This is a genomic window from Sphingobium sp. B11D3D (assembly GCF_025961755.1).
Classification (GTDB): Bacteria; Pseudomonadota; Alphaproteobacteria; order Sphingomonadales; family Sphingomonadaceae; genus Sphingobium.
In genome coordinates, this window is the sequence record NZ_JAOQOG010000001.1 from 565567 (window position 1) to 680909 (window position 115343).

The window sequence follows — 115343 nt, forward strand, 5'->3', positions numbered from 1 at the left end:
GTCTTGCTGGGCGACGCGCATGGCCGGGGTCACCAGCCAGTCGATCTCATGCGCGAATACGGCAAGCGTGCCCGTCGCGAGAATGAAGGTCAGGAAGATCGAGAGCTTCAGCCCAGCCCAGCTATGGACGCGCCACCAGATCGAACGGGGTTTGGGCTTCCGGGCGACTGTCATGGACGCGCTTAGAACTTGAACCGCAGCTCGGCGAGGAAGGTGCGCGGTTCCCCGGGGAAGTGTCCGCTCTGCGCGCTGAAGCCCGAGGCGGCGTAGACCGTGTCGAAGATGTTATCCACCCGCAGCAGCACCTCAGCAAAGCCCAGCCCCTTGGTGATCGAGGCGTCGAAGATTGTGTAGGGCTTCACCGTCTGCCCGGATAGGCTGATGCGGCGCGAGACATGCTCGCCGCCGAAGGCGAAAGCGGTGTCGATGACGGGCAGTTGATAGCGCGTCCAGAAGCCGACCTTGTGGCGCGGGGCATTGGCGAACCGGTCACCGACTGCATTGGTGATGGCTTGGCCGGGGGCTGTGTCTGTGATCCGGGCATCGTTATAGCCATAGTTGACCAGCAGAACCCAGTTGGGCGTGATGTCCGTGGCGAGGTCGATCTCGAACCCCTTGCTGGTCACTTCGCCGATGGGGGCCAACTGATCGACCCCATTGACGGGCGCGCGGGACGTGTCGACCTGCAGGATGTTGCGCCGCACGATTCGATAGACAGCGGCATTCGCCTGAATGCGCCCGTCGAGCAGCTCGGTCTTGATCCCGCCTTCGATTTGATTGCCGGTCACCGGTGCGAAGGGGCCGCCCGCATTGGCGTCCTGACTGGCGGCGCTCTGAGGCTCGAAGCTCTGCGACCAGCTTACGTAGGTCGAAACGTCCGGTCGGGGTTTGAAGATCAGACCGGTGCGGAAGCTGACATCATTATCGGTGTAGGATGATCGACTGTTGACGGTCCCGCCGGTGCTGGTCGTCACCTTGTCCTGGAACCAGTCGTAGCGCATCCCACCAACCAGCAGCAGCGCATCGGTGAGGCTGATCTGGTCCTGCAGATAGACGCCGCGTCGCTTCGAGCGTGTGTCGGTGGTGGTGAAAGGCAGCAGGGCCGCGCGGGCGGCATCCCCCTTGCCTGCACCGTAGATCGGGTTGGAGAGGCTGAGCGAGCTGACCCCGGCCCGCAGGATGCGGGAATCGAGAAGGTTCGTCTCGTCATACCAGTCGGCCCCCGCCTGGAACTTATGTTCCATGCCGAACAGGTCGACGCGCGCGGTGGCGTTGGTCATGAAGGACAGGCCATCGACCGGACGGATCTGGTCGCGAAACTCACGGAGAACAAGGTCAGGATTATTGGCGTTCAGCCCACGCGGCTCATGATATTGCTGGACCTCGCGCGCGGTGAAGTAACGCACGCCGGCATCGAAGGTCACCCGCTCGCCGATCGCCGTCTGATAGCGCGCCTGATAGGCTTCGCTCGTCAGGTGCAGGAAGTCGGTTGGCTCATTGGCATTCCAGCGAATGTCGGTGAGGAAATTGCCGGCATTATCGACAAGGACACCGCGCAGGCGATTGGCGCGCAGCTCATTGTCATAGATGGTCGCCTGCAGCGTTAGCTTGCCGCCTTCATTGGTCTTGATGGCGATGCCGGCATCGGCGATGCGCGCCTTGTTCTGAGCGTTGAGCCGGTAAGGGTCCATGGACTCATAGAAGCCACCCAGGCGATAGGTGAAGATGCCCTCGGCATCGACCGGCCCGGTCGCCTCGGCGGAGATGCCGACGCGGTCGTAATTGCCGCCGGTCACGACCATGCTGAGCGCGCGCTTGTCGGATGGTGTCTTGGAGACATAGTTGATGATGCCGCCGGGCGAGCCGGGGCCGAAGAACAGGCCGGACGGCCCCTTGAGCACTTCCACCCGCTCGATGTTGAACAATTGCGGCACGGAAAAGCCGATGAACGGGTTGCCGCGCTGCCCATCGTAGAAGGACTGGTCCTGACGGAAGCCGCGGAAGGTGACGCCGGCATAGCTGAAGGCGCTCACGCCGGAGATGTTGCGATAGATGTCGGTCGCATCGCGCGCGCCCTGATCGGCAAACAGCTCGGACTTGATGACCTGAACGGCCTGCGGGATGTTCATGGGGTCTTCGGCGGCCTTGCCGACCGTCGTCTCATCCGCGCGGTAGAGGCGCTGAACGCGGCCCGTCACGATGATCGTGTCGTCGCTATCCGCGCCAGCTTCCGCCGGGGCGCCTTCCATCTGGGCCATAGCGGGGGCAGCGGACAGCGCGACGGACGCCAGCAGAACGGATCGGAGAAAAGACAAGACAGCCCCCTGAATGAATCGATAATGCGAGTAAGTCGCAACTATGTCGATTGTTCGGGCGATGCAATCCCTTGCCGCAAGAAAAGGAGAATTGCGCTCGGTTCAGGATTTAGGGCTACGTCCGATTAGGCCGATAGGCTGGCGTCCCGCTTGAGCGCGCAGGCCGCGCGCCAATAATGGAAGGCAGCCAGCGCATAGAGCGCGATGCTGGCCAGCAGGGCGTGGCGCACACCCCAGGCCGAGGCGGTGGCGCAGGCGCCGGTGAGGCGGGCATCCGTGCAGACGCTCATGAAGCCGGGCATTGCAAGACCTGCGAAGATGTCGCTCGCCAGGCCGATGATCGGCGGGCCGAGGCCAACGCCGACCAGCGTGGCGATGAAGAAGTAGATGAAGGCCGCCGTCGTCCGCGCGTTGGGCGCGACGAGGTTCTGCAGGGCGACCAAGGTCGGCACCGAATAGAAGAACAGGAAGACCCCGGCCACGGTCAGGCAGACGAGCGCCGGCAGCGGGCTGCCCAGCGAATAACCGACCAGATAGAGCGGCACGCTGGTGGCGATGCCGCAAAAGGGCAGCAGCGCATACCAATGCTGTCCGCGCCGGGCGATGAAGTCGATCCCGACGCCGCCCAGCACCATACCGGCCGTGGCCGCCGTGGACGAGATGATCGCCACATAGACGCCGGCCTGCGTGATCGAGAGATCATGGACGCGCATGAAGAACGGCGCCGTGAAAGCGCCGCCCGCATAGAGCGCCATGCTGGAGAGGCCGAGGCCGATGAGCAGATTGCGGAACACCGCCTTGCGCGCCATCATGCTCATGACCTCTCCCATCGGCGGGGGCGGGGTCGCGGCTTTGCTGGTCGGCCGGGCACCGTTGCTCAGGCCATCGCTGAGGCCTCTGGGCGGATCGCGCAGCAACAGGCGGAACAGCAGCGCAACGACGAGGCCGGGGCCGCATACCGCGATCATCGCGGTCCGCCAGCCATGGTCCTTGGCGATCCACACCGCCGCCAGCGCGCCGATGAACGAGCCGAGCGGAGAGCCGAGCCGCATCATGGTGATCGCAAAGCCGCGCTGATGCGGCGGGAAATGATCGCCGATGAGCGACGTGCTGGGTGCCTGCACGCCTGCCTCGCCGATGCCGACGCCGATCCGGCACAGGAAGAGCTGCCAGAAATTCGCGGATAGCCCGCACAGCGCGCTCATCAGCGAGAACAGCCCCACCGAGACGGAAATGATCGTGATCCGGTCGCGTCGTTCCGCAAGGCGCGCGATCGGCAAGCCCAGCGTCGAATAGAGAATGGCAAAGCCGAGCCCGCCCAGCAGCCCGAGCTGGAAATCGGTGAGGCCAAGATCCTCCTTGATCGGCTGGCCCAGCGTCTGCACGATCACCCGGTCGATATAGGCGAAGGCGGCGACCAGCATGATCAGCGCCAGCAGCATGGCGCGATAGCCGGGGCCATAATGTCGCTGCGATGGGGTGGTCGAGGCGTCGTCGGTCATGGGGCCTGCGCAATAGGGGGTGGAACGAAGGGCGCTTGCCGGCGCGCAGACGGTATAGACCGGCCAGTCGGCGACGCAAGACTGTTGATGACTCAATGAATTGCTTTTGGCGCGCAATTGTTGCAGTGGTAGGGTTTCGCGACGTGGCTTGGGGGCACGGAGGCCGCAGCTTGACCCCTGGGGGTTGGGCCGGGCAAGGGGGCAGCGATTGTAATGATGAGCGATGAGAAAGTGCAGTCGAAGGTGAGCGGTCGTAAAGCAGGCCCGGCGGACGAGGTCCAACTCCCCGGCTGGAACCTTGATGAGCTGAACTATCCGACGTTCCGGATGACGCTGATCGCCAAGATCATGGATCGGCTGACCATTCGCAATCTCGCGGAGATTGAGGACATCACCTATGCGGAATGGCGGGTGATGGCGCGGCTCGCCACGATGCACCAGGGCGGAACGGTGCGGCAGGTGGCCGAGATGGCCTGGGTCGACCGGGCTGAAGTCAGCCGCGCCGTCAGCACCCTTGAAGAGAAGGGCTATACGCTGCGCATGGAGAACCCCCATGACCGGCGGGCGCCCATTCTCAAGATGACTCCCGTGGGGCTGGAGCGATACCGCGCGGCGCTGGCCGAACGGAAAGCCTTCCACGAACTGCTGACCGCGAAACTCTCCGACAAGGAGTGCGAGACGCTCAACCAGCTGCTCGCCAAGATCGGCGAGCAGCTGGTCGTGCTTTCGCAACCGGTGGCGACCGACGCGGTTAAATGATCGCGTAATAGCGGAACAGCGAATGGTCCGGCGCGTCGTCGGGCGTCAGTTTCGGGCGACGCTGCCCGACGCCGACGATCACGGTGCGGTTGAGCCAGCCATGCGGCCCGTCTGGCGCGCGGAAATAGGGCGTGCAGCGGAAATAGGACGATATCTTGGTGCCGTCCGGCAAGTCCAGCGGACCGTGCACATAGCCAAGGTTGCGGATATAGATCAGCGCGCCGTCATCCGCCTCGATCATATAATGGGCATTGAGCTCCACCACCTTGTCGGTGCGGACCACCGGCCAGTCGGCGCCGCTATAATCGACCAGCTTGCCATTGAGGCGCGGTCCTGAAACGGTGCTGCCTTCGCCCACGGACGTATAGCCGTGATTGGGGCCACCCGCATGGATCGCGCCCGTCGCCCAGCGCTTGTCGAAATTGATGCGGATGTCGAAGACATGATCGGAACGGAGGGCGAGCGGATCGTCAGTCATGAATGTCCTTGTAGCTCGTGTTGATGGATCAACTTATAGAGCATGCGTGCGCAGCGCGACACCCCAGACGGGCGTTTTACGCCGTCATTCGCGCGCCGCGCAGCAGATCCACGAGCGACGCGGCATCGTCGATGGCATCGCCGCGCCATGCGACATGGCCGTCCGGTCGGACCAGCAGCAGCCGGTGCCGGTAGACGTCCGGCACGCCATCGAGGGCTCGGTCCACCCTGATGACAGCAAGCGGCATCCCGCATGCCCGCGCCGCGGCGACCAGCGGTTCGACGTCGGGAGCCGCATCGCCCTCGTCATCGATGCGGATCAGCGTATAGCCCGGCCCGCAAAGGTCGTAGAGTGAGCGCCCATCCGCGAGGAAGAAATGCGGCACGCGGCACCCCGGCGCGGTCGAGGGCGTGTAATCGTGCATGGTGTAGGCCGGCGCAGCCTCGCCATCATAGGCAATGATCGGCGAAGCATCATAGAAATAGCCGTAGTTCAGCCCGGCGCAGGCATATTGCTGCACATTGAGCGCATAGGCAGCCGCGCCCACGGCTTGGCGCGCCGCCTCGCCTTCGGGCGTGTCGTCCTCGATCTCCGGCGGCAGGGTATTGCGCTCCTTGATGGCGCCGCTGGCATGGCCCATCGCAAAGCGGGAAACCTGTTCGGTGATGGGCTTGCGCTCTGCGACATAGGCGTCGAGGATTCCGTCGGGCGCCCAGCCCTGCAGAGTTGCGGCAAGCATCCAGGAGAGGTCCATGGCATCGGCAATGCCGGCGTTCATGCCATAGCCGGCATAAGGCACCCACAGATGCGCGGCATCGCCGGCGATGAAGACGCGGCCTTGGCGGAATCTGTCGGCGACCAGCCGCCGGCCGATCCAGTCCTCGTTGGACAGTTGCGTGAAGGGGAAGTCCGGCCCGACACCAAGGATGTGCCGAATGCACCGGTCCCGGTCGACCTCCTCGAACGTCTCCTCATCGGGCCGCAGATAATTGTGGACGAGCCACCGCCGCTCGCCATCGATGGCGAGCACGGTGCCGGCGCGATCGGGATTGTAATTATAGTTCATCCACGCCGGACCACTGCCGAGCGCATCGAGAAGATCGGGCGCGTCGATCAGGGTGGATTGCACGCGCTGGACAACGGCATCGCCCTCAAGCTTTCCGCCGATCTGCTTGCGCACCGCTGAACTGCCCCCGTCGCAGCCGACCATGTAGCGGCAGCGGATTTCTCGGGACGTACCGGTGGGCAGGTCGATCAGCAGCGCGCGCACGCTTCCCCCCTCGTCCTCCACGCTGTCGAACCGGGTCTCGTTGAGCAGCGTGATGTTCGGGTGCTGCGCGGCATGGGCAAAGAAGATCGGCTCGAAGAAAATCTGGTTGACCCGATGCGGCGGCTCGGGGGTCGGCCACCAGCCATCCGGCCCGCTCCTGTCCTGATAGCGGTTGCGCCGCAACGGGATGGGGATGCGCGCGAGTTCGGTGCCGGTCATCCGGGTGCGGAACACGATGTCATTGGGGTAATCATGCGGCAGGCCGACCGCGCGCACCTCCCGCGACAGGCCGAGGCGGCGCAGCGTCTCCATCGTGCGCGAGGACACATGGTTGCACTTCACGCTGGGTGGTTGACCGGCGGGACGCATTTCCGCAACGACAACCTGGATACCCCTTGACGCCAGGTCCAGCGCGAGCAGCAGCCCCACGGGCCCCGCGCCGATAATCAGAACTTCGGTGTCAGTCATCCGCCCCTCGTTGAGCAATCAACGAAACCGATAGCAGATGCGGAAGCGGGATCAATTCTTTTTGTTCGTCTCTCCAGGGCGTTGAAGCGGGTTAGCCCCAAAGGGCAAGTGGAGCCGGGAACCCGACGCCCGCACGGCCATTCAGGGGCCATCGAGCTTGGGGAAAGATCAGTCCGGCGACAGCGATTCAAGGGATTCGCCTCTCCAGCATCGTCATCTTCCTGACAGCGGCAAGGGGACTCGGTTCCAGTTCCGTAGGCGGACGCGACTTTGTCCGACGGATGACGACCGAGAAGAGCTTGGCGTTAATTGCTCTCTTGCGTAAGCAGGGCGTCCAAAAAAATGGCTACGGACGTAAGGGAATCTTGGAAAGGAAGGAGATTGATGATTGAAGAAGGAAACGTTTAAAATAGTCAACAATAATGGTTAGTACGCAATATTTAACCTATAATTAATTCTATTTAATTTTACTGGAAATTCCTGATTTGTTAGGAGTCTCGTGTATCCGACCTGCTTCTGAAATACGGCGCTCGACATGCGGGACAGGCAGGGTTCATTTGAGCCGTGTCAGGCTCCAAATCTGCCGGTCGTTAAGGGTTTCTTGCAGTGCAGCATTGCTGGGTCGCACCATGCCGGTCTAAAGTCGGATGATCACAACATAAAACGGGTAAGGCATTGAAAATGAATAAAATTACACGTTACAAAATACTGAATACTGTATCTTCTGGCAACAGCTTCAACGAAATCCATTAAATTATTTAATTATCGATCTGCTTTTAACGCCGATTAAGCTCGAGCCGATAGCCGGCCTGCGCCGTCTTACACTCTGAAAAATATAGAATATTTCTCGCCCCTGCCTTGACCGGCAAGGAGAAGGCCAAGAGCGCAAACGCCCTTAACCTTCTGCCCGTTTACAACTGCCAGGCGCTTCCGAGCGTGCCCGTCACTCCCTTCAGGCCGATTTGGCGCCGACTCCGCTGGCGTGGTCTGCTTCCCCACATGCGGCTCGCAATCTCCAGCTCCTCCCGCCCAACGGCGCCCGTGTAGATGGCGGTGGTGCTGATGTCGGTGTGCCCCATCCACTTCTGCACCATGTTCAACGGCACGCCCGAGTGGATGGCCGATACGCCAAATCCGTGTCGAAAACCCTTGGCCGTCGCCTGCATTCCCTTGATGCCGACCGCCTGCATGATGGCGTTGACCTTTCGCCATGCTGTCATTCTCGACCATGTCCATAGCAGGCTGTCGTCCGCGCCATTGCCCCGACCATGGACCTTGTGGATCAGCTTCACCAACTCCAGCGGGGCCGGAACGGCGCGGTAAATCCCCCTTTTCCGTTTCTTGAGGCTTTCGATGATGATGCATTGCGAGCGCAGATCGATGCTCCTGAGCGTAAGCGCCAGGGCCTCCGAGATCCGGCATCCTGTCACGGCGAGCACCATGCAGAAGGTATAGGTCTCGGGCGCTTCGCGTGCGGCGTAAGCGAGCACGGCGGCCCGCTCTTCCTGGGTCAGATATTTGCGCTGCCCTTCATTGCCGTAAACCATGTTCAGCATCGCGCATCTCCCTCTCGGAGAGCCGCCGCCGGGACCGCCATCCGGGCGTTTCCGCACTGCAAAAGGATGCAAAAACAGTCATTTGAAACAGTATTCAGTATTCTGTCACGGACTCAGAGGGGTTTGGGATGCTGAATATGGCGCAACGGATGGCAGACGATTTCGGGGTGCCGGTTAACCTTTCGGTGGGGCCGGCACCCGAACTCGTGATGGTGGGGTTCAGGATCGATAACCTGTCCCACCTTGCCCAGGCTTATGGCGAAGCTGTGCGTGAAGGCGCGCGCGCTCTGCTGGCCGCTCTGCTCGGCGAGGTGCTCGGCGGCGACGGCGTCGTGATGCCGGTCTGCGATGATTTGATCACGGCGGTGGTCTGGTCGCCGACGGCTTTTGGCCAAGCCTTCACCAACGCGGCATGTGCGGACTTCGCCCGGCGCTTTGCGGTCGCGGTCGCTGGCCGCCCGCTCATTCACGGCAATGCCGATCTGCGCCTGGCTGTCAGTGCAGCCTGGTCCCTGCTGCCCGATGTCCATTCCGATGCCGATCTTGGCGCAGCGCGGGACGATCTGGCGCATCGCCTGACGACCCAGCGCTTCAACGGCAACGCGATCGATACGCAGGCCGACTGGGCGTTGCGTTACCGGGCCGACATGGCGCAGGCTGCGTCCCTGCTTTCGGCGCTGGCGAACGGGCGGTTGCTCCCGGTCTGGCAGCCGGTGCGCAGCGGCGCGCAGGGCGATGCCGTGCTCTATCATGAATGTCTGCTGCGGATGCTCGAGGACGGGCGTCAGGAGACGGCCGGCCCCGCCATCGGCGCTCTGGAGCGCTTGGGCATGGTCGGCGTGCTGGATCATTATGTGGTCTCGACGGTGATCGAGGAACTGCAGCGCGATCCCGACGTGTGCCTGGGCGCCAATATCTCCGCGCACAGCGCCTGTCCCGGTGGGTGGTGGGATGAGCTGATGCCGCGCCTGCGCGATATGCCGTCCGTCGCGCGGCGTCTCGTTATCGAGATCACCGAGACCGCGCATTATCCGGATATTGGCGAGGCGACATGCTTTGCCGCGCGGTTGCGCAAGCTCGGCGTGCGGGTCGCGTTGGACGATTTCGGCGTTGGCCATGCCTCGCTGCGTTCGCTGCTGGCGCTGCAGCCCGACATTATCAAGATCGACGCCTTCTTCCTGCGCCGAGCGATCGGCTCCGAGCCGGATCGCGTGGCACTGCATCATCTGATCGGCCTGGCGGGCAGCTTTGTCCGCGATGTCGTGGTCGAGGGCGTGGAAACGCGCGCCGAGGCCGATCTGGCCCTGCGCGCCGGCGCTGTGTGGCTGCAAGGCTATCACACGGGCTATCCCTCCGTCGTCCGCTCCTGGTCCGGTCCTATGGGCGGCACCAATGTGCTGACGCTGTTCGATCAGCCGCAAGCCGGCTGGTCCGAAACGCGGAGGGCGGTCGGATGAGCGGCCTTGCGGATGTTCGTGCCCGGACAGGCACGCCCCTCGGTGATCCTTGGGCTGCGCCGGATGTGGTCCAGCCTTCGCTGGCGCGGGGCATTCTCCTGGGTGCTCCGGTCAGTCTGCTGCTGTGGTGGCTTCTTCTTCAACTGGTTGTGCGGGTCGCTTCGTAGCTTTGGCGCGGGGTGGTTGGCGATGTCGGCACAAGATCAGGATATTCGGGGTGATTTCGATGTTTGAGGGGGTTGGGACGAGGCGCGCTGCGACGCTGTGTCGTGGTTTGCGCGGTCCCGCAGGGCGCGGGGGCGGGCTGATCGGCTGCGCTGTGCTGGGGGCGGTGCTTGCGGTTCCGCCTACGGCATTTGCGCAGCAGGGCGATGTTCGCGCGCCGGCGGTCGTGGCCGCAGCGCCGGGCCAGGTTTCTGAGCCGTCCTCTTTGTCGCTGGATGATCTGATGGCGCAGGCGGCGCGGGCCAATCCGCAGGTATTGTCGCAGACCGATGGCGCGCGGGCGTCGGCTTATGAGGTGGCGAGTGCGCGCTGGGCGTATTTTCCCGAGCCGGCGTTCGAGAGCGAGCGGGGGCGGCGGGGCTATGTCGTCACCGGCACGCTGACGCAGCCGGTCTGGACCTTCGGGCGGATCGGTGCGAACGTCGATGCCGCCAAGGCGCGGCTCTCCTCGGCGGAAGCGGCGGTTGACGCGACCCGCTACCAGGTCGCGTTGCGGGTGATCGACAGCTATGGCCGGTTCGTGGCGGCGCGTCTGGGCGCGCAGGTCTATGCGGCCGACATTGCCCGGCTGGAAGCGCTGGAAGGCATGATGCGCCGGCGGGTGGCCACAGGCCTGTCCGCGCCGGTCGATCATAATCTGGTGCTCACCCGGCTGAGCCTCTCGCGCAACACGCTGACCAACTATCAGGCGATCGAGCAATCCGCGGCCGAGGCGCTGAGCCAGCTGACCGGGCGGCCGATCGATCCGGCGCGGATCGCGTTCGACGTGGCGGCAGGCGACGAGCCGCTGGATGTGCGCAGCGAGGACCTGCTGGCACGCAGCATCGAGACCAACCCGGCGCTGCTGCGGGCCGAGCAGGAGATCGGGGTGGCGAAGGCCGAGGCGCGGGTGGCGTCCAGGGCGATGATGCCGACCATCTATGCGCGGGCCGAACAGCGCTTCTCGGACGATCGCTATTATGCCTCGGCGCTGCCTGACACGCGGGTCGTGGTCGGCGTGAAGTTCGCCTTCGGCTCCGGGCTCGCCTCGGTGGAGCGCATCCGCGCCTCGCAGGCACTGGAGAGCGCGGCGCGCAATGCTCGCGATGCCTATCGGGCCGATCTGACGGCGGAGGTCGCGGCGGATCTGGCGAGCTGGCGCGCGGCGCGCAGCCTGGTGCGCGAGCTGCAGGTCAGCCGGGGCGTGCAGCAGCAGACCTTCGAATCCTACAACCGGATGTTCCTGGCCGGCAAGCGCAGCTGGCTGGACGTTCTCAATGTCACCCGAGAGCAGACCGACATCGAGCGGAGCCTGAGCGATGCGCAGGTCCAGCTTTTGATCGCCCGCTACCGCTTGCGCCTCAAGGAAGGGGCCTTCCCATGGAACTGATTGCAGGGCCTTCACCGGCCGAGACTCCCGCCGGCGCGCCTGAGAGTGCGTCCGAGGACGTCCTCTTCATGGGGCCGCCGCCCGCGACGCCCTTTGCCGATGGCGTGATCTGGCTGGGCGGGCGCCTGGCGACGGCGCTCGCGTGCCAGGGCGGTCTGACGCGGCGCGACGGTCGCCGCATCCGCGCGCTGTTCAGTGCTGGCGCATCGGGGGCAGGCGCTCCGGGCGAGGAAAGCCGCATTGCGGCGCGCGCGGCGCTGGCGCTGTGCGAGACGCTGCGGCTCAAGCTCTCGCGCTGGCGGCGCGAACCGCATGAGGCGGACCTGCCGATGATCGCGCTGGTGCCAGGCGCCGGCTATCGCATGGTGCTGAGCCTGAGCAACGACGGCACCTGGCTGTGCGAGGGGCCGCAGGGTCGCGAGCGGATGGCGGCATGGCCCGAAGGCACGATGTTCGCCGGCGTCACCCCGCGTGGCGAGATCGCCCATGCGCGCACCGCCAAGGGCGTGTTCGAGGCGATCATGGCCGTCGACAAATCCTGGGTGGTGATGGCGGCGCTGGCCTCGACGCTGGCGAGCATCCTGGTGCTGGCAACCTCGCTTTACTCGATGCAGGTTTATGACCGGGTGATCGGGCAGGGCGGTGTCTCGACGCTGATCGTGCTGACGGTCGGCACGGCGATCGCCATCGGCATTGAGTTCGCGCTCAAGCTGGCGCGTTCGGCCATTGTCGACAAGGCGGTGCATCGCATCGATCTGGAGGCGGCGATGAGCGTCTTCCAGCGGATGCTCTCGACGCGGCTCGACCAATATCCGCCGAGCGTGGGGACGTTCGCGGCGCAGGTGCGCGGCTATGAGGGGGTGCGGGCGTTCATCGTCGCGCGCAAGCTCTATCTGTTCACCGACGTGCCGTTCGCCTTGTTCTTCCTGGCGGTCATCTTCCTCATCGGCGGGCCGTTCGTGGCAGCGGTGCCGGCCCTGGCGTTCGTGGTGGCGGTCGCTGCCGGGCTGCGCTCGCGCCGGGCGATCGAGGCGCACAGCGCGCGGGAAAATCTGGTCGGTAACCAGCGCTATGGCCTGCTGGTCGAGACGATCCAGGGCGCCGAGTTTTTGAAGGCGAGCGGCGGCGAATGGCAGATGCGCAACCGCTGGAACGATCTCTCGCGCCGGACCGCCGACGAGATGACCGAAATCCGCCATCTCAACGAGACGGCCGGCTATATCTCGGGCCTGGTCCAGCAGATCAGCTATGTCAGCATGGTGGCGACCGGCGCTTATCTGGCCGCGACGACCACCAGCCTGACCGTGGGCGCGATCATCGCCTGCTCGATCGTCTCGGGCCGGGTCCTCACCCCCGTCAACGCCATTCCTGGGCTGCTGGTGCAGGGCGCCAATGCCAAGGTCGCGCTCGACAATCTCGAGCGGCTTTACGCTTCGGAGCAGGACAATGACGGCATCGATGCGCCGCTGGTGCCCGATGCGATCCAGGGCCGGGTCGAGGTCGCCAATCTGGAGTTCGCCTGGGCCTCGCAGCCTGCGCCGCTCAAGCTGCCGGCGCTGACCATCGCGCCGGGCGAGCGGGTCGGCATTTTGGGCGCGGTGGGATCGGGCAAGAGCACGCTGCTCAAGCTGCTCGCCGGGCTGGTCAAGCCCGAGCGGGGGCATGTGCTGCTCGATGGCCTGGATCTGCAGCATATCGCCAGCGAGCGGCGGGCCGAGCTGATCGGCTATCTGCCCCAGCAGGCACGGATGATCAGCGGCACGCTGCGCGACAACCTCACCATGGGCCTGCCTTATGTGAGCGATGAGGAGCTGGTCGCAGCGATCCAGGCGACTGGTCTTGCCGGCTTCCTCGCCGGGCGTCCCGAGGGTGTGCATCTGCGCATTGCCGAAGGCGGCGGGGGCCTGTCGGGCGGTCAGCGCCAGCTTATCGGGCTGACCCGGTTGCTGCTCGCGCGTCCGCAGGTGTGGCTGCTCGATGAGCCGACCTCGTCGATGGACGATGGCACCGAGGAGCGCTGCCTCTCGGCCCTGCGCGCGGCGGTTCAGCCTGGCCAGACGCTGGTGCTGGTCACCCACAAGCTGCGCCTGCTCGAGCTCATCGACCGGCTGATCGTGCTGACCCCGCAGGGCATCGCGCTCGATGGCCCGCGCGACGCGGTGATCGAGCGGCTGCGGCAGGGTCCGGCAGCGCAAGCTGAGCATCACAAGGGAAGCGTGGCATGAAGATGGAAGATCCAAGGGCGATGCGCGCGGGCCTGGGCAGCGTGCGCCAGCAGCTGGCCCGGCTTCCGCTGGGGCCGGGGGGCTGGTTCATCGTGATCACCGGCCTTGGCATCATCGCGCTGCTGATCTGGGCAAGCGTCTCGCAGATCGACCAGCTGGCCCGCGCCCGGGGACAGGTGATCGCGCTGGCCCGCACGCAGGTCATCCAGGCGGCGGACAGCGGCGTGCTGGCCGAGATGAAGGTCGAGGAAGGGCAGATGGTCCGCAAGGGCCAGCTGCTGGCTCTCATGGACCAGAGCCGCGCCTCGGCCGCCTATGACGACAGCCGCAACAAGGTGGCCGCGCTCAAGGCGACGCTCGCCCGGCTGCGGGCCGAGGTTTACAGGCAGGCGCTGGTGTTCCCGCCCGAGCTGGAAGCCTATCCGGCGTTCCGCAGGAACCAGACCGATCTGTTCAACCGGCGCCGCCAGGCGCTCAACGAGGGCATTGGCGCGCTGGTCCAGAGCCGGCGGCTCGTGCAGGCCGAGCTCGACATCACGCAGCCGCTGCTGGAGGCGGGCGATGTCGGGCAGGCCGAGGTGATCCGCCTCAAGCGGGGTGTGGCCGAGCTCGACGGGCAGATCGTCAATGCCCGCAACAAATACTTCCAGGACGCCCAGGCCGAGATGACCAAGGCCGAGGAGGATCTCGCGACGCAGGAAGAGGCGCTGCGCGAGCGCTCGGCGGTGTTCGGCTTTACCGAGCTGCGCGCGCCGCATGACGGGCAGATCCGCAAGATCAACGTGACCACGCTGGGCGCCTCGGTGCGGCCGGGCGATGCGATCATGGAGATGCTGCCCACGACCAGCGAACTGATCGTCGAGGCCAAGTTCAGCCCGGCCGATCTCGGCTCGGTCAAGGTCGGCCAGTCCGCGCAGGTCAAGCTCGATGCCTATGATCCCAGCATCTACGGCAGCCTTGCCGGCGAGGTCGTCTACATCAGCCCGGATGCGCTGAGCGAACCCGGGCCGCAGGGCAGCGAGCACTTCTATTACCGCGTCCACATCCGCCTGAAGGATCGCGGCGCGGGTAACGCGGGCAGCAAGCCCATTCAGGTCAGCCCCGGCATGACCGCCACCGTGGAAGTGCGCACCCACAAGCGTTCGGTGCTCACCTACCTCACCAAACCCATCACCAAAACCGTCGATGAGGCGCTCGGCGAGCGCTGACCTCAACCGCACACAGCTTTGAAGACACAGCTTGGAATACAGGGAGCCAATGACATGACCAACAAGAGCGAGACGCAGGCCCAGATGCAGGCAGAGATGCAGGCAGAGATGCAGGCAGAGATGCAGGCAGAGCTTCCGGCAAACGCAGCCGTTCCGGCCGAGCAGGCCCAGGCTGTGGCCAAAGCTGCAGCGGCTCCCTCCGCTCAGGCCGCCGCCGGTCATGCACCTGTGGCGCCCGCGGCCTCACACGCGACCCTTGCCGCGCACAGCGCCACGCCCAAGAAGGTGAAGGCCAGGACGCACAAGAAGGACGACGAGGACGAAGCCGCCCAAAATGGCGACCAGAAGGATGCCGACACCGCGCAGGCCGACGATGCCGACCAGCCCGAAAGCGCCGTGCAGGCCTCGGCCGCCGGTGGACAGGGTCATGTCGGCGAAGGCCAGTGGGCCGATCGCGTCTATGCCCAGGGTGCTGCCGGCGCCGGCGCTGGCGGCGGATCGGGCAGCTTCTTCTCCACGCCCGCCTTTTATGTGCTGGGCGCTGCCGGTGCGATCGGCGCCGGGTTCGCGATCTTCGGCGGCGGCAGCGACGAGGCGAGCATCGCTGCGCCCAAGCTCGCGCTGAAGACCGACACCGGCGCTTCGGCGACCGACTACATCACCCAGGACGGCACGATCAACGTCTCCGCCATCACCGGCACCAATGCCTGGGAATACTCCACCAATGGCGGCTCGACCTGGACCGCCGGCACCGGCACCAGCTTCACGCTGGCCGAGGGCAGCTACGCCGCCGGCGCTGTGCAGGTTCGCCAGAAGGACGCGACCAGTGGCAAGACCAGCGAGGCCGGCAAGATCGCCAACGCCATCACGGTCGACAAGACCGCCGCCGCCGCACCGGTGATCAATGCGGTCGCCGGTGATGATCTGGTCAACCAAGCCGAAACCCAGGCACCGGTCAGCGTCTCGGGCACGGCCGAGGCCGGCACCAGCATCACGATCACCTGGGGCACCGCCAGCAAGACGGTCACCACCGCCGCCAATGGCACCTGGACGGCCAGCTTTGCTGCCAACGAACTGCCCGCCGACGGCGCCTATACCGTCACCGCCAAGGCCACCGACGCCGCCGGCAATATCTCCGCAACAGGCTCACGACCGGTTACGATCGACAGCAATAACTATATCACCGGCTCCGTCTTTGCCGGGCCGACTGGCGCCGGCATCGAGATCAAGGCCTATAAGGAAGACGGCACGCTCCTCGGCTCCGGCGTCACCGACGCCAATGGCGCGTTCAGTATCGCCGTCAAAGGCTATACCGGCTACGTCATGGTCGTCGCGACCGACCCGCTCGCGAACGCCCAAGGCTATCTGAACGAAGCGACCGGTCTGCAGGCGGACATCGACGTGGCGCTGCGTGTCGTTACGACGATCGAGGCCGGTCAGGATCTTGTCGTCAACATCACGCCGTTCACCGAGGCTGCGGCGCGTCTCATGGGGCTTGCGAGCGGCAGCTCGAACATGACCGGTCTGACCGCGACAGCTGTCACGCAGGCCAATGCCACCGTCGCCACCTTGTTCACCGACGATGTAGATACGTCGCTGCCAGCGCAGCTCGCAAAGCTGGTCATCGACAGCAATGGGGCCAACACTGCCGCGTCCGCGAACGTTTACGGCGTCTACCTCGCCGCGCTTCAGGGCTGGGCGCACAGTGAAGGCCTCACGCTGGATCAGGCGATCCAGCAGATCGTCGATGCCATCACCACCACCGCCAAGGGCGCCAACACCACGCTGGCCGATCTGGGACAGGCGCAGGGCCAGCTGCTCGCCGACATTCTGATCCAGGGTTTTCACGATGTCACCCAGGTCAATCCGGCCTTGGCCAATGCCTCGCTGCCGCAGGCCCAATTGCAGCAACTCGGCATGATCAACGACACGACCGGGCCGGCATTCAGCGACGGCAGCACGGTCAGCGTGTCCGTCCTCGAAACGGCGGCCCCCGGTACGCTGCTCTACACCGCGACGGCCTCCGATCCCTCGGGCAAGACGAGCTATTCGATCGCCTGGGGCAGCGGTCCCGCGCCCTTTGCCGCCTATGACATCGCGGATTTCTTTACCATCGATCCGCAGACCGGCGTGATCAAGACGGTTCAGACCCTTGATCATGAGGATCGCGCCAGCTGGTCGATCGAGGTCACAGCGACGGACTTCTGGGGCAATCAGAGCGTTCAGGCGGTCACCGTGAACGTCGGCAATGTCAACGAAGCGCCGGTTCTGGATCATCCGCTCGCTGATCAGGTCGCCACGGCCAATCAGCCGTTCAGCTACATCATCCCCAGCGACGCCTTTTACGATGTCGACGGCGATACGCTGACCTACGCCGCGCAGCTTGTGGATGCGCAAGGCAATGTCTCGGCCCTGCCGAGCTGGCTGACGTTCAATGCGCAGACGGGCACCCTCAGCTCCACGGCCGCCCAAGCGCTGACCGACCCGATCACGATCTGCGTGACAGCGTCCGATGGCAGCCTCACCGCCACCGACGATTTTACCCTGTCGATCGCGAGCGCGCCGGTCGTCACGGAAATCGTCGCGAACAAGGCGGTTGCGATGGGAGCGAGCACCGTGACGTTCACGGTCACGCTCAGCGAGGGGGTCACTTATCCGTCGAGCCCTGTTCCAGAGGTTGTGCTGCGGTTCGTTGCGACCAACACATATCTTGCGACAGCCACTTTGGACGGAGCCGCCACGGCCGCGTTGAACGACCCGACGAAGCTGGTGTTCACGGCTCAAGTGCCGGTGACGGACACCACGGAAGTGCGAATCCTGGCACTGAACTTCACGGACGTGACGGGTCTGGTGTCCGGCGAGCCGGTCTCTTCGGACTCAGGTCAGCTCGTGACCTACGGGGCGCTGCCGTTCGTTGTCGACAGCACGGCGCCTGCCCTCACCAGCGCGACGCTCACCGTGAACGAGAACGCCACTGCGGTGGGGACCCTCTCCGCCAGCGAAGCGGTGAGTTGGGCCCTGGCGCCCGGCGGCGATGCTGGCCTGTTCACGCTGAGTTCTTCAGGGGCGCTGAGCTTTGCCGCACCGCGCGATTACGAGACGCAGGCCCACAGCTACACCATCAACGTCAACATGACGGACCTGGCGGGCAACATGACGTCGCAGGCCGTCACGGTAAACCTGGCCAACGTCAATGAAGCGCCGGTCGTCGCGCATCCGCTCGCAGATCAGGCGACCGTGCAGGGGCAAGCGTTCAGCTACACCGTGCCGTCCAACAGCTTCTCGGACGTGGATGCCGGCACGACCCTGACCTACACGGCTCAGCTGGTGGGCAGCGGCGGCGCCCTGTCGGCCTTGCCGTCCTGGCTGACCTTCAATGCGGCGACCCACACATTCTCCTCGACGTCCGCGCCGGCGCTCGCCAGCCCGATCACGGTGCGGGTGACCGCGTCCGACGGCAGCCTGTCGGTCTCGGACGATTTCACCGTCTCGCAGGCCTCTGTGCCGGTCTTCTCCACCAACCTGAATGGCGTCACCAATCTGGATGTGCGGTCCGACGTGGTCTTCAGCGCGAGCGAGAATATCGCACTGACGACGGTCGACGGCACGTACACGATCAAGCTGGTCAATGATGCCAACAGCGGATCGAAGACGGGCTATTCCGGCACACTCGGGGAATCCGTCGACAACACGCAGACGCTGGTCGTCACTGTCAGCGGCGGGGTGGCTTCCGCCAAGTGGAACGGCGCGACGGTGAACGTCAACGACGTACTCTCCGTCTCTGGCAACAAGCTGATCATCGATCCGGTCTACGACCTCGATTTCTCGAACAATTACCATGTCGAGATCGGCGCGGGACTGTTCATCGGGCAGACCTCTGGCCTTGGCAACGCGGCGGTGGCGAGCGGTGCGACCTTCGCGACCGTCACGCCCAACACCACCGGTTCGGGGGCAGCGCTGGTCTCGGGCGGAGCGGCCTCGCAGATCATGCATGCAGACGGCACGCTAGCTGCCAGCCATAAGTGGGTGGGGATCGATAACGTCGGCAACACGGCGGTTGCCTCGGCTACGTCCATCGGCAGCCTGTCTGCCGCGGGCTATGCGCTGGTGGTCAGTGACCGCGACGCCTCCGCTGACATCGGCACCTGGGACTTCTGGGTGCGGGCGACCGACTTCGGTGCCGACGATCTGGTGTATCTCGATAATCAGCAGAACGGCACTGCGGGCTGGGATTTGTCTACCACATCCTTTGCCAGTGGCGATTCGCCCAATGACAACGATACGCGCGTCGGCTTCGGCACTTACAACGTGACGGCGCCGTTCCCGAACAGCAGCCAGTCGTACATCGACCTCGATATTGGTGGTGAATGGCGTGAAACGCCTGACGCTGTTCAGACTTATTTCCAATCTGCGACGCCGCTTTTCGTAGGCGGGTGAATATCCATCAGGGCCGGATGAGCATCCGGCCCTGAACACTGGGACCTGTGGGATAATCGAAAGACGAAATATTCAATTTTACTTTCGTAGGGGGCAAAAAATGGCCACGACTTCAAAATATATCATTATGAGCACTGCTGCCGATAATTCCAACATTATCGACTTCGGACTGAATTACGGTACGCTTTCGCTGGACGGGCAGGAGATGCAGTTTCTCGGTTCGGCTCTGGTCGATGCCGTCTTCGTCCGACCGGGCGCGACTTATTCCCTCAGCATGGGTGCGGGCGCAGATCGCATATATTTTGAAGGGGCACTGGCCGACTATACGCTCACCAGATCTGGCGCGACGCTCACGCTGACGCGGACGGCTCAGGGCAAAGTGGAGACGGTCAGTCTCGCCGGCGCTAACTCCGCGACGACCCCTGATGTGCTGGTGTTCTCGGATGGCAGCGTGGCGGCCAATGCGGTGTACAATCATGTCTCGAAGGGTGACCCATTGCCGGTGCCGTCCGGCGAGACATCTGTCGCGCCGAGCGGCCCGGCCGCGCCGGCGGCAGTCCTGTCCGCGACGGTCAAGGTCGTGTCTTTCGACGGGACTGGCGAGACGATTGCGCTGTCCAAACCGGGCATGAAATTTCAGGTGCTGGGCAATGCCGGCGTCGATGTCGTTTACGTCTCTGATGGTGCGACGGTCGATGCCTCGGCGCTCGGAAACAGCACCGATATTGTCTACATGCGTGGTCACTGGGCCGATTACACCAAAGTGGTCTCGGGCTCGAAGATGACCTTGGCCCGGACAGTTGGCGGTCAGCTCGAAACAGTTGTCGTCTCGGCCGCCGGCAATGCGCTCAACGATCTCCTCGTCTTTGCTGACGGCGCCGTGCGCTCGCAGGTTGCTGGCACGGCTGTGAAGGCGGACGCCAACGTCGCGATTGCGGCTATCTCCGGCTACGACGCAACGACGATCACGCCCGGTCTCAACGAGGCGCCGGTGCTTGCAGAGGCACTTGTCGATCAGATGACGGTCGAGGGGCAGGCGTTCACTTACAGCATCGCGGCCGGAAGTTTCACGGACCCGGATGGAGATGCGCTGACCTACACGGCGCAGCTGGTCGATGCGCAGGGCAATCTCTCCGCATTGCCGTCCTGGCTGAGCTTCGATGGCGCGACCGGCACCTTCTCGTCCACGTCCGCGCCGGCACTGGCCAATCCGATCACCGTTCGCGTCACGGCCTCGGATGGGAGCCTGTCGGCATCCGACGACTTCACCATCGAAGCGCATCCTGTGCCGCTGCTTTCGACCAATGTCGATGGCGTGACCAACCTTGATGTGCGGTCCGACCTCGTCTTCACCTCGAGCGAGGACATCGCTCTGACCGCTGTCGACGGCGTTTATGAGATCAAGATCGTCAACGATGCCAACACGTCCGCTAAGGCGGGATATTCCGGCTCGTTGGGTGAAGCGATCGACAACACACAAACGTTGGTCGTCACCGTCGTCGACGGCGAGGTCTCGGCGACCTGGAACGGTGCGACCGTCGCCATTGCGGATGTCCTCACCATTTCGGGCGACAAGCTGATCATCAATCCCAAATATGATCTCGATTTCTCGAACAATTATCATGTCGAGATCGATGCGGGCCTGCTCGTTAGCGCGACCTCGGGTCTCGGCAATGCGGCCTTGCTCAGCGGCGCGACCTTCTCGACCGTCACGCCCAACACCAGCGGCACCGGAGCCGCGCTCGTTACCGGCGCTGCGGCTTCGCAGACCATGGTGGCGGATGGCTCTCTGACCGCAGGCCACAAATGGGTCGGCCTCGACGGTATTGGCAACACGGCGGTCTCGGCTGCCACGTCGATCGGTAGCCTTGCCGCGGATGGTTATGCGCTGATTGTGACGGACAGGGACGATTCGAGCGTGGTCGGTACCTGGGACTTTTGGGTCCGCGCGACCAATTTTGGCGCTGACGATCTCGTCTATCTGGACAACCAGCACAACGGAACGAGTGGGTGGGATCTCGCAAGCACCTCGTTCGGAAGCGGCGATGCCGCCAACCCGAATGACACGCGCGTCGACTTCGGCACCTACAGCGCAACTGCGCCATTCCCAAACAGTAGCCAAGCCTGGATCGATCTCGATATCGGTGGCGAGTGGCAAGATTCGCCGGCCGCTGCGCAGGCTTTCCTACAGTCACAAACAGCTCTTTTTGTAGGCGGTTAAATCATGCCGGGCCAGATCGAAATCTGGCCCGCCTTAACGCGTTTCCTCGAGAACATTTTCTAGCAGAATTTTTTTGAAATTCTCTTCCGGAGTCAAAGGTCATGGCAATCACGTCGAAATATATCATCATGAACACCACCAATGGTGGCAACTTCATCGATTTCGAGCTGAATTACGGAACGTTGTCTCTGGATGGGCAGGAAATTCAGTTTCTGGGCTCCTCTTTTGTGGACGCCATCTTCATCCGTCCCGGCGCGACCTATTCGCTGAGCACAGGTGCGGGCGCGGACCGCATCTATTTTGAAGGATCGCTGGCGGATTATACGGTAACGCGGACCGGTGCGACGCTGACCCTGTCGCGCACGGTCGAAGGTAAGGTCGAGACGGTCAATCTCGCCAGTGCCAACTCGGCCACGACGCCCGACGCGCTGATTTTCGCGGACGGCACGGTCGCGACCAACGCGCTGTACAATTATGTGTCGAAAGGCGACCCGCTCCCGGTGCCGTCCGGCGAGACCTCGACTGCGCCGACCGGCGCTGCGGCGCCGGGCGCGGATCTTTCCGCCACCGTCAAGGTCGTGTCCTTCGATGCCAACGGTGAAACCATTTCCCTCTCCAAGCCGGGCGTGACTTTCCAGATTCTCGGTAACAACGGTGTTGATGTCGTCTATGTGGCAGATGGGACGACCATCGATGCATCGGCGCTGGGTGGCGGTACGGACGTCATCTATTTCCGCGGCCGGTGGAGCGATTACACCAAGACGGTGAGCGGCTCGCGTATGACGCTAACCCGCACGGTGGGCGATAACGTCGAGACCGTGACGGTGTCGGCAGCGGGCAACACGCTGAACGATCTGCTCGTCTTTGCCGATGGCGCGGTGCGCTCGCAGGTCGCGGGCACAGCGGTCAAAGCCAATGCCACCGTCGCCCTCGCCGACCTGTCCGGCTACGATCCCGCCATGGTGACGCCCGGCCTCAACGTGGCGATCCAGTCCATCGCTCAGCCGGCCGCGCCGAGCTGGTTCAAGGTTGGCGACACGCTCAGCCTCACGCTCAATTTCTCTCAGCCGGTCGTGTTGGCGCAAGGCAAGACCGTCACGGTCGTGGCGTTGATCGGCGGGCAGGAAGTGCTGCTGACGGCAACCGGCACCAGCGCAACGGCCGCTGGCGTGCGCGGGCTGGAGTTCACAGCCGCGCTGGCCGGCAATCTCTATGATGGCGACGGCATCACGCTTAAGGCGGACAGCCTCGCGCTCGGCACCGCGACCACGGACGACTTCAAGGGCGACGGCGGCCTGCCCGTCGTGCTGACGTCACCGGCGATTCAGGCGCCCAATATCCGCGTCGATACCGGCGCGCCGGATGCCGCGACGCTCAACCTTGTCGGGAATGCGATCAAGGGCGTCGACGCGGCGCTCTCTGCGGATGGCGTGTTCTCGCTGACGGCTGAAAACCAAGCCACCGTGCAGATCGAATTCCGCAGCGCCAACGGCGTGGTCGTGCGGACCGTCACTGGCACGGGCGCCGCGCAGGCGATCACGCTCAGCGCCGCCGATCTGGCCGAGCTAGGCGACGGCCCGGTGCAGGTCTCCGTGCAGGTCACCGATGCTGCCGGCAATGTGTCCGCGCAGAGCGACCTCAGCTTCACCATTGACGGCGAGGCGCCGGGCGCACCGGTGCTGGCTCTGGGCACGGGCGTCGGAACGGGCGCGACGGCGGCGGAAGCCACGTCAGCCAACGGCGTGGTCCTCGTGACTGCCGAGGCCGGATCAAGCGTGACGGTGACCTTCACCAACGGCACCAGCAGCATCACCAAGCAACTGAGCGCTGACGGGACGGCACAGCCTGTCGTCTTGACGGCGGAAGATCTGGCGACGCTGGGTGATGGCCAGATTGCCGTGTCGGTCACGGCGACCGATTCTGCCGGCAATGTCTCGGCGGCGACGCCGGTTGCCTTCACGCTCGATACCGTCGCGCCCAGCGCGATGGTCGCCAGCGCGGATGCGCAGAGCGGGATTATCTCGATCACCGGTCAGGAAGCCGGATCCACCATCGAATACAGCATCGATGGCGGGCAGAGCTGGAGCCAGAGCTTCGCGGCGCGGGCCGGCACCAATGCCGTTCAGGTGCGCGAGGTGGACGCTGCGGGCAATGCCTCGGCGCCGCAGTCGCTGAGCTTCAATCTGGCGACGGCGCTGCCCGTGCTGTCGGTCGGGCTGGCGCAGGATAGCGGCCTCTCGGCCATTGACGGGCTGACCAGCAATGGCAGCCTGCAGGTATCCGGCGTGAGCGCGGGCGCCACGGTGGAATATAGCGTCGATGGCGGGCAGAGCTGGACCAGCGCCTTCACGGCGGTGGAAGGGCTCAACCAGGTTCACGTCCGCCAGACGAACGGGACAGACGTCTCTCCGCCGGTCCTGCTGGTGTTCACGCTCGATACGCTCGCGCCGGAGGCGCCCGCGATCACTGTCGCTGCGAATGTTGCGAACGGCGCGACCGCTGCGGAAGCGCTCTATTCCGGCGGCGCCGTGCAAGTGGCGGCCGAAATCGGCACGTCCGTCGCGGTGATCTTCGCCACCGCGCAAGGCAGCGTGGTGAAAACCGTCTCTGGGATTGGCGCCGCGCAGGCGGTCGTTCTCGATGCTGCGGATCTCGCCATTCTGGGTGACGGCGAGGTGGCGGTCTCCGCTATCGCGACCGATGCATCCGGCAATGCGTCGGCTGTCGCGACGAGCGCATTCACGCTCGACACCACGGCCCCGAGCGAACCGCTTCTCGACCTGATCGGCGATGCGCAGAAGACAGCGGCGGAGGCGACGGGCACTGAGGGCGCCATGGCGGTGACGGCGGATGTCGGCACCAGCGTGCGGCTGGTGTTCAACGGCACGAGCGGGACGGTGACGAAGCTCGTGCAGGGCACGGGCTCGGCGGTCGCAGTCAGCCTGACGCAGGCCGAGCTGACCACGCTCGGCAACGGCACTGTCGCCGTTTCGGCCACGGCCAAGGATGGCGCCGGCAATGTGTCGGCAGCGTCCGCGCTGAGCTTCGCTCTGGACACGGGTCTGCCCGATGCGCTCGTCGTCGAAGGCAATGAATATACCGGAATCCTCAGCATCACCGGGCAGGAGCCGGGTGCGCTGATCGAGTTCAGCGTCGATGGTGGCGCGACCTGGAGCAAGAGCTTTACGGCCAATCCGGGGCCCAATTCGGTAATGGTGCGCCAGACCGACGTCGCCGGCAACATCTCGCCGGCCACGCTGGAGGAGTTCACGCTCGATCCCTCGATCACCCTGACGTCGCTCTCCCTCTCGCTCGGCAATGATACCGGCGTCTCGAACACGGATGGCGTGACCTATGACGCCAGCCTGGTCGTCGGTGGCCAGGAGAGCGACACCGCGCTGCAATACAGCCTCGATGGCGGCGAAAGCTGGAGCGACAACATCGGCAATCTGGACGGGGCGACCCTGCTGGCTGTCCGGCAGTTCAATGCCGTAAGCGGCAAATTCTCTGCCGCGTCGATGATGAGCCTGACGGTCGACACAGCGCCGCCCGCCGCGCCGACGGTCACGTTGGGCGCAGGCGTCGCCGATGGCGCCTCACTGGATGAAGGCACATCGAGCGGCGGTGTCGTGCGCGTCACTGCGGAAGCCGGGTCCACCGTGGTGGTGACCTTCACCGGCGCCGACGGCGTCGTGGAAAAGACGATGACCGGCACCGGTGCCCCGAAGGCGGTTCTCCTCTCGGCTGCCGAACTGGCCCAGATCGGCGATGGTCCGGTGGCGGTCACGGCCGTGGCCAGCGATGCAGCCGGCAACACCTCGCTGAATGGCACGGCCAGCTTCACCCTGATGACGGCGCTGCCTGACTCGCCGCTGCTGCAAATCGTCGGGAGCGAGACCAAGTCGCTGGCCGACGCCCTCTCGACCGACGGCGTACTGACGGTGACAGCCGCAGCAGGTCTCGGCGTCCGCCTCGTCTTCACCGGCGTGAGCGGCACGGTCGTCAAGGTCATTGCTGCAGCGAGCGGCGGTGAGGACATCATCGCGATGACGTCCGGCGATCTCGTGACGCTGGGCGACGGCCCCATCCTCGTGACCGCGCTTGCGCTGGACGTGGCCGGGAACGCTTCGGCACCGGCGACGCTGGACTTCAGTCTGGATGCGGTGCCGCCCGCGGCGCCGCTGCTCACGCTCGGCGTGGGCGTGGAAAATGGCGGTGCGACCTCGGCCGAGGCCAGCGCCGGCGCCGTGCTGGTGAAGGCCGATACCGGCACCATCGTCACGCTCACTTTCACGCGCGGCAGCAACGAAGTTGTGAAGGCTATCACGGCCAACGGCGCCTCGCAGGTGATCCATCTCACGGCTGGCGACATGGCCCGGCTGGGCGATGGACAGATCCAGGTGACGGCCGTCGCCACGGATGTCGCCGGCAACCAGTCCGATCCGGCCCAAGCGGCCTTCATTCTCGACACGGCCGTGCCGGTTGCTGGCCTCACGCTGGTCGGTGGCAGCACCAAGTCCTCCGCTGACGCGCTCTCGGTGGACGGTGTCGTGCTCGCCGCTGCCGAAAACGGCGCGGCGATCAAGGTGACGTTCAACGGTTATTCGGGCCGCACGGAAACGGTCAATCTGATCGGCACCGGCACGGCACAGGCCGTGACGCTGACGGCAGCCCAGATCGCGGCCCTGGGTGACGGCGTCGTCCAGGTCTCGATGGTCGTCACTGATCTGGCGGGCAATCAGTCCTCGCTCGAAAGCCTGACGTTCAATCTGGACGCTGGCGCACCGGAAGCACCGACGCTGACGTTGGCCACTGCCGCTGCGAACGGCGCAACGGAAGCGGAAGCGACGGCCCCCACCGGGATTCTCACACTCTCCGCTGAGCCCGGTGCCGTCGTCTCGGTGACCTTCAGCGGGTCCGTCGGCAGCGTGACCAGAACGCTGGTCAGCGATGGCGCACCCAAGACGATTGTCCTCACCGCGCTGGAACTGCAGACGATCGGTGACGGCGCCGTGTCGGTGTCAGCCGTCGCCAGCGATGCCAGCGGCAATGTCTCCACCCCGGCGACGTCCAGCTTCACGCTGGACCGGCAGGCGCCCCTTTCGCCAACTCTCGCCCTCGGTGCCGGCGTTGCCGGCGGTGCCACGCAGGCCGAAGCGCTCGCGAGCACCGGTGTGGTCACCGTGCGTGCGGAAGGCGGGTCGGCCATCACGGTCACCTTTGCCGGGTCGCTAGGGACAGTCTCGAAGCAGCTGGTCGCCACGGGTGCGGTTCAGGCGGTGACTCTCACTGCGGCTGACCTTACCACGCTGGGGGATGGCGCCATTTCTGTAACCGCCACGGCGACGGACGCGGCCGGCAATGCCTCGCCTGTGGGCACGCCGCTCGAGTTCGCGCTGGATCGGGTGGCGCCCAGTGCGCCGACCCTGGCGCTCGGCACCGGCATCGCAGACGGTGCGTCGGCAGCGGAAGCGTCCTCGCAGGGGGGCGTGGCTCTCGTCACGGCCACGGCCGGGCTGACGGTGAGCGTCACGTTCAAGAATGGCAGCAACCAGATCGTCAAGGAAGTGGCGGCCACGGGCGCGGCGCAGGCGGTGGTCCTGACCGAAAACGACCTGGCGACGCTGGGCAGCGGCACGATCTCGGTCAGTGCCCTGGCCCGCGACGAGGCGGGCAACGCCTCGACGGCCGCCACGTCCAGCTTCACGCTGGATACGGTGGCGCCGGCGGCTCCGCTGGTCTCGCTGATCGGTGCTTCGGCCAAGACCAGCACCCAGGCTGCCAATGTGCTGGGCGTCGCTCAGGTGACCGCGGAGAATGGCTCGGCTGTCACGGTGACGTTCACCAATGGCATCAACAGCGTGGCCAAGACGCTCACCGGTACGGGAGCGGCGCAATCCGTTGTGCTGACGGCCGGTGACGTCGCATCGCTCGGCAGCGGCACCATTGCCGTGTCCGTCACCGCGATCGACGCGGTGGGGAACATCTCGCAGTCCGGCAATGCGACCTTCGTCATCGACAACACGCCGCCTGCTGCCCCCGTCATCGAGCTGGGTGCAGGCGTGGCGGATACCGCCTCGCTGGCGGAAGCCACGGCGAGCACGGGCGTCGTAACCGTCGCGGCGGAGGACGGCGCGACGGTGACTGTCACCTTCACCCGCAGCGGCAATACCGTGACCAAGACGGTCACCGGCGCTGGCACGGCAAAGGCTGTGGTCTTGACGGCCAGCGATCTGGCAGCGCTCGGCGACGGAACGATCTCCGTCTCCGCCATCGCGAAGGATGTGGCCGGCAACACCTCTGCTGCGGCCACACCGGCAAGCTTCGTGCTGGATCGGACGCCGCCCACGGCGCCGGTGCTGGCGCTTGGCGCCGGCGTCTCCAATGGCGCGACGCTCGCCGAGGCAAAGGCCGCCACAGGCGTGGTGACCGTCACGGCCGAGACTGGCGCTGCCGTCACCGTGACCTTCACCAATGGCGTGAACAGCGTCACAAAGACGCTGACCGGCACGGGCTCGGCCCAGGCTGTCACGCTGACCGCCGCCAATCTGGCGACGCTCGGCAACGGCACCATCTCGGTGTCCGCAGTGGCCCGTGACACGGTCGGCAATGACTCGGCGGCGACGAGCCGGACCTTCACGCTCGACATGACCCCGCCCAACAATCCGACGCTGACGGTGGTCGGCTCCACGGAGAAGTCCGCGGCGGCAGCAAGCAGCTCGGCGGGGGCCGTGACGGTTTCGGCCGAACTCGGCTCGGCCGTGACCGTGACGTTCACCAATGGCGCCAATGTCGTGACCAAGACCATGACGGGCACCGGCGCCCCGCAGATCGTGACGCTCAGCACCACGGATCTGGCGACCCTTGGTGACGGCTCCGTTTACGTCACGGCAACGGCGACCGACACGGCGGGCAACGTCTCCGCTGGCGGCGGTTCGGTGCAGTTCACGCTGGATCGGGTCGCGCCGAATGCGCCCACGCTCACGCTTGGCGCGGGCATTGCCGACGGTGCCTCTATGTCCGAGGCGCTTGCCGAAACGGGCGTCGCGACCGTTACAGCCGATGCTGGCTCGCTGGTCACCGTAACCTTCGTCAACGGCTCCAACACCCTGGTGAAGAATGTCGTCGCCACCGGTCTCACCCAGTCCGTCACGCTGACCCAGGCGGATCTGACGGTGCTTGGCAATGGTACGATTTCGGTGTCGGCGGTCGCCACGGATGTGGTCGGCAATGAATCGGCCGAAGCCAGCCGCACCTTCCTGCTCGACATGACGCCGCCCAACCCGTCCGTCCTCGCGCTGGTGGGCTCGCCCGCCAAAACGACGGCGCAGGCAACCGGGGCCGGGGGGGTCGTCAAGGTCACCACGGAACCGGGCGCCACGGCAACGATCACGTTCACCAGCACGGCGGGGGTCGTGAAGAAGACGTTGGTCGGCACCGGCGTGGCGCAGACGGTTCTTCTCTCGGCTGCTGACGCGTCCTCTCTGGGTAATGGCACGGTGACTGTTTCCGTGCAGGTACAGGACTCGGTCGGCAATCTCTCGACCACTGCCACGACCAGCTTCACCATTGATGACGTCGCGCCGAATGCGCCCGTCATCGTGCTGGGCACCGGCGTGGCGGATATCGCCTCGGCGGCGGAAGCCACGGCGGCCACCGGCGTCATCACTGTGCAGTCGGAAGCCGGCGCCGCCATCACGGTGACCTTCACCAATGGCAGCAAGAGCGTCACCAAGGCGCTGACCGGCACGGGATCGGCGCAGGCCGTGGTGCTGAGCGCCGCTGATCTTGCGACGCTGGGAGATGGCACGATTGCCATCAGTGCGAGCGCCAAGGACGCCGCCGGGAACACATCGCCCGCAAGCACCAGCAGCTTCACGCTGGACAGCATCGCGCCGGTTTCGCCTACCCTTGTGCTCGGTACGGGCATGAGCGACGGGGCCACGCTGGCGGAAGCCAGAGCGGCGACCGGCGCCGTGCTCGTGACAGCGGAAGCTGGCACGACGGTCACGGTGACGTTCACCAACGGCAGTGCGAGCGTCGAAAAGTCGATCGTGGCCGCCAGCGGTCCGAACCCGGTGACGCTCTCGGCATCGGATCTCACGTTGCTCGGTAACGGCACGATTTCGGTTTCCGCCGTGACCAAGGATGCGGTGGGCAACGCCTCGACGCCGGTGACCGCCAGCTTCACGCTGGATATGGTCGCTCCGACATCGCCGACGCTTGCCTTGCTGGGTGATGCCACCAAGTCGTCCACCGGCGCTGCGGCCCCTTCGGGCGTGGTGACGGTGACGGCGGAAGCCGGCGCCGTGGTGAAGGTCACCTTCGCGCGTGGCAGCAACACGGTCGTGAAGACCCTCACAGGAACTGGGACCGCACAAAGCGTCGCGCTCTCGGCGGCCGAAGTGGTCGCCCTGGGCGATGGCACCGTGGCCATCACGGCCGTGGCGACTGACCCGGCGGGCAACGCTTCGTCTATTGCCTCGGGGGTCCAGTTCACGCTGGACCGTGCAGCGCCGGGTGCACCCACGATCACGCTCGGCACGGGCGTCGCCGACATCGCTTCGGCGGCGGAGGCCACCGCGGCAAGCGGTGTGATCAGCATCACCGGCGAAATCGGTTCCAGCATCTCGGTGGTGTTCTCGAACGGCTCGAACAGTATCGTGAAGACGCTGACGGCGACTGGCTCGCCTCAGGCTGTCGTGCTGACCACGGCTGATCTGCAGGCGCTGGGTGATGGCACGATTGCCGTCACCGCGCAGGCGAAGGATCCGGCGGGCAACGAGTCGGCCGAAACGGCCAGCAGCTTCGTGCTCGACCGGACGCCACCGGCGACGCCGACCATGACCCTCTCGGACGGCATCGCCGGTGGCGCTACCGCCCTTGAGGCGCTAGCGAGCACGGGTGTGGTCAAGGTGACGGCGGAGGCCAATGCGCTGGTCACGGTCGTCTTCACCGCCGGGGCCAACAGCGTCACCAAGACGTTCACCGGCAATGGCCTCACCCAGACGGTGTCGCTGACCGCGAACGATGTGGTGAAGCTGGGCAACGGTGCGGTGTCGGTCGCCAGCTTCGTGACGGACGCGGTCGGCAACCAGTCGGCAGCCGCCACCAGCACATTCACCATCGACACCGTGGCCCCGACCAGCCCCACGCTGCTGCTCTCTGGCACGGCATCGAAGAACACGGCACTAGCGACCGGCACGGTGGCAACGGTGACCGCCGAACAGGGCGCGACCGTTACCGTGACCTTCATCCAGGGCTCGATCGAGATCACCAAGACGCTGGTCGGCACGGGCGCGGCACAGGATGTCGTCCTCACGGCGACCGACGTGGCCAGCTTTGCGGACGGTGCCATCACCTTCTCGGCGTTGGCGCGGGACCCCGCGGGTAATATTTCTGCCGCCTCACCGACCCGTCAGTTCACGCTCGACCGGGTGGCGCCGGCAGCGCCGGTCATCGCGCTCGGAGCGGGAGTCGCCGATGGCGCTTCCTCTGCGGAGGCGGTAGCCGCGGGCGGCGTGGTTACAGTGGCTGCTGAAAATGGCGGCACGATCCAGGTGGTTTTCATCGGTAACAGCGGCCCGGTCACCAAGACGGTTGCCGCAGATGGAACCGCCAAGCCGATCGTGTTGACGGCGGCCGATCTCGTGACACTGGGCAATGGCAATGTGCTCGTCTCGGCGCAGGTGACGGACGCCGCAGGCAATGTCACCACCGCCGATCCACTGACCTTCCTGCTGGATACCGTCGCGCCGACCGCGCCGGTTATCACCCTGCCGTCTTATTTCACGGGCGGTGCTTCGAGCGCCGAGGCGTTGAATGCCGCAGGTGCCGTTACCGTGACGGCCGAGGCCGGTTCGGTGGTCACTGTGACGTTCGCCGGCACACTTGGCCCTGTGGTGCGGACGGTGATCGGCACCGGCTCGGCCCAGGCGGTGACGCTCGATGCGTCCCAGCTCACCACGCTGGGCAACGGCACTGTCACCGTCACGGCGACAGCGACCGACGCCGTGGGCAACATCTCGGCGACAAGCGCCAGCACCACCTTCGTACTCGATACCGTCAATCCGACTGTCGTTCTAAGCACCGGTAGTGGTGCAAACACCAACAGCGCCACGGTGCAGTCCTCGGAACTCGGTACGGTCTATATCGTCAATACGGCGATGATCCCGACGGTGACGAAACTAGAGGACATTACTGGCATCGACGGGAAATATTGGAACTCCGTCAACATAACCACCGCAAACAGTAACACGACCATGCAAATGCTTGGCTTGGCTAGCGGAAGTTATAAGGCCTATTCGGTCGATAATGCCGGGAACATCTCTGCGGTTAGCGCGAATACCTACACGGTGAATGCCGTGGTTGAGGCCGGCGCCGTCTTTCAAGCGTCGAATTCGATAGGTTTTGGCTTCTTCGGTTCGTCGACCAACGAGTTCGTCGGTAACTCAATCGATTACGCCGGCGATGTGAACGGCGATGGCTATGGCGACTTCATCGTGGGCTCTACGGCAACGGGCAACTGGGCCCGTGCCTATGTCGTCTTCGGCGGCCCGACCAATCTGAGTGGCCCGTATAATGTCAGTTCGCTCATAGCCAGCAACAACACGCTGGGCTTCTACATCAGTGCCTCTCAATATGCTGAATATGCAGGCCATACCGTGTCCAATGCCGGCGACGTCAATGGCGACGGCCTGAACGATCTTCTGGTCGGCGCCTATGGCCGCGACAATACCAATGACCTGGCCGGGGGTGCCTATATCGTTTATGGCAAGACCGGCGGAACCTTCGTCGATCTCGCGCAGCTGCCCGGTGCGGTCGGCGCGACAAAATCGAACGGCTTCGCTCTGATAGGCAGCAATACGGATGGTCGCGCCGGTTGGTCCGTCTCTGTCGCAGGCGATATTAACGGTGATGGCTACGCTGATTTTCTTGTCGGTGCCTATTATCAGGATGTCGGGTCTGCCAATGAGGCCGGGAGAACATATGTCGTTTACGGTCGGTCAAATAACACCACCATCGACCTCTCGGCGCTCACGGCGGCCAGCAATACGCTCGGCTTCATGGTCGAAGGGTCGAGCACCAGCGATCAATTGGGCTTCTCGGTCAGCGATGCCGGGGACGTCAATGGCGATGGGCTGAGCGACTTCATCGTCTCGGCTAACGTAGCCGATACCCCTGGGAGCAACTCTGGTGCGGCCTATGTCGTGTTCGGCCAGACTGGTATCAGCGGCGCTAGCCTGAATGTCTCGGCCCTGACAGCTGCGACCAATACGCGTGGTTTCATGATCAGCGGGTCGAGTGCGGGTGATTATTTGGGTTTCTCCATAGCCGGCTCGGGCGACATCAATGGTGACGGCCTGTCCGATCTGGCCTTTGCCGCCGCCTATGCGGATACGTCTGCATCGAATGTAGGCAAGTTCTACGTAGTCTTCGGCAAGTCGGACGGGGCTGGCGTTGGCGCCAGTGCCCTGTCCGTAGCCGGCAACACGCTTGGCTTCGTCATTAATGGGTCCAGCACTGACGATAATGCTACCAGCATCTCGGTGATCGGGGACATGAACGGCGACGGGCTGGCCGATCTGCTAGTCGGCTCAAGCGTTTCCGATTCGAACGGCGGCACAGATGCAGGCAAGGCCTATGTCGTCTTCGGTAAGACGGACAGCAGCGCCGTGGACCTTTCCGCCCTCTCGGTTGCCGGCAATACGCAAGGTTTTGCGATCAATGGCACGGGGCAGGTGAGTGCGTTTTTTGGCAAGTCCGTGTCGGCGGGCGATCTCAATGGCGACGGCTTGGTCGATCTGATGATTGGCGCGAACTATTACGACTACTGGAATGCCGAGGGCGGCGGCGTCTTCGTCATCTATGGCTCGACCTCGGGCGTATTTTCCAACGCGGCCAAGGTCAGCCAGATGGGAACCAGCGGAGCCGACACGCTGATCGGCACGTCCGGCAACGACTCGCTTGTCGGTGCCGTGGGCAACGACGTGTTACGCGGCAATGGCGGCGCGGACGTGCTTTATGGCGGTGCGGGCAATGACCGGATCATCGTCAACGCGGACAACGTTGCCAAGCTCGGCCAATCCGGCGCGAGCATCCAGGGCGGCCTCGGTACCGATACGCTGGCACTGGACGGAGCGGGCATCACGCTCGATCTCACCACGCTGAAGGATGCCTTCGTCAAGGGCATCGAGAAGATCGACCTCACCGGCTCGGGCAACAATACGCTCAAGCTGAACCTGACGGACGTGCTCAACCTGCACGATCCGGAGGAGAGCGCGTTCAACGAGTTCGAGGCGCTCACCGGCAAGGTCGGCAAGCAGCAGATGATGGTCGATGGTAACAGCGGCGATGCCCTTCAGCTCGTCGGTAGCTGGCTCGACAGCGGTGTGGACGTGCAGGACGGCACCCGCAGCTACAGCGTCTACAATTATGCCGGGGCTGCGGTGCAGTTGCTGGTGGACAATCAGGTCACCGTGACGGTGCAGGACAATGCTGCTCCGGCGCCGAGCTTTGCGGACACAAGCGTCAGCGGAAGCGGCACGGACTTGGCCGTCGTCCGCTCGACCGAAGTGGGCACGCTCTATCTGGTAAACACCACGGCCATTCCCACGGTCACCACGCTGGCGGACATCACCGGCAAGGACAGCAAATACTGGAACTCGGTCGCCATCACGGCGGCCGGAACCGACACCAACCTCAGCCTGCTTGGCTTGGCCAGCGGCACGTACAAGGCCTATGCGGTTGACGCTTTGGGCAATCTCTCCTCGCCCAGTGCCAACAGCTTCACCGTGACGCCCGTCATCCAGGCGAGCGCGATCATGCAGGCCAGCAATTCGCTGGGCTATATGATCGCCGGTTCCAGCGGCACCGAGTCCTTCGCGGCATCGGTGAGTGCGGCGGGCGATGTGAACGGGGACGACTATGCCGACTTCCTCGTGTCGGTGGGGGGCGCCAACCAGACCGCCTCGAAATCCTATGTCGTCTTTGGCGGACCCAACAACATCTACGGCAGCGTGATCGACAGCATCTACACGGTGGCAACCGGAACGGCAGGCTTCGCCATTCTGGCCTCGTCGGCAAGCGATTATCTTGCCAATGCGGTGATTGCAGGCGACGTGAACGGTGACGGGCTGGGCGATCTCATCGTCGGCGCCACGGGTGTCGACAATGTCGGTACGAATGCCGGGGCCGCCTATGTCGTCTATGGCAAGACCAGTGGCGCGACGGTCGCATTGTCGAGCCTGTCCACTGCCGTATCGGCAGGCTTCCAATTGCTGGGCGGTACGGCGAATGAACAAGCCGGCTTCTCCGTGTCCGCCGCTGGCGACATCAATGGCGATGGCTATGCAGATCTGCTGGTGGGGGCGATCTCGACCGGCGCTAGCGCTCAGGGTCGGGTCTACGTTGTCTATGGCCGCGCCAACAACAGCAGTATCAACCTGTCGGCGCTGACGGTGGCGACGAACACGCTCGGCTTCATGATCGATGGCTCCAGCGCCAACGACCAACTCGGCTGGAGTACGACCGCACTTGGCGACGTGAACGGGGACGGTCTGGCCGACTTCCTGATCGGTTCGCCATACATCGACGCGAATGGCACGACGGACGCGGGCGCGGCTTATGTAGTGTTCGGGCGGGCAGGTACCAGCGGAACGCCCATCGCCCTAACCGCGCTGACCGCGGGGGGCACCAGCACCCTCGGCTTCGCAATCAGCGGCTCGGTTGCCAATGATCATACAGCATGGTCGATCGCCGGCAGTGGCGATATCAATGGCGACGGTCAGATGGATCTCGTGATGACGGCCCGTCTCGCGGATGCGTCCGCCGGTGGCGACGCCGGCAAGACCTATATCGTTTACGGCAAGACCGGCGGTGCGGGCATTAATCTGAGCGCGCTCTCACTCGCCACGAACACGCAAGGGTTCATCATCAATGGGTCCAGCGCGAACGATTTGCACAATAGAGTTTCGGTGATCGGCGACATGAATGGCGATGGTCTGGCCGACCTCGCAATCGGGTCTTGGCAGGCGGATACCAGCCTGGGGACCGATGCCGGCAAGGTCTATGTCGTCTTCGGCAAGACCGACGGTAGCGGGGTCGATCTTTCCGCGCTCAGCGTGGCTGGCAACACACAGGGCTTTGTCATCGAAGGCAATCAGGCCGGTACGTTGACCTTTGGCGCGGTGGCCGGCAGCGACCTCAACGGCGACGGCCTGGCCGACCTGATCATCGGCAGCAGCAATGCGGATGTGAATGGCCTGACCGACAATGGTGCTGCCTTCGTGGTCTACGGCTCGACCTCGGGTGTCTTCTCAACCACCAAGGTCAGCCAGATGGGCACCAGCGGTGCCGATACGCTCACCGGCACCTCAATCAATGACTCGCTGATCGGCGGTCAGGGCAACGACGTGCTCTTCGGCAAGGGCGGCATCGATACGATCTATGGCGGTAGTGGCAATGACCGGATCGTACTCAATGCCGACAATGTGGTGAAACTCGGCCAGTCCGGTTCCAGCATCCGGGGCGGTCAGGGCATCGACACGCTGGCGCTGGAGGGAACGGACATCATCACCCTCAACCTCACCACCCTGAAGGACGGTGTGATCAAGGGCATCGAGAAGATCGACATCACCGGTGCGAGCAACAATACCCTGAAGCTGAACCTGACCGATGTGCTCAACCTGCATGATACGGACGAAAGCGCGTTCAACGCGTTCCAATCCATCACCGGCGCGACTGGGAAACAGCAGTTGATGATCGACGGCGATGCCGGAGACTCGGTACAACTGGTCGGGGCCGGCCTGTGGGTAGACAGCGGCCAGGACTATACCGACGGCGGTGTCAGCTACAGCCTGTACAACTACAACGGGGCTGCGGTTCAGTTGTTGATCGACAACGCGGTCACCACGACCGTTCTCGCAGCCTAAGGTCGCAGGTCCATGTTTCAGGGACAGCGACCCGATCCGGAGCAGGCGGTCAAGGCCCAGTCGCGTGGCGACTGGGCCAGGGCGGCCGAGCTTTATGAAGACCTGCTTGCCGAGCAGCCGGACGATCCGGTGTTGCTCGGCAACCATGGCCAGGTGCTGCGCAAGCTTGGCCGGGATGACGAGGCCCTGGTGCAATATGGCCGGGCGATCGAGAGCCCGGAGGCACCGGCGGCTGTGTGGTTCAACTATGGCAATGTGCTCTACGACAAGAGCAAGTGGGAGAAGGCGCAGGCGGCCTTCGAGCAGGCGCTGGCGCTGGAGCGGGAGGATGGCCCGGCCGTCGTGCCCGCCACCATCCAGCTCGCCCGCTGCGCCGTGCGGCAGGGCGAATATGAGGAGGCGCGGCGACTGTTCAGCGACGTGCTGCGTCGCGACCCCAACAACTTCACAGCATGGCTGGAGGCGGGCAATGTCTGCCGCCATCATGGCACGTTGGAGGAAGCACTCGACTTCTATCGTCGGGCCGCCGAGGCGGCGCCCTCGCGCTATGGCGCGCATCTGAGCGTCGCCCGCGCGCTTGAGCAGGTCGGGCGGGAGGATGAGGCAGTGCTGGCCTGGCTCAAGGCGCTGGATTGCGCGGGGCCGGACGATCATGCCGATATCCACCACCGCATGGGGTTGGGCCGGGCAGAGCGAGGCGAGTGGCACCGCGCGGTCGAGGGCTTCCGCCATGCGCTGACCGCCGATCCGGCGTTCCACGCCGCGCGGATCGATCTGGCCGATGCGCTCATGCAGATGGGCGCCACCGAGCAGGCCGAGCCGCTGTTCGCTCAGCTGGAGGTGACGGCGCTGGAGGAAGAGGACGAGATCAAGTTCGCCGGCACGCTGATGAAGCACAATCAGTACGACCGGTGCGACGCGGTGTTGCGCGCGCGGATCGAGAAGGATCCGGACAATTGGCGGGGCCATTTCAACCTCGGCAAGGTGCTCATTGAGGGGATGCGCACCGAGGAGGCCGAGGCCTGCTTCGCCCGGGTAGACGACCTTGCCGGCGACGATGCGCCTGACCTGCGGGCGATGCGCGGCTCGATTGCCGGCAAGCGCGGCGATGTCGACACCGCGCGCGATATCTATACCGAGCTGGGCGAGGAAGAAGGCCCGGAATCGCCGTTCCGTGGCTCGGCGGCGATGGCGGCGCTGTACAGCGAGACGATGACGGCGGAGGAGACCCGCGACTTCCATCAGACGCTGTTCGCGCCGTTGGCCGAGGGTGCGAGGGTGGCGACCTCCTTCGCCAATGATCGCTCGACCGGGGCGGGCGCGGCCGATGCCGGGAAGCGCAGCCGTCGCCTGCGCGTCGGCTATGTCACGGGCGACATGCATGGCGAGCATCCGGTCAGCCTGTTCATGCGGCCGGTGCTGGCGCGGCATGACCGGGACGCCTTCGAGATCACGGTCTATTCGCTGAGCCCCCTGACCGACGACATGACTCGCCGCGCGCGCGGCCATGTCGATCGCTGGCGCGATGCCGCGAGCATCAGCAATACGCGCCTGGCGCAAATGATCGAGGATGACGGCATCGACGTGCTGATCGACCTGATCGGCCACACCGGGCGCAATCGCGCGCCGTTGTTCGGCCGCCGGGCGGCGCCGGTGCAGGCGATGTTCCTGGGCTATCCCTCGACCACCGGCATTCCCAACATGGACTGGCTGATCAGCGATCCGGTGACCTCACCAAGCGACCATGCCCATCTCTACACCGAGCGGCTGGAGCATGTGCCGGGCTTTGTGTTTTGCTACGCGCCCGAGCGGGAGTTTCCGTTCCCCGATTATGGCAAGACGCATTTGGAGCGCCCGCTCACCTTCGGGTCGTTCAACAATGTCTCCAAGCTCACCCCATACACCATTCGCCTGTGGGCCAAGGCGATCGTCGCCACGCCCGGCTCGCGGCTGGTGCTCAAGGGGCCGAGCTTCCTCGATTCGGTGGCGGTGAACCGCTTTGGCGATCTGTTCGTGGACGCGGGCGTTGCTGCTGACCGGCTGGAATTCCGGGGGCCATCGAGCCTCGATGAGATGATGGCCGAATATGCCGACATCGACATCGCGCTCGACTGCTTCCCTTATAATGGCGGCACGACGAGCTGTCAGGCGCTGTGGATGGGCACGCCCGTCATCACGCTGGCGGGCGAGAGCTTCGTGCAGCGCATGGGCGCGGGGCTGATGAGCGCCATCGGCCGGCCCGAATGGGTGGCGCAGGACGAGGATGCGTTCGTGGAGATCGCCGTCCGCCTTGCCTCGGACCGCGCCGCGCTGCTGGAGGAAAAGCGCAGCCTGCGCACGCGCTTCGCCGCATCGCCGGCCGGCGACATCGATCGATACACGCGCGAGCTGGAAGACGCTTATCGCCGTATGTGGACCGACTTCGCGGCCGGGGGGGCATGACCCGCGAAGAGTTGAAACCGGGGAGACGAATGGAGCGGCCTCGCGCTTCATGCTGGGGGCAGGGTTATGACCATATTCGATAGTGACTTCGAGAGCGTAGGGGCCGCCGTACCGCGATCGGCCGCCGGAATCGCGCTGATGGTGCGGCGGCTGGGGACGATGGAATCGGCCTATGCGCGGCTGATCTGGTCGCGCGCGCTGGCGGAAGCCATCGAGAAGATGGAGCACGCCTCTGCGACCGACCTGATCGACAGCCGGACGGGAGAAGGCGATGCCCGCCGTTCCGCGCGGCAGGGCGACACGCAAATCCTGCGGATGCTGCAGGCGCATATGAATCTGCGCAGCCCCAGCGCTGTGCGCCTGCTCATGTGGCTGATGGCCAATCCGGATGTGTTCCACGCGCCGCATGAACTGCGGGCGAGCCTGGGATTTGCAGAAAGCTCGATCAAGGTGTTCGTGTCCGAGCTGCGCAAGGCGTTTCGCAACAAGAATATGCCGGACCCGATCGTCTCCTTCTATCGGCGCGGCTATTGCGTGCCGGCCGATTGTGCGGCGCTGATCAAGGACGTCATCTCCCGCCTCGCCCTTGAGGAGACGAGCCTGGGGCGGACCAAGAGTCCGTCCTGAGGGAGATGCATCGCGCGGAAGGTGCATGACGGGGTGGTTGCCGCACCACCCCCAACCCCTCCTCTGACGAGGAGGGGCTAAGATTGTGGTGATCAGAAGAAATAATGCTCGGTTGCGGCAGGGCTGGCATTGCGCCGGGCTGCTACCGATCCGGCACTGCGGTGGTTGGCGGATGGGACGCGGCGCTGCGCGAGGTCGCCGGCGCGGATGCGGCTCCAGATACGCTCGACGATCTCGCGCTCCTCGGGGCCGACCGCTACCGCATAGATGCTCGTGGTTTCGATATTGGCGTGGCCGAGCCATGACTGCACGAGATTAAGCGGCGCGCCCGCCCCGAGCGCGGCGACGGCAAAGCCATGTCGCAGGCCGCGCGGGCAGGCTTGCGGGCCTTTGATATGCGTCCGGTCCATATGCTCGTGGACGTGGCGCCAGGCGGTGGTGCGGGACCAGCGCCAAAGGGGGGCGGCGCGATCATTGCCGGCAATATCGGTGAGCAGGCGCACCAGCCCCGACGAGATCGGCACGCGGCGGAAAATGCCTCTCTTCCGCTTCTTGAGGCTTTCGAAGATGACGACACAGGCAGCGGGGTCGATCCGCCCTAAGGTCAGGCAGAGCGCCTCCGAAATGCGGCACCCGGTTTCGGCGAGCAAGCGGCAGAAGGCATGGACGGAAGGCGGGGCAGTCTTTGCACTATCGAGGAAGCAGCTCATTTCGGATCGGTTCAAATATTTTCGACAGCCATATTCGTCGAATACAGACCAGTTCATCGATTTCGTCCCCCGTTGATGATCATTCTAATTTGGAACAGTTCCGTCATGATTTGGATCATGCGGATGCTGCTCAAATTATCGTTCCGTTAACCATCAAGTAACAAATCTGGACTTGGGCGGAAGCTCCCGCCGATCCGAAATGGATGCAATAGCGCTTGATCGGCGGATAGGATGCGCGCGGCCGGGTCGCGGGGCGCAAGCCGTGCGGTGAAGCATCCGATATGGCGTAATATCCCCACCGCCTGTCGATCCGGTCCCGCTTGCGATGCGGGCCGGGCCAGGCAGCTTGGCCTGTGAGCGTCAGGCGGTGGCCTAGAGGCGCGGGCCTTGCACGGCGCCGCTGACCTTGGGCTTTTCCGCGCTGTTGAGCAGATCGATCAGGCCGCTCATCGGCGCGCCGGCCTTTGCGTAATCGAGCGCCGACATGCCGGCGAGTCGGTCGCGGCGCAGCGGGTCGGCACCGTTGGTGACGAGCAGCCGCACCATCTCCATATCGCGCATCTGCACCGCGCGGATCAGCGGGGTTTCGCCGCTGCTGTTGGTCTGGTTGGGATCGGCCTTGTGGGCGAGCAGCAGCTGTGCGCCTTCCACGAAGCGGCGTTCAACCGCGAGCATCAGGGGCGTGCGGCCGTTATTGTCGGTCAGGTCCGCGCGCGCGCCCTTGGAGAGCAGATAATTGGTCATCATTACGCTGCGCTGGCCGACCACGATCAGCAATGCGGTCTCGCCGCTGGTGCGATCCTTGGTGTTGATCGGGGTGACGCCGGGGGTTTCGAGCACTTCGGCAATCTTGGCGGTATCGCCTTTGCGCACCGCCTCGAGGAAGCGGTAGCTGTCGGAGAATTGCGCCATGGCGGGCTGTGCCGTCACCGCGACGATCAGCGGCGCCATCGCGAGCGCCAGTGGGCTGCCCATGCGGACCAACATTCCCCTGCGCCGTTCGATCTTCACCCTGTACCCCCTTCGCCTTGCGTTCGTCTCAAGCAGTTGCCTTGGCTCCAATAGCAGGGCATGGCTGGCCCTGTCATGAATAAAGCCTGCAAAAAAATCCTCGCGCTTTCCATCGGCTTGGCGCTGGCCGCCTGCCAGGGCCAGAGCGGCGGCAACCAGGCCGGCGGCAATGAGTCGCTTCCTGCCGAGGGCAACCTCGTCGGCGCCCGCATCGGTGGCGATTTCACGCTGACCGACCAGAACGGCAAGAGCGTGCGCTGGGCGGATTTCCAGGGTAAATATCGCCTCGTCTATTTCGGCTACACCTTCTGCCCGGATGTGTGTCCGCTCGATCTCAACCGAATCATGCTCGGCTACCGGATGCTGGAGAAGGACCATCCCGAGGTTGCGGCCAAGATCCAGCCGATCTTCATCACCGTCGATCCCGAGCGTGACACCGTCGATGTGGTGAAAGGCTATGTCGCGCATTTCCATCCCCGGCTCATCGGCCTCACGGGCACGCCCGAGCAGATCGAGAAGGTGAAGACGGACTTCGTGGTAGTCGCCAGCAAGGAGGGCGATCAGGCCGCCAAGCAGGATTATCTTGTCAACCACACCCGCACGCCGTTCCTGTTCGGGCCGGATGGCAAGCCCATCGCGCTTGTGCCGGTCGAGGAACTGGCTTCCGCGGATGAGACGGTGGCCAAGGGCGTGCACGATTTCCTCGTTCACTATGTCCGATGAGCTTCTGGGAGCAGCCTCTCGAAACGCTTGACCGCGCGCAGTGGGAGGCGCTGTGCGATGGTTGCGGCAAATGCTGCCTGCACAAGGTGGAGGATGCCGACACCGGGCGCATCTACCCGACCAATGTCGCCTGCCGACTGCTGGATCGGAACACCGCCCAGTGCAGCAATTACCGCCAGCGCCGCGCGTTCGTGCCTGATTGCCTGCGGCTGAGCCGGGCCAATCTGCAGGAGATCGAATGGCTCCCGCAGACCTGCGCCTATCGCCTGCGTGCCCATGACGAGCCCCTGCCGGACTGGCATTATCTGATCTGCGGGGATCGCGAGGCGGTGCATCGTGCCGGCCAGAGCATTCGCGGCTGGACGATCTCCGAGACGATCGCGGGCGATCTGGAAAATCACATTGTCGACCGCGCGCTCTGAGCACAGGCTCACGCTGGCGGACGGGGCGGCGCTGTCTGTCGTCGTGATGCGCCATGGGCGGGCGCGGCGGATGAAGCTGCGGTTCGATGAGTTGGGCGACCGTGCCCTACTCACCATTCCCCCGCGTGCGTCCCTGCCGCGCGCCTTGGACTGGGTCCGGGCGCAAGGGGAGTGGATCGAGGGGCAGCGGGGTCGCAATGGCGGGCTCGTGACGCTGGCCGATGGCGCGCTTGTGCCCTTCGAAGGGACGCCGCTGCGCATCGTCGCGACCGGCGCGCGTACCCGGCATGTGCTGGCCGAGCAGGGCGAGCTACTGGTGGGCGGACCTGCCGATCTGGCCGGCGCACGAGCGCTGCGCTGGCTCAAGGCGCAGGCGCGAACGGCACTAACGACCGAAACGCAGGCACTCGCCACGCGGCACGGCCTGCCGTTGCGGCAGGTGGCGATCGGCGATCCCCGCGCGCGTTGGGGCAGTTGCTCGGTGGACGGCAACATCCGCTACAGTTGGCGGCTGATTCTGGCGCCCCCGCATGTGCGGCTGGCCACCGTGGCGCACGAGGTCGCGCATCTGGAGCATATGCACCATGGACCGGAATTCCATGCGCTGGTGCGGGCGATTTCGCCGGTTTGCCCGGATGCGGCCCGCGCCTGGCTGCGCGCTGAAGGGCGTAGCCTGCATCGCTATACCGCCTGAGCGACCGCGTTCTTGATCTGTGAAAAACGTCGAAGGGCGCGGCTCGCACCGCGCCCTTCCGTCGTCCTGGCTATGCCCGCTCAGAAGCGGCTGCGCACCGTGATGCCATAAGTGCGCGGCTCGGCGAGATAGGCCGAGAAGAGCTGGTTCGACATGGCGCCGAACCGACCCAGTTGCGCGCGCGACTGGTGATTGGGGCTGGAGCTTTGCAGCGGGCTGTTGAAGGCGACCTGGCTGTAATCGCTGTCGAACAGATTCTGCGCCCACAGCTCGATGGCCCAGGCCTGTCCCGGACCGCGCAGGCCGATGCGGGCATTGGTGACGATGTAGCCGTCCTGCGCCTTCTCGGGATAGAGGTCCGAGCCGGTGTTATAGTCGCCGGTGATCCGGTTATCGACATAGACGAGGCCGCTGAAGCCACCGCCCAGCTCCGGTGTCCAGGCAATGCTGCTGGTCGCCACCCAGCGCGGCGCGTTGCTGTTATCCTGCCCTTCGAGCAGGAACAGCGCGGGGTCGAGCGGCACCGAGCCATCCGCATTGCCGACGAGCTGGTCGGCGAACTTGGCGCGGGTGTAGGTCACGCCCGCCGTGGCCCGCAGCGAGCGAACCGGCTGGACATAGGCCTCGATCTCGACGCCCTGGCTGATGAGGCCGGGCTTGGTCTTGGCACAGGTGCCGTTCGCGGCCTTGGCGCCATCGCAGCCATTGATGTTCTGGACGACGAAGCTGGTGCCATTGAAGGTGTTGAGCTGGAAGTTGCTGAACTCCTGCCGGAAGGCGGCGAGGTTGAAGCCCCATTCGCGGCGCGCATATTTGACGCCGATCTCGTAAGCGTCGACCGTCTCCGCGCCGAAGGCTAGGCTCGCCGCATCGGCATTGCTGCGCGGTGAGAAGTAGGTAATCGGCGCGATGCCGGTGCCGACCCCGGTATTGCCCAACTCGAACCGGTCCAGATTGTAGCCGCCAGCCTTATAGCCGCGCGAATAGCCGCCATAGACCATCAGGCCGCCGCCGACCTTGTAAGAGAGCACGGCAGTTCCTGAGAATTTGCCCTCGGTCTGCCGGTCCTGCAGGTCGAGCGCGTTGAGGCCGGTGCTGGCATTGCCCAGGCAGCCGAGCGTGAGGATGCCGCCCGCCAGTTGCGCGGCCGAGCCGAGCGCCGGATTGGTCGCGATGCCCGGCAGGGCGGAGGCCTGCAAGGCGGCACAGGTCGCATTGTTATTGTTGAGATCGCCCGAGAAGCGCTTGGTCTCGCGCGTGTAGCGCACGCCCAGGGTCAGATCGAGCGCATCGGTGAGATGGATGATGTTGTGGGTGAACAGCGCCCAGTTCTCGCTGCGCTGATAATAGCGGCTGTCGGTATCGCCGGCCCCGTTGGGGATGGTCGCCAGCGCGGTGAGGCCGGTGCCGAGGCCACCCGAAATCGCGCCCGCCTGCGCTGTTGCCGTCGCATTGGCCACCGTTGGCGAGGCACCCTGGCCGATCGCCCGGGCGTAGATGGAGGCATAGAGGCCGGCATTCAGACTGGCTTGCGTTGCGCTGATCAGGTTGCCGACGTCCGGCGTGAGCGCGTTGCCGTCGATCGGCGCGGCGCACAGGCTGAGCTGGGCGGGTGAGAGGTTGCTGGCGGCGCCGGTGCCGGCCATCAGGCGGCAGGCTGCGAAGCGGCCATAATCAGCGCCGAAGCGGATATTGTCGCGCAGCGTCAGCTTCTCGTTGGCGTAATAGCCGCCCACCAGCCAGTCGAGCATGCCGCCCAGGGCCGAACCCTGCAGGCGCAGTTCCTGCGTGAAGGTGCGGAACTGCCGGAAGGTGCCTGGGTCGCGATAGAGCAGGTCGGCGGTGGAATAATCATAATCGCCATAGTCGGATGACTTGTAGTCGCGATAGGCAGTGATGCTGGTCAGCTTGGCATTGCCGAAATCATAATTGATCTCGCCCGAGAGGCCCCAATCCTCCAGCTTGCTCACATAGTCCCGGCCCGGCGTGATGCTGATGTTCCGCTGATAGGGATTCTGGGCATAGGGCGTGGGGCCATTGGGGAAGCGCGTGCCGAGCGCGCTCAGGATCGTGACGATGCGGTTTGTGGCGTTCTGCGTGTAATTAGTGGGCGAGCTGCCCACTTCCTCGCCGGTATCGATATAGACGGCGCCGCAGCAGCTTTCGTCGCGGTTGGTGTAGTCGCCGATCAGGCGGACGGAGAGCGCATCCGAGGGCTCGAAGAGCAATTGCCCGCGCAGGAAGTAGCGGTTGCGGTCATTGGTGTCGCCGATCTTGGCGCCCGAGCCGTCTACGATATTGAGGAACCCGTCACGCCGCGAATAGACGCCGTCGATGCTGGCGGCGATGGTCTCACTGAGCGGGCCGGTGATCCGGCCGGCGAGCCGCCAAGCTTCATAATTGCCGAAGCTGGCTTCCGCGCTGCCGCCCCACTGGAATTCCGGCGCCTTGCTGACGATGTTGAGCAGACCGGCCGAGGCATTGCGCCCGAACAGCGTGCCTTGCGGGCCACGCAGCACTTCCACCCGCTCGATCTCGCCGAGATCGGTCAAGCCCGCGCCCGTGCGGGAGCGATACACGCCGTCGATGAACACCGCGACGGAGCTTTCCAGACCCGGATTGTCGCCCACCGTGCCGACACCACGGATGCGCGCGGCGCCATTGGCTTCCGATCCGGTGGAGGAGACGAGCAGCGAGGGCGCAAGCTGGTTGAGCTGGCGAATGTCGTTCGCGCCGCTGTTCTGCAGCGATTGGGCGGTCACGGCTGAGACGGCGATCGGCACATCCGAGAGCGGGCTGGCGCGCCGCGTGGCGGTGACGATGATCTCGCCCATATTGCTTTCGTCGCCGCTCTGCGCGGTCGCATCGCTCGCGTCCTGAGCAAAGGCGGGGGTCGCAAGGGCGCATAGCAGTGCGGCAACACTGGCAGACGCAATGAGGGATGGCTTGGGCATCATTCGCTCTCCTGCACGTTTGTCCGGTCCGGCATTTGTGCCGGTTATTCGAGAGCATATGCCAATAGCCATAGGGCGCAACTCCCTCATTTCCGGGATTTAGCGGTTTGTTGCATAAGGGTTACAGTCGGCGGAGGCCGCTTATCGCCAAAGAGCGAAACGCAGCAGCCGATCCTCCAACGCGATAAGCGCTTCGCTGTTCCGGCCGACAAGAGAGGCGATTGCCGGTGACGCTGCGTCAAGGCCACCGGTGAACGCCCCGAAGGCGGGCACGATGATCTTGCTGCCGCCCTTCACGAAGCAGCGCCGCGAGATATGCCGCCCGCGCAGGCTCATTCGCAACTTGGGATGAAAATGTCCGGAAATTTCCGGTCGCACCTCTCCCGGCATGGCTTCGTGGCGCAAGATGACGCCATCGACGAGCGCTTCTGCCCGATTTTCACCCCCCAGCGGCGAATCAACGCCCGAGGCGCCGAGGGGATCATGATTGCCGGTGATCCAGGTCCAGCGATAGGTGGCCGTCAGCTGCGCGATCCGCGCGCGCGTCTCGCCGCTCATCCGCTCGTGTGCGCCGCCATCGTGGAAGCTGTCCCCCAGGCACCAGATCTCCCGCGGCTGGGTGAGGGCGATCACCGCCGTCAGCGCATCCAGCGTGGCGCGGCTGTCATAAGGCGGCAGCATCTGGCCGCGCCGGGCGAAAGCACTGGCCTTCTCGAAATGAAGATCGGCGACGATCAGCGCGGCCCGCTCCTGCCAGAACAAGGCGCCCTGCGGCAAAGCCTGCCAGCTTTGGCCGGCAAAGCTGAAGGCCGGGCCACAGCCTGCCGCGCGCGGCATGGGTTGATCGATGAGTGGGGACGACCTCATGGCCTTGCTATGCCGTCGCAGCGGGCATGGCGCAATCGGGCAGTTGAACAAAAGTGGAACTTTTGCGATGGCCCGCAGGCTCTGGCTCTCCCCGCTCGGCTGGTGTAGGCGCGCGCCCATGTCGCACGAACCCGCATCCTTGCTGACCGTCGCCGCCTTCTACCGCTTCGCGCCCTTGCCCGACCCGGAGGCGCTCGCGACCGACCTGCGCGCGTTGGGCGCGACGCTGGGCCTCTCCGGCTCCATCATCCTCGCGCAGGAGGGCATGAATGGCACCATCGCGGGGTCGGCCGATGCGGTGGAGCGCCTGTTCGCGCGCCTGCGCGCCGAGCCGGGCTTCGCGCCGCTGGCGCCGCGCCTGCACAGCACGGAGCGGCATCCGTTCGCGCGCTGGAAAGTGAAGGTGAAGCCCGAGATCGTGACCATGGGCCGGCCCGGCGTCGATGCGGCGCAGGGCGCGGGCACGCATGTGCCGCCGGCGCAGTGGAACGCGCTGATCAGCGATCCGGACACGATCCTCATCGACACCCGCAATGATTATGAGGTGGCGCTGGGGCGGTTCGCCGGCGCTGTCGATCCCATGACGGCGAGCTTCGGCGACTTCCCGGACTGGTTCGATGCGCAGGCGGCGCAGTGGCGCGCGGAAGGCCGCAAGCCCCGGATCGCCATGTATTGCACCGGCGGCATACGCTGCGAGAAGTCGACGGCTTATGCCCGCGCGCAGGGTTTCGAGGAGGTCTATCACCTCAAGGGCGGCATCCTTGCCTATCTCGCGGAAGTGGAGGAGGCCGCCAGCCTGTGGGACGGCGCCTGCTTCCTGTTCGATGATCGCGTCGGCATCACCCATGGCGAGCGGGTCGTCCCGGCCGCGCTGTGCCCCGCCTGCGGGCAACCGCTTGCCGGAGGTGCGGATGAAGGAGGCTCAGCGCCCGCTTGCGTCCGCTGCGCCGGTATCGGCGAAATCTAGCCTGCCCCGTTGCCGGGCATCGCCGCCGGCGAGGTGGAAATCGACATGCCGCTGGCCGAAATCGATCGCGATCCGGTCGAACAGGCGCAGCATCCCCATGCCGAGCAGCATGGCTGGCCGCTCGCCCAGGCCAAGCTCGGTAAAGGGCGCGGCATCCAGGAACAGCATGGGCACATTGTCGAGCGTCGCGTCGCCGATGGTGAGTTGGCGCACGACGGCGAACTGGGCCGGCACATCGACACCGGTGACGCTGGTCAGCACGGTCGGCGTTGGCGGCACCACCAGCCGCTTGGCCTTGAGGCTGCGGAACAGCGCCATATTGCCCACGCTCTGCTCGGCGCCGGTGTCGAGGATCACGTCTACCTTACGCCCGTCCACCCGCGAGTTCATGAGGATCAGTTGGCCATAGCGGCTGCGCGCGCGCACCACGATGGCGTCCTTCTCGTCACGCACGGCGGATGAGCGGCGGCTGCGGCTGACTTCCATGCGGCGCTGGTTGAAGTCGAGGATGAGGCGCTTGTCCGCGAGGCTGTCCAGCCCGATGATCCCCAGGCTGCCCATGTCCGCGCGAGCGATAGTGAGCGCGGCAAGCGAACTGACCGCATGGTCGCCAAAGCGCAGATCGCTCAATTGAACGGATGAGACCGTGACGCGCCCGGCCATGCTGATGATCTCGACCGGCTGGAGCTGGGGCAGCATCAGCCGGGTGGCCAGCTCCGTGGCGATGATGGTGCGCTGGGAGCCGGTGTCGATCATGAACGGATAAGGGCCGCGCTCGCCGATCCGCACCGGCATGGTCATCCGCATCCCCGGATCGCCGCCGATGGGCATGACCGGCTCGTTGAGGTCGAAGGTGCCGGGATCGACCGGTATCTCAGGGCCGCGCGGCGCGATGACGAAATGGTCGCTCGCGCTCGGGATCTGGCTGGCGATGCCGAACGGCCCGGTCAAAGCCGCAGCGGCCGTGATTATAGCCTTTGCCAGGGTCAGCCGAAGCGTCGAGCCGAAAACCATCCCCAAGGTCTCCCAAGACGGGCAGCTTATCACGGTTTTGCGGTCCCGCCAAAAGGATCGAGGCGGGCGCGGGCGATGCTAGCTGGCCGGCGCGTCGGGCGTCATGGCAATGCGGGCGAGCGATTCGGCCTCCGCGAGCAGGCTGTCGTCGGTCTGCGGGCCGGCCACATGCTCGCGCCCGATCATGATCAGCACCGGCACGGCCAGCGGGCTCACCCGGTCGAGCGGCTTGTGCAGCATGGTGGCGCTGGCCCGGTCGATCAGCTCACCAAGGCGCCCCACGTCAGTCATGCGCGCGCGGGCATCGGCCCAGGCGGCCTTGAGGAGCAGATGCTCCGGCTCATAGCGGCGCAGCACGTCATAGATGAGGTCGGTCGAGAAGCTCACCTGCCGTCCGGTCTTGCGCGCGCCGGGTTGCTGGCGTTCGATGAGGCCGGAGATCACCGCCACGTCGCGAAAGGCGCGCTTGAGCAGGCTGCTTTCCTCGACCCAGGCGATGAACTCGCGGTCGAGAATGTCGGCGGAAAACAGCGGGCGGGGGTCGGTAACGGGCTGCAGGCCATAGACGGCCAGCGCATAATCGTTGGAGACGAAGCCGACGGGCTTGAGGCCACGCTCTTCCATGCGGCGGGTGAGCAGCATGCCCAGTGACTGGTGCGCGTTCCACCCCTCGAAACTGTAGACCACCATGTGGTGCAGCCCCTCATGCGGGAAGGTCTCGACCAGCAACTGCTCGGGCTGCGGCAGGACGGAGCGGACCGCCTGCATCGCCAGCCATTCATGAACATCGGGCGGGAAGCGGTTCCATTGCGTCGGGTCGGCCAGGAAAGCGCGCACGCGGCCGGCCAGATGCGTCGACATTGCCATGCGCGTGCCGCCCCAGCTTGGAATGCGGGCCTGCTGGGATGTCGCCTTGACGAACAGCTCGGCCTCGGTCTGGCGGACCAGCTCCAGTGAGAGGCCGGAAAAGAAGAAGCGATCGCCCGGGCTGAGCGTCGCGGCAAAACTCTCCTCCACCGTCCCGAGCTTGCGGCCGTTGCTGAAGCGCACATCGAGCGCCGGCTGGTCGACGATGATGCCGGCGTTCAGCCGATGCTGCTGGGCAAGGCGGGGATGGGCAATGCGCCAGAGGCCTTCGGGCGTGCGGACAAGGCGCTGGAACCGGTCATAGGCACGCAGCGCATAGCCACCGGTGGAGACGAACTGGAGAATGTCCTCAAGCTGGGCCGCGTCCAGCCAGTCATAAGGCGTGGCGGTGCGGATTTCGGCAAGTAACGCGGCAGGATCGAGCGGGCCGGCGCAGGCTAGCCCCATGATGTGCTGCGCCAGTACATCGCGCGCGCCGGGGCGAAAATCGTCGGCATCGCGCTCACCGCTCATCACGGCGTCCCAAGCGGCCTGCGCTTCGAGATATTCGAAGCGGTTGCCGGGGATGACGATCGCCTTGCTCGGCTCATCCATCCGGTGATTGGCGCGACCGATGCGCTGGAGCAGGCGCGAGCTGCCCTTCGGCGCGCCCATCTGGATCACACAGTCGATGTCGCCCCAGTCGATGCCCAGATCGAGACTGGCGGTGGCGACAAGGCCGCGCAGCTTGCCGGCCGCCATTGCGGCCTCCACCTTGCGGCGGGCCTCGCGGGAGAGGCTGCCATGGTGTATGCCGATGGGCAGCGTATCCTCATTCTCCGCCCACAATTCCTGAAAGATGAGTTCGGCGAGACCGCGTGTGTTGCAGAACACCAGCGTCATGCGGTGCTGGCGGATGATGTCGATCACCTGCCCCGCCGCATATTTGCCGCTGTGGCCGGACCAGGGCACGCGGTCCTGCGGCATGAGAATAGTGAGGTCCGGCGCGGCGCCCGGCTCGCCTTCGACCAGCGCTACTTCTTCCTGCGCGCCGGCCGGCGCCAGCCACCGGCGATAGGCATCGGGGTCGCCCACGGTTGCCGACAGGCCGACGCGGCGAAGTTCGGGGGCGATGCTCTGCAGGCGGGCGAGGGACAGGGCGAGCAGATCGCCGCGCTTGCCGCTCGCGAAGGCATGGATCTCATCGATGATGACGGTTTTAAGGGACGCGAAGATCAGGTCCGCATCGGGATAGGTCAGCAGCAGGGAGAGCGATTCGGGCGTCGTGAGCAGGATGTGGGGCGGCTTGGCCCGCTGCCGGGCCTTGCGATCGGACGGCGTATCGCCACTGCGCGTCTCGATGCGGATGGGCAGGCCCATCTCACTGACGGGGGTGAGCAAATTACGCTGCACATCCACGGCCAGCGCCTTGAGCGGGGAGATATAGAGGCTGTGCAGGCCTTCTGTCGGCGCCTCCGCGAGGTCGGCCAGCGTGGGCAGGAAGCCGGCGAGCGTTTTGCCGGCTCCTGTGGGCGCGACGAGCAGAGCATGGCGCCCCGCCTGCGCTGCCTCCAGCATCGCCTCTTGATGGCGACGGACGGACCAACCCCGCCGGTCGAACCATCCGGTGATGAGGGGCGGCAGGGATGGGGTCATGTGCGCGCGCGGGGCCATGCCTTCAATGTGGATGCCCCGCCATGCTTACTCAAGCCCGGGTGGAATAGGGCTCCTTACGATCCCGGCGCTTGTCTTCGCGGTCGAGACTGTCGCGCAGGTCTTTCGCGGCGCGGTCGCTCCGCGCTTCGTCGCCCGGCTTGGTGTCGCGCTTGTTGCGCCAGATTGCGTAGACCAGCACCGCGGCAAACAGGACTGGCCCGACAACGGTCATGAGGCTCCAGAGGCTGCCCATGTTTCTCTCCTATTTTCCAAACCCATCAAACGCATGGACGTCGCCTGAGTTTCGCGTCTGGCCGCGCAGCGGGTTCGGCGCGCCTCGCTGGGTGACGGATGGCGGGCGGTAAGCCAAAAAAAAAGGCCGCCCCGAAGGACGGCCTGGAAGTTTTAGGAGAGGATGCCTGAAAGGCAGGAACTGTATGCGTTACATACGAATTTCCTGCAATTGCGAAATGAAGAGTGTTGATTGCACAATTTGCAATCGATCTCTTCAGTCTACGCATTTGGTTGACGTTAATGCCCAGCGGCAGGACCACGCTCCAGACCAGAAAGTGCAAGCTGTTCATCGACTTGCGCCAGCAGGCGGTCCAGTGCATCAGCATCGCGCGCCTCGGCGCGGGCGACCAGAACGTCCTGTGTGTTGGATGCACGCAGCAGCCACCAGCCGTCCGGCGTGGTGACGCGGGCGCCGTCCGTTGCGTCGATCGTCGCGCCGGATTCGGCGAGTCGGCGCAGCACTTCCTCGATCACGGCGAATTTGCGGCTCTCATCGACCTGGAAACGGAGCTCCGGTGTGTTGACCATGGCCGGCATGGCACCGCGCAACTGCGTGACACTGCGCCCCAGCGTGCTGGCCGCACGAATCAGGCGAACGGCCGCGTAGAGGGCGTCGTCGAAGCCATAATATTCGTGCTTGAAGAAGATGTGCCCGCTCATCTCGCCCGCCAGCGGGCTGCCCGTCTCCTTCATCTTGGATTTGACGAGGCTGTGGCCGGTTTTCCACATCAGCGGCTTGCCGCCCAGTTCCGCCACCCGGTCGAACAGCGCCTGGCTGGCCTTCACATCGGCGATGATCGTGGCGCCCGGTTCAGCGGCGAGCACCGGCTCGGCGAGGATGGCAAGAAGCTGGTCGCCCCAGATGATGCGCCCTTCGCCATCGATGGCGCCGATCCGGTCGCCATCGCCATCGAAGGCGAGGCCGAAATCGAGGCCCTTCTCCGCGACCAGCGCGCGCAGGTCAACGAGGTTCTTCTCCTCGGTGGGGTCGGGATGGTGATTCGGGAAATGTCCGTCGACATCGGTGAACAGCGTGTGGTGCTCGCCGGGCAGCAGCTTCACCAGCCGGTCGAGCACGGGGCCGGCGGCGCCGTTGCCGGCATCCCAGCCAATCTTGTAGGCTTGGCCGTCGAAGCCCTCCATCAGCCGGGCGACATAGCGGTCGAGAATGTCGACCTGCTCGCTGCCGGCGCTGCCCTCGACCCAGTCGCCGGAAGCCGCCATCGTGCCGAGGCTCTGGATGTCCTTGCCGAAGAAGGGGCCTTTCTGGAGCACCATCTTGAAGCCATTGTAATTGGCCGGGTTGTGGCTGCCGGTGATCTGGATGCCACCGTCCACATCCAGCACGGCCTCGGCATAATAGAGCATCGGCGTCGGGCCGAGACCGATGCGGACCGCGTGAATGCCGCTGTCATTGAGGCCGCGCACCAGCGCTTCTTCCAGCATCGGCGAGGAGAGGCGCCCGTCATAGCCGACCGCGACGGCCCGTCCGCCGAGCCGCGCGACACGCGTGCCGAAGCCCCGGCCGATGGCATAGGCATCCGCCTCGCCCAGCGTTTCGTCGATGATGCCGCGAATGTCATATTCGCGCAGCGTGGTCGGATGGAATTGATGCGTCATGAAAAGTCCCGGAGAAGGTCGAAGGAAAGCGAACCGACTAGCTTATGTTTCTTGCGATTTTAGCAACGTATCACGCGCAGCATTGATCCGCGCGGCGAGGCCGGGCGATCCGCCGGCGTCCGGATGATTTCTGGCGATGAGCTTGCGATGCGCGGCGATGATCTCGTCGCGGCTGGCATTCATCGACACGCCAAGCAGGTCGGCCGCTTCCGCGCGGCTGAGATCGCGCGCAGTCAGCGGAGCGGGAGAGGGCGCGCGCCCGCCTGCCAGACTGTCCCCAAAGCGCAGCCACAGGCCGGAGACGGTCGCAACCAGCGCGCCTGTCACCGCCATGCCCTTGGTCATCATGATCGTGCCGATCAGCGTGCCGGCGACGCCCAGCCAGGCCGCCGGCACCTTGCGCCCGCTCTTGCGGAGGCGGTACCAGAACCAGAAGCCCAGCCCGCCCAGTGCGACAGCGAGCAGCAGCATGCCTCAGGCGGCGCTCTTTTTCTGGGGAGCCCCGCCGAGCATCGGCAGCGCAAGGCCGGCGATCATCTCGCGCAGTTCCTGCCGTGCCGCCAGATGGCTGACGCCCAGCTCACCGAGATGGCCGCGATCGAGCAACGTCAGGCCCGAGGGGAACAGTTCGCGGAAGATCACGCGTTCGGACAGGCCGGGAATGACGCGGAAGCCCACGCGGCGGGCGAGTTCCGAGAGCGCATCGCCGACGCGCTTCTGGTTGCGCGCTTCCATGTGATGCAGGCGGTTGCGCAGCACCACCCAGTCGATCGAGGCGCCGTCGGCCTTCGCGCGGGTCTTGCGGGTTTCCCACATCAGTTCCGAGTAGAAGCTCAGCCGCTTGACCTTGAAATTCTCAGGATCGACCTGCCCGATGAGGTCGAAATCGACAAAGCTGTCGTTCATCGGCGTGACGAGCGTGTTCGCCGCCGCCGCGGCATAACGCGCCATCGGATCATCGCGGCCGGGCGTGTCGATGATGACGACCTGCGCCTGGCTGGCGGCCTTGGCGATCGCCTCGTTGAGGCCCGCCGTGCTGTCGCCATCATAGACGGCGTAGCTGGGGGAGGGCAGGTCCACCTCACGGCGGCGCGCGGTCGCCTCGCGATTCTCAAGGTAGCGAGCAGAGGTGCGCTGCCGGTGATCGAGGTCGATCAGGGCCACGGACACGTCCTGCGCAGCCAGCGCGACGGCGGTGTGGACGCAGGTGGTGGATTTGCCTGTGCCACCCTTTTCATTGGCAAAGACGATGAGATGCGGCGCGGCGCTGGACATGGGCTGGGTCGAAACTCTTCCTGGGTGGTTACGGCCTCTTGACCGTCCGGTCAGGACAAGCGAAGCCAGCCCCGACCTTCTCCGCCGGCCTTATCGGAGCCTCGTGCCGCGTGCAAATCTTCCGTGACCTTCCCTCGCTCAGAACCGGTCTCGCCTCGCTGCGGGCGGATGCGGGCCGCATTGCCTTCGTCCCCACCATGGGGGCACTGCACGCCGGGCACATGGCGCTGATCGCGGAAGCGCGGCGCCGGGCAAGCCATGTCGTCGCGTCGATCTTCGTCAATCCCACCCAGTTCGGCCCCAATGAAGATCTGTCGGCCTATCCCCGCCGCGAGGAGAGCGATGCCGCGATGCTGGCGCAGGCGGGCGTTGCCGCCCTGTGGCTGCCGGACGTCGCGACCATGTATCCCGCCGGCTTCACCAGCCATGTGAATGTCGATGGCCTCTCCGCCCGGCTGGATGGCGAATGGCGACCCGGCCATTTCGAGGGCGTGGCGACGGTCGTCACCAAGCTCTTCAATCAGGTCCGGCCGGACATCGCCTGTTTTGGCGAGAAGGATTATCAGCAGCTTGCCATCATCCGGCGGATGACGCGCGACCTCGATCTGGGGGTCGAGATCGTCGGCGTCGAGACGCAGCGCGACCATGACGGCCTCGCCCTCTCGTCCCGCAACGCCTATCTCACTGCCGACCAGCGCGCGCGTGCGGCCGCCTTGCCGGAGACGCTGGTCGGGGCAGGGGAGGGCATCAGCGCCGGTGAGGATGTCGCCGCCGTGCAGGCCTGGGCGATCCGCTATCTGCTCGATTCGGGCTTCGATTCGGTCGATTATTTCCTGCTTAGCGATGCTGACACGCTGGAGCCGATGACCCGGCTGGACCGGCCCGCGCGCCTGCTGGTGGCGGCGCGGATCGGCAGCACGCGCCTGATCGACAATATCCCCATCCACCCCTGAAGACATGCCCGAGCAAATCCGGGCGCTAACATCCCTTCTGCCCCGTTAACCATTTCGCAAGAGCTGGCGTGCTTGGTTGCGGTATCGCGAACCTGTGTTTGGGGGGAATTCGTGGGTACAAGCATGAACAATGCCAGGGTCCTGATCGAAAGCCGCACGCGCGCCGCGCTCGGCAATGCGCAGGCCTGTTTCGATCTTGGCGTGGCCTATAGTTGCGGCACCGGCGGCCTGTCCGTCGATCTTGTGGAAGCGCATCGCTGGTTCAATCTGGCTGCGCAGGCAGGCAGCCGCGAGGCACAGACCTGCCGCGCTGAAATCGCCGAGGAAATGACCGCGCGGGAAATCGCCGAGGCCCAGCGCCTCGCCCGCGCCTGGACGATCGAGACCAGTCAGCGCGTCGCGGCTTGATCGGCTTTAGCCCGCGTCTCCGCCCTTGCGGAATGGCGCGCGTTCATCCAGCCATTCGCGTTCATCGGCGACGGCGGCGGCCTCGCGCTCGACGAAGTCGGCCACGGCGCGCCTGAAATCGGGATGCGGGATGTAATGCGCTGAATAGGTCGGCACCGGCCGATAGCCACGCGAGAGCTTGTGTTCACCCTGCGCGCCGGCCTCGACCCGGGCCAGGCCCCGCGCGATGGCGGCATCAATCGCCTGATAATAGCACAGCTCAAAGTGGAGGAACGGCACCTCCTCGTTGCAACCCCAATAACGCCCGTACAGCGTATCGCCGCCGATGAGGTTGAGCGCCCCGGCAATCGGCCGTCCGTTACGATAGGCGAAAATCAGCAGAACCCGGTTCGCCATGCGCGCGCCGAGCAGCGAGAAGAAGGCGCGGGTGAGATAGGGGCGGCCCCATTTGCGGCTGCCGGTATCCTGATAGAATTCCCAGAACGCATCCCAATGATGTTCCTCAATGGCGTCACCGGTCAGGTGCCGGATGTCCAGCCCGGCCTGCGCCTTGGCGCGCTCCTTGCGCAGATCCTTGCGGTGGCGGCTGGAGAGACGGGCGAGAAAATCATCGAAGCTGGCATAGCCTTCATTGGCCCAGTGGAACTGGCTGCCCTGGCGGATGAGCCATCCCGCCGCGCGGTACAGGTCGCATTCCTCCGGCGTGATAAAGGTCGCGTGGGCGGAGGACAGCTCATTCTGGTCGACCACCGCCTCGATACCGGCGATCAGCGAGGGGCCTTTACCGGCGTCGCGCAGCAGCAGGCGCGGGCCCGGCACGGGGGAGAAGGGCGCGGCGATCTGCAGCTTGGGATAATATTGCCCGCCAGCGCGCTCCCAGGCGTCCGCCCAGCCATGGTCGAACACATATTCGCCCTGACTATGGCCCTTGAGATAGGCCGGCGCTGCGGCGATCAGGGTGCCACGGCCGTCTTGAATGGTGATCGGCGCTGGCGACCAGCCCGTGCCGCGGCCGACGCTGCCCGATTCTTCCAGGATGGAGAGGAAGTCGTGGCTGACGAAGGGATTATCCGGGCCGGCGCAAGCGTCCCACTGCGCCTTGTCCAGCGCCGCGACGGATTGGGTGAGGTGGACGGTCAGCGCGTCGCTCATGAGGACGGCGCCTCTCGGTGCGCCAAGGAGGGCGGAGAGCGAAACGGAGCGACGTCGTGCAGCACGTGCGGAACATGGGGCGTCTGGCGCGAAATTGCCAGTGCCCGCAGGTCCATCGCGCCCAGGGCCGCCAACATGCCGGCCGGGCGCGGTAGCTCAGTCGCGGATCTGCACGATGGCGTCGATTTCCACCGATGCATCCAGCGGCAGCACTGGTACGCTCACGGCGCTGCGGGCGTGGCGGCCGGCATCGCCGAAAATGCGGACCATCATCTCCGAGGCACCATTGGCGACCTTGGGCTGATCGGTGAACTCTGCGGTGCTGGCCACAAAGGCGCCGAGCTTCACGATGCGCTCGACCCGGTCGAGATCGCCGCCCAGCGCCGCTTTCATCTGCGCCACCAGCATCAGGGCGCAGCGTTCTGCAGCCGCGACGCCCCAATCGAGATCGCGCTCGCCGCCGATCTTGCCTTTCATCAGGGCGCCATCGGCCGCGAAGGGCAGCTGGCCACTGATGTGCAGCAGGTTGCCGGTCTGCACCGCAGCCACATAAGCGGCGACGGGAGCGGCGGCTTGCGGAAGGGAGATGTTCTCCGCGGCGAGGTGTTGGTCGATCTTGCTCATGGGCGGAGCCAGAGCATGAGGCCGCAGACGCGTCAAGACCGGCTAGGACAACGCCCCGGTGGCAATCGCGTCATACTCGTCGATGCGGGCCATGATCCATGCCTCGGCACGGTCCCAGTCGTCGATCCGCTCATGCGCCTCGCGCACCGGCTCGACATGGGGGGCGAACTCGGGCTCGCCGACCATGTGCAGCCGCCAGCATTCCGGCACGTCCCGCGCAACAGAAACATGATTGGCACCCAGATCGTCGATGAAGATGCTCAGGCCCGGCTTGCGCTCGTCCAGCAGCTTGCGCACCGCCGGCCCCTTGCCGCCGCGATTGCCGATCACCGGATAGGGGAGGCCGTGCGCATGGATCTGGTCGGCGCGGGCCTGCGCGCGTTCCTCGCCGATATTGGTGACGATCACGATGTCTGCCCGCTGTGCGATTCGCGCCATCGATTCCACCGCGCCGCGAATTGGCGTCTGGCGATGCATCTCCGTCTCGAAGAAGGCGCCCAGCAACGTCCAGACCAGTTCGCGCTCGATCAGGTCGCCGCTGGTCTTGTGGCGCAGTGCACGCTCGAAACCGCCGGAGAAGCTGAAGTCGATGCCGTGCTGCTCTTCCAGCCAAGACCGGAAGGGGACGACCATGTGCATCAGCACTTCGTCGCAATCGCTGATGATAAGCGGGCGGCTCATCGGCCGAGCCGCTCGCGGGCGGCGACGAGATCCGCCGGCGCGACTTCCAGGGCTTCCGCGCAGGCCAGGAGGTCCGGCTCGTGATTGATGACAAAATCCATCAGCGCGCCCAGCGTGGCCGGGTCGGTCAGGGCTTGCCGCAGCGCATCCGGCTCCAGCCCGGTGAGGCTGAGCATCCGTTCGGCACGGACCGAATCAGCCACAATCCATCCCACGAGGCGCAGCGCCATGGTTTCATCATCTTGAGGGATCGGATAGGTCCGCATTGTTCACCTGTATGCCGGGCAGCGGGAGGTTCTCCCCTGCGCGGCTGCAAAAATGGCTTTGTCCATCGGCATAAGGACTGTTCGTGTCAAAACGCATATTGGTTGTCGAGGACAATGAGCTCAACATGAAGCTCTTTTGCGACCTGCTCCGCGCGCATGGGCATGAGACAGAGCCGGTGCGAGACGGGCGGGAGGCCTTCGCCCGCGCATCCGCCTTCCAGCCCGATCTTATCATCACGGATATCCAGTTGCCGCATGTGAACGGTCTGGACCTCATCGCCTCCTTCCGCGCGGACGCGGCTCTGGCAGAGACGCCGATCATGGCTGTGACAGCCTATGCCGCGCCGGGCGATGAAGCACGGATTCGGGAGGCAGGCGCGAATGCCTATGTCTCCAAGCCGATTTCGGTGCTCATGTTTATGAATGTCGTCAACGGACTCATCGCGCCGACTGCGCTGGCGAGCTGAGCCTACCCGGCACGCCATCGCCCAACTTCATCGCCAAGCTGCCGCACGCAAAAAGGCCCGGATCGCGCGATCCGAGCCTGAAGCGTCATGCACAAGCGAGCGGACCGACAGGCCCGCCGCGGCACTTACTTGATCTTGGCTTCCTTGAACTCGACGTGCTTGCGCACGACGGGATCATATTTGCGGAAGGTGAACTTCTCGGTCTGCGTGCGGGGGTTCTTCTTGGTCACGTAGAAGAAGCCCGTGTCAGCGGTGCTGACCAGCTTGATCTTCACTGTGGCGGGCTTCGCCATGGCCAATTCCTCAAATAATTGAGCGACCTCCCTGCGGGCAGGTGCGGTGCGCTGACATACATGCAAAAGACGGGCTCCGCCTCTGGCGAGACCCGTTCGGCGGCGGCCAATGCGGGAAAAGCCGGCCCTTGTCAAGGGAAGGAGTCGCCGCAGTCGCCGCTCTTCGCTGCAAAACCGAAGCTTAACGATGGGCGCTTATGGTGCCGTTGTCACAAGCCTGACTCGCGAGGCTGGCAAGAACCGATTCGCGATGGACAAGGCGGGATGGGAGAATCGGGATGTATCAAGGCTCGGACCGTCTGGTTCGCGATCAGATGCTTGGCCGCATTGAGGCACTGGAGGGGGCTTGCACGGGCCTGTCCCTCTTCTCCCTGTGCGAGCGGCTGGAAGATTTGCGGCTGTTCGCGCGCCGGCATGACTTTGCCGCGGTGGAAGGACTGGCCAGCCTGCTGGAGTCGGTGGTGGCCTATAACGGCCACCGCCAGGTCGCGCAGACCTATCTCACGCTCATGCGGGACGCTGCCCAAGGCGATTCGGCTGCGCCCCAGACTGCGCGCGTCTACCTTGCCGCGGCCGCCCTGCGGGGGTGTCGCTGATCGCTTCATTGCGCCGGCGCATAAGTGTTGATTGATTTCGTCGATCAATCTGTGCGGGCCTATCTGTTCGTCATTCCGAGTTCCATCTGGCATAAGCGGGGCGTGGGGAACGTTCGACGTTCCGAAATTTACGTCAGACACATCAACCATTGGAGGCCTTTCATGACAGACAAAGCGCTCAAGACGCCCACGGACCTGAAGGGAAATGCCATCAAGGCCGTCGCCGACGCGCTGAATGGCCTGCTGGCGGATAGCTATGCGCTTTACCTCAAGACCAAGAATTTCCACTGGCATGTCTCCGGCCCGCATTTCCGCGACTATCACCTGATGTTCGATGAACAGGCGGCCGAGATTCTCGCGACGACGGATCTGATCGCCGAGCGGATTCGCAAGACCGGCAACACTGCGCTGCGCTCCATTGGCGACATCGCCCGCAAGCAGAGCATTCAGGATAACAATGACGACTTCGTCTCCGCTGCGGACATGCTGGCGGAGCTGCGGGCCGACAATATGGCGCTGGTGGAATCGCTGCGTGCCGCCAAGGAACTGGCCGAGGCCGCCGGCGACAATGCAACCGATGGGCTGATCGACGACTGGACCGATCAGGCCGAGCAGCGGGCGTGGTTCCTGTTCGAAACGAGCCGCAACGGCTGATCCATTTGGACTGAGCCATCGCCGCGCTGCAGTTGCGGCGATGGACACACAAAAAGGGCCGGGATTTTCATCCCGGCCCTTTTTCTTGCGAAGTGAGTCGCCTGTTACTCGGACTTGGGCTCGAGATTCACGGCGGCATATTTGCCACGACGGTCGACTTCCAGTTCGAAGTCCAGACGGTCGCCTTCCTGCAGCGAAACCATGCCGGCACGCTCGACAGCACTGATGTGCACGAACGCATCGGGCTGGCCGTCATCGCGCTGGATGAAGCCGAAGCCCTTCATGGCGTTGAAGAACTTCACCGTGCCGCTGGCCCGCTCACCCGTGAGCTGACGCGACGGTCCGCCACGCTGCTCGGCCGGTGCGCGGTCTGCAGCGCGCTCGGGAACCGGGAGCGGCTCGCCGTCGATCACCAGATCGGTTGCGGAAATCTTGCCGCCACGGTCCACCAGCGTGAACTTGAGCTGCTGCCCTTCGGCAAGGCCGGTCAGGCCAGCCTGCTCGACAGCGCTGATGTGCACGAACACGTCTTCCGCACCATCGTCACGGACGATGAAGCCGAAGCCCTTCTGGGCATTGAAGAACTTGACCGTGCCGGAGCCTTCGCCAACGACCTGCGCGGGCATGCCGCCACGACCGCCGCCGCCGCCACCACCGCCACGGAAGCCGCCGCCACCTCCGCCGCCGCTGCGGAAACCGCCGCCGCCGCCACCGCCGCGGTCACCGAAACCGCCGCCACCGCCGCCGCCGAAGCCGCCGCGATCGCCAAAACCGCCGCCGCCGCCGAAGCCGCCGCGATCACCGCCGCCGCGAGGTCCACCGTAACTGCTGCCACCATATTCCGGAAAGGCGTCGAACTGGGGTTCTCCGAAGCTGTCCCGCTTGTCCCTGCCGCGACCGCGGCGCCCTCTATCAAAACTCATGCCCTGTTAATCACTTTCGCTCGTCCACTCTCGATCCGCACCCATGCCGGACGACATGCACAGGGACTCGACCAAGGCCACACTCGGCCAAGCATCGCTATAGCGGCCTTTTTCGCAAAGCGCGAATGATTTTGGCGCAATTGCCGCGCTGAACGTCGATCCCGCTCGCGGGCGACATCGGCCCGATCCGCAGCGCTGGGGAGGCGCTCTGCCGTCTTGCCTTTTTCGGAGGTTTCCCTGGCCCGGTCATGCAGCTAAGAGGAGCGGCATGACCGTTTATTTTCATGAAGAAGACCTGCCTGCCGATGTGCTCGCGCCGGGCGCCGTTGCCATCGATACCGAGACGATGGGCCTGATCACCCCGCGCGATCGCCTGTGCGTCGTGCAGATCAGCGATGGGCAGGGCGATGAGCATCTCGTCCGCTTCTCGCCGGGGAGCAGCTATGCCGCGCCGAATCTGCGGGCGGTGATCGCCGATCCCACGCGACTCAAGCTCTTCCACTTCGGCCGCTTCGACATCGCGGCGCTTCAGCATTATCTCGGCGTGCTGGCAGCGCCGGTCTACTGCACCAAGATCGCCTCGCGCATGGTGCGTACCTATACCGATCGCCACGGCCTCAAGGAGCTGGTCCGCGAGCTTCTGGGCATGGACATCAGCAAGCAGCAGCAGAGTTCCGACTGGGGCGGCCCGGTGCTGAGCGAGGCGCAGCGCGATTATGCCGCGTCCGACGTGCGCTTTCTCCACCAGTTGAAGGCGGAGCTGGACATAAGGCTGGAGCGGGAAGGGCGCACCGCGCTCGCCCAGGCCTGTTTCGACTTCCTGCCACACCGGGCACTGCTGGATCTCGCCGGCTGGCCGGAGACAGATATTTTCGCCCATGCGTAAAGGGCGTGCCCTGCGCGGGACGTCCGGGTCCGAGGACGAGCTGGCGCCATCGGCGCTGGCACGGGCCGAGCACAGCCGGCTGCAGCGCTGGGCCGCGCCCGGCGGCAGCCATGACCGGCTGGTGACCCTGCTCAAGCGGGTATTGCCGATCTCTGCCGGCGTGCTGGGCGCCTTCCTGCTGGCGGCGCCGTTCACCCACCAGACCGAGGTCAGCTTCGTGCTCGACAAGAACAAGGTCGATGTCGCGAGCGAGCGGTTGAAGGTGACCGAGGCGCTGTATCGCGGCGAAGATGGCGAGGGCCGGCCCTTCTCGCTGCGTGCCGGCTCTGCGCTGCAAAAGACCTCGCGCGATCCGATCGTGCAGCTCAACGAGCTGGAGGCGCGGCTGCAGATGGAAGGCGGCGGCGCCGTCGTCACCGCGCGGCAAGGCAATTACAACATCGAGAATGAGACGGTCGCGGTCAACGGGCCGATCCAGTTCCAGAGCGCCAATGGCTATCGGCTGACCACGCGCGATGTCGACATTCGACTGCAGGAGCGGGACTTGCGCAGCCGGGGCGATGTCGAGGGGCGGATGCCGACCGGCACGTTCCGCGCCGATCATCTTAAGGCCGATCTGGAGGGGCGCACCGTCACGCTGGAGGGCAACGCCCGCTTGCGCATGGAGCAGGTCGGGCGCTAAGGGCATGTCGATGCGCAGACCCTTCCTTCTTGTCGCTGCCGGCGCCCTGGCCGGGTCCACTCTGGTCGCGATTGCCGGCGTTGCCGATGCGCAGGTTCTGCGGGGGCACAATACACGCGCGCCGGTCGATTTCTCGGCGGACCGTATCGAGGTGCAGGATCGCGCCGACCGCGTCGTCGTCTCCGGCAATGTGCAGGTGACGCAGGCCGGCATGACCATGACGGCGCAACGTCTTACCGTGGCCTATCACAACACCGGCGGCATCGAGATCGACCGACTCGACGCCTCGGGCGGTGTCGTCGTGACGCGCGGCAACGAGCGGGCCAGTGGCTCGGTCGCCATTTATGATCTCAATCGCCGGCTGATCACCATGATCGGCAATGTGCAGCTCAATCAGGGCGGCAACCGCCTGACCGGTTCGCGCCTCGTCATCGATCTGGCCAGTGGCCGCTCGACGGTGGACGGCTCTGCCGCCGGTGGCGCGCCGGGCACCACCCAGTCGGGTGGTCGCGTCTCCGGCACGTTCCAGGTTCGCCAGAGCGGCGATCAGTAGGAAAAGGCCGGACGCAGCGCCAAAAAGCTTGCCTTTTTCGCTGCCTTGAACGATTCGGTCTCCATGCAATTTTCCTGCCAGATCGTGGAAGCTGCGGAGGAACGTCGGTTCGATAGGGCCGGCGATCAGGATGATCTGGAAATGAGGACAAGGCGATGAGTGAGGCAGACACGATGCGCGATCCCGCAGTCGCGGACGACCCCGCCGGCGCGTCAGAGGATCATCGGCTGCAGGTCATTTCCATCGCCAAGAGCTACGACAAGCGTACCGTCCTCGCCGACGTCAGCCTGGAGGTCGGCCATGGCGAAGTGGTCGGGCTGCTCGGGCCGAACGGTGCAGGCAAGACGACCTGCTTCTATTCCATCATGGGGCTGGTGAAGCCCGATTCGGGCCGCATCCTGCTGGAAGGTACCGATATTACCGGCCTGCCCATGTATCGTCGCGCGATCCTGGGTCTGGGCTACCTCCCGCAGGAAACCTCCATCTTCCGCGGCATGACCGTGGAGCAAAACATTCTCTCGGTGCTGGAACTGGCCGAGCCGGACAAGGCGGCGCGGGCACAGAAGCTGGAGACGCTGTTGGAGGAATTCGGTCTGGCCCGCCTGCGCGCCAGCTCGGCCATGGCACTCTCCGGCGGTGAGCGGCGGCGCTGCGAAATCGCGCGGGCGCTGGCGGCCAATCCGTCCATCGTGCTGCTCGATGAGCCCTTCGCCGGCATCGACCCGCTCTCCATCGCGGATATTCGCGATCTGGTGAAGGATCTCAAGACGCGCGGCATCGGCGTACTCATCACCGATCACAATGTCCGTGAGACGCTGGAGATCGTCGATCGCGCCTGCATCATCTACGATGGCAAGGTGTTGTTTGCCGGCAGCCCCGCGGAACTGGTCGCCAATGCCGATGTCCGCCGCCTCTATCTGGGCGAGAGTTTCTCGCTGTGATGGCGGGCCGGTCGCGGACAGGCTGAGGGGCAGCACCACCCATGGCGATGGCGCCTCGCCTCGATCTTCGGCAAAGCCAGTCGCTGGTGATGACGCCGCAGCTCCAGCAGGCGATCAAGCTGCTGGCGCTGTCCAATCTGGAGCTTGAGGCATTCATCGGCGGCGAGCTGGAGCGCAATCCGCTGCTGGAAGCCGGCACGGACATCGCGCTGCCCGCGCGCGAGCAGGCTGAGCTTCCGGACGGCGTCGAGCCGCAATCGGGCCCCGACGCTCCGGCCGACGTGCTGATCGGCAAGGGCAGCGGCGAGGCGGACGGGCCGCTGGATGTCGATCACGGTGCGGAGACCTTCATCGATGATGGCCCAAGCGACCGCGCGCTGCCGGGCGGGGCGGACCCCGGCCGGTCCTCCGCTGACTTCGGTGCGGATGGACCGGATTTCGACAGTTTCGCCGCGCCCGAGCAAGGGCTTTACGAGCATCTGATGCACCAGGCCGGTGCCGCGCTCTCCGGCCGGGCGCTGATGATCGCCGAGCAGCTGATCGGCCAGATAGACGATGCCGGCTATCTGGAGGCCGATCTGCTGGAGACCGCCTACCGGCTGGGCGTTCCGCTGGCGGAAGTAGAGGCGGTGCTGGCCGTCATCCAGGGGTTCGATCCCGCCGGCATCGCGGCGCGGAGCCTCAGCGAATGCATCGCGCTGCAAGTCAAGGAGGCGGATCGCTATGACCCGGCCATGGCAACGCTGATCGCCAATCTCGACATTCTCGCCAAGGGCCAGATCGCGCATCTGCGCAGGATTTGCGGGGTGGATGAGGAGGATATGGCGGACATGATCCGCGAGCTGCGCGGCTATGATCCCAAGCCCGGGCTGCGCTACGCCAACGATCGGCCTGCCGCCGTGGTGCCGGATGTGCTCATCGCGCCTGCGGGGAATGGCTGGTCCGTGGAGATCAACGGTGCAACGCTGCCGCGCATCCTCGTCAATCGCCGCTATCATCACCAATTGGCGAGCGGCGCGCGGGACAAGACGTCCAAGGCCTGGGTGTCTGATTGCCTTGCCAGCGCCAACTGGCTCATCAAGGCGCTCGACCAGCGCCAGCGCACCATCCTACGGGTGACCGAGGAAATCCTGCGGCGGCAGGAGGGCTTCTTCCGCCATGGCGTGGCCCATTTGCGTCCACTTACTCTCCGCGTGGTCGCCGATGCGGTGGGGCTGCACGAGTCCACGATCAGCCGGGTGACGAGCAACAAATATCTGTCTTGCCCGCGCGGGACCTATGAGCTCAAATTCTTCTTCACCAGCGCAATTGCCGCAGCAGATGGCGGTGAGGCAGCCTCTGCCGAGGCAGTAAAGAGCCACATCAAACAGTTGATCGCCGACGAGCCGCCAAATGCGATCCTCTCGGATGACTCCTTGGTAGACCTGCTGCGCGAGCGCGGGTTCGACATCGCTCGGCGCACGGTGGCCAAATATCGCGAGGCGATCGGGCTGGGATCGTCCGTGCAGCGCCGCCGCCAGAAAGCCCTGGGGGGGCGATAACAGCGCGGTTTAGTCGAGCACGCGGGACATGCGGCGCCCGGCAAGGATGCCGAGCACCAAGAAGATCCCGAACAGCGCGAGGGCGATGAAGAACAGCACCTTCGCAATCCCGACAAACGCCCCCGCCACGCCGCCAAAGCCCATCAGGGCGGCCGCACCGGCGATGAGCAGGCTGAGGATGGCAAGACGGATCATGAGGGGCTCCTGTTGCTGACAGTGGTTTTAACGTCTCGCGCAGGGCGGCGGTTCCCGGCGGGGTGGGGGAGGACGAGCGACACGCGGATATCCCTACGTAAATCTGCCGAACCCGCCCGGCCGGGGCGCCCACCGGTGGGCGGCATTGCTTCGTCAATGTTGATGCGCGAAGGCACCTTGCGAAACCCGCGCGACCCCGCTAGGGCGCACGGCTCCAGTGCATGCGGAGCGGTGGCCGAGTGGTCGAAGGCGCTCGCCTGGAAAGTGAGTATACGTCAAAAGCGTATCGAGGGTTCGAATCCCTCCCGCTCCGCCAGACTCCGAACATCAGCGGTTCGGGGTGAACCAAAAAACGATTAAATTCAGACAGTTTAGTGAAATTATCAGGATTATCAGTTTATGTGGGATCGCCAAAGATCGCGTGAAACCGGCGCCGAAGTTATGCCCAATGGTATGACTTAATTCCTAGCCGGGGCGTTGATGGCGCCGCGTCCTGCTAAACTGAACGTCAGCAGATCGATCCACTCACGCAGCCTGGGAAGCTGGTCAGAGACAGAAGCGCCCCTGAATCCATTTTTCTCGCGCTTGTCAGAGATGAAGCAATTCTATCAGAATTCAAGAAAATCAACTGCTGGCACGATAGAGTCAGCTTTATGTCTGCTGCGGTGAAGCACGCAGCGGGCAGCAAAGCAGCGGCCAGGGTCAGCGCTTTGGTAGGTGTTATCTCGACAGCATCAAAAACGGAACGGGGTAATTCATTGCTTTTGAATAGCTTGCCAGAGTCTGCCCACCAATTTGACGGCGTGCACGGCCGAAGCATTCACTCATGCGACATTGACGGCAGAAGCGGTTAGTTGAGCACAGATGGAATTGTGACAGGACGATTTCCTTTCAGACACGCGAATTATGGAGGAATGTCATCTCCGCAAAACACGTGAAGAGTGCGAAGAAATCCGGAACCTGCTGGGCAGAATTTTGGACCGAAGACTCTCTGAGGTAGCGAAGCTGGATTAAGATAATCCTGTTGTAAGAGCAGTTGGACATATCGGAGTGGCTTTCGGTCTCCAAAACGCTTAAAGAGAGATTAGGCTCAGGACCTGTTAAATTGCTTGCGTGAAGCGTCCTCGGTTGGTTCAACTGCAGCACTGAGGAGGTGCCGCGATGCGTGCTCCGTTTTTTGCAGAGCGAAGCGCAGATGCGCCGGAGCGAGCCAGTTTTTCCGTTGTCGCACAGTGTGCCGAGAGTCGATAACCGGCGGATCGTTTCGGGCATGATCTACGTTATCAAGCACGGCTTGATGTGGCGCGATGCCCCCACAGATTATGGCCCGCACAAGACGATCTACAACCGCTTCATCCGTTGGAGCCGCTTGGGCGTATTCAACCGTATCTTTGCAGAGTTGGCGGCCAAGGCGGGCAAGCCCGACCGGATTATGATCGACACCACCCACCTCAAGGCGCACCGGACGGCGGCCAGCCCGTTAAAAGGGGGGGGCTCTTTCCCGATTTATCGGACACACCAACGGCGGTCTGAACTCGAAGCTCCAGCTGTTTGCGACGGTTTGGAGCGACCAATCATGATGCTGCTCACCGAGGGGGAAATGAGCGACCACAAGAGCACATTTTGCTGCTTCCCGCCTTACCTAACGCCAGGGAACTGCTAGCGGACAAGGGCTACGACAGCGATTGGTTCCGGGCAGCACTGGCCGAACGTGGCGTCACACTGCGCATCCCGCCACGGTCAAACCGCAAGGTCCAATACCATTACGACAAGACACTCTACCGCCAGCGTCACAGAATCGAAAATGTCTTTGGTAGGATCAAGGACTGGCGACGCATTGCAACCCGCTACGATCGCTGCACACACATTCATGTCCGCCATCTCCATCGCCGCAACCTGCTGCTACTGGTTGTGGTCAATGAGTTCTGAGTCTAAAATGTTGGGGGACTTACATTACGGGCATGCGCGGGCTTGAACAATTCGGCCAGAGCAGTTTCTCCTATACTCAGTCAATGTGACCGCTTAAGAGTCAGATTTACGGTTTCGTGCTGCTGAGCCGGCTAAAAGGACAGTCGCATTAAATGACTAAGGACGCAGAAGATTCATATCTTAGTATGATCGGCGAATAAGCCGCCGTCATGCTTTGAGGAAGCCCTTTTCTGATCAATATTGCGAGGTCAACTTGTCATCTATAGGATCGCTAATTTCATTAATCTATCCCGTTCGGGCTCGTTTACTTGACTTGGGTTGCAATAGCGGATGGATTGGCAGGTTCTATGCGCGGCGCAGGTTTGACGTAGTCAGCAAGGATCGGGCCCCAGATAAGATCAATCTGGCGCATCAAAACAAGCATCAGAGCAACACCGATAGAGCACTACGGTTCATAACATCAGAATATGAAACACTGCCGTTCAAACGGGAATTTCGCTGCGCCGTATTTTGCGATTGCCTGCACCATGCTGATGATGAATCAGCTGCGATCCGATCGGCCTATGGGGCGATCAGGCCTCGCGGCGTCTTGCTGACCCATCAACCAAGCGTGGGCCATTCGCCGGCTCCCGTATCGTTGGAGGCGATGCGCCTTTACGGCGTGAATAAACGCGATATGACCCAAACATGATTATTGGACTTGGCCGTGAGATCAGCTTTAGCAGTGCGCGTATCTGATGCAGGATAAATTACGAACCCTGTCCTGCGGCAGATCGCCGCCGCGCTTGATAAATACGGCGGGATCACGGTTGGCCGAGCGCGTCTTGCGTTTAGCTTTCAATGCATTCGACCGTGCAAGTTCGATGGTAGATATGATAACTAGAAACGGTGTCGACTATGCGTCGCGAGTTTTGACGGTGTTACGATTAAGCAGTAAGATTCCAGAATACCTACTTTCAAGGACAAAATCACTCCTCAGAACATGACGAAATTCTGGTCCGTATGCTAAGTGCTCAACACATAATAACGGAATTTTGAAACCAAGATGGCTGACGTAATATTTAATTCCGCTGATGCGCTCCTGTCCTTAAGTGACGATGCATTTATTGATGCTGCTTATATGGCGCTAATGGGGCGAAAGGCCGATCAAACGGGTAAATATTTCTATACGCAGTTTCTCGAATTTGGTGGCGACAAAATCGATGTTATAGCGCAAATTGCCAGATCCAAAGAAGCTCGGGACTTCAATGCCAACATTGCGGGATTGAAGAAAATTTTATGGATTTCCAAGTTGAATGGACTGCCGGTCACGCCCCGGTATTTCAAAAAACGTCGGCTACTTGCAAAGAGGATGGAATCTTCAATTATTCTAGCCCGGGTCGGGGAGTCCTTGCCAGAGATAAGCTCTGTTTACGACATCCTTGAATTATATGATCAGACTTTTGTAAACGCTGCTTTTGAGTCCGTTCTCGGAAGGCCTGCCGATGTCAAAGGGATGCGGCATTACCTTTTTCTTTTGCGATCCGGTGTCGACCGGCGGCAGTTGCTCGCTGACCTCTCGAATTCGAAGGAAGGGCGCGAATATAATGCGAGCCTCCCCGGCCTGAAAGCCGAGATAAGGCCGTTTAATGGCTTGCGCAGGGCCACAACAGCCCTGAAATCACGGCTCAATCGATCCAAAAGTCAAGCAACTAGAATTGCCGCCATTGAGAACATGCAGCACGCTTCCGACGTGCGAAATGAACAGAGATTCTTGGAACTGCGCGATTTGGTGAAATCGCAATCTTATGAGCGGTCTGCCTTCACGCCTCCTCCTCTTGGTAGCGATTTCGCGCTAGTGCGATCCGACTTTCGCGGCCTTCATGCACAAATCAGAGAAAAAAGCGATTTTCTTGGGCTGACTAAGGACGCGGGAGGCAGCAGACTGCCCAGCGGATCCAGATTGATTATTTACTATGTCGATCACACGATCAATTGCCCGGCTAATACAGGAATGCAGCGTCTTGTACGGCAATTGGCGCGCGGGCTAGTCGAAGCGGGCGAAAACATTCGCTTCGTAAAGTGGATACCCGAAGACAAGCGGTTCGGTCTCATCAACAAGGCTGAGCTAAATCATTTGGCAGCGTGGAACGGCCCCAAGCTGTCTGATGGCGAGATTGCACGCTATCCAGATGCTGACAGCGTTCGGAACGATCTGCAGGATCCACTAGAAACACTCGACTGTTGGTTTCTGCAGCCCGAAGTCAGTCACATCACCTACCACGACGTACCCCCGACCGTGGATGCGATCTTGGCAGCGCGGGCGCTCGGCGCAAAAGTCGCGGCAGTCTACTATGATGCAATCCCGTTGCGCCTGCCCTCATATGCGGCCGGATTAGACGCGCACGAAAAATATATGCAAGGCCTGCTCCTAGCTGACCTCATTCTTCCGATATCGGAACGGTCGGCCGAAGAGTTAAGGTTGTTTTTTGCCCAGCATCAAAGAGCTCGGTCTCTACCAAGTATCCGCAGTGTGCTGCTGCCGGGTGAAACCAACTTGGCAGACCGGGTTCGCGCCGTTGAAACGCCACTCGAAAATATCATTCTTTCCGTTGGATCGATGGAGCCGAGGAAAAACCATAGTCGGTTGATAGAAGCGTTTCATTTGTTTTCGCAAACGGCTTTGGGCAAGGAGTGGCAACTCGTACTTGCTGGCAATATCCACAGTGATGTCGCCCCGTTCATTAAAGCGGGAATGAAGAAGAATCCGAGCATAAAATTGGTACCACATCCCACTGACGAAGAACTAGATCGCCTTTATCGGTCTGCCAGCTTCACCGTCTTTCCATCGTTGGAAGAAGGGTTTGGCTTACCGATTCTAGAAAGCTTGTGGTATGGTGTACCGTGCATCTGCGCCAACTTTGGTGCCATGGCCGAAGTCGCCGAAGGTGGCGGAACGTTTACTATCAACACGCGCGAAGTGGGCGACATTGCAAGCGCACTGAAAAGGCTGGCCGGCGATAGCGACCTGAGGGAGAAGCTTCGAACACAAGCGACAACGCGCGAAATAAAAAGTTGGGCGGGATACGCGCAGGAAATTGGGGCCTGTTTAGCCACAGCATCTGACCATGCGGCAAGACTGAACTCAATCTACTTCTGGATCAGCGACACCGCCACGCAAGTCTTCAATACTGGCATTCAGCGTGTCATCCGGCAAAGCGCTCGCGGGCTCATGGAGCAGGGCTTAAAGCTCATCCCGGTTGTTTGGGATGCCGAAGCAAAGCGTATGATACCGGCCAACCCAGAGGCATTGCTGCATTGCGAAAGGTGGAACGGCCCACGTGTTAGCGACTGGGCCGAATGGATCGAGCCGTCAAACCATCAAGCCCCCAAGTGGATAATGGTCGGCGAACTTGTACACATCTATCTGGATGACGTGACTACCTATGCCCGTGAACAGGGATTGAGAACCGCCACCATTTTTTATGATGCCATTCCCTACAAAATGCGATCGATGTACAATCAAGAGTGGGTCAAAAATCATGGGAAATACATGGAAGACCTCATCGCATTCGACAAAGTCTTTGCGATATCAGCATCGGCTCGGGCAGATCTCATAAACTTCTTCCTCTCGACCTCACAAAAGACCCATAGCGTTGATCATCGCGTTGTAACGCTCCCCCTACCTTGCGAACTCGTTGGGTATCCACGCAACCGAAAGATCAAAAAGAATAATTCGGAACAAATAAATATTCTGATGGTCGGGTCGATAGAACCACGCAAAAATCAACTCCTTCTTTTGGAGGCTTTTTCTCGTGCATCCTTCATCTGCTCCAAAGAGCTGAATCTGACGATCGTAGGTAAACCAATGCAGCCATGGCCGGAAATGACGGAGATGATGCATACGAAGTTAGAAACCATTCCCAATTGCGAATGGCTGATAGACATAGATGATGATCGTTTGCACCAACTCTACGAGGGCGCCGATTTCACTATTTTTCCGTCTTTAGAAGAGGGCTTCGGCTTGCCGATTGCGGAAAGTCTCTGGAACGGCCGCCCCTGCATCGTGCACCAGACTGGTGCCGTGGCTGAAATCGCTCAAGGGGGAGGATGCCTCACAATCGACATGAAAGACAAACAGGCTATAACGGATGCTATTTTGGAAATGGCGGAAAATGAGAGGTTCAGGCGAGAAGTTGCAGTCCAGTCAGTAACCCGTGAACTGAAGACATGGAACCAATATGCCCGTGAAATAATCGAACAACTGTCACAGGACAGGCTGAGTGACGCTCTGCTCATACAAGAGGGTATCGTCCAAAGAGATGTTCGTGTTGAGTTGCCGAATCTGCGTCCGCGGCCAAAATTATCGATTTGCATTAGCACCTATAACCGAGCAGGCTGGCTTGGCGTCAACCTAAAGAATATCTTTTCGCAATTGCCTAACCCTAGCGAAGAGATCGAGATACTTGTGGTGGATAATACGTCCACCGATAATACCAGTGAGATCGTTCGCCCCTATTTGGACCGACAGGATTTCCGCTATCTCCGAAACTTGAAAAACGTGGGCATGCTAGGGAATTTGACCGTCACTGCACACGAGGCACGCGGGGATTATATATGGATACTGGGAGATGACGACCTAACAAGAGCAGATGCAATTGACCGGGTATTACGCGCCCTCAAGGATCATCCGGATGTAGCACTAGTTTACCCGAATTATGCATATACTTATGAAACAGAGCCCGCGAATGCTCAGGACATGGAGGCGTTTTTGGAGCCCTGCCCAGCGATCGTGCCCGCTGGGCCAGACCTTTATGCACCTGTCAAGGTAGTTGCTTGTCAGAACGAGAACCTGTTCACCGCAATCTATTCATTGATATTGCGGAGGGATCACGCGTTGCGGGCCTATTCACAGGATACGTCAGGTCGCGCCTTTTCAACGATGAGGACGGCAATACCGACAACCTACTATGTTTTAAATTACATGATGGAAGAACCAGCGTACTGGATCGGCGATCCGATAGTCGTGGTCAATTTCAACGTATCATGGAATGCGTATGCCTCTCTCTTCATCCTTGAGCGTTTTCCCGAGGCGCACGACCTTGCCGAACGCCTCGGGTCGGACGGTGAAGCTATGGATCGCTGGCGGGAACATTTTCTCTCGAGCCTGAGTCATTACTGGAGGGAAATCTTTGAGAATGATCCGTTAAACAACGCCGCGCATTTTTCTCCAGAACGCGTTGTCTTGCGCTATAAACATCTAGATGGGTTCAGAAAAATCGCGCCAAGAATGCGCGAAGTTTATGATCATGCCTATCGAAACCTTCATCCCGCCGCAAATCTTCCCCCGGAAGTTCTGTTCGCCACCATTTAATCGTTGAGGACGTGCCATCAATGCATCATTTCGCGCAATTCGCTTGTCTAAACCTAACAGTCTGTTGTGCGTGTTAGCGATAATTGGCAAAACCGAGATAGTGGCCAACGCATGCGATAGTTCCTTATGAGAGCGGATGTGCAAAGGCGAGGCAGACTACTAAGGCACGACGTTTTGAGGTAACGGTCGACGTTAGCGCAAAACTCACTAGGGCCGGGACCCATAAATGGGATTCCCTTGGTGGCTCGGATGTGATTCAGGCTCTGCGACTGCAGGAGCCTGGGTTTGAGCGAGTTCTGTTTGAGTGAGGCACAGTTTGAGCGGCTTCGGCCGCTGCTTCCGGACAAGGAGCGGGGCGTTGCCCGTGTTGATGATCGTCGCGTGGTCAGCGGCATCATCCACGTCTTGAAGTCGGGCGGGCGATGGGTCGATGCGCCGGCCTGCTATGGGCCGAGGAAGACGCTCTACAACCGGTTCGTGCGCTGGGCGGCGAAGGGCGTGTGGCAGGAGCTGTTCATTGCGCTGGCAGCCGCAGGTGGGCCACCCGCCGAGGTTCTGATCGACAGCACCCACATGAAGGCGCACCGCTGCGCGAGCGGCGGAAAAGGGGGGCGCTCGTCCAGGCGATCGGGATCAGCCGCGGCGGCCGCAACAGCAAGCTCCACGCGCTCACCGACGGCGAAGGTCCGCCGCTCCGCTTCCTGCTGACCGGAGGTCAGGTCGCCGACTGCCGCGCGGCCGATGTGCTGCTCGATGACCCTGCGCCGCGCACCATCGTGCTCGCGGACAAGGCTTACGATAGCAATGCGATCCGCGACCTGATCGAGCGGCAGGGTGCCGTTCCAAACATCCCCTCCAAGGCCAACAGGCGCTGGAAAAGCTGCTTCTCCAAGACACTCTACAAGAACCGTAACGCCGTCGAGCGCATGTTCTGCCGCCTCAAGGATTATCGCCGCATCGCCACCCGCTACGACAAACTCGCCACCAACTTCCTGAGCGCCATCTACCTCGCCGCTGCCGTCACATGGTGGTTATGAGTCCCCACCCTAGTGAAAATATTCTCCATTGGGCCTGAACCATCTTGTATTTCTTCTTCTTTCATGCAGTCGGCAGTGATGTGCTCCCCAAAGTTCATCCACTAATAACTAGAGTCCAGAGTTGTCGTGGTGCCCGTCTAGGCGGTGTTGCGCCTGCCGCCTGCCGCCTATCCCGCTATGCGGCCGCACATGGTCGTAATCGTCGCGCCAGTTGTACAGCACCGACCGGGCATGGCTGAGCGACGCGAACAGCGTCTCGTTCAAGCACTCGTCGCGTAAGCGACCATTGAAGCTCTAGACGTTTTCTGCGGTCCTTCGACAAGCTGAGGAGAGCCTTGCCGAGCGCGATGTAATGCCATTCGACGCGTCGGTCCTGGGCCCACCGCAGAATCGCTAGGCTGGTCAGCTCTGTCCCGTTATCGCTCACGATCATCAACGACTTGCCGCGCACTGCGATGATCGCGTCAAGCTCTCGACCGACACGCGCACCTGACAGCGACGTATCCGCCACCAGCGTCAGGCACTCGCGCGTGAAGTCATCAACCACGGCAAGGATGGAGCATGCCCGACGCTCGCTGATCGCAAAGAGCTGCCGAACAGTAAGCGTGGCGTGAAGGCCGTGCCCCTGGTTGGGCAGAGGTGTCTCACCTCAGATATGATAGGCGAACTCGAAGAGCTTAAAAGCTTGCTCCTAAATGACTGGGATCCAATTGGCGTGACGGGTATTCCCGAGGCGGTCGATGAGTATGATTCATACGCGCTCCACTTTCACGGCATGCTGGCCGCTGGCACGACTGTTGAGGCAGTCGCCGAATATCTGAATTGGGTTGTGACGGTTCGAATGGAGCTAACCGGCAATCTCGCCCACGGCCACGAGATAGCGAAACGGCCATAGCCATTTACGTTCGCACCGACTGAATTGCCCGGAGCTAGGCGGCTTCGGCGATCATCTGCTGATCTGGCTGCCAGTCCAAGGCATGAGCTCGTCCCAGCGCGAGGTTGGCCAGTCGCTCGCGATCTTGGCGATGACATCGGCGATATAGGCTTGCGGCTCGATGCCGTTCAACTTGGCCATCTCGATAACGGAATAGATGGTGGCGGCGTGCTCGCCCCCGGCCTTTGATCCGGCTAACAGCCAGTTCTTGCGGCCGATCGCGATGGACCGGATCGCCCGCGGGCAATGTTGTTATCAATCTCGGCTGTGCCATCGTCAAGGAAGCGGGTGAGCGCCGTCCAGCGCTTGCGGCCATAGGCGAGTGCCTTGGCCATTGCGGACTTGGGCTACAGGCTGCGCAGCGCATCGTCGATCGCTGTGCGCAGGTCATCGATCAGCGGCTTGCTATGCTGTTGCCGGTGTTGGCAACGGACATCGGGCGGTTGTGCGCGAATATCGGCCTCGTGCCGGTATAGCGCTGCGATCTGCTCCAGCAGGTCGATGGTCAGCGACGTTGGGCTGGTGGCGTGGTTCTCGAAGATCTTGGGCCGGAATGCGCCCAGCAGGCGACCTCTCTCACCCGGCCATCCTCGTAGAGCTTATCGTAGCCGGCATAGGTCCACAGCCGCGCCGTGGCGGCCTTGCCCTTGCCCGGATCGAGCATCGGCACCGGTGTATCGTCGGCATGGAGCTTGCCGGCCTTGAGTCCTTCCTTGCGAATGCGAGCAACGATGGAATCGAGCAGTGCGGCAGCCTGTCCGGCCCAACCGGCTAGGGTCGAGCGGTCAATGTCGATGCCCTGTGCCGCCATCATCTCGGCCTGGCGGTAGAGCGGTAGATGATGATTGAACTTGTTCACCACCACATGCGCCAGCGTTGCGAAGCTCGCCTTGCCGCGCGCAATGGCCTTGGGCGGTGCCGGCGCCTGGACGATCTTCTCACAGGCCCTGCAGCTATACTTGGGGCGCACGGTGGGCACGACGCGCCATTGCACCGGCAGGACATCGAGCATCTCATCGCTGTCCTTGCCGAGTGGGCGCAACGCGCCGCCGCAGTCGGGACAGGTGCAGGTGCCGGCTGGCGGTTCGATCCGATGCTCCTCGCGCGGCAGATGCGCCGGCAAGGAGCGGATCGGTGTCGGCCGGTCGCCCCGGTCGACGGAGGGCTTGCGGACGTCGGCGCGCTCGGCATCCCCCTCCAGTTCTTCCAGCGCCGGTTCCAGCTGCTCGATCTGCAGGGAAAGCTTCTCAGACGACTGGCCAACGGCAATCTGCCGATTATCCGGCCAGTAATGGTGCTACCGTGCGTTCCGGCCGGCGCCAGTCAATGCCCTCCAGCAGCATCGACAACTGTGCCGCGCTGAGGGTCACCTTGCCCGTCTTCATCGCCGGCCAAACGAACTTGCCCCGGTCCATCCTCTTGGAGAACAGGCACAGGCCCTGACCGTCATACCAGAGCAGCTTGACCAGATCGCCGCGACGCCCCCGAAAGGCAACAGCGCGCCCGAATGCGGGCTCTGCTCGAGCACCTGCTGCGCCACACCGCCAGCCGGTCGAATCCCCTTGCGCATATCGGTTGCACCGCAGGCCAGAATATCCGGGTGGAGCCTGTGCCCGCAACGCCGGGGAGTGGCAGCGGGATCATCGCGTCAGAACGCCAAGCACGCGCGCCAAGGCGTCGGTATCCATCGCCGCGTCCACAGTCAGACGGACGCCTGAGGGTAACTCGATCCCAATCTGGCCACTTGGGAGTGCCGGTTCCGGTTAAGCCATTGTCGGCACCGGCGGCGCGGCCACTTCAACTTCGGCAAATGATGGCAGCGCCGGCGGTTGCACTCCGGTCAACTCGCCCGACATTGCTTCCCGACGCCATGTGTAGAGCTGACCGCTGCCACATCATGCCGCTCACACGCATCGCGAACCGACCCACTCGAACCGAAGGCATCGCAGGATCGCCAGCTTCTGCTCCACCGTCCAGCGCCGCCGGCCCGATACCCGGCCAACGACTTCGATCCGAGTGGTCATACGACCGCTGGTATGACTAACCGCTCCATCAGCCTCCTTGTCGTCCAACTTCGCCGCTCCCAAAGAGCGGCAATCAGCCTAGGACACGCGAAAAGTTCAAGGCGTCCTTCAAGCCACGCTTACGCCGAACATGCTCGACCACCTTGCGCTGAGCGGCAGGCTTCACCAGTTTTTTGAGGTTACTTCCTTCAGCACAGCATTATCGAGCATCGCGTCAGCCAGCAGTCGCTTCAGCCGGGAATTCTCGTCCTCCAGCACCTTGAGCTTGCGCGCCTGTGACACGTCCATGCCGCCATAGGCTGCCTTCCACTTGTAGAACGTCGCGCTGCTAACGCCGTGCTTGCGGCACACATCCGCTGTCGCCGTTCCGGCTTCCTGCTCCCGCAGAACCGCAACGATCTGCCCCTCGGTGTTTCACGTCGCACGCCTTCTCGAAGTGGACTCTCATCAAGCTGGAGGAGTTTCCGGGTAGTACGTCAGCCCGTGAGTCGATAGCGCCCTGTTATACGCACTAGAAATAAACTGAACGTCAGGCACCCGGAGGGGACAATCCGGCGCAAGTCAACGTGCGATAAACCAGCGATGCACATTTCGCTTCAAGCGGCGCGAGACCTCGGAATTTAGCAGGCGATCGCCTGCATTGACCTGGCGCGAACAGTAGCTATAGTCTGGATCATCCCAATTGAATCGGTGGGTGGTTTCCAAGTTCACCGGTTGTACTTAAAACTGCTAGATAAGCTTGGAGGGAGGAAGAGAAGGCGAGAGCTTATCTGATGATCTTCGGGAGCGTGTTGCAGCGTCGGTTGTAGATTGGCGATCAGTCCTTGAACCCGCCCGGCTGTTGGAATGACTGGAAGCGGAACGAGGTGAACACCAGTCAGGCAACGACGCGTGACGGCCTCTGACCATCTGTCACGAGTGATTATAGAATTCGAAAGCCTGTTCGATTTCATCGAAGCTATGGAGACGACCACGATCGAGCACGACGGCGCGGTCGCAATGCGCACGAATATAGCCTGCATCGTGCGATACAATTACGAGTGCGCGATCGGCGCGCTTTTCGAACAACTCGATCCGGCACTTTTCGTGAAAGCGCGAGTCGCCCACGGAGATCACCTCATCGATGAGGAAACAATCGAACTCGATGCTCATCGAAACGGCGAACCCCAGGCGCGCGCGCATCCCGGCGGAGTAATTTCTAATCGGCTCATGCAGATATTCGCCGAGATCGGAGAATTGCTGGATAAACGGAATTCGTTCCTCGATATCCACGCCGTAAATGCGGCAAATGAAGCGGATATTGTCGACGCCGGTCAGTGCGGACTGGAAACCTCCGGTATAAGCGAGCGGCCATGAGGCCGTCATGTTCCGCTCAACCCTGCCACTGGTCGGTTGTTCAGCACCGCTGATGATGCGGATCAAGGTCGACTTGCCCGCACCGTTGCGGCCAAGGATGCCAAGTTTTTCGCCGGGCGCAATCGCCAGGTTGATGTTGTCGAGAATCTGCCGCGGCCCACGTCGCGTCTGGTAAAATTTATCGACATCGTGGAGCGTGATCATTCGGGAATGACCTCTCGACTGACCTTCCGCAATTGCGCCAGCGCAATCAGGGTCATGCAGGCGCTGACGATCAGCGCGTACGACATGTCGTAATGCGCGTGGAACTTGCTTCCGAAAAAACCCTCTCGAATGTATTCGATACAATGAACCATCGGCAGATACAGCACGATCTCCTGCGCCTGCTTTGGGAGCATATCCACGAGGAATGCCGCGCCCGACAGTGGAAAGAGTAGGTAAGCGGAAGGGTGCCAGAATTTGTCGACAAGCTCGGACTGTTCCGACCAAGCGCCGAGCAATAATGCAGCTGACATACCGAACCACGCAAGCGCAAGCCAGCCCCCGATCACCTGCAGCAGATCTTCGGGTGGATTCAGCCAGCCGATCGTGATGAAGAAGATCCCTAATACGAAGAACGACGTTGTAGTACCAGCGACCTCAAGCAGGAGCCTAGCGATAAGAATATCTAGAACCTTCACCTGACGGTGATAAAGCAGTGACAAGTTCGGCTTGATCGCATCAATGCACCGCGCAGGCATGTTACGCCACAAAAGCACTGACGAATACCCGGTCAGCGCAAAGGCAACGATTGGCAGATCTAACCCATGCGTGGCTTTAGTAAGACTCCATAGGGCGGTCACGCCGAGCGTGAACAACATTGGCTCAACGAAAAGCCAGAGGAAACCGATGTTGTGCCGACCGTAACGGGTCAGCACTTCCCGCATGAAGAGCGCATGGATTACCCGACGCTGGACGGCCCATGCAGATGCATAGGACCCCCAGGATTGGCGATCAGCCGCCATGTCAGCCCTTGTGCTCACGCACACCCGCCAACAGCATCGACAGAATTCCCCACGCGATCAGACCCAATACGAAGGTCGCGAGAATTCCGCGCAGGCGGCGGGGTTCAAGTGCTTCGTCCGGCTTGCTCGGCTCGACGATGCGTTCCAGATATGCCTGCTTGCGACGTGCCTCATTGGACGCGTCCTGCAATGATGCCATCGCTCCGGCGAGCTGCTTATCTGCGAACTGGCTCTCCAGTTGTAGGCGCTGATACCTTGCGGTGGTCGAAGAGAGTGATTTGCTGCCACCCGCGACCAGCGAGAGTTGCTGTTCCATTTCGCGCTCCAAGCCCTTCACCTTCGTCGCGAGAACGTCGATCTGCGGGTTTTGTGGGGTAAACGACCGTAGCTGTAACAACTCGGAGCGTGCCCCAATAACTTCGTCCTGAAGCTTCGAGATCATCTGGATCTGGACGGTTGCCTGCTTTTCGGGATCGACGACGCCTTGGCTGTTGCGAAAAGCCGACAGGGCCGAGGCCGCCGAAGCGGCCCGTGCCTTTGCTTCTTCCACCTCGAAGGATGCGAAGCGTATTAGATCCTGCCGACCACGTACGTTCAAACGGTTGACCATCGCCTCCGCCATGCCGATCAACGCGGCGTTTATGCGATAAGCCTCCTCGGCAGAATAAGCGCGGACCTGCAGTGTCGTTATCGAGGCGTTCGTCTCATGCTCGATCGAAATCTTGTTGCGATAATATTTGTAAAGTTCTTCTGAGCTGGGATCACCACCAAACCCATTGAAACGATCGAACAGGGAAATTTCCGGAGCACCATAGGCCTTTTCAAACCGGCCACCCTTGTTCAAGGCGGCCAGTGCGTCACGCGACATTATAAAGCTTTCGGCCGCATATATTTCATCGCTTCCACTCGTGAAACCAGAAGATTTGAGCAGAACACCCAAGCCGGTCGAGGCGGGTTTGTCAGGACTGCGAACAACAAAGCGCGATTCCGATATATATACGTCCGAAGCAAATAGACCTAGATATATGGTCGCAATAATAGTCGGGATGATGACTATGATCAAAAACAATCGATCAACGTTCTTTATCCGGCTGAAAATAGTGTTCTGCATATAATTCCGTATTCTGCAACGATCATGAATGCCGCATTTTCTAAAGCGACCTATCCGAAAGTCCGGGCACCCGCAGTTCGTTGATTGTAAGAAGATCGTTACAAGCCGATTGTGCTGAGCGCAGCAATCGGGAAGACCGTCGACGAGATAACGCCGACAAACTTCTGGATGTCGGCGAGAGGTGCAGTGGACACGTAGACAACGTCTTTATCGCGAATCGGGAAACTCTGCGCGACGAAGAAGATTGATGGATCCTTGAGATTGACCCGGTAGATCACAGGCACCTTCCCGTCAGGCGTAAGGTGGGCACTTTCTCGCACCGTTGCATCAAGCGCCGCAGGTTCCTCAAGCCGAAAGATGAAGACGCCCTTCACGTCGGCGCGCGCATCTTGCAGGCCGGCGAACCGACCGAGCGCCTGCGCAAGCGTCAACCCCGCCCCCTCAAAGGGAATTTCATCATTTTTGGTCGTGGCGCCGAGCGCGGTAAAGCTGTACGGCTGATAAAGAGCCGTTATCACGTCGTCGGGCTGCATACGAATATTCTGCTGCGGATCTCGAATGATCGCACCCAAGGGCATAGATGCCACCTGCGGACCGCGCGTGACTTGGATCGACACCTTTCCGACTGGCTGGCGTACCCCACCAACCGTCGCCAACACGTCAAGAAGTCGCTCTCCCTTGGCGGTAACGGGTACACGTGCGCTGTTCGCAACATCGCCAACGACCGTGACGTTGGAACTGGCGTTGCTGATAACGCGCACAATGACCTGTGGCAAATGCGCCTTGCCGGCCAGACGGCCGACGATCTCTCGCTCGATCTGCGTCGAGGTGCGACCTGCCGCGACAATCGAGCCGGCAAACGGGATGTTGATCTGCCCGTCGCTGTCGACCACCTGTTCCGGCAGCGATGAAGCTCGTGCGAGCACCGTGGAACGGGTTGAGCGGCTCAGCTGAGCCTGCCCGCCTGCGGACCCAAACAAGGCTGCCGGCGGCGCTTCCCAAATCGCAATATCGAGGACGTCGCCGCGTCCTATGACCGAACCGGCCGCACGGCCGTCCCCTAGAGATTCGGAAAAAAGTGTGGCCCGTTGGCTCGCAATCACCCGGCGCGCAACGTCATCAGTTACATCAACGATTTTGATATCCGCATTCGCCAAGGTCGCACCGTCAGCCCGCGTCACCGCACGCGACGAGGGCCCCGTCCCGGGCAGCACCGCGCAGGCTGACAGGGAAAGAGCGCCGAGGAGGACAGGACCAAACTTGTAAATCACGCTGTTTCGTCGGGTGCGCCGAGAATTCGTCATCATATTCCTTCAGTCGACCCCATTTATCGCACAGTGCGGCCGATGGCCTTCTTAAATACACCGTTGTCAGCTGTAGTTTGCACCGACCGCCAACTTGGGCCCATAGCCTGATTTGCGTCAAATGTCATCAACCAAAGCGATCGTGTCCCACCAAGTCAGGCAAGGGAAAGGACGAGCTTCACGCCATGACGATCCCGGCCGACCAGACTGCACAGAACGTCGGTTCAAGATGTCTCTGTCTTCCGCGCGCCGAACACCTCGCGCCGGTAAGCGCCACTGCGACGATGCGGATGTTATGGCGGACTTTGAGGGTAGCTCAGACCATACCGTCAGGGAAGACGCCCAAGTAGTCAACGCCACTCATGTGCTGCGGGCGCAAGATCAAGGTGTGAGTTGACAGCGACGACGCACGCTTGCAGTGGCACACCTTCCGATAGAATATTGAGCATGATAGCGGATTGGAAACGCAGAGGACGGCGGATCTCTCGACTCAGTTACCGAATACCGGTCAAGCCTCGAACTCGTTTTTGAAAGAAACCCAGACCTGGCGATGCTTTGGTCTGTCGAAGAGGCTTCATGCCAAAGTACTAGCAGGTGAAGTCATGACCATGGAAAATTCTCGCTTAGTTGACGCCTCGGATGGTCAAGATATCCGCTGGTTCCATTCATTCGAACTTCCCGGGGGGCGGCATATCAAAGGGATCAAGCCGCTGGACGTCCAGCTTGCCGAAGCCGATTTGTTTTTTGCCGAAAGTCTCTCAGGCAAGACGGTTCTGGATATCGGCGCTTGGGACGGCTTTTTTTCGTTCGAAGCAGAACGACGTGGTGCCGCACGCGTGTTGGCGACCGATCATTTCTGCTGGTCAGGCCCCGGCTGGGGGACACGCGATGGCTTCAACTTCATGCATCGTCAGCTCGACTCCCAGGTCGAAAGCCTGGACGTCGACGTGCTTGCGCTCGATCCTAACGTGTTGGGACAGTTCGACATCGTGCTATTCTTGGGGGTGCTTTACCACGTCAAGGATCCGTATAGCTGCCTCGAAGCGGCAGCTGCAATGTGCTCGGATCACCTCATTATCGAGACCGTGACAGCATTGCCGCTTGAGAGCCTGCCCGCAATGCGGCTTTACAAGCCCGGCGAACTCGGCGGCGATCCAACCAATTTCTGGGCACCGAACGTTCCGGCGCTCGAAGTGATGCTGGAAAGTTTTGGCTTCTCGAAGGTAAAGGCGATGCCATCACCGGTATCGCTCGGACACCCCCTCAAACAAGGCCGTGGCCTGCAACTGCGATCAAAGGCTAGCCAGGCCGCGACCCACCGCACAATCATTCACGCTTGGCGGTAACGAGGTCGTGTCCCAGCAAACCTAGTATCGTGTCGGCGGTTTCCCGCCATTGTGGAAGAGGTGCTGGCGAAGCCGATGTTCGCAGTGCGGTACTGTCGTGCAGCGTCTCCGCGATCGCATCGGCCAACTGGCCGGGACCGGCGTCCGCAGGAAAATAGCGCAGACCGTGTCGGGCATGAACGCGAAAGGCTGGAATATCCCGGGCTAAAACCGGGCAAGAGCGTGCAACCGCTTCCAAAACCGGCAGACCGAATCCCTCACCATAGGACGCAGCAACGAGGGCACTCGCGCACTCATACAATATCGCCAGGCCCGCATCGTCCAAGGTCGGTAACCAATGCAACCGACGGCCAAAATCGGGATGATTTAAGATGCGTCGCCGCAGAGCTTCGGTTTTCCACCCGCTACGGCCGACGATAACCAGCGTCGCATCGGAACCCCGTTCCCACAACAATTCGAACGCGTCTATAAGCAGGCCATACCCCTTGCGCGGTTCTAGGGTGCCGACTGCTAATACCACTTCCTTGGCACTGATCACGGTAGCCAGATCCGCTTCCTGCACAGGCGGCTTCCCGGCAGACAGACTGTCGAAACCCATCGGTATGACCTCAATGGCGACCTCGTCGCGCATCGCGAACCTTTGCGCCAGCACTGTGCGCAATTCGTCTGCGACGTGTGGCGAAATGCAGATATATCCCTCCGCCAGCCTCGCTGTGGCAACCAGCCACCAGCGGAAGCGTACGGCTACCTTGGCCGAGAAATACTGCGGGCTCTGCAGCGGTAACAAGTCGTAAATGACGAACCAGAAGCGCGTGCCGGACCGCTTGTATCGAAGAAATTGTTTCGCGTTTCGGCGAACCGCGTCGAACGACAGGTCCAGCCCTAGAAAGATGTCGCCCGGCCGCGGATTCATTATCACGTCTGGCGTTACCTCGGCGGCTGGCCATGCCGTATGACGGAAGGCGCCACGCTCATACCGCACCGCCTGAATGTCCGCGCCGCGTGACCGGGATCGCATCTGGGTCACGGTCGATCGCACGACGCGCTGAATGCCAGAGCGCGCATCGTGGCGCGCGATGGTTGTAAGATCGACCAGAAGACGACCTGACGGCTTGGCCGGTGGCGAAACGACCGGATCGACGCGGCGGGCCGATTCGATGCGCCGCCGTTCCAGCCAACGCGGCGACAGAACCGGCAGCAGAAAACGTACCATCGACCAGATCATGTCGTCCCTGCCGCTGCATTCTTTTCCACATCACCTCCTTGGCGATGCGCCAGGGTGCTCCAGTAAAGCGACTGCTTATAGAATTCGAACGCTTTTTCCGCGTTACTGTACTCATCAATCACCACCCAAGCCCGCGCCATGACCCAATCGCAACGCCCGCGTACGGGATTGTTGCTGCGCCGTTTGGTACGTTGCTGCGGCGGGAATTTCGTATAGGCGGTCACGCCCCGCGGCCCGTGACGGGAAAGATCGACTGCACGTCTGCCGGATTGACCTTCTGGTGCCGGGGAACGGCCCAGCATATGCGCCGGGCGCTAATGGCCTGCCGGGACTGCGCCGACAAGCCATAGCTCCTCTCGGCCAAACGCAGCCTAAGCGGACCCCTACAGTCATGACGCGGTCGATCTCGTTCACCGCAATGCCAGGCTTTGTGCGAGAGAAAGGTTCGGGCACTGCGGGCCGGCCATCCGGCCAGCAATCTCGAACTAGCGGCCAGCGCTCTCGCGATTACGTCGTATTTGTTCAAATCCCGAGCTGAACTCGGGCCAATGTAGTGCTAGGCGATCAAGTCATTACATAAACGGTACACGTCGACGGTTTGCTCGATACACCGTGCCCAGCTATAGTGCGCGCCCACCGCCAGTCCGGCTCGCATGGCGCCGTCGCGCCAGATGTCATCATTCAAAGCTCGCTCGATGCCGGCGCTGAGGCGATCGACGTCGTCCGGGTCGATCATCATTGCGGCGCCGCGTGTGACCTCGGGCAGGCACGACCGATTGGACACGATCGTCGGGATGCCGCAAGCCATCGCTTCGATTGGCGGAAGGCCAAAGCCCTCATAGATCGATGGGTAAAGGAAAAGGCGCGCACCAGCATAAATCGCCGGGAGATCCGCGTCATCGACGAACCCCAGCATGAGCAACCGGCCCTTGCGCTGTTCATCCTCGATCAGCGCATGCAATCGGTCATTCGCCCATCCCTTTGCCCCAACCAGCACAAGCGGGATATCATGGCCGGTCCGGTCGCAATAGTGCGCATGGGCGAGTATTGCTGCCTCGATTCGCTTGCGCGGCTCGAAGGTAGCGACCGACAGGATGTAATCGCCGACTGGACGCCCGAAAAGACGCAGCAGATCTCGATCCAGCATTGCTCTGGCTTGCGGCCGAAAGCGTTCGGAAACCCCCAAATGTACCGTGCTCACCTTTGCGGCCGGATAGGAAAGATGCGTGATGAGATCGCGCCGAGTAGCCTCGGAATCGGTGATGACATGGGTAGCGCGATCTAGCGAGCGTTCGAAGTTCTTCTCGAAATCGCGGATACGTTCGGAAGGGTGGGTTTCGGGATGCAGATAGATCGAGAGGTCATGAACTGTGATCACGCCTTTTTCTGCCTGCACAGGAAGGAAATAATTGGTCCCGTGCATCAGGCGCTCTTCGAACCCTTGGCGCGCGCGTCGCCGCCGTATTAAACGGGGGATCAATGACCCGGCGCGTCGACGCGCCTTGCCTGTGAGCAGCCCGCTTGGGTCGGTATGCCAATGATCCATCAGGAAATACGTTAGATCGTCGATCCCAGGGTGACCCGCGAGACCCTGACACAATTGCCAGGTATAGCGCCCGATACCCGTGAGATTTGGCGAAAGAGGATCGACCGTTATACCAAGTCGCATGCCTATGACCCAATCATCCACCGCAGCATGGCTTCGAGGGGGGCATGGTAACCAAGCCGATCAAGCGTTCCAATTTCTTATGAGATTTCTGCAATAGTTAGACTTTTAATTGGCTAGAACGAATGTGTGGTTGATCTCTATCTCCTAAGTGGGAATCCGACAAGCCATTGCGATGACCGCGCGCTTTGGGAGCGGCCTTGCGGGCGAAGACGAGGGCGTTCAACATAACAGTACGTCCCGGATCGTGGCCTAATTCAAGAAGATATTGGAGACGGGCTACCTATCTGTTTTGATCGCGGTTTTCGAGGGCAGGGCTACGGCGGCGTTCTGCGACAACGGCTTGACGCCCATCGTGGACGCCTCGAGCTGGATAACCTCAAGCTGATACATACCGAACTCTCTGGTTATTGGAGCGCAACGTCACTATCGACGCGATGCCACATCATTAAGGGACGAAAATATGTCAAAGACCGCCATCGTTACGGGAATCAGCGGCCAGGATGGTGCATATCTGGCAGAAAACCTGTTGAGCAGCGGCTATACCGTCTACGGTACATATCGGCGGACCAGTTCAGTTAATTTCTGGCGGATAGACGAGCTCGGAATCACCAACCATCCTCGGCTCAAGCTCGTGGAATACGATCTCACAGACATGGGTTCGGCGATCAGACTGATCGAAACGTCCGAGGCGACCGAAGTCTATAACCTCGCAGCGCAGAGCTTTGTGGGTGTCTCGTTTGACCAACCGATTGCCACAGGTCAGATTACCGGGCTGGGAGCCGCCTATCTTCTGGAGGCGATCCGCACCGTCAATCGCGACATCCGCTTTTACCAAGCTTCAACGTCCGAAATGTTCGGCAAGGTCCAAGCGATCCCGCAGACGGAGGATACTCCTTTCTATCCGCGCAGCCCATATGGCGTGGCGAAGCTTTATGCGCATTGGCTGACCGTCAATTATCGCGAAAGTTTCGATATTTTCGGAACCAGCGGCATTTTGTTCAATCATGAATCCCCGCTGCGTGGCCGTGAGTTCGTTACGCGCAAGATTACCGACACTGTAGCTAAGATAGCGCAGGGCAAGGCCCAACTTCTCGAACTCGGCAATCTCGATGCCAAGCGCGACTGGGGCTATGCCAAGGACTATGTCGAAGGCATGCGGCTGATGCTCCAGCACGACGTCCCAGGCACCTACGTCCTGGCGACTAACCGCACCGAGCCGGTCCGCCGCTTCGTCGAACTCGCCTTTGCCCATGTCGGGATCGAGCTCGATTGGTCGGGCAAGGAAGAAAACGAGAAAGGAATCGACCGTAAAAGCGGCAAGACACTCGTGCGCGTCAATCCCGTCTTTTACCGCCCGGCGGAGGTCGACCTGTTGATTGGGGACGCTGGAAAGGCCGAACGCGAGCTGGGCTGGACACCAAAAGTCAAGCTAGAGGAGCTCGCACAGCTGATGATGGAAGCTGACATGCGCCGCAACACTGCGGGGTGGTCGTTTTAAGGTGCGTTTGACGTGCGCCCCTAAACGTTACCGGCCAGGCGCAGCGTGGTGCTCCTTCATGATAAATCGTTGGACTGATGCCAGCATGGTTTAGGGCATGCCCAACCATGCTGGCCGGCGATCCCGGCGGGGCTTCTCGCCCGGTTTCGACTGCGGTCTGACGTAATTGTACCTGTGACGCTAGTCTCGAGTACGAAGCGGGCCTAGGGCCCCGAGGTGGAAGCGCCTCGTTGGGGCATCCTTGCTGGAGGCCTTTCCGCAAACCCGTTCTGCATGGCTTGCCTGGAGCGATGAATGCCATTCAACACGCCGTTCCTGCGACGAGCGCAAGATAGCCGACCAGCTCAGCGCCGTGCCGTTGATCCCTATATGCGGCTCGCCGCGCAGGCCATTCTCACTGAATTGACGCGAAGAGAATATCAACCGGCGTCTTAGCAACGATTTATCCGAAGCGCGCGCTTGAGGATAGATCAGCTTGAGCTGTTCCGATATTTTTTCAAACTCTTCCAAGTGCCTAACGCGCATAATCACTGTCTCTGGCGAAAAATAGGCGCATTGCCGACCGGATCACCGCCCAGGATTTCATTCCACCAATGCAGGAAGCCTTGCATGACATGCGCGCGCCATTTGTCTACCTGACGACCATCCGCACCCAGCCGGTCTGCAAGATCATGCGCTTCGGGAAAGCGCTCCAGAATGAATAGCGCCGCGAACTTGGTCCAGGAAACGTTCAAATTGACCACAATGATCGAATCCCCGATCCAATAGGCATCTTCCTCCATCATGTAGTTGACGACGTAATAAGTTGTCGGGATCGCGGTTCGCATCGATGAAAATTCGCGTCCGGCTGTGTCCTGAGAATAGGCTCGGATCGCATGATCGCGACGCAAAATGAGGGTGTAAATCGCTGTAAAAAGATTTTCGTTATTCATCCAGAAACCTGACCGTGCTAATTTGATCAGGAAAAGGCGAGGCAATTGGGGAAAATTATTCTAAAAATAGAGAGATCGCGCATTTTTTTTGGGTCATTTTCAGACGTGTAATCATAGTTATGATAAATTATAGATACGTCAGGATATTTTTTGTAATACTGATTAATTTGGAAAATGCACGATTATAAATGAGGTCGTCGTCGCCCAATATCCAGATATATTCTCCTCGTGCCTCGTGAGCCGTTACCATCAGGTTGCCAAGCATACCAACGTTGCGAATATTTCGAACGTATCGAAAATTGCGATGACCTAGAAACGGCTCGATCACATTTGGGTATGATCAGTAGAGGCGTTATCGACCACCAACACCTCTACATCCGTCAATTCTCCATCGATCTGGGAAAAGATATTTTGCAAATTGAGGCTGAGCCAACGAGCCCGGTTGTACGTGCTTATGCACAGTGAAAGCAGCGGACTGCTCTTCAACTGTGGCAACTCCTCATATACGTTTTCCGGTGACCCCGTCAAAGTTACCAGGTTTTCCGACAACCGTTCCGACGCTATATCCGCGATGATATCCCGCGCGTACTCTTCCCACGTCGACATCGGTCAGCCACGCGCAATCCGAAATCGCCTTCACCCGAATAGCGACTTCCTCGGCAAGCGTCGGCCAGGCTGACGATGCTTTACCTACGAGCCTCAGAGATAGTCGCTTCGTAGAAACCTTTGATGCGCGCTGGAAGACTTCCAGTAGCGCAAGATGGTTCTTGCGAGGCTCGATCGATCCAACCGACACGATCTGGATCTCCGCCGATTGAGCCCGTTTGATAGAGTTATCCCGTTGATAGCCGTTTAGTTCGCAGGCCAGCGCTATCGTTTTAAAACGATGATCAAAACTACTCGTCTTGTCAGGCAAAGAAAGAAAGAAGTTTTGAAGATCGGTTGCAGCCGTATTTGATATAGAGTAAATCTTGTTGAAATTCCCGACATTTTACATACAGCCTCGGTGGCTAGCGTGCCATCCTTTGCTATATAGATCTCGGCGCTTATAGGGGATAGCGTCGTAGGCCTTAGACTCATAAGCGCGCAGCCACGACCGCATTGAGGCGAGCTGGACCATGGCTAGGAAGTTGGCGGCGAGCTTGTCGTAGCGGGTGGCAACCCGCCGGATGTGCTTGAGCTTTGAGAAGAAGCGTTCGATCAGGTTGCGCTCACGATAGAGCCACTTGCTGAAGCAGGGTTTCCATTTTCGATTAATTTTCGCCGGGATGTTCGGCGTGGCGCCCTGATCCTCGATCAAGGCGCGGATGCGGCCAGCGTCATAGGCCTTGTCGGCCAGCACGATTGTGTGCGGACCGAGATGATCGAGCAGCGTGTCAGCGACCTGCCCGTCGTGCGCTTGGCCGGCGGTCAGCCGAGCCGGATCGGGAGCCCTTGCGCGTCGACGACTGCGTGGATTTTGGTCGTGAGGCCGCCTCGGGAACGACCGAGACAATGATCTCGATCCCCCTTTTTTGCCGTCGCAGCTTGTTGATGGGCGCGAACTGAAGTGCTGTCGATCGTCTGTATGTCGCCGTCATGTGCAGCCGTGATGGCATCCATCATCCGAGACGCCCGCCTTCCGCCATCGCACGAAGCGGTTGTAGCAGGTCGTGCGCGGGCCATAGCGCTCCGGCAGATCACGCCATGGCGGACCAGAGCGCAACACCCGGAAGATGCCCGTTCAGCACCCGGCGATCGTCAACGCGCGGCACGCCTCTCGGTTTGTTGGGCGGTAGCGGTTCGATCACGCGCCACTCGAAGTCGGTAAGGTCATATCGGCTCATGAAGGGCCTGAATCAGAAACTGCCTCGAGATGGAAGCATGAACCCACTCTTGCCGACGTTGCCCACCATCGTCAGGCTTGATAGCCTAACCACATGTGGACCTCTTACCTCTGGAATTTTGCGGCTCTTGCCGCCGCCATTTACTGCACAGCCAAGGCGGCCATCGACCTCCGTGCCCAGCGGTACGCTTGAGGGATTGTCGGCTTGGCAAGCGCGGCGGTCTTTCTACTCACCCCATCCCAAACTCATGCAGTAGAGGTCGACCTGCCCGCAGCCTCAAATTAAGCACTGGGCAAATTTATGAGTTCCCGACCTAGTGGGGCATTTGATCGTGTGATCGACGTAGAACAGCACCACGCGCTTAGCCGGGTAACGCCCCTGAGGCGTTGCGCCGAGGCCAGCGCTTTACCGCGAGCGATAACCTGCGCATGCAATGTACTACGTCCGCCGGTTTCTGCCGCGATCAATCCAGCGTCGAGTTTCTTGCCGAGCGCCACTTGCGCTCCTTGAAGTTCTGTGAGTTGTCGCTTCAGGGCCTCGAGGCGCGTCTGAACGCGCGCGTCTTGTGCGTACAGGGCGTTCTGAAGCGCGGAAAACTGCATCGCGGGCTTGGAATTGGACCGGCCGATTAAGCGTGACAGCTTGCCGTAAGGCTCGATCGAGCGAACCACCGACCTAAGGCCGGGCAGGTTCGCAGCCCGGCCCTCCTTGCAGGATGCCATATCGGCTAAAATACGGCGCCGATCGACGCCGCCGCGCAACTGCAGCACGTAATGCGCGAGACCGGCCGGGTCAGCTTCCCGCTTTAGAATAGCTAGATACGCTGCCTTGACAAAATCCTCGTCCCAGAAATTGAGGAGATCGTAGGCAGAAACCACTTTGGCCCCGCGACAACTGATATTGGAGGCCGACGAACGCAGAGACAGAATTTTATGGGCTTTCCGTCTCTTTTTCCAATAAGTTATTCCCGACGAAAATTTGGACAGTCGCGCAAAAAGCCTTGCCTGTTTAAGTCCTTCGATCTGAGCATCGAATGCTCTACCTTCTCTGGATTCATGGAGCTGGACAATGATACGCAGCCTGCTCTCACCCATTCTTAGGGCGTCCGCATAATGTGCCCGTCCTACTTCGTCCGCAGGGCGTCCAAGTAAGGTCAGGTATGCGCTGTCGATAAAGGCATCGTCGCTCAAACCAAGTAATTGCCGCACCGATCCTGCAGGTTTCCGGTGTCGATATCGCTCTACCATCTATACGCTTCCAAAAGGCATTTCTGCCAGACGGCAACCATCACGTTGCGCCACGCCACTCACCAGCTACATAACTCACAGCGGCCCGGAAATCATCCAGCGCAACGTGTCTTCCAACTCGATCCTCTGGAGAGGGCCAACGAGTGTTTCGAGTCGCGATGAATCTCCCCATAACTGCTTGACGTCGTTGGCGCGAACCAAAGTCGGATCGACCTGGACCTTCAAGTCGTAGCCGACGATCCGGGAAACCATTTCCAGAATGGCAGACAACCGATATGCGCGGCCGGAACTGACATTCACGGTTGCACCAATGGCGTTGGGACAAGTCAGGAGCCTAGAATAGGCCTCCGACACGAAGCGCACATCCGAGAAATCCCTTGCGACGTCGAGGTTGCCAAGCGACAGCGTGTCGTCACCGGCGTGAATGCTCGCGATGATCTTAGGTATGAGAAAATCCCGGGATTGACCGATTCCGGTGTAGTTGAAAGGGCGGGCCACGATGAGCGGCAGTTTGTCTTTAAAAAGGCCAGCCACAAGTTCGGTAGCCACTTTACTCACCGAATAATCGTTCACTGGATCGATAGGGGAATCCTCCCGCATAATCCCTTCCGTCCGGTTGCCGTAAACATTCGAGCTGCTCGCCACCAGCACGGCGGACAGCGGCTCGCCGCTTCCCGCAAGCGCCGCCAGAAGGTTGCGCGTTCCGATCACGTTCGTGCGATATATTTCCTCTACATTGCTGTGGAGGATGAAGGAGATTGCGGCCAAGTGTACGACATAATTGGGTTTTTCGCGTGCCACGATGTCGCTGACCATCGCGCCGTCCGTCATGTCGCCCACATGGATCATTTCTACGCCGGGAAGCGTACAGTCGGAGTGCGACAGTCCGACCACGGTGATGCCCCGCGCGAGCAAGGTTTGCGCGAGGTAACGGCCAGTGAAACCTCCGATGCCGGTGATCAAAGCCTTCATGTGCCGACATACCTTAAGGCTACGTGTCGCGGACCCTTTCTGACCCGCACCACGTTCAATCGCTCATGTTTCATTTTCCGCTCCCAGCCGACGTTTCCGCCGACTCCTTTAAGACATGCGACACCAGTCCGATCTTGCGTCAGACGATCTCGATTTCGGGGAAGGGGAAGATGAACTTGCCGCCTGAATTGAGGTATTCTTGCTCCCGCCGGACGATACCGTCCTTGAAGTGCCAAGGCAGGACCAGATAATAATCCGGCTTCATCGCGTGAGCGTCAGTTTCGCTGATGATTGGGATGTGCGTACCGGGCGTTACTTTTCCAAACTTTTCGGGATTAACCTCGGCAATCGCGGGAATATCTTCCGTGGTGAAACCGCAGAACTGCAGGACAACATTGCCCTTCGTCGATGCACCGTAACCTAGCACCGTCTTGCCGTCGCCGCGCAGAGCGCGGATCAAGCGCACCAGGTCGTCGCGATGGCGGAACACCCGCTCCTCGAACTCGCGGTACGGCTTGGGCGTATTGATGCCCATACGGTCTTCTTGCTCGAGCAACCAGTTCACGACCGCCTCATTCACGCGGACGCTCGTGTTTGACTTGTGCGCGGCAGTCACTGCGAAGCTACCGCCGTTGATGTTGTTCATTACCACGTCGACGATCTTGAGACCCGCTGCCTCAAGGATCAGACGCACAACGCCGAGCGAATAATATTCAAGATGCTCGTGGCAGATCGTGTCGTACGAATTCAGGCGAAGCATCGAGGGCATATAGCTCTGCTCGAAATGCCAGATGCCACCCGGCGCCAGGCACTGGGCGATCTGTTGCGCGAAGGCGATCGGATCGTCGAGATCGTAGAACATCGCGATGGAGGTGATGATATTCGCCGGCTGCGCACCGGTCGAGGCATATGCAGCTGCCGAGAAGAAGTCTGGCACCAGCTTGACGTCATCCGGATAGTAGGCCGCAAACTTGGCGCCGGTAGGATCGATGCCAATACGGTTCAGCGAAGGCCTGTCGTACGCCTTCAGCGTAGTGCAGTCATTCGAACCGATGTCGAGAACGGTATCGCCGGCCTTCAGATCAGCGAGCTTTTCGAGATATCGGACTTTGGCCGTCAAGTGCTCGACCATAGATTTATTGAGGCCAGATCGGTAGCCGTAGTTGTCCCCGTACATTTCTGAAGTGTCATAGGTATGATTGAGCTGCAGCAATCCGCTTTCCGGGCATAGCACCAGCTCGAGCGGGCCGCGCGTTACCGTTTCATCCGCGCTTTTTGGGAACACGCCGGTCAGTTCCTGTTGGCCCAGATTCAGCACCGATATAAGATTGTCAGACTTTGATACGCGGCAACGTTCCAGGGGCTTATAGGCTTGCATCAAATTCTCCATTAAATTAGCGTTGAACGGCGGCGCCATCTGACCGGGCGGCTCTATTGAATTTCGCTGGCGGCGGCAACGCCTCCCTCACCCTAACTACGGTCAAATGCCGGTGAGCCGTACCTTTTCCCACGCAGCCGCCGAAAAGACCTTGGCCCGCACGTCATTATCGTTCACTTGCGGATGATCAAGGGATCTCGTTTCCCGATGCGAGAGGTTAAGTGGAAAATCGCCGCGCCGCTCACGTGTTAGTGACCGATCCTTTTTGTTGGTCCGGGTCCGGTTGGGGCGCACACGACGGTTTCGACGTCATGCGCGACATATTTGCATCTGATCGAGAGTCTCGATGCGACTTGCTCGCGCTCGATCCGGCAACCGTCAGGCAGTTTGGCGTCATGCTATGGCTCTGAGTCCCTCATCACGTCAGGGCTCCCTTATCCAGGCTACAGGTCGCCGTGCGCATGCGCTCGGGGTAACTTATCGTTGAGACGGTCACCACGCTACGCGGGAAACGCTGCCCGCCATGCCTCTTTACGCGCCGGGCAAGCTCGGCGGCGGCCCGACCAAATTCTGGGCGCCCAACGTGGCAGCCCTGCCGCTAACGCTCAAGACCTTCGATTTTCGAAAGTGGAAAAAAGGGGGGCAGATCACTGTCTCGGTCGATCACGCGGCGGGCTCACGACCAAGATCGACGTCGTCGTCGACGCGCAGGGCCTCCCGATCCGGCTCGGTCTGACGGCTAGGCAGACGCACGACGGGCAGATCGCTGACACGCTGCTCAACCACCTCGGGCCCCGCACCATCGTGCTCGCGGACAAAGCCTACGACGCCGACCGCATCCGTGAGCTGATCCAGGACCAGGGCGCCACGCCCAACATCCCGCCGAAGAGCAACCGGCGCTGGAAGCCCTGCTTCAGCAAGCGCCTCTACCGCGAGCGCAATCTGATCGAACGCTTTTTCTCCAAGCTGAAGTACTTCCGCCGTGTCGCCACCCGCTACGACAAGCTCGCAGTCAACTTCCTCGCCATGGTCCAGCTCGCCTCAATGCGGCTGTGGCTGCGAGCTTACGAGTCTACGGCCTAGCTGGGGACCAACTCGCCTCAGTGCGCCTTTGGCTGCGCGCTTGTGAGTCTACGACCTAAGCAACTCCGCACGTCCCTCAGCCATAAACAGACGTCCGCGTAATTCCGCCAGCCTTTTCCAGCGCCTTTCCTCACCCAGATCAATGCGCTGCCAGCGCACACAATTCCGGCACGCTGCTGATCCCCAGTCGCTGGTAGGCGCGCTTTCGGTAGGTCATGACGCTCGTTTTCGCGATACCCAGATCCAGCGCTGTCGCCTCGACCGACATGCCGGCGGTTGCGCGGGCGCAGACTTGCCGCTCGCGCCGCGTCAGATTTGGGAAGAGGTGCCGCAGTCGGCTTTCGATGTGCTGGGCGGAGGAGAAGCAGGAAAGGTCGCGCCTGCGGTTGAGGGGCAGCATCGGCAGCGCCAGGCGGGCCAGACCCACCAACGCGTCCAGCTCGCTATCCGTAAACAGGCCGGTGGAGCGATGGCGCGCGACATTGATGACGCGCCAGGCCTGTGGTCCGCGCTGGATGATCGAGACGCGCTCAACGATACCGGCCTGATCGAAGAAGCGCCTGCGGAACTCATCGGAGCTGATGTCCGGCGGCCGGATGCGCTGGATGGCAAGGTCGCTCACGCATGGCGCTGCGCTATAGGCGTCGCACACCGGGTCGATATTGTGATAATGCTGGCTGTAGGCCGGCAGCATCGCTTCCACGCGTGGCTCGCCGAAGAAATATTGCAGTTCGCTGGTTTCTCTGCCCGTCGCCTCGAACAAGTAAATTCTGCGCGCCCCACCGGTGACCGTCATCACCGAATCATGGACGGCGGTGCCGAACTGGTCGGTCCCGGCGGTTTCCAGCAAGCGTTCATAGATGGCACCCATGGAGACGGGGGCGCGCCATTCCTCGATCTTGCGGATGTAGGACATTCAGCTCTCCTGCCGCCTCTGGGATTATACCCCCTCAGTCGCGACTCCACGCCTCTTGAACACCTTCATGGCGATCAACGCAATCGCTGCCGCGATGGCCGGCACCGCAAAGGAGGCCAGAATGGTGATCTCCGCAATGCCCGCCTCGAGCTGCGTGCCAATCAGGACCGGCGCCGCGACCGTTCCGATGCGGCCGACACTCTTGGCCCATCCGATACCGGTCGATCGCAGGCGCGGCGGGTAGAAGCTGGCGAGGATGACATTCACGCCGCCATAAGCGCCGAGGGCAAAGAAGCCGCATGCCGCGAGCACGAGTTGAAGGATCAAGGCCGAGGACGCGCCCCCAATCTGGCCGGCCACGAAGAAGAACGCTGCTGCGATGAGCAGGGACGAGACGAGAACGCGATAGGCGCCGTAGCGGTCGATCAAAAGCCCCATGCAGAGCGCCGCAGCGATGCCGCCGAAGGAAAAAATGGAGAGCGCCAAGGCTGCGAAGGCCGGCGCATAGCCGAGGCGGACGAGCAGAACCGGCAGCCACGAGCTGAGGCAGTAGCTGATGGTCAGCATGGCAATGAAGACGAGCCATAGCATCAGCGTGCCCAGCCGATAGTTTGGCGCCAGGAGGCTCAAGGGGCTGGCGGTGGGCTGCGGCGCATCGCTTTGCGGTGCTACCGCCTCGGCGTCCCGCAGAACCATGATGGTGATGACGGAGGTTGCAAGGCAGAGCAGTCCCACGGCGCCCATCGCCACGCGCCAGCCGCCTAGTCCGGTAAAGGCGATGGCGACGATGCCCGCGATGGTGGCGCCGAGGCCGTAGCCGGTGAACAGGAAGGTGATCGCCAGGCCACGGCGTTCGAGGGGGGCGGCTGCGGTGACGATTGCAAGGCAACTCGGCAGGCAGCCACCCAACAGGACGCCGGTTATCAGCCGCATCCAGAACAACTGCTCCCCACTGTTCGCCAGACCCGTCAAGGCCTGAGCGGCGCCAAAGCCGGCGAGGGTCAGCCCCACCGTCCACCGGTCGCCAAATCTCGCGGCCAGCGGAGGAAACGCAATCAGGCCGATGCACTGGCCGATCAGGTTGGCCGAAAAGATCGGACCGAGATCGGCATCACCAAGGCCGAGCATCGGCGCGAATTCGGGAGCGAGCGGCCCCATGATCGTGTGGACCAGCCCGTCCAGAAAATAGACCATCGCACAGATCGACACGATCAGAAGCGTCGAGGCTTTCGCACCTGGCCGTTGGAGTGATGCGGGTGAAATCAAAAGGTTCCCGACAGTCGCACGCCGTAGGTCCGTGGCGGGCGAAGCGACGTCGCGACCACACCAATGGTCGAATAGGCCGGGTTTGGCGCCACATTGTTGACGACGACGTCATCCTCGATGTTGTTGACGAATGCGCTGATGCTCATGCCCTTGCCCTCGAACGCATAGGTCAGAACTGCATCCGTCCGGGTCGATCCGCCAACGCGCGTTTCCGGCGTGTAGGCCAGATCCAGCTCGCGCGGCCCTTCATAGCGGCTGAAGATGTTCGCGATGATGCGGTCGCCCGATCCGAGCGTAAAGCTCTGTTCCAGCGAGGCGGCGACCACCCACTCCGGCGACTTGAGCGCGCGAAGCCCGCTGCAATCGACCGTGGTGCCGGCGGTGCGGCATTGTGAGGTCGGGCCGGGGGTCGAAACCGAATTATAGACGAGCTTTTTCACCCGGGCATCCAGCCATTGGGCCTGCAGCCCAATCCGGGTGGTCGGGGAGACCAGCAGTTCTGCTTCGGCCTCCACGCCCTTGGTGCGAACCTGGCCGATATTCTCCGTCACCAGAACCACCGCCGGGGGAATGAGCTTCACATAGCCGAGCTGCTGATCCTTATAATCCAGCAGGAACGCCTCCACGTTGAGTTGCAGGCGGTTGTCGAGGAAGCGGTTCTTCGTGCCGATGGTATAGGCGGTCACCTTTTCCGGCTCGAAGCTGTTGGCGCCCGGCGGGCCGAGGAAGAAACCGCCCGCTTTGAAACCGGTGCCGACATTGGCATAGATCAGCGAGCGCGGCCCCGCATCAAACTCAAGGCCGGCACGCCATGTGACCGCTTCAAAGGTCAGCGATCGATCGACCACAAATGCCGGCGCGCCGACCGGGACGAGGGGAATGACCGGGTCCGGCCCCGGAGCATTGCGGATGGTGTACCGCTCGCTGTCGCTGGTCTTGCGCTCCCAGGTGTAGCGCAGGCCCCCGGTCACGCGGAATGTGGGCACGATCGCAAAGGTCAATTGGCCGAAACCGGCGGCGGTCTTGCCCGATGTGTCGATGATCTGATCGCTATAGGTGAGGGCGGCCGCGCTTTCCGTATTGGAGCGGGCGGTGACATGCGTGTCGAGATAATAGCCCCCGACGAGCCAGCCAAAGCGGTTGCCCGATGGCGAGGCGAGCCGCGCTTCCATGGAGATCTGCTCGGGCTGCTGCTGCTCGATGATCTGGAAGCCGGTCTGGGCGCTGTTGTAGCTCAGCCTGGATGTTCGATAAGCGGGGATCAGCGTCAGCGTGCCGGCATCGGTCTCGACATTCACGTTCGCGAGCAGCCCATAATAGTCGCTGTCGATGAACGAATTGTCGGTCTGCCGCGCGAGTGGGGCAAATGCCGCATCCTGTTGGGATAGGCTGGTGCGTGGGTCGCCGAAATAGCAGATGTCCGGCCCGCAGCGCTTGCGCACCGTCGAGCCGCCGCCGCGGCCGCCCTGATGGGTATAATCCCCGACGATGTCGATGGTGACGGCGCTGCTCGGTTGGAGCCGGTAGGAGAGACGGACGGCCTGACCGCGCTCATCGTCGAGCCCGTCCGAGAAGAAGCCATCGCGTTGCAGGATTTGGAAGGCGGCGCGGAAGGCGCTGGTCTCGCCGACCGGGAGGTTGACAGCGCCGGACGCGGCAACCCGCGCATAATTGCCGACCTCAAAATTGAGTTGCGCGCCACGCTCACCGATGCGGGCGTGCTGCGGCAGGATATTGATGGCGCCGCCCGTCGCGTTGCGGCCATATAATGTGCCCTGCGGGCCTTTCAGCACCTCGACGCGCTCAAGATCATAGAACAGGCCCTGCACCGCCGTGGGACTGGCAAGATACACGCCTGAGAAATTGACGGCGATGGCCGGGTCGGAGAAGGCGTTGCCGCCAAAGTTGCTGACGCCCCGGACCGTCAGGACGGTATAGGGCCCGGTTCCGGCCGTGACCTGCAGCGCAGGAGCCACCTGGGTCAGCGCCGCTGCCGTGGTCACGCCTCGCGTCGTCAGATTTTCGCCGGAAAGGACGGTGACAGAGACGGCCGCGCGCTGCAGATTCTCTTCCCGCCGCTGCGCCGTGACGACGATATCCTCAAGCCCTGCTGCGCCATCCTGTGGGGCAGCAGCCGTGACGGCTTGCGCATGCGCAAGGGCGGGCATGATGCTCAGGGCTGTGCCCGATAACAGCACGATTAGCCGGCTCGACATACAATCTCCCTTTGTTTCTGTTTATTCTTGTGACGTAGCGGCTCTGCGGGCCGAAATATGTCCTTCATCCGAAGGACAGGCGGCCTCATGATTTGAGGCCGAACCTTGCCCGGGCTTCCTCGACCGTCGCGGGCTTTGCGCCATAGAGCGCCGCGATCTGCGTCGCGGCGCGCACCATGTCGGTATTGTCCCGCGCGATTGAGCCGTCCGGCATGTACAGGCTGTCTTCCAGGCCGACGCGCACGAGATCGCACCCCATGGCGATGCCCAGGGTGACGAAGCGGAACATGTCCTGCCCGGTGGCGGTGACGCCGACGATGGCCTTGGGGAAAAGCCGCAGGCCCTCATCGATCGAGAAGATCACATTGCGAGCGATCGCCGGCGTTGCCCCGAAGCCACCGCCATGGAGCAGCCACATATTGTCCCGATCACGATCGAAAATGCCCTCATTGGCATAGCGCAGCAGGCGATGGAGGGCGCTGGCTTCCACCACTTCATATTCAAGTGCCGAGCCGCGTTCATAGACCGCCTTGATCGTGCTCTTGAGCAGTTCGGGCGAATTCACATAGGGCGTTTCGCCCGGATAATTGCCGCCCGGATTGTAGAAATCCGCCGAGCCCGCGGCGATGCCGAACAAGTCCTGCGACGGCTCAATGGAGAGAATACCGAGCCGCTCCTTGTCCGATGGCCAGTGCAACTGCCCGGTCAGTTTGTCCCGGCGAACGCCAATGCCGTTGGTGGTCTGCACAAGGATCGGCGAACGGGCGCGAATTTCGCGGATCGCCTCGGCATAGATCGCGGGATCGCCGCTGTTCATGCCATCGGGGCCGCGTGCGTGAAAATGCACCATCGCCGCGCCCGCCTCATAGCAACGCGCGGCCGCTTCGCCGATCTCGACCGGCTGCTTGGGCACCACCGCTCCATCGCGGTCCTGCTGCATTCCGCCGTTGATCGCGACTGTAATTATGACCTTGTTGTCAGCCAGCATTCCGCTTTTCTCCAGATGATGTCTGGAGCCATATGGAAGCGCCGCCGCGCCGTCTGTCCTTCGGATGAAGGACAGGATCGGGGCAATGAGTCAGGTCCAAGCAGCCGGTCTCGCAGCAAGCTGGTGACCAGTTCGCTACCCTAGTGTCCCGCCCTGATCTCCCCGCGCTCGCGATTTCCGGTTGGCTTTGGCGCGTTTCATTGCATAACGCGCATCATGTCGCGAGAACCGGAATTATCCGCTGGCAAGGCGCCCGAGCGCACGCCTTTTGGCAGGCTGATCAACAGTCTTCTGGCGACCGCGCAAATGTCCAGCGCACGGCAGATCGATGCCGAGCTGGATCTTGCCAATCTCGATCGGCGGCTGCTGTCTTTGATCGGTCGCCGGGGCAAGGTGACCTTCACGCAGATTGCGCGCCTCTCGGGCATTCAGCGCGCGCAGATCAGTCGGTCGCTGGCGCACCTGACCGCCAAGGGCCTCGTGCACCGTCCCGACGTGCGCTCCAAGGCGGAATTCACCGAGAAGGGCCGGGCGGTCTACGAGGAAATCCTCGCGGTTGCCATTGCTCGCAATGTGGAGGTCTGCGGCGGGCTCGATGCGCCAACGCGGGACTTTTTCATCCGCGCGACCCGCTTCATGATCGACGAGGCAGCGGCGATGCTCGACGCGGAAATCCAGCTGTCCGGCGGGACGCAGGAGCCGGGGGCGGAGCGCAAGTCGGAGCGGCGCCCCAATGAACGAAACGAGCCGGGCATTGCCGATGCGCGCGTCCATGTGATGGTTCTGCCGCCATTGACGACGCTGGCCTCCTATCTCAACCGCACCGCCACCCTGCTGGCCAAGCGGGTCGGAGCGATTTCATCTTTTGAGGCGGATATGCTGCTGCTGATCGGCAAGAACGAGCCGATGACCCAGCTCAGCCTGACGCGCACGACGGGGGCCAGCAAGAGCCAGATCGTGCGCGCGTTGACGCGCATCGAGAGCATCGGGCTGGTCAACCGCACGAAAGTGCCGGGCCGCCGCGACATCCTGCTCGATCTCTCGGCGGAGGGGCGCGGCTTGTGGCGCCTGCTGACCACGGCGGAGGCTGATCGGGACGCGCGGTTGCTGGGGGTTCTGGAGCCCGGAGAAGAGGCCCGCTATCGCGCCGTCCTCACTTTGCTGATGGAAAATGCGCGCGCGATGGCGCGCGGCTGATCGATCGATCAACCGGTCCCCGGCGATCGTTCGGCGGTATTCAAATCAACAACAGCATTTAGGCAGAAACGCGTCGCGCAGATGTGCGTGACGTGCTGATTCTGGCTGGAATGCCGCTGGTTTCTGGGAAACTGTTTTGGCTGTTCGAGACCTCGTCAAGCTATCTGCCTGAACGGATGATCCATTTCGTTATCAAAATCAACAAAACTCTTGTGCATCGATAATTGGCCTGCAATACCCCTCCCTGCTTCGGTCACCGACAAGGTGCGGGGCCGGAAGCCAGAGGTTTCCATCTAGGGGAGGTTACATGCAGATCGTTCGACGGGCGCCCTTGCGGCGCAATGGATTGCTATTGGCTGGCGCCGCGTTGATGGGGGCGGGCGGCGTCTCTCCGGTTTCCGCGCAAGACGTTGATAATGACGATGAGGACAAGACCTCCGTCATCCATGACATCGTCGTCACCGCCGAGCGGCGCGCGATGAACCTGCAGGATACCCCGCTCTCGATCGTCGCCGTGAACGAAGAAATGGTGGAAGCCCGCGGCATCGAGGATCTGGAGGATCTGGCCAACCAGACACCCAATCTCAGCATCGCCCCGCAGCGCGGCGGCAGCACATCCACCCCCTCCTTCACGATCCGCGGCATCGGCGGCGGCGGTGGCGCACTCGGCGAGCGCGGCGTGGGCCTGTATATCGACGGCATCTACATGCCGCGCACCGCCGGCTCGGTTCTCAAAGTGATCGATATCGACCGGATCGAGGTGCTGCGCGGCCCGCAGGGCACGCTGTTCGGCCGCAACTCCACGGGCGGTGCGGTGCGTTACTTCACCAAGCAGCCGCGCCTCGGCGAGACGGAAGGCTATGCGCAGGTGACGGCCGGCAATTATGACCGGGCGGATATCGTCGGCGCGATCAATATTCCCATCGGCGATACGCTGGCCGTGCGCGCGCAGGGCGCCTATCTGCATCAGGGCGGATGGGTGCAGCGCGGTACCGAGAAGAACGGCGCGTCCACGGACTATGTCGGGCGCGTGCAGGCGTTGTACGAACCCAATGACCGCTTCAGTGCCACGCTGGGTTTTCTCTACACCGATTCCCGCGCCAACGGGTCGCCGATCGTCACCGAGGAGCTCGATCTGCGACCGGGCATCGAGCCCGCCCCGGGCTTTGTCGGCATTCAGGGCAATTATGGCGACTGGCTCAACGATGCCTTCAAGTCCGTCGGTCAGGCGCCGATTGCGCCTTATAACGATCCGCGCGTGGTGACCGGCGACAAATATCGCCAGCACGACATCTGCCTGCTCGATGATTTCAATCCCGACTTCGGCGAAGAGTGCGTGCAGCGGAACACGTCGGTCTATTGGCAGGCCGATCTGCGAATGTCCTACGAGCTGTCCGATGATGTGACCCTGTCCTCGACCTCGGGCTTGTCGAAGCTCGATTTCAACGGGGTGATCGATTATCAGCAGTTGGGCACGGAAAATCGCAAGCTCGATACCGGGTCGAGGGTTTTCTATCAGGAACTGCAGCTCAACGCGGCGCCGTTCGGTGGCGCGCTCGATGTCGTCGGTGGCCTCAATTATTTCTACGAAAAGTCGGATGAGCAGGGCCTAACCATTACCCGCAAGGGCACCAGCGTCTATCCGAACAGCCCTAACGGCAATGCCGATGGCGGCCTGGTCCGCCGGCAGGACGCCGACACGACGCAGGTGGCCAACTCTTTCGGTGCCTTCGTCAGCGCGACCTGGCACGTGACCGACCGGCTCAATTTTACGGGCGGCCTGCGCTATGCGTATGACCGCAAGCGGATCGAATCGATCGAATATGCCTCGTCGGACTTCACGCCGGCGCCCGGCACAACATCGACCTTCGTGGACAGTTCGCGACATTGGCAGCAGGTCGATTATCGCGCGACCATCGATTACAAGATCACGCCGGATATCCTCGCTTATGCGACGATTTCCAAGGCGTACAAGGCGGGCCTCTATAGCTTCTCGATCGCCGACAACATTCCCGGCCCGGCGCAGAGCGGCGACGGCGTGCCGACCGTGCCGCCCGAGACCGTCCGTAACTATGAAGTCGGCCTGCGTATGGCGCTCTTCAACCGGGCGTTCATCGTCAATCCGACCGTCTTCTACATGCAATGGGGCAACCGGCAGTCAGCGCGTCGCGTGACCTGCACGACGGGGCCGTCCTGCCCGCTGGGGTTCAACCTTCAGGTTGTCGACGCCGGCGACATCGACGTTTACGGACTTGAACTGGATAGCCGCCTGCGCCTCTCGCGGAACTTCTCGCTCGATGCCAGCGGCTCGCTGACCGGCGTCAAGCTCGATCCGGTTCGTAATGGCGGGCCCTTCCTCTTCCCGGATATCCCGCGCAAGCAATTGAGCCTCGGCGGAACGCTCAATGTGCCAGCCGAATTCGGCGAGTTCACGGTCAACATGAACTGGAGCTACACCGACGATCAGGCCACGCTGAACCTCGACAACCCAGATTCGAAGTATCAGCTTCCGGCCTATAGCCTCGTCAACGCCCGCGTTCGCTTCATGCCGAAGAACGTGCCGGTGGTGATCTCGGTCTTCGCGAATAATCTGTTCGACAAGACCTACGCAACCGGTGCCACCCGCTTCGGCGGGGCCTATTTCGACAGCTTCACGCCCACCGGCGTGGGCGCGCCGCCGCGCAACATGCTCTCGGTGGTGCGCGGAAAGCCACGCATGATCGGCGCGTCGATCCGTTACGACTTCTGACGGGGGCGGGTGCCCCCGCACCCGCTAACAACATTGCGGCGGGCGGATCGGGTAATCGATCCGCCCGTTTTTTATGAGGCTGGGCTTGGAACGGCTGGGCCATTGCACGAGCGGCGGGGCGTGGATCGGCAGGGGCCCACATCCGCCAGCGGGATCGTTGTGAGATTTTGAAGACAAGCCCGGCGGGTCTCGCCTGGCCGCTTGCGGTTAAAGGCCGAGCACCTTGGCGATTTTGGCGCGGATGTCCTCGGGTGCATTCAGCTTGCCCACCGTGCCTTCCGGCAGGGCGCCGGCCTCGATCCACCAGCCGATGACCGCAACTTCATCCGGGGTGAGCGGCGTGCGGCCGTTCTTGGGCATGAAGTCCTTGTGGTCGGCACGCAGGGTGATGCGGCGATACAGGTCGCTGCGCTGCTTCTCGCCCGGATCGATCACCGCGCCGCTCTCGCCGCCTTCCATCAGGCTCTTGTAGGTCGCCATGGAGAGGGCGCCGCGGCGCTTGTCATCATTGTGGCAGGAGGCGCAGCGCGTCTGCAGGGTAGGGTGGACCACATCGAGGAAGATGTCCGCATCGGCAACATTGGTCACCGGAGGCCGGCCACCGGGGCCAGAGCGTAGCGGGCCGGGCGCGAATTCGGTGAGGTAGGTAGGGCCGTGCGTCAGATTGCCGCCGAAATGGCCGGTGGCCACGAGCAACCCGCCGGTGATCAGGCAGGCGAGCGGCCAGCCTCGGTCATAGATGTTCGGGAATTCGCGCTGCCAGGCCCAGACCAGCAGCGCGCTGGCTGCCAGCAGCACGCCGCTCCAGCGGTGCCAGTTGACCGCCTCGCCGGTGAAGCCGGGCTCGCTCGCGTGCATATAGCCCAATGTCACGGTCAGAAAGGCGCAGAGCGCGCCGATCAGCCATGTCGCCGGGACGGCAGGACGCAGGGCGGCGAAGCGCGGCCAGCGCGTCGCGATCTCCAGTCCGATCGCCAGCATCAGAATGCCGATCGGCAGGTGCAGCACGAGAACGTGGAAGCGACCGAGGAAGAAGATGAAGTCCTGCACGAAAATCCCCCGAATGATGCGGTCCGCTGTGTCCGGACGATGTCAGTTGATGCCGCAGGATTGCCCGGTACGCGCGCAGACCTGCTCGATCAGCTTCATGGACTCCGGCTTCGGTTCTGCGGCGGTCGTCGCCAGGAATACGCCCTTCGCCCACGTGTAGGGCGTGCGGCCCTCGGCATCCCGAATGTCGAAGCGCGCGCCCTTGCTCGCCAGATAGGCCAGGATCTTGTTCGATCCGCGATTGGCAGCCCCATGAACGGCGGCCAGCCCCATGGCATTCGTCGCGTTCAGATCCTGCCCGAACCGCTCGTGGCAAAGGCGCACGGCTTCGAGCAGCTTGTCCTCGCCCTCGTCGAACGTCTGGAAGAACACCCAGTTGATGCCGGCGGCGGCCATCAGCGGCGTCGTGCCGTTGTTCGTCGTGATATTGGGGTCGGCGCCCTTGCTGGCGAGCAGCTTCATGGCGTCCACATCGCCGGAAAGGGCGGCACGCAGAAACGCCGTCTGCCCAGTGAAATCGACCCAGGACAGGGAGCCAGCCGTCAGCAGCCAGAAGCGGGTCGGCGGATAGCGCATCACCCGCGCATTGGGGTTGGCGCCCTTGTTGAGCAGCGCGCCGATGAACTTGAGCGCACGGGGACGATCCACGCCCTTCTGTTTGGCGGTGTCGGTATCCAGCTCCATGTTGCGCACGTCGACAGCGGCCCAGAGCGGCGTGCGGCCGTACCAATCGGCGGCGTTGGGATTGGCGCCCTTGTCCAGCAGATATTGGGCGACCGGCACATTGTCATTGAGCACCGCCACGAGCAGCGGGCGCGCATCATTGGCCTCGGGCTGCTCGATCTTCGAGCCGGCCTCGACCAGCGCCTTGGCCATCTCGACCGTGCCCTCGCGGGCGGCGAGGTGGAGCGGGGTGATCTTGCCGGGCCACTCGGCGCGCGAACCCTCGGGCGGCACGCCGCCGCGCACGATGCCGTCGCCATGCGAGCCGCCGCCTTCGCCCGGCGCGCGGAACTCCGGCTTCTTGCCCAGCTTCGTGGCGGCGTTGACGTTGGCGCCGGCTTCGATGAGCGCCTGCACCGCCTCCACGCTGCCGCCACGCACCGCGAGCATCAGCGGGGTCTGGCCATAGGCCTTGTCGGTGAAATTGGGGTTCGCGCCAGCCGCCAGCAGCGCCTTGACGTTGGCGCCGTCGCCCTCGCCTGCGGCAATCATGAGCGCGGTCTGGCCGGTGTGGGAGAGGGTATCCGCAGGCGCGCCGGCCTTGAGCAGGCGGCGCAGCACTGCGGACGCGCCGAACTCGGCGGCCACATGCAAGGGCGTCAGGCCATATTCGTTCGCGAGCCCCGCATTGGCGCCAAGATCAAGCAGGCGGTCGACATCGTCCGCGAGGTTGCGCCGCGCCAGCCAGTGCAGCGCGGGCGTGCCGTCGGGCGAGCGGGCATCGAGATTAGCGCCGCTATCGACCAGCTCGTACATGCGCTTTAGCTGATTGTCGCGCGCCGCCGAGGCCATCTGCACGCCCAGCTCCTGCGCCTTGGCCGGCGGCAGCACGGGGCGCTGCGGACGCAGCAGCAGGAAGGCGATAAGGGCGAGCGCCAGGAGCGCCAGGCCTGCCAGCGCGATGCGTTTGCTTGTGGCGGGCATCAGATGTCGATCGTGCCGTCGCTGTCGCCGAAGCTTTCCACCGGTGCGCCCGCCTTTTGCAGGATGGAGAGCAGCAGGTTGGAGAGCGGACGATCCTTGCCGACGCCGCCGCTAATGTGGCGCTTGCCGGCGATCTTGCCCGAGCCGCCGCCCGCGAGGACAATCGGCAGGGGGCCGTGATTATGAACGTTGGAATCGCTCATCCCGCTGCCCCACATCAGGATGCTGTTGTCGAGCAGCGAGCCATTGCCATCCGGCGTGCTGGCCATCTTGTCGAGCAGATAGCCGAACATGGAGACGTGATAGGCATTGAGCTGCGCCAGCCTGTCCTTGTTGGCCGGGACGTTGCTGTGGTGCGAAAGCGGGTGGAAGCTCTCCATTACGCCGCTGCCCGGGTAGATGCGGTTGCTGTTCTCGACCGCCAGCATCAACGTGGAAATGCGGGTCAGCTCGGTCTGCCATGCCAGCACCTGCAGATCGAACATCATCTTGATGTGCGTCTCGAAATCCTCGGGAATGCCGATCGGCTTTTCCGGCACCACGATATCGTGGCTGGTCTGTGCCTGGGTGAGTTCCAGCCGCCGTTCGACCTCGCGCACATCGGTCAGATACTGGTCGAGCCGCCGCCGGTCCTCGGCCGGCAGATCGGCTGAGAGCTTGCGCGTCTGGTCGGTCACCGTGTCCAGCATGCTGCGCGATTCACTCCAGATCGCCGCGCGTTCCTCCGGCGTGCCGCCGGCGCCGAACAGGCGCTCGAACAACAGTTGCGGGTTGCGCTGGATCGGCAGCGGCGTGTTGGCGTCCTGCCAGCTGATCGTGTCGCGATAGGCGCAGCTCCAGCCTTCGCCGCAGATCGCCGAGGGCTCCTCGATGCCGAGTTCGAGCGAGGGCAGAGGCGTATCCTGACCCAGATGCTTGGCAGCGACCTGATCCGCCGTCATGCCGAGCTTGTTTACATTCTTGGTCATCGCCGTGCCGGAGAGGTAGACGGCGGAGGAACTGCTGTGATTGGCCGCAGCCGAGGCATCCTGCGTGTAAGCGAGCGGCAGCGTCAGATCGCTGATGACGTTGATCTTGTCATGAAAGGCAGCCAGCGGGCGCAGCGTGGGCGACAGCTCGAAGCCGGCGCCCAGCGTTGCCGGGCGGAACCTGTCCATCACCGCGCCATGGGGCACATAGAAGAAGCCGAGCCGCGTCCGCGCCGGTGGCAGCCCGGACGATGCGGCGGGTATCATCGATTCCAGGAAGGGGAGCGCAAGACAGGCGCCGGCCCCGCGAAGCACGGTCCGGCGCGAAAGCGATTTGCGGGTAAGGTAGGTCATCGACGTCTCCAGACCTCAGAGCCAAGCGGAAAAGGCGGGGCGGGCCGGCGCATCAGCCGGCCATCTTCATCGTGAGCGGCAAACCATTGGGATCGAGCAGCCGCAGCGTGCCCGGCGCGGAAGGCAGGATTACCGCCCCCATCTGGGCGAGGGCGGCGGCCACCTTGCCGCTGTCGAAGCGGCGGCAACTCACCGTCCAGTCATCCACGGCCGGCTTTTCCCGGCCGACCGTCTGGCGGATGGCGATGGGCGTGTTCGCCGCGGCAAACCAGCGCTGGCCCGGCACCGGCGCGCGCATCTCCTTGAAGAAGAGCGACATGAACTTGCTGGTGGCAGCCAGATCGCTGACGCGCAGCAGGATGCTTTCCATCTTGAGCGGGGTGACGAGGGGCGCGCCCTCCACGATGTTTCCGGCAGGCACCGTCGTGCTGGCGAGGCCGGCCGGCTCTTCCAGCAATTGCAGGCCAATGTGATCGGGATCGTAGACGATGCCGCGCATGGCAGGGGCCAGCCCTTCGCGCTCGAGGCGCGCATCCATCGCCTTGCGGTCGTATTTCTGCAGCAGCACGCAATAATGGTCGATCGCCGGATCGGGCGCGGTGGCGCGTGATCCCAGAGCGATATAGCCCTTGCCCAGCACGACGTAATAACGCAGCGGCGGGTCGGCCTCCTTGTGGACGGCCGGATTGAACAGCCGGCCATAGAATTGCGCGGCCTTCGTCACGTCTGGCACCAGCATGCCGATATGTTCCAGACCCGTGGTGCGCAGCGGCAGCTCGTCACCGCGCAGGGCTTCAGCGGCCATCGCCACACCCGACGAGAGAGCCAGCGAAAGCAGCGAGCCGGCGGCGATCACACTGCGCCGGTCGAATATGCCCGCGCCATCGCCCGAAAAGTCATCGCCGTTCATCACTTCTTTCTCCCAATCATGGCGGGCGGCTGCCGGCTGGTGTTCCAGGTCAACTGGCTGGGCGACACGCGCAGCCGATCCTTCTGGCTGCCCGCCGGCATCCGGAACTGCCGGCTGGTGACGACGCCGCGCAGGATCGTCTGGAAGCGATCGCCATTACCGGCGCTGGTCCGGGCGATCCGGCGCACTTCCGGCATGTCGGCAAAGGTAAGTTCGCGGCCGATGGCGAAGGTCATCAGCTTCTCGATGAAGGTGTGGGTGAAGGCGTCCGAGCGGGCGAGGATGGCGTTGCGCAGATCGCGCGGGCCATTGATCTTGGTGCCGTCGGACATCACGCCGGAGGCATCGACGGGGAAGGCGCCGTCCCGCGTCCGCCACTGGCCGACAAGATCGTAATTCTCCAACGCCAGGCCGATGGGGTCCATCATATTGTGGCAGGAGGCGCACACCTTGTTCTCGCGATGCACGGCAAGGCGCTGGCGCAGGCTCGTCGCCTCGGCATTTGCGTCGAGATTGGTCTCGACGCCGGGCGGCGGCGGCGGCGGCTTCACGCCGAGGATGTTCTCCAGCACCCAGGCGCCGCGAATGACCGGCGAGGTTCTGTTGGCGACGGAGGTGACGGTGAGGATCGCGCCCTGCCCGAGCAGGCCACGGCGCACGCTGTCCTTGGGCAGGCTGACCTTGCGGAAGTAATCGCCGCGCACGCCGCTAATGCCATAATGCTGGGCCAGCCGCTCGTTGACGAACGTGTAGTCGGCATCGAGCAGATCGCGGATCGGGCGGTTCTGCAGCATCACATAGCGAACGAGGCCCTTGGTCTCATTCTCGAAGGCGACGCGCAGATTGTCATCAAACGCCGGGCTCTCGCGCTGGACCGAGCGCAATTCCCGCAGATGCAGCCACTGGGTCGCGAAATTGTCGACCAGCGCTTCCGCCCTTGGGTCAGCGAGCATGCGGTTGACCTGCTGGTCCAGCACGGCGGGGTCGCTGAGCTTGTTCTGCGCCGCCAGATCGAGCAATTGCTGATCGGGGATGCTGCTCCAGAGGAAGAAGGAGAGTCGCGAGGCGAGGTCGAGATCGCTGATTGCGAACTTGTCCTGCGCGACCGGCTGCTCGAACCGGTAAATGAAGCGGGGATCGACGAGAATGTAGGAGAGGCCTGCGCGGACGCCGTCCTCGAACGTGCCTTGCGCCCGGCCCGCATCATACATCTTCATGATCGCGTCCACCTCGCCGCCCATCGGCTTGAGCGGACGGCGGAAGGCAAGGCTGCCGAGACGCGTCAGGATCGCGCGGGCGCAGGGCTTTTCCTCCATCCAGCTCTTCGGGCGGCAGGAGAAGACCGTGGCGCGTGGCGCGCTGCGGCCCGGCCCCTGCGTCGTGAATGGCCCGTTGACCGCGACGTTGAGGACGAGGCCCTTGGTTAGATAATTGGCATAGATGTCGTTCACGCCCGCGCCGGCGACCTCATCGAGCAGCGCCGCCGTGATCGTTCGCCGCCCGGCGCCCAGCTTCACGCGGACCTTGTCGCCCTTGCCCAGCGCGACCCGGCGGCCATCGATGGTGAGGTTGACGGCCGGCATGGGGGCCGGCGCCCGGCGTCCGGCGATGAATCCGCCGGTGCTGGTGCGCACGCTGATCTCGTAGGTGCCGTCGACCGGGAAGAAATGGTTGACCCGCATCCCGCCCCGGGTGCCGAGCGGCAGCCCTTCCAGATGCTTGGTCTGCACGAGTTTGCCCGGCGCGTTGTAAACAGTGCGCGTCAGTTCGAGCGTTGAAGCGCCCGTGGCGATGCTGCTGATCTTGAGCCCGGCATTGAGATAGCCCTGAATGAGCGCCGGGGAGGTGGTCAGTACGCTGGAGATATTGTCGAACCCGCCGGTCGCGGCATCGGGTGGCAGGAAGTCCGCCGGATTGATCTCCAGCCCGATGAGATCGCGCACGGCATTGGCATATTCTGTTCTGTTCAGGCGGCGCAGGTTCGCCGAGGGGAGTGGCGCGGGCGTGGAATCGAGCCGGTCGGTCAATTCGCCCAGAAAGGAGGCCAGTTCGCCCGCCTCGGGCCGAGGGCTGTTGAGCGGCGGCATGGCACCTGCGCTCACCTTGCGCACCACCTTTTCCCAGATGGCCGCATTCTTGCCGGTATGGTCGAAGTCCATCCCCTCGAAGGAGAGGCCAGCCACGCGCTCCTCCGAATCATGGCAGGACATGCAGTATTTGCCGATCATCGGGTGCGGCGCATTCTCCGCCACGGCAGTGGGCTCGTCGCCCTGCACAGGGAAGGCAGCGCCGAGCGCGGCCAGATAGACTGCGCCCGCCGCAAGAATCACAGCAGCGCCCTGGCGTGATCCGCCGAACCGGGCTGCCTCTCCTGCCATCGCGCTCATTCTCTTGCGCGCCGTTTCAGAAATCCCCTTCATGAGTCTCGGTATACAAAATCAATTTTCTTTTGTCACGGGGTGAAGGCGGGATTTCTAATATATGGAAGGACGGCGCGGCCGCATCGAGCGGCAAACATGATTTCCGAAATCAACTCGCTGCACGGTGGCGCTCACCCCTCCTCATTCGCGGTGCGCACGTAGAGGCGCGAGGCTTGCCAGAAGCAGGCGCCGGCACAGAGCGGCGTGATCGCGATGAGCAGCAGGGAATAGCGGATGGCGGACTGGCCGAAGTCCGCGGCCAGCACATCGTTCAAAATGCCGACCGCCGTCGGGCCAATGATGTTGCCGACGAGACCGCCGCCCAGCAGCAGCATCGCAATGGCCAGCGCGCGCTGGTCGGGCGCCACCACATTGACGACGGCGGCATAGATCGGCCCCTGATGCAGCAGGGTGAAGAAGCTGGCGCCGGCAAAGCCCAGCACCCAGATTGCGGTCTCCTCGCCGAGCAGAAACAGCAGTTCCGCGGGGCCGATCGCCAGGCAGGCGAGCGCCGGAATGCCGACCCGCCAGCGCAACTGGCTCTTACGCAGCCGATCGACCAGCAGGCCGCCCAGGAGAATGCCCGCCGCGCCGAGGAAGCCGCGCGAGGGGCCGATGATCGTCGCGGCTTCCGCCATGGTCAGGCCGTGGACGCGCTGGAAGAAGGTCGGCGTCCAGGAGCCGGTCGCCCAGATGTTGGACCCCATGAACGTCATGCCGAGCAGCATCCAGGCATAGCAGCGGTTGGCCAGCAGCGCGCGCACGTCGGTTTTGATCGCGGCAATCGGCGAGCGGCTGTGCGCCGGTCGCGGTGCGGTGCGGGCCGGCTCGCGGACCGTGAGCCGAAAGACCAGCGCTGCCACGATGCCCGGCACGCCGGCGGCAATGAACATGGCGCGCCAGCCATAGGTTTCCGCGATCCAGCCGGCGATGGGAAACAGCACGATGTGCGAGATGGTCGCGGCGATCCCGTAGATCGCCAAGGCCAGCGGACGCCTTGTAGGATGAAACAGGTCGGCAATCATCGAATTGGCCGGCGCCGTGCTGCTGGCCTCGCCCGCGCCCAGGCAGAAGCGCGCGAAAGCGAGCTGCCAGATGTTGGTGACCCAGCCGGTTGCGAGCGTGACGGCGCTCCAGAAGGCGAGTCCGATGGAGATGATCGTACGGCGATTGAACCGGTCGGCCGCCCACGCGATGGGCAGTCCCATCAGCGAATAGATCACGATGAACGCGACGCCCGAAACCAGCCCGAGCGCGGTGTCGGAAACGCCCATCTCCGCCTTGATCGCCGGTAAGGCGAGCCCGAGCAGGGACCGGTCCAGATAGTTGAAGATGGAGACGACCATCAGCATTGCGAATGGCCATGTCGATTGCCAGGGCCAGGGCGCCCGCTGTTCCTTGGGCAGACAGGATGGGGCGGCCGCGCTCTCCCGGCCGATGGGCAGCGGCTCAGTAATCGGGCGCACGGCGCTTGCGCTGTAATCGGCCAATATGTGTCACCCCGCCTCTCCCCATTGCGCACAGTGTGCAGCTCTGCCTGCCAAACAGGGACGGGGGCCCCATGGCGTCAATCCTCTCAATGGACATCGGGCCGCAATTCCGGAATGTGGAAGGAATGGGCGCGCCCTGTGCTGTCGGCGGCGCGGCCTGCGAAGCTGTTCGCGGCCCTCACCACGTCACGAACGAGATCGGCATCGCGCGCCGCGTGGAAGCGGGGCAGGGGCATGACGACGCCGAGCGAGCCGATCAGCCGTCCCGCGCCATCGAAAACCGGCGCCGCGACCCCGGCGAGGCCAAGCTCCTCATCCAGATTGCGCGCGACGCCCTCTTCGCGGATGCGCCGCATCTGCTCGAGAAACTGCGCGCGCTTTGCCGGCGGTCTGCCCGCGATGGGGCTGCGAGTGATGGACCGGAAGATGGCCTCGCTCTCACTCGGTGGCAGGCTGGCGAGAATGGCTTGGCCGAGCGATCCCCAAGGCAATTCGATCTCGATGCCTTCTTCCAGCGCCGGGCAATGGTCGCAGGCGGCATTGGCCACAGCGGCGACCACGGCGCGGCGCCGAACCGGGGCATAGAGGCATAGCACGGCCGTCTCCGACCATTTGCGCACCAGCCCGGCAAGCAGCGGCCGCGCGCTGCGCACCGGATCGAATTGTGCCATCAGCTGCGATGCCAGCCGCGTGAGTTCGCGCCCTGTGCGGTAGGTCTGGCCATCGCCGCGCTCGACGATGCCCTCGGTGAGCAGCGGGCGCAGCAGGCGGTGGACGGAACTGAGCGGCAGGCCCGACCGCTCCGCAAGCTCGCCGAGCGTGAACTGCTCGCTGCCCTCTATCACCAGCCTGAGGAGATAGATGACTCGCTCTGCCGAACCGCGCGGGCTGGTCATTCCGCGTGCATCCAAGTGGCGCGCGCGGTTGGTGCGTGTGCCCCATATCGCGTCCCCCATGGACATGACGATGCCGCGCCGATCCGGCCCCGGCTTTGCGTGCCGCCCATCATTCCCCTCCATTGCGCGTGCTATTCGGATAGCACTGTCAATCAGCATCTGTCAGTTTTCCGATTGACGGAAAAACGCAGTGCAACGTCATGATCCAGATACAAATCTGTTCGCAAATCCGTCAATGGAGTTCACAAAGTCAATTGAAAAGTGTCGGGGCAGACGGGGAGGGATCACATGCAATCGGGAGCAGCGAAGGATATTGTCGGCGGAATCGGGCGGCGCGCGTTCATCGCCTCGCTCGGCGGTGCGGCCGCGGTCGCGGCGATGAGCGCGGAGGCCAAGGCCGATGCGCTGGAACATGCGCTGGCGGATAATCTTGGCCCTGCCGGTCGCACCTTTCCCACCGTCGCGCAGGTCGATGCGCAGATCCCCACGCGCCACTACCGGCGGGGTGTCGGCAATGTCTTCATCGCCGAGCAGGGGACGGTCGACGTGCTGGCGCCTATGCCGGAAAAGCCCAAGCTCGCCGATTTCATTCGCCTGCGCTTTCAGAGCACGTCCAACCACTGCCTGCAGAGCGCGACGCAGGCGCGCAAGCGGAACATGGATGAGGATATCGTCTTCGCCTGCCTCG

General features: G+C 62.7%; 83 protein-coding genes, 1 tRNA gene and 8 pseudogenes (2 of these 92 only partly in view). 37 read left to right on the forward strand and 55 right to left on the reverse strand.

From position 1 onward, the window contains the following. The 3 genes from M2334_RS02760 to M2334_RS02770 all read right to left on the reverse strand — a co-directional run. Positions 1-174, reverse strand: partial view of a PepSY-associated TM helix domain-containing protein gene (locus tag M2334_RS02760; protein WP_264604732.1) — the 5' portion only. 1017 nt of this gene lie to the left of the window's left edge; only the first 174 of its 1191 coding nucleotides appear in the window; its start codon is at positions 172-174; the stop codon falls past the left edge of the window. Positions 175-182: 8 nt separating this feature from the next. Next, the gene (locus tag M2334_RS02765; protein WP_264604733.1) at positions 183-2315 is read right to left on the reverse strand and encodes a TonB-dependent siderophore receptor; all 2133 of its coding nucleotides are present in this window, start codon (positions 2313-2315) and stop codon (positions 183-185) included. Positions 2316-2440: 125 nt separating this feature from the next. Next, complete coding sequence (locus M2334_RS02770; protein ID WP_264604734.1) at positions 2441-3817, reverse strand: spinster family MFS transporter; 1377 nt, start codon at positions 3815-3817, stop codon at positions 2441-2443. 213 nt (positions 3818-4030) lie between these two features. On the opposite strand from M2334_RS02770, the gene M2334_RS02775 reads away from it, so the two are divergent. Continuing rightward, a complete protein-coding gene (locus tag M2334_RS02775) occupies positions 4031-4576 on the forward strand; it encodes a MarR family winged helix-turn-helix transcriptional regulator (protein WP_264604735.1) in 546 nt (181 codons plus the stop codon). On the opposite strand, the gene M2334_RS02780 is transcribed toward M2334_RS02775, so the two are convergent. From M2334_RS02780 to M2334_RS02790, 3 genes are all read right to left on the reverse strand, one after another. Next, positions 4569-5054, reverse strand: coding sequence for a DUF3237 domain-containing protein (locus M2334_RS02780; protein WP_264604736.1), 486 nt, complete (start codon positions 5052-5054; stop codon positions 4569-4571). The two genes, M2334_RS02775 and M2334_RS02780, sit on opposite strands and share 8 nt — an antisense overlap. A 76-nt stretch (positions 5055-5130) precedes the next feature. Next, complete coding sequence (locus M2334_RS02785) at positions 5131-6792, reverse strand: FAD-dependent oxidoreductase (RefSeq protein ID WP_264604737.1); 1662 nt, start codon at positions 6790-6792, stop codon at positions 5131-5133. 911 nt (positions 6793-7703) lie between these two features. Beyond that, complete coding sequence (locus M2334_RS02790) at positions 7704-8348, reverse strand: tyrosine-type recombinase/integrase (RefSeq protein ID WP_264604738.1); 645 nt, start codon at positions 8346-8348, stop codon at positions 7704-7706. Between the two features lie 149 nt (positions 8349-8497). On the opposite strand from M2334_RS02790, the gene M2334_RS02795 reads away from it, so the two are divergent. The 10 genes and pseudogenes from M2334_RS02795 (at position 8498) to M2334_RS02835 (ending at position 39492) form a co-directional block, all read left to right on the forward strand. After that, positions 8498-9805 carry an EAL domain-containing protein gene (locus M2334_RS02795; RefSeq protein WP_264604739.1) on the forward strand — a complete coding sequence of 436 codons (1308 nt, stop codon included), beginning with the start codon at positions 8498-8500 and terminating at the stop codon, positions 9803-9805. 226 nt (positions 9806-10031) lie between these two features. After that, complete coding sequence (locus tag M2334_RS02800; protein ID WP_264606024.1) at positions 10032-11399, forward strand: TolC family protein; 1368 nt, start codon at positions 10032-10034, stop codon at positions 11397-11399. 548 nt (positions 11400-11947) lie between these two features. Continuing rightward, positions 11948-12721: pseudogene (locus M2334_RS16690) on the forward strand (ABC transporter transmembrane domain-containing protein); the annotation flags it as partial. 237 nt (positions 12722-12958) lie between these two features. Beyond that, positions 12959-13624: pseudogene (locus tag M2334_RS16695) on the forward strand (ATP-binding cassette domain-containing protein); the annotation flags it as partial. Then, positions 13621-14832: an HlyD family efflux transporter periplasmic adaptor subunit gene (locus M2334_RS02810; protein ID WP_264604741.1), complete on the forward strand. Its 1212-nt coding sequence runs from the start codon at positions 13621-13623 to the stop codon at positions 14830-14832. The pseudogene M2334_RS16695 and the gene M2334_RS02810, both read left to right, overlap by 4 nt. A 54-nt stretch (positions 14833-14886) precedes the next feature. Continuing rightward, the gene (locus M2334_RS02815) at positions 14887-19269 is read left to right on the forward strand and encodes a putative Ig domain-containing protein (RefSeq protein WP_264604742.1); all 4383 of its coding nucleotides are present in this window, start codon (positions 14887-14889) and stop codon (positions 19267-19269) included. Positions 19270-19369: 100 nt separating this feature from the next. Next, positions 19370-21490 (forward strand): putative Ig domain-containing protein, encoded by a 2121-nt coding sequence (locus M2334_RS02820; RefSeq protein WP_264604743.1) that lies wholly within the window; start codon positions 19370-19372, stop codon positions 21488-21490. Between the two features lie 101 nt (positions 21491-21591). Continuing rightward, positions 21592-36423, forward strand: a complete 14832-nt coding sequence (locus tag M2334_RS02825; RefSeq protein WP_264604744.1) for a beta strand repeat-containing protein — start codon at positions 21592-21594, stop codon at positions 36421-36423. Positions 36424-36435: 12 nt separating this feature from the next. Continuing rightward, on the forward strand, positions 36436-38865 hold the full coding sequence (locus M2334_RS02830) for a tetratricopeptide repeat protein (protein ID WP_264604745.1): 2430 nt from the start codon (positions 36436-36438) through the stop codon (positions 38863-38865). A 66-nt stretch (positions 38866-38931) separates the two neighbouring features. Further along, complete coding sequence (locus M2334_RS02835; RefSeq protein ID WP_264593802.1) at positions 38932-39492, forward strand: helix-turn-helix domain-containing protein; 561 nt, start codon at positions 38932-38934, stop codon at positions 39490-39492. A 92-nt stretch (positions 39493-39584) separates the two neighbouring features. On the opposite strand, the gene M2334_RS02840 is transcribed toward M2334_RS02835, so the two are convergent. Together M2334_RS02840 and M2334_RS02845 are read right to left on the reverse strand one after the other, a co-directional pair. Then, the gene (locus tag M2334_RS02840) at positions 39585-40259 is read right to left on the reverse strand and encodes a tyrosine-type recombinase/integrase (protein ID WP_264593803.1); all 675 of its coding nucleotides are present in this window, start codon (positions 40257-40259) and stop codon (positions 39585-39587) included. Between the two features lie 315 nt (positions 40260-40574). Then, positions 40575-41177 (reverse strand): ankyrin repeat domain-containing protein, encoded by a 603-nt coding sequence (locus M2334_RS02845; protein ID WP_264604746.1) that lies wholly within the window; start codon positions 41175-41177, stop codon positions 40575-40577. 111 nt (positions 41178-41288) lie between these two features. On the opposite strand from M2334_RS02845, the gene M2334_RS02850 reads away from it, so the two are divergent. Genes M2334_RS02850 through M2334_RS02860 form a run of 3 tightly spaced genes read left to right on the forward strand, consistent with a single transcriptional unit; the run spans position 41289 to position 43052 of the window. After that, on the forward strand, positions 41289-41936 hold the full coding sequence (locus tag M2334_RS02850; RefSeq protein ID WP_413716061.1) for an SCO family protein: 648 nt from the start codon (positions 41289-41291) through the stop codon (positions 41934-41936). Next, positions 41933-42358 carry a YcgN family cysteine cluster protein gene (locus M2334_RS02855; RefSeq protein ID WP_264579843.1) on the forward strand — a complete coding sequence of 142 codons (426 nt, stop codon included), beginning with the start codon at positions 41933-41935 and terminating at the stop codon, positions 42356-42358. Before M2334_RS02850 ends, M2334_RS02855 begins: the two co-directional genes overlap by 4 nt. Further along, entirely contained in the window at positions 42339-43052 is a 714-nt protein-coding gene (locus tag M2334_RS02860; protein WP_264593805.1) for a M48 family metallopeptidase, read from the forward strand. Before M2334_RS02855 ends, M2334_RS02860 begins: the two co-directional genes overlap by 20 nt. Positions 43053-43132: 80 nt before the next feature. Here M2334_RS02860 and M2334_RS02865 read toward each other — a convergent pair whose 3' ends face one another. Both M2334_RS02865 and pdeM read right to left on the reverse strand, forming a co-directional pair. Beyond that, a complete protein-coding gene (locus M2334_RS02865) occupies positions 43133-46009 on the reverse strand; it encodes a TonB-dependent receptor (protein WP_264593806.1) in 2877 nt (958 codons plus the stop codon). Between the two features lie 138 nt (positions 46010-46147). Beyond that, entirely contained in the window at positions 46148-46873 is a 726-nt protein-coding gene (gene pdeM, locus M2334_RS02870; RefSeq protein WP_413715149.1) for a ligase-associated DNA damage response endonuclease PdeM, read from the reverse strand. 118 nt (positions 46874-46991) lie between these two features. Between pdeM and M2334_RS02875 the strand changes: the two genes are divergently transcribed. After that, entirely contained in the window at positions 46992-47840 is an 849-nt protein-coding gene (locus tag M2334_RS02875) for a rhodanese-related sulfurtransferase (RefSeq protein WP_264593807.1), read from the forward strand. On the opposite strand, the gene M2334_RS02880 is transcribed toward M2334_RS02875, so the two are convergent. The 6 genes from M2334_RS02880 to M2334_RS02905 all read right to left on the reverse strand — a co-directional run bounded on the left by M2334_RS02880 (position 47796) and on the right by M2334_RS02905 (position 54545). Beyond that, positions 47796-48854: a retroviral-like aspartic protease family protein gene (locus tag M2334_RS02880; RefSeq protein WP_264593808.1), complete on the reverse strand. Its 1059-nt coding sequence runs from the start codon at positions 48852-48854 to the stop codon at positions 47796-47798. The two genes, M2334_RS02875 and M2334_RS02880, sit on opposite strands and share 45 nt — an antisense overlap. 78 nt (positions 48855-48932) lie before the next feature. Continuing rightward, positions 48933-51356 carry a ligase-associated DNA damage response DEXH box helicase gene (locus tag M2334_RS02885; protein ID WP_264593809.1) on the reverse strand — a complete coding sequence of 808 codons (2424 nt, stop codon included), beginning with the start codon at positions 51354-51356 and terminating at the stop codon, positions 48933-48935. Positions 51357-51405: 49 nt separating this feature from the next. After that, entirely contained in the window at positions 51406-51609 is a 204-nt protein-coding gene (locus M2334_RS02890; protein ID WP_264585803.1) for a hypothetical protein, read from the reverse strand. Positions 51610-51887: 278 nt separating this feature from the next. Next, complete coding sequence (pgmG, locus tag M2334_RS02895; RefSeq protein WP_264593810.1) at positions 51888-53270, reverse strand: phosphoglucomutase/phosphomannomutase PgmG; 1383 nt, start codon at positions 53268-53270, stop codon at positions 51888-51890. Positions 53271-53312: 42 nt separating this feature from the next. Beyond that, positions 53313-53741: a molecular chaperone DnaJ gene (locus M2334_RS02900; protein ID WP_264593811.1), complete on the reverse strand. Its 429-nt coding sequence runs from the start codon at positions 53739-53741 to the stop codon at positions 53313-53315. A gap of 3 nt (positions 53742-53744) precedes the next feature. Beyond that, a complete protein-coding gene (locus M2334_RS02905) occupies positions 53745-54545 on the reverse strand; it encodes a division plane positioning ATPase MipZ (RefSeq protein WP_181558565.1) in 801 nt (266 codons plus the stop codon). A 110-nt stretch (positions 54546-54655) separates the two neighbouring features. On the opposite strand from M2334_RS02905, the gene panC reads away from it, so the two are divergent. Both panC and M2334_RS02915 read left to right on the forward strand, forming a co-directional pair. Continuing rightward, complete coding sequence (gene panC, locus M2334_RS02910) at positions 54656-55498, forward strand: pantoate--beta-alanine ligase (protein ID WP_264585801.1); 843 nt, start codon at positions 54656-54658, stop codon at positions 55496-55498. A 111-nt stretch (positions 55499-55609) separates the two neighbouring features. After that, positions 55610-55906, forward strand: coding sequence for a hypothetical protein (locus M2334_RS02915; RefSeq protein ID WP_264571930.1), 297 nt, complete (start codon positions 55610-55612; stop codon positions 55904-55906). A 6-nt stretch (positions 55907-55912) separates the two neighbouring features. On the opposite strand, the gene M2334_RS02920 is transcribed toward M2334_RS02915, so the two are convergent. From M2334_RS02920 to M2334_RS02935, 4 genes are all read right to left on the reverse strand, one after another. Then, positions 55913-57058: a GNAT family N-acetyltransferase gene (locus M2334_RS02920; protein ID WP_264593813.1), complete on the reverse strand. Its 1146-nt coding sequence runs from the start codon at positions 57056-57058 to the stop codon at positions 55913-55915. A gap of 156 nt (positions 57059-57214) precedes the next feature. Continuing rightward, positions 57215-57682, reverse strand: coding sequence for a RidA family protein (locus M2334_RS02925; RefSeq protein ID WP_264571932.1), 468 nt, complete (start codon positions 57680-57682; stop codon positions 57215-57217). Positions 57683-57724: 42 nt separating this feature from the next. Next, on the reverse strand, positions 57725-58363 hold the full coding sequence (locus tag M2334_RS02930; protein WP_264593814.1) for an HAD family hydrolase: 639 nt from the start codon (positions 58361-58363) through the stop codon (positions 57725-57727). Next, the gene (locus tag M2334_RS02935; protein ID WP_264593815.1) at positions 58360-58629 is read right to left on the reverse strand and encodes a DUF3572 domain-containing protein; all 270 of its coding nucleotides are present in this window, start codon (positions 58627-58629) and stop codon (positions 58360-58362) included. The genes M2334_RS02930 and M2334_RS02935 overlap by 4 nt, the downstream gene beginning before the upstream one ends. An 83-nt stretch (positions 58630-58712) precedes the next feature. Here M2334_RS02935 and M2334_RS02940 point away from each other — a divergent pair, with 83 nt between their 5' ends. Beyond that, a complete protein-coding gene (locus M2334_RS02940) occupies positions 58713-59096 on the forward strand; it encodes a response regulator (protein WP_181558572.1) in 384 nt (127 codons plus the stop codon). A gap of 125 nt (positions 59097-59221) precedes the next feature. Here the strand turns inward: M2334_RS02940 and rpmG are convergent, their stop codons facing one another. Then, complete coding sequence (gene rpmG / locus M2334_RS02945) at positions 59222-59389, reverse strand: 50S ribosomal protein L33 (protein WP_181558573.1); 168 nt, start codon at positions 59387-59389, stop codon at positions 59222-59224. A 278-nt stretch (positions 59390-59667) separates the two neighbouring features. Here rpmG and M2334_RS02950 point away from each other — a divergent pair, with 278 nt between their 5' ends. Both M2334_RS02950 and M2334_RS02955 read left to right on the forward strand, forming a co-directional pair. Further along, entirely contained in the window at positions 59668-59985 is a 318-nt protein-coding gene (locus M2334_RS02950) for a hypothetical protein (protein WP_181558574.1), read from the forward strand. Positions 59986-60147: 162 nt separating this feature from the next. Continuing rightward, on the forward strand, positions 60148-60639 hold the full coding sequence (locus M2334_RS02955; protein ID WP_181558575.1) for a Dps family protein: 492 nt from the start codon (positions 60148-60150) through the stop codon (positions 60637-60639). 104 nt (positions 60640-60743) lie between these two features. Here M2334_RS02955 and M2334_RS16655 read toward each other — a convergent pair whose 3' ends face one another. Further along, positions 60744-61562, reverse strand: coding sequence for a cold-shock protein (locus M2334_RS16655; RefSeq protein WP_319801314.1), 819 nt, complete (start codon positions 61560-61562; stop codon positions 60744-60746). A gap of 268 nt (positions 61563-61830) precedes the next feature. Here M2334_RS16655 and M2334_RS02970 point away from each other — a divergent pair, with 268 nt between their 5' ends. From M2334_RS02970 to rpoN, 5 genes are all read left to right on the forward strand, one after another. Beyond that, positions 61831-62448, forward strand: a complete 618-nt coding sequence (locus M2334_RS02970) for a ribonuclease D (RefSeq protein ID WP_181558577.1) — start codon at positions 61831-61833, stop codon at positions 62446-62448. Then, entirely contained in the window at positions 62441-63130 is a 690-nt protein-coding gene (lptC, locus tag M2334_RS02975) for an LPS export ABC transporter periplasmic protein LptC (RefSeq protein WP_181558578.1), read from the forward strand. Before M2334_RS02970 ends, lptC begins: the two co-directional genes overlap by 8 nt. Positions 63131-63140: 10 nt before the next feature. Next, positions 63141-63683, forward strand: coding sequence for an LptA/OstA family protein (locus tag M2334_RS02980; protein WP_264574928.1), 543 nt, complete (start codon positions 63141-63143; stop codon positions 63681-63683). Positions 63684-63856: 173 nt separating this feature from the next. Next, positions 63857-64624: an LPS export ABC transporter ATP-binding protein gene (gene lptB, locus M2334_RS02985; protein WP_264595350.1), complete on the forward strand. Its 768-nt coding sequence runs from the start codon at positions 63857-63859 to the stop codon at positions 64622-64624. 41 nt (positions 64625-64665) lie between these two features. After that, positions 64666-66165, forward strand: coding sequence for an RNA polymerase factor sigma-54 (gene rpoN, locus M2334_RS02990; protein ID WP_264604747.1), 1500 nt, complete (start codon positions 64666-64668; stop codon positions 66163-66165). A 9-nt stretch (positions 66166-66174) separates the two neighbouring features. On the opposite strand, the gene M2334_RS02995 is transcribed toward rpoN, so the two are convergent. Beyond that, complete coding sequence (locus tag M2334_RS02995) at positions 66175-66360, reverse strand: DUF1328 domain-containing protein (RefSeq protein ID WP_264571939.1); 186 nt, start codon at positions 66358-66360, stop codon at positions 66175-66177. A gap of 225 nt (positions 66361-66585) precedes the next feature. On the opposite strand from M2334_RS02995, the gene M2334_RS03000 reads away from it, so the two are divergent. From M2334_RS03000 to M2334_RS03015, 5 genes and pseudogenes are all read left to right on the forward strand, one after another. Continuing rightward, positions 66586-66676, forward strand: a tRNA-Ser gene (locus M2334_RS03000). Positions 66677-67555: 879 nt separating this feature from the next. Then, a pseudogene (locus M2334_RS03005) lies at positions 67556-68335 on the forward strand (IS5 family transposase). A 207-nt stretch (positions 68336-68542) separates the two neighbouring features. Further along, positions 68543-68980 carry a class I SAM-dependent methyltransferase gene (locus tag M2334_RS16700; RefSeq protein ID WP_413716133.1) on the forward strand — a complete coding sequence of 146 codons (438 nt, stop codon included), beginning with the start codon at positions 68543-68545 and terminating at the stop codon, positions 68978-68980. A 354-nt stretch (positions 68981-69334) separates the two neighbouring features. After that, the gene (locus tag M2334_RS03010) at positions 69335-73642 is read left to right on the forward strand and encodes a glycosyltransferase (protein ID WP_264593817.1); all 4308 of its coding nucleotides are present in this window, start codon (positions 69335-69337) and stop codon (positions 73640-73642) included. A gap of 285 nt (positions 73643-73927) precedes the next feature. After that, positions 73928-74679 (forward strand): IS5 family transposase gene (locus tag M2334_RS03015; RefSeq protein WP_413716427.1). Its coding sequence is split into 2 segments (ribosomal slippage): positions 73928-74260 and positions 74263-74679, totalling 750 coding nucleotides; the frame shifts between segments, so codons are not numbered across the junction. A gap of 108 nt (positions 74680-74787) precedes the next feature. Here M2334_RS03015 and M2334_RS03020 read toward each other — a convergent pair. Continuing rightward, positions 74788-75259 (reverse strand): annotated as a pseudogene (locus M2334_RS03020) (integrase core domain-containing protein); the annotation flags it as partial. Between the two features lie 75 nt (positions 75260-75334). Between M2334_RS03020 and M2334_RS03025 the strand changes: the two are divergent. Then, the gene (locus tag M2334_RS03025; protein ID WP_264604749.1) at positions 75335-75574 is read left to right on the forward strand and encodes a hypothetical protein; all 240 of its coding nucleotides are present in this window, start codon (positions 75335-75337) and stop codon (positions 75572-75574) included. 51 nt (positions 75575-75625) lie between these two features. On the opposite strand, the gene M2334_RS16660 is transcribed toward M2334_RS03025, so the two are convergent. From M2334_RS16660 to M2334_RS03060, 9 genes and pseudogenes are all read right to left on the reverse strand, one after another. Beyond that, positions 75626-75754, reverse strand: coding sequence for a transposase domain-containing protein (locus M2334_RS16660; RefSeq protein WP_319801185.1), 129 nt, complete (start codon positions 75752-75754; stop codon positions 75626-75628). Positions 75755-75807: 53 nt separating this feature from the next. Beyond that, positions 75808-76179, reverse strand: a pseudogene (locus tag M2334_RS16665) (IS66 family transposase). Next, on the reverse strand, positions 76119-76883 hold the full coding sequence (locus M2334_RS16670; RefSeq protein WP_319801206.1) for an IS66 family transposase: 765 nt from the start codon (positions 76881-76883) through the stop codon (positions 76119-76121). The pseudogene M2334_RS16665 and the gene M2334_RS16670 overlap by 61 nt, the downstream one beginning before the upstream one ends. 7 nt (positions 76884-76890) lie before the next feature. Continuing rightward, positions 76891-77257 (reverse strand): annotated as a pseudogene (gene tnpB, locus M2334_RS03035) (IS66 family insertion sequence element accessory protein TnpB). A 483-nt stretch (positions 77258-77740) separates the two neighbouring features. Next, positions 77741-78036: pseudogene (locus M2334_RS03040) on the reverse strand (transposase); the annotation flags it as partial. Positions 78037-78549: 513 nt separating this feature from the next. After that, entirely contained in the window at positions 78550-79197 is a 648-nt protein-coding gene (locus tag M2334_RS03045) for an ABC transporter ATP-binding protein (protein ID WP_264593819.1), read from the reverse strand. Then, positions 79194-79997, reverse strand: a complete 804-nt coding sequence (locus M2334_RS03050) for an ABC transporter permease (protein WP_264593820.1) — start codon at positions 79995-79997, stop codon at positions 79194-79196. The genes M2334_RS03045 and M2334_RS03050 overlap by 4 nt, the downstream gene beginning before the upstream one ends. A gap of 1 nt (position 79998) precedes the next feature. After that, positions 79999-81108 carry a hypothetical protein gene (locus tag M2334_RS03055; protein ID WP_264593821.1) on the reverse strand — a complete coding sequence of 370 codons (1110 nt, stop codon included), beginning with the start codon at positions 81106-81108 and terminating at the stop codon, positions 79999-80001. Positions 81109-81206: 98 nt separating this feature from the next. Further along, the gene (locus tag M2334_RS03060; protein ID WP_264593822.1) at positions 81207-82415 is read right to left on the reverse strand and encodes a polysaccharide biosynthesis/export family protein; all 1209 of its coding nucleotides are present in this window, start codon (positions 82413-82415) and stop codon (positions 81207-81209) included. A 455-nt stretch (positions 82416-82870) separates the two neighbouring features. Between M2334_RS03060 and M2334_RS03065 the strand changes: the two genes are divergently transcribed. Further along, on the forward strand, positions 82871-83758 hold the full coding sequence (locus tag M2334_RS03065) for a class I SAM-dependent methyltransferase (protein WP_264593823.1): 888 nt from the start codon (positions 82871-82873) through the stop codon (positions 83756-83758). On the opposite strand, the gene M2334_RS03070 is transcribed toward M2334_RS03065, so the two are convergent. The 3 genes from M2334_RS03070 to M2334_RS03085 form a co-directional block, all read right to left on the reverse strand. Next, on the reverse strand, positions 83739-84983 hold the full coding sequence (locus M2334_RS03070) for a glycosyltransferase family 4 protein (protein WP_264604750.1): 1245 nt from the start codon (positions 84981-84983) through the stop codon (positions 83739-83741). The two genes, M2334_RS03065 and M2334_RS03070, sit on opposite strands and share 20 nt — an antisense overlap. Then, complete coding sequence (locus tag M2334_RS03075; RefSeq protein WP_264593825.1) at positions 84980-85207, reverse strand: hypothetical protein; 228 nt, start codon at positions 85205-85207, stop codon at positions 84980-84982. Before M2334_RS03075 ends, M2334_RS03070 begins: the two co-directional genes overlap by 4 nt. A gap of 332 nt (positions 85208-85539) precedes the next feature. Then, positions 85540-86529 (reverse strand): glycosyltransferase family 4 protein, encoded by a 990-nt coding sequence (locus tag M2334_RS03085; RefSeq protein WP_264604751.1) that lies wholly within the window; start codon positions 86527-86529, stop codon positions 85540-85542. Between the two features lie 583 nt (positions 86530-87112). Between M2334_RS03085 and gmd the strand changes: the two genes are divergently transcribed. Next, the gene (gene gmd, locus M2334_RS03090) at positions 87113-88150 is read left to right on the forward strand and encodes a GDP-mannose 4,6-dehydratase (RefSeq protein WP_264593827.1); all 1038 of its coding nucleotides are present in this window, start codon (positions 87113-87115) and stop codon (positions 88148-88150) included. Positions 88151-88677: 527 nt separating this feature from the next. Here gmd and M2334_RS03095 read toward each other — a convergent pair. The 8 genes and pseudogenes from M2334_RS03095 to M2334_RS03120 all read right to left on the reverse strand — a co-directional run bounded on the left by M2334_RS03095 (position 88678) and on the right by M2334_RS03120 (position 94544). Then, positions 88678-89082: a hypothetical protein gene (locus tag M2334_RS03095; RefSeq protein ID WP_264593828.1), complete on the reverse strand. Its 405-nt coding sequence runs from the start codon at positions 89080-89082 to the stop codon at positions 88678-88680. Between the two features lie 127 nt (positions 89083-89209). Next, positions 89210-89410 (reverse strand): glycosyltransferase, encoded by a 201-nt coding sequence (locus M2334_RS16705; RefSeq protein ID WP_413716100.1) that lies wholly within the window; start codon positions 89408-89410, stop codon positions 89210-89212. After that, a complete protein-coding gene (locus M2334_RS16710) occupies positions 89407-89688 on the reverse strand; it encodes a glycosyltransferase (protein ID WP_413716101.1) in 282 nt (93 codons plus the stop codon). The genes M2334_RS16705 and M2334_RS16710 overlap by 4 nt, the downstream gene beginning before the upstream one ends. Continuing rightward, on the reverse strand, positions 89582-89998 hold the full coding sequence (locus M2334_RS03100) for a hypothetical protein (RefSeq protein WP_264593829.1): 417 nt from the start codon (positions 89996-89998) through the stop codon (positions 89582-89584). Before M2334_RS03100 ends, M2334_RS16710 begins: the two co-directional genes overlap by 107 nt. Positions 89999-90169: 171 nt before the next feature. Then, positions 90170-90908, reverse strand: a pseudogene (locus tag M2334_RS03105) (IS5 family transposase); the annotation flags it as partial. A gap of 281 nt (positions 90909-91189) precedes the next feature. Further along, positions 91190-92155 carry a DUF4214 domain-containing protein gene (locus tag M2334_RS03110; RefSeq protein WP_264593830.1) on the reverse strand — a complete coding sequence of 322 codons (966 nt, stop codon included), beginning with the start codon at positions 92153-92155 and terminating at the stop codon, positions 91190-91192. A gap of 75 nt (positions 92156-92230) precedes the next feature. Beyond that, positions 92231-93127 (reverse strand): GDP-mannose 4,6-dehydratase, encoded by an 897-nt coding sequence (locus M2334_RS03115; RefSeq protein ID WP_264593831.1) that lies wholly within the window; start codon positions 93125-93127, stop codon positions 92231-92233. Between the two features lie 139 nt (positions 93128-93266). Beyond that, positions 93267-94544 (reverse strand): class I SAM-dependent methyltransferase, encoded by a 1278-nt coding sequence (locus M2334_RS03120; RefSeq protein WP_264593832.1) that lies wholly within the window; start codon positions 94542-94544, stop codon positions 93267-93269. A gap of 531 nt (positions 94545-95075) precedes the next feature. Here M2334_RS03120 and M2334_RS03125 point away from each other — a divergent pair. Then, entirely contained in the window at positions 95076-95588 is a 513-nt protein-coding gene (locus M2334_RS03125) for an IS5 family transposase (protein ID WP_413716134.1), read from the forward strand. 139 nt (positions 95589-95727) lie between these two features. Here the strand turns inward: M2334_RS03125 and M2334_RS03130 are convergent, their stop codons facing one another. The 4 genes from M2334_RS03130 to M2334_RS03145 form a co-directional block, all read right to left on the reverse strand. After that, entirely contained in the window at positions 95728-96504 is a 777-nt protein-coding gene (locus M2334_RS03130; RefSeq protein WP_264604752.1) for a helix-turn-helix transcriptional regulator, read from the reverse strand. A 24-nt stretch (positions 96505-96528) separates the two neighbouring features. Further along, entirely contained in the window at positions 96529-97698 is a 1170-nt protein-coding gene (locus tag M2334_RS03135; protein WP_264593834.1) for an MFS transporter, read from the reverse strand. A 68-nt stretch (positions 97699-97766) separates the two neighbouring features. Beyond that, positions 97767-99986 carry a TonB-dependent receptor gene (locus tag M2334_RS03140; RefSeq protein WP_264593835.1) on the reverse strand — a complete coding sequence of 740 codons (2220 nt, stop codon included), beginning with the start codon at positions 99984-99986 and terminating at the stop codon, positions 97767-97769. A gap of 85 nt (positions 99987-100071) precedes the next feature. Beyond that, on the reverse strand, positions 100072-100974 hold the full coding sequence (locus tag M2334_RS03145) for a 3-keto-5-aminohexanoate cleavage protein (RefSeq protein ID WP_264585791.1): 903 nt from the start codon (positions 100972-100974) through the stop codon (positions 100072-100074). A 216-nt stretch (positions 100975-101190) separates the two neighbouring features. On the opposite strand from M2334_RS03145, the gene M2334_RS03150 reads away from it, so the two are divergent. Both M2334_RS03150 and M2334_RS03155 read left to right on the forward strand, forming a co-directional pair. After that, a complete protein-coding gene (locus tag M2334_RS03150) occupies positions 101191-102171 on the forward strand; it encodes a MarR family winged helix-turn-helix transcriptional regulator (protein WP_264604753.1) in 981 nt (326 codons plus the stop codon). A gap of 307 nt (positions 102172-102478) precedes the next feature. Beyond that, entirely contained in the window at positions 102479-104920 is a 2442-nt protein-coding gene (locus M2334_RS03155) for a TonB-dependent receptor (RefSeq protein ID WP_264593836.1), read from the forward strand. 207 nt (positions 104921-105127) lie between these two features. On the opposite strand, the gene M2334_RS03160 is transcribed toward M2334_RS03155, so the two are convergent. The 7 genes from M2334_RS03160 to M2334_RS03190 form a co-directional block, all read right to left on the reverse strand. After that, positions 105128-105970, reverse strand: coding sequence for a c-type cytochrome domain-containing protein (locus M2334_RS03160; RefSeq protein ID WP_264593837.1), 843 nt, complete (start codon positions 105968-105970; stop codon positions 105128-105130). A 42-nt stretch (positions 105971-106012) separates the two neighbouring features. After that, positions 106013-107617 (reverse strand): ankyrin repeat domain-containing protein, encoded by a 1605-nt coding sequence (locus M2334_RS03165; RefSeq protein ID WP_264604754.1) that lies wholly within the window; start codon positions 107615-107617, stop codon positions 106013-106015. Beyond that, a complete protein-coding gene (locus M2334_RS03170) occupies positions 107617-108939 on the reverse strand; it encodes a DUF1552 domain-containing protein (RefSeq protein WP_181560655.1) in 1323 nt (440 codons plus the stop codon). The genes M2334_RS03165 and M2334_RS03170 overlap by 1 nt, the downstream gene beginning before the upstream one ends. Positions 108940-108991: 52 nt before the next feature. Then, positions 108992-109849: a VOC family protein gene (locus M2334_RS03175; RefSeq protein WP_264604755.1), complete on the reverse strand. Its 858-nt coding sequence runs from the start codon at positions 109847-109849 to the stop codon at positions 108992-108994. Then, positions 109849-112269, reverse strand: coding sequence for a DUF1592 domain-containing protein (locus tag M2334_RS03180; RefSeq protein WP_264604756.1), 2421 nt, complete (start codon positions 112267-112269; stop codon positions 109849-109851). The genes M2334_RS03175 and M2334_RS03180 overlap by 1 nt, the downstream gene beginning before the upstream one ends. Positions 112270-112400: 131 nt before the next feature. Beyond that, a complete protein-coding gene (locus tag M2334_RS03185; RefSeq protein WP_264604757.1) occupies positions 112401-113759 on the reverse strand; it encodes a spinster family MFS transporter in 1359 nt (452 codons plus the stop codon). 86 nt (positions 113760-113845) lie between these two features. After that, on the reverse strand, positions 113846-114655 hold the full coding sequence (locus M2334_RS03190) for an IclR family transcriptional regulator (RefSeq protein WP_264604758.1): 810 nt from the start codon (positions 114653-114655) through the stop codon (positions 113846-113848). A 288-nt stretch (positions 114656-114943) separates the two neighbouring features. On the opposite strand from M2334_RS03190, the gene M2334_RS03195 reads away from it, so the two are divergent. Further along, on the forward strand, positions 114944-115343 hold the 5' end (the start) of the coding sequence (locus tag M2334_RS03195) for a hypothetical protein (protein ID WP_264604759.1). The gene runs 431 nt beyond the window's last position; 400 of the gene's 831 nt are visible here — the first part of the coding sequence; its start codon is at positions 114944-114946; the stop codon falls past the right edge of the window.

Excerpts from the sequence above, each read along its gene's own strand:
- M2334_RS02770 (WP_264604734.1), bottom strand. The coding sequence starts at position 3,817 with ATGACCGACGACGCCTCGACCACCCCATCGCAGCGACATTATGGCCCC.
- M2334_RS02775 (WP_264604735.1), top strand. The coding sequence starts at position 4,031 with ATGATGAGCGATGAGAAAGTGCAGTCGAAGGTGAGCGGTCGTAAAGCA.
- M2334_RS02780 (WP_264604736.1), bottom strand. The coding sequence starts at position 5,054 with ATGACTGACGATCCGCTCGCCCTCCGTTCCGATCATGTCTTCGACATC.
- M2334_RS02785 (WP_264604737.1), bottom strand. The coding sequence starts at position 6,792 with ATGACTGACACCGAAGTTCTGATTATCGGCGCGGGGCCCGTGGGGCTG.
- M2334_RS02790 (WP_264604738.1), bottom strand. The coding sequence starts at position 8,348 with ATGCTGAACATGGTTTACGGCAATGAAGGGCAGCGCAAATATCTGACC.
- M2334_RS02795 (WP_264604739.1), top strand. The coding sequence starts at position 8,498 with ATGGCAGACGATTTCGGGGTGCCGGTTAACCTTTCGGTGGGGCCGGCA.
- M2334_RS02800 (WP_264606024.1), top strand. The coding sequence starts at position 10,032 with ATGTTTGAGGGGGTTGGGACGAGGCGCGCTGCGACGCTGTGTCGTGGT.
- M2334_RS02810 (WP_264604741.1), top strand. The coding sequence starts at position 13,621 with ATGAAGATGGAAGATCCAAGGGCGATGCGCGCGGGCCTGGGCAGCGTG.
- M2334_RS02815 (WP_264604742.1), top strand. The coding sequence starts at position 14,887 with ATGACCAACAAGAGCGAGACGCAGGCCCAGATGCAGGCAGAGATGCAG.
- M2334_RS02820 (WP_264604743.1), top strand. The coding sequence starts at position 19,370 with ATGGCCACGACTTCAAAATATATCATTATGAGCACTGCTGCCGATAAT.
- M2334_RS02825 (WP_264604744.1), top strand. The coding sequence starts at position 21,592 with ATGGCAATCACGTCGAAATATATCATCATGAACACCACCAATGGTGGC.
- M2334_RS02830 (WP_264604745.1), top strand. The coding sequence starts at position 36,436 with ATGTTTCAGGGACAGCGACCCGATCCGGAGCAGGCGGTCAAGGCCCAG.
- M2334_RS02835 (WP_264593802.1), top strand. The coding sequence starts at position 38,932 with ATGACCATATTCGATAGTGACTTCGAGAGCGTAGGGGCCGCCGTACCG.
- M2334_RS02840 (WP_264593803.1), bottom strand. The coding sequence starts at position 40,259 with ATGAACTGGTCTGTATTCGACGAATATGGCTGTCGAAAATATTTGAAC.
- M2334_RS02845 (WP_264604746.1), bottom strand. The coding sequence starts at position 41,177 with ATGGGCAGCCCACTGGCGCTCGCGATGGCGCCGCTGATCGTCGCGGTG.
- M2334_RS02850 (WP_413716061.1), top strand. The coding sequence starts at position 41,289 with ATGAATAAAGCCTGCAAAAAAATCCTCGCGCTTTCCATCGGCTTGGCG.
- M2334_RS02855 (WP_264579843.1), top strand. The coding sequence starts at position 41,933 with ATGAGCTTCTGGGAGCAGCCTCTCGAAACGCTTGACCGCGCGCAGTGG.
- M2334_RS02865 (WP_264593806.1), bottom strand. The coding sequence starts at position 46,009 with ATGATGCCCAAGCCATCCCTCATTGCGTCTGCCAGTGTTGCCGCACTG.
- pdeM (WP_413715149.1), bottom strand. The coding sequence starts at position 46,873 with ATGAGGTCGTCCCCACTCATCGATCAACCCATGCCGCGCGCGGCAGGC.
- M2334_RS02875 (WP_264593807.1), top strand. The coding sequence starts at position 46,992 with ATGTCGCACGAACCCGCATCCTTGCTGACCGTCGCCGCCTTCTACCGC.
- M2334_RS02880 (WP_264593808.1), bottom strand. The coding sequence starts at position 48,854 with ATGGTTTTCGGCTCGACGCTTCGGCTGACCCTGGCAAAGGCTATAATC.
- M2334_RS02885 (WP_264593809.1), bottom strand. The coding sequence starts at position 51,356 with ATGACCCCATCCCTGCCGCCCCTCATCACCGGATGGTTCGACCGGCGG.
- M2334_RS02890 (WP_264585803.1), bottom strand. The coding sequence starts at position 51,609 with ATGGGCAGCCTCTGGAGCCTCATGACCGTTGTCGGGCCAGTCCTGTTT.
- pgmG (WP_264593810.1), bottom strand. The coding sequence starts at position 53,270 with ATGACGCATCAATTCCATCCGACCACGCTGCGCGAATATGACATTCGC.
- M2334_RS02900 (WP_264593811.1), bottom strand. The coding sequence starts at position 53,741 with ATGCTGCTGCTCGCTGTCGCACTGGGCGGGCTGGGCTTCTGGTTCTGG.
- M2334_RS02905 (WP_181558565.1), bottom strand. The coding sequence starts at position 54,545 with ATGTCCAGCGCCGCGCCGCATCTCATCGTCTTTGCCAATGAAAAGGGT.
- M2334_RS02920 (WP_264593813.1), bottom strand. The coding sequence starts at position 57,058 with ATGAGCGACGCGCTGACCGTCCACCTCACCCAATCCGTCGCGGCGCTG.
- M2334_RS02925 (WP_264571932.1), bottom strand. The coding sequence starts at position 57,682 with ATGAGCAAGATCGACCAACACCTCGCCGCGGAGAACATCTCCCTTCCG.
- M2334_RS02930 (WP_264593814.1), bottom strand. The coding sequence starts at position 58,363 with ATGAGCCGCCCGCTTATCATCAGCGATTGCGACGAAGTGCTGATGCAC.
- M2334_RS02935 (WP_264593815.1), bottom strand. The coding sequence starts at position 58,629 with ATGCGGACCTATCCGATCCCTCAAGATGATGAAACCATGGCGCTGCGC.
- rpmG (WP_181558573.1), bottom strand. The coding sequence starts at position 59,389 with ATGGCGAAGCCCGCCACAGTGAAGATCAAGCTGGTCAGCACCGCTGAC.
- M2334_RS02950 (WP_181558574.1), top strand. The coding sequence starts at position 59,668 with ATGTATCAAGGCTCGGACCGTCTGGTTCGCGATCAGATGCTTGGCCGC.
- M2334_RS02955 (WP_181558575.1), top strand. The coding sequence starts at position 60,148 with ATGACAGACAAAGCGCTCAAGACGCCCACGGACCTGAAGGGAAATGCC.
- M2334_RS16655 (WP_319801314.1), bottom strand. The coding sequence starts at position 61,562 with ATGAGTTTTGATAGAGGGCGCCGCGGTCGCGGCAGGGACAAGCGGGAC.
- M2334_RS02970 (WP_181558577.1), top strand. The coding sequence starts at position 61,831 with ATGACCGTTTATTTTCATGAAGAAGACCTGCCTGCCGATGTGCTCGCG.
- lptC (WP_181558578.1), top strand. The coding sequence starts at position 62,441 with ATGCGTAAAGGGCGTGCCCTGCGCGGGACGTCCGGGTCCGAGGACGAG.
- M2334_RS02980 (WP_264574928.1), top strand. The coding sequence starts at position 63,141 with ATGCGCAGACCCTTCCTTCTTGTCGCTGCCGGCGCCCTGGCCGGGTCC.
- lptB (WP_264595350.1), top strand. The coding sequence starts at position 63,857 with ATGCGCGATCCCGCAGTCGCGGACGACCCCGCCGGCGCGTCAGAGGAT.
- rpoN (WP_264604747.1), top strand. The coding sequence starts at position 64,666 with ATGGCGATGGCGCCTCGCCTCGATCTTCGGCAAAGCCAGTCGCTGGTG.
- M2334_RS02995 (WP_264571939.1), bottom strand. The coding sequence starts at position 66,360 with ATGATCCGTCTTGCCATCCTCAGCCTGCTCATCGCCGGTGCGGCCGCC.
- M2334_RS03010 (WP_264593817.1), top strand. The coding sequence starts at position 69,335 with ATGGCTGACGTAATATTTAATTCCGCTGATGCGCTCCTGTCCTTAAGT.
- M2334_RS03025 (WP_264604749.1), top strand. The coding sequence starts at position 75,335 with ATGATAGGCGAACTCGAAGAGCTTAAAAGCTTGCTCCTAAATGACTGG.
- M2334_RS16660 (WP_319801185.1), bottom strand. The coding sequence starts at position 75,754 with ATGGCCAAGTTGAACGGCATCGAGCCGCAAGCCTATATCGCCGATGTC.
- M2334_RS03045 (WP_264593819.1), bottom strand. The coding sequence starts at position 79,197 with ATGATCACGCTCCACGATGTCGATAAATTTTACCAGACGCGACGTGGG.
- M2334_RS03050 (WP_264593820.1), bottom strand. The coding sequence starts at position 79,997 with ATGGCGGCTGATCGCCAATCCTGGGGGTCCTATGCATCTGCATGGGCC.
- M2334_RS03055 (WP_264593821.1), bottom strand. The coding sequence starts at position 81,108 with ATGCAGAACACTATTTTCAGCCGGATAAAGAACGTTGATCGATTGTTT.
- M2334_RS03060 (WP_264593822.1), bottom strand. The coding sequence starts at position 82,415 with ATGATGACGAATTCTCGGCGCACCCGACGAAACAGCGTGATTTACAAG.
- M2334_RS03070 (WP_264604750.1), bottom strand. The coding sequence starts at position 84,983 with ATGATCTGGTCGATGGTACGTTTTCTGCTGCCGGTTCTGTCGCCGCGT.
- M2334_RS03085 (WP_264604751.1), bottom strand. The coding sequence starts at position 86,529 with ATGGATCATTGGCATACCGACCCAAGCGGGCTGCTCACAGGCAAGGCG.
- gmd (WP_264593827.1), top strand. The coding sequence starts at position 87,113 with ATGTCAAAGACCGCCATCGTTACGGGAATCAGCGGCCAGGATGGTGCA.
- M2334_RS03095 (WP_264593828.1), bottom strand. The coding sequence starts at position 89,082 with ATGAATAACGAAAATCTTTTTACAGCGATTTACACCCTCATTTTGCGT.
- M2334_RS16710 (WP_413716101.1), bottom strand. The coding sequence starts at position 89,688 with ATGTCGACGTGGGAAGAGTACGCGCGGGATATCATCGCGGATATAGCG.
- M2334_RS03110 (WP_264593830.1), bottom strand. The coding sequence starts at position 92,155 with ATGGTAGAGCGATATCGACACCGGAAACCTGCAGGATCGGTGCGGCAA.
- M2334_RS03115 (WP_264593831.1), bottom strand. The coding sequence starts at position 93,127 with ATGAAGGCTTTGATCACCGGCATCGGAGGTTTCACTGGCCGTTACCTC.
- M2334_RS03120 (WP_264593832.1), bottom strand. The coding sequence starts at position 94,544 with ATGGCGCCGCCGTTCAACGCTAATTTAATGGAGAATTTGATGCAAGCC.
- M2334_RS03130 (WP_264604752.1), bottom strand. The coding sequence starts at position 96,504 with ATGTCCTACATCCGCAAGATCGAGGAATGGCGCGCCCCCGTCTCCATG.
- M2334_RS03135 (WP_264593834.1), bottom strand. The coding sequence starts at position 97,698 with ATGGTCTATTTTCTGGACGGGCTGGTCCACACGATCATGGGGCCGCTC.
- M2334_RS03140 (WP_264593835.1), bottom strand. The coding sequence starts at position 99,986 with ATGTCGAGCCGGCTAATCGTGCTGTTATCGGGCACAGCCCTGAGCATC.
- M2334_RS03145 (WP_264585791.1), bottom strand. The coding sequence starts at position 100,974 with ATGCTGGCTGACAACAAGGTCATAATTACAGTCGCGATCAACGGCGGA.
- M2334_RS03150 (WP_264604753.1), top strand. The coding sequence starts at position 101,191 with ATGTCGCGAGAACCGGAATTATCCGCTGGCAAGGCGCCCGAGCGCACG.
- M2334_RS03155 (WP_264593836.1), top strand. The coding sequence starts at position 102,479 with ATGCAGATCGTTCGACGGGCGCCCTTGCGGCGCAATGGATTGCTATTG.
- M2334_RS03165 (WP_264604754.1), bottom strand. The coding sequence starts at position 107,617 with ATGCCCGCCACAAGCAAACGCATCGCGCTGGCAGGCCTGGCGCTCCTG.
- M2334_RS03170 (WP_181560655.1), bottom strand. The coding sequence starts at position 108,939 with ATGACCTACCTTACCCGCAAATCGCTTTCGCGCCGGACCGTGCTTCGC.
- M2334_RS03175 (WP_264604755.1), bottom strand. The coding sequence starts at position 109,849 with ATGAACGGCGATGACTTTTCGGGCGATGGCGCGGGCATATTCGACCGG.
- M2334_RS03180 (WP_264604756.1), bottom strand. The coding sequence starts at position 112,269 with ATGAAGGGGATTTCTGAAACGGCGCGCAAGAGAATGAGCGCGATGGCA.
- M2334_RS03190 (WP_264604758.1), bottom strand. The coding sequence starts at position 114,655 with ATGACCAGCCCGCGCGGTTCGGCAGAGCGAGTCATCTATCTCCTCAGG.